At 64.1% G+C, this 114,021-nt stretch carries 103 protein-coding genes and 3 pseudogenes (1 of these 106 only partly in view); 39 read left to right on the top strand and 67 right to left on the bottom strand.

What is annotated here, in order from left to right; all coding sequences use genetic code 11:
* A pseudogene (locus IVA74_RS25650) lies at positions 1-369 on the top strand (IS3 family transposase); the annotation flags it as partial.
* Positions 370-477: 108 nt separating this feature from the next.
* Positions 478-1,143: a hypothetical protein gene (locus tag IVA74_RS25655; protein ID WP_247349119.1), complete on the top strand. Its 666-nt coding sequence runs from the start codon at positions 478-480 to the stop codon at positions 1,141-1,143.
* On the opposite strand, the gene gyrA is transcribed toward IVA74_RS25655, so the two are convergent.
* Complete coding sequence (gene gyrA / locus IVA74_RS25660) at positions 1,140-3,872, bottom strand: DNA gyrase subunit A (protein WP_247349120.1); 2,733 nt, start codon at positions 3,870-3,872, stop codon at positions 1,140-1,142. The two genes, IVA74_RS25655 and gyrA, sit on opposite strands and share 4 nt — an antisense overlap.
* A gap of 375 nt (positions 3,873-4,247) precedes the next feature.
* The gene (locus tag IVA74_RS25665; RefSeq protein WP_247349121.1) at positions 4,248-4,745 is read right to left on the bottom strand and encodes a single-stranded DNA-binding protein; all 498 of its coding nucleotides are present in this window, start codon (positions 4,743-4,745) and stop codon (positions 4,248-4,250) included.
* Between the two features lie 444 nt (positions 4,746-5,189).
* Here IVA74_RS25665 and IVA74_RS25670 point away from each other — a divergent pair, with 444 nt between their 5' ends.
* The 3 genes from IVA74_RS25670 to uvrA all read left to right on the top strand — a co-directional run bounded on the left by IVA74_RS25670 (position 5,190) and on the right by uvrA (position 10,211).
* On the top strand, positions 5,190-5,972 hold the full coding sequence (locus tag IVA74_RS25670; RefSeq protein ID WP_247349122.1) for an outer membrane beta-barrel protein: 783 nt from the start codon (positions 5,190-5,192) through the stop codon (positions 5,970-5,972).
* 234 nt (positions 5,973-6,206) lie between these two features.
* Positions 6,207-6,953 (top strand): outer membrane beta-barrel protein, encoded by a 747-nt coding sequence (locus IVA74_RS25675; protein WP_247349124.1) that lies wholly within the window; start codon positions 6,207-6,209, stop codon positions 6,951-6,953.
* A gap of 276 nt (positions 6,954-7,229) precedes the next feature.
* Complete coding sequence (uvrA, locus tag IVA74_RS25680; RefSeq protein ID WP_247349126.1) at positions 7,230-10,211, top strand: excinuclease ABC subunit UvrA; 2,982 nt, start codon at positions 7,230-7,232, stop codon at positions 10,209-10,211.
* Positions 10,212-10,258: 47 nt separating this feature from the next.
* Here uvrA and IVA74_RS25685 read toward each other — a convergent pair whose 3' ends face one another.
* Positions 10,259-10,609 carry a DUF5615 family PIN-like protein gene (locus IVA74_RS25685; protein ID WP_247349127.1) on the bottom strand — a complete coding sequence of 117 codons (351 nt, stop codon included), beginning with the start codon at positions 10,607-10,609 and terminating at the stop codon, positions 10,259-10,261.
* A 3-nt stretch (positions 10,610-10,612) separates the two neighbouring features.
* Entirely contained in the window at positions 10,613-10,834 is a 222-nt protein-coding gene (locus tag IVA74_RS25690) for a DUF433 domain-containing protein (protein WP_247349129.1), read from the bottom strand.
* A 73-nt stretch (positions 10,835-10,907) separates the two neighbouring features.
* Between IVA74_RS25690 and IVA74_RS25695 the strand changes: the two genes are divergently transcribed.
* Positions 10,908-11,540 carry an HAD-IA family hydrolase gene (locus tag IVA74_RS25695; protein WP_247349131.1) on the top strand — a complete coding sequence of 211 codons (633 nt, stop codon included), beginning with the start codon at positions 10,908-10,910 and terminating at the stop codon, positions 11,538-11,540.
* A 26-nt stretch (positions 11,541-11,566) separates the two neighbouring features.
* On the opposite strand, the gene IVA74_RS25700 is transcribed toward IVA74_RS25695, so the two are convergent.
* The 5 genes from IVA74_RS25700 to IVA74_RS25720 all read right to left on the bottom strand — a co-directional run bounded on the left by IVA74_RS25700 (position 11,567) and on the right by IVA74_RS25720 (position 18,054).
* Complete coding sequence (locus IVA74_RS25700) at positions 11,567-12,511, bottom strand: cytochrome D1 domain-containing protein (RefSeq protein ID WP_247349132.1); 945 nt, start codon at positions 12,509-12,511, stop codon at positions 11,567-11,569.
* Positions 12,512-12,513: 2 nt separating this feature from the next.
* Positions 12,514-13,083: an SRPBCC family protein gene (locus IVA74_RS25705; RefSeq protein WP_247349133.1), complete on the bottom strand. Its 570-nt coding sequence runs from the start codon at positions 13,081-13,083 to the stop codon at positions 12,514-12,516.
* 956 nt (positions 13,084-14,039) lie between these two features.
* Positions 14,040-14,900 (bottom strand): DUF296 domain-containing protein, encoded by an 861-nt coding sequence (locus IVA74_RS25710; RefSeq protein WP_247349134.1) that lies wholly within the window; start codon positions 14,898-14,900, stop codon positions 14,040-14,042.
* 9 nt (positions 14,901-14,909) lie between these two features.
* Complete coding sequence (locus IVA74_RS25715; RefSeq protein ID WP_247349135.1) at positions 14,910-16,517, bottom strand: acyl-CoA synthetase; 1,608 nt, start codon at positions 16,515-16,517, stop codon at positions 14,910-14,912.
* Positions 16,518-17,118: 601 nt separating this feature from the next.
* On the bottom strand, positions 17,119-18,054 hold the full coding sequence (locus tag IVA74_RS25720; RefSeq protein ID WP_247349136.1) for a tetratricopeptide repeat protein: 936 nt from the start codon (positions 18,052-18,054) through the stop codon (positions 17,119-17,121).
* A gap of 103 nt (positions 18,055-18,157) precedes the next feature.
* On the opposite strand from IVA74_RS25720, the gene IVA74_RS25725 reads away from it, so the two are divergent.
* Positions 18,158-18,433: a GNAT family N-acetyltransferase gene (locus IVA74_RS25725; protein ID WP_247349137.1), complete on the top strand. Its 276-nt coding sequence runs from the start codon at positions 18,158-18,160 to the stop codon at positions 18,431-18,433.
* Positions 18,434-18,487: 54 nt separating this feature from the next.
* Here IVA74_RS25725 and IVA74_RS25730 read toward each other — a convergent pair whose 3' ends face one another.
* Positions 18,488-18,889, bottom strand: coding sequence for a DUF3597 domain-containing protein (locus tag IVA74_RS25730; RefSeq protein WP_247349138.1), 402 nt, complete (start codon positions 18,887-18,889; stop codon positions 18,488-18,490).
* Between the two features lie 331 nt (positions 18,890-19,220).
* On the opposite strand from IVA74_RS25730, the gene IVA74_RS25735 reads away from it, so the two are divergent.
* A complete protein-coding gene (locus IVA74_RS25735) occupies positions 19,221-20,129 on the top strand; it encodes a DUF2189 domain-containing protein (RefSeq protein WP_247349139.1) in 909 nt (302 codons plus the stop codon).
* A gap of 130 nt (positions 20,130-20,259) precedes the next feature.
* Complete coding sequence (locus IVA74_RS25740; protein WP_247349140.1) at positions 20,260-21,084, top strand: lytic murein transglycosylase; 825 nt, start codon at positions 20,260-20,262, stop codon at positions 21,082-21,084.
* 72 nt (positions 21,085-21,156) lie between these two features.
* Here IVA74_RS25740 and IVA74_RS25745 read toward each other — a convergent pair whose 3' ends face one another.
* A complete protein-coding gene (locus IVA74_RS25745; RefSeq protein WP_247349142.1) occupies positions 21,157-21,483 on the bottom strand; it encodes a hypothetical protein in 327 nt (108 codons plus the stop codon).
* A 651-nt stretch (positions 21,484-22,134) separates the two neighbouring features.
* Here IVA74_RS25745 and IVA74_RS25750 point away from each other — a divergent pair.
* The 5 genes from IVA74_RS25750 to IVA74_RS25770 all read left to right on the top strand — a co-directional run bounded on the left by IVA74_RS25750 (position 22,135) and on the right by IVA74_RS25770 (position 26,866).
* On the top strand, positions 22,135-22,287 hold the full coding sequence (locus IVA74_RS25750; RefSeq protein WP_247349143.1) for a DUF1127 domain-containing protein: 153 nt from the start codon (positions 22,135-22,137) through the stop codon (positions 22,285-22,287).
* A 126-nt stretch (positions 22,288-22,413) separates the two neighbouring features.
* A complete protein-coding gene (gene trmFO, locus IVA74_RS25755; protein ID WP_247349144.1) occupies positions 22,414-23,841 on the top strand; it encodes a methylenetetrahydrofolate--tRNA-(uracil(54)-C(5))-methyltransferase (FADH(2)-oxidizing) TrmFO in 1,428 nt (475 codons plus the stop codon).
* Positions 23,838-24,938, top strand: a complete 1,101-nt coding sequence (locus tag IVA74_RS25760) for a serine/threonine protein kinase (RefSeq protein WP_247349145.1) — start codon at positions 23,838-23,840, stop codon at positions 24,936-24,938. The genes trmFO and IVA74_RS25760 overlap by 4 nt, the downstream gene beginning before the upstream one ends.
* A 107-nt stretch (positions 24,939-25,045) precedes the next feature.
* The gene (locus tag IVA74_RS25765) at positions 25,046-25,597 is read left to right on the top strand and encodes a CAP domain-containing protein (protein ID WP_247349146.1); all 552 of its coding nucleotides are present in this window, start codon (positions 25,046-25,048) and stop codon (positions 25,595-25,597) included.
* Between the two features lie 90 nt (positions 25,598-25,687).
* Positions 25,688-26,866, top strand: coding sequence for an aminotransferase class V-fold PLP-dependent enzyme (locus IVA74_RS25770; protein ID WP_247349147.1), 1,179 nt, complete (start codon positions 25,688-25,690; stop codon positions 26,864-26,866).
* A gap of 69 nt (positions 26,867-26,935) precedes the next feature.
* Here the strand turns inward: IVA74_RS25770 and IVA74_RS25775 are convergent, their stop codons facing one another.
* Positions 26,936-27,397 carry a cupin domain-containing protein gene (locus IVA74_RS25775; protein ID WP_247349148.1) on the bottom strand — a complete coding sequence of 154 codons (462 nt, stop codon included), beginning with the start codon at positions 27,395-27,397 and terminating at the stop codon, positions 26,936-26,938.
* A 127-nt stretch (positions 27,398-27,524) separates the two neighbouring features.
* Between IVA74_RS25775 and IVA74_RS25780 the strand changes: the two genes are divergently transcribed.
* Positions 27,525-29,069, top strand: a complete 1,545-nt coding sequence (locus tag IVA74_RS25780) for a winged helix-turn-helix domain-containing protein (RefSeq protein WP_247349467.1) — start codon at positions 27,525-27,527, stop codon at positions 29,067-29,069.
* 12 nt (positions 29,070-29,081) lie between these two features.
* On the opposite strand, the gene IVA74_RS25785 is transcribed toward IVA74_RS25780, so the two are convergent.
* The 6 genes from IVA74_RS25785 to yajC are packed head-to-tail and all read right to left on the bottom strand — an operon-like array spanning position 29,082 to position 34,723.
* Positions 29,082-30,326, bottom strand: coding sequence for a threonine ammonia-lyase (locus tag IVA74_RS25785; RefSeq protein WP_247349149.1), 1,245 nt, complete (start codon positions 30,324-30,326; stop codon positions 29,082-29,084).
* 45 nt (positions 30,327-30,371) lie between these two features.
* Positions 30,372-31,235 (bottom strand): phytoene/squalene synthase family protein, encoded by an 864-nt coding sequence (locus IVA74_RS25790; protein WP_247349150.1) that lies wholly within the window; start codon positions 31,233-31,235, stop codon positions 30,372-30,374.
* Positions 31,232-31,615 (bottom strand): Mth938-like domain-containing protein, encoded by a 384-nt coding sequence (locus IVA74_RS25795; RefSeq protein WP_247349151.1) that lies wholly within the window; start codon positions 31,613-31,615, stop codon positions 31,232-31,234. The genes IVA74_RS25790 and IVA74_RS25795 overlap by 4 nt, the downstream gene beginning before the upstream one ends.
* 60 nt (positions 31,616-31,675) lie before the next feature.
* Positions 31,676-32,695, bottom strand: coding sequence for a protein translocase subunit SecF (secF, locus tag IVA74_RS25800; protein ID WP_247349153.1), 1,020 nt, complete (start codon positions 32,693-32,695; stop codon positions 31,676-31,678).
* A gap of 10 nt (positions 32,696-32,705) precedes the next feature.
* Positions 32,706-34,310 carry a protein translocase subunit SecD gene (gene secD / locus IVA74_RS25805; protein WP_247349155.1) on the bottom strand — a complete coding sequence of 535 codons (1,605 nt, stop codon included), beginning with the start codon at positions 34,308-34,310 and terminating at the stop codon, positions 32,706-32,708.
* 47 nt (positions 34,311-34,357) lie between these two features.
* Entirely contained in the window at positions 34,358-34,723 is a 366-nt protein-coding gene (gene yajC, locus IVA74_RS25810; protein ID WP_247349156.1) for a preprotein translocase subunit YajC, read from the bottom strand.
* Positions 34,724-34,903: 180 nt separating this feature from the next.
* Between yajC and IVA74_RS25815 the strand changes: the two genes are divergently transcribed.
* On the top strand, positions 34,904-35,908 hold the full coding sequence (locus IVA74_RS25815; RefSeq protein WP_247349157.1) for an ATP-binding protein: 1,005 nt from the start codon (positions 34,904-34,906) through the stop codon (positions 35,906-35,908).
* A gap of 134 nt (positions 35,909-36,042) precedes the next feature.
* Here IVA74_RS25815 and IVA74_RS25820 read toward each other — a convergent pair whose 3' ends face one another.
* Together IVA74_RS25820 and IVA74_RS25825 are read right to left on the bottom strand one after the other, a co-directional pair.
* A complete protein-coding gene (locus IVA74_RS25820; RefSeq protein WP_247349158.1) occupies positions 36,043-37,422 on the bottom strand; it encodes a LysM peptidoglycan-binding domain-containing M23 family metallopeptidase in 1,380 nt (459 codons plus the stop codon).
* A gap of 109 nt (positions 37,423-37,531) precedes the next feature.
* Positions 37,532-38,182, bottom strand: a complete 651-nt coding sequence (locus IVA74_RS25825) for a protein-L-isoaspartate(D-aspartate) O-methyltransferase (protein ID WP_247349468.1) — start codon at positions 38,180-38,182, stop codon at positions 37,532-37,534.
* A 224-nt stretch (positions 38,183-38,406) separates the two neighbouring features.
* Here IVA74_RS25825 and IVA74_RS25830 point away from each other — a divergent pair, with 224 nt between their 5' ends.
* The gene (locus IVA74_RS25830; RefSeq protein ID WP_008547195.1) at positions 38,407-38,778 is read left to right on the top strand and encodes a response regulator; all 372 of its coding nucleotides are present in this window, start codon (positions 38,407-38,409) and stop codon (positions 38,776-38,778) included.
* A 19-nt stretch (positions 38,779-38,797) separates the two neighbouring features.
* Here IVA74_RS25830 and surE read toward each other — a convergent pair whose 3' ends face one another.
* The 12 genes from surE to IVA74_RS25890 all read right to left on the bottom strand — a co-directional run bounded on the left by surE (position 38,798) and on the right by IVA74_RS25890 (position 50,893).
* Positions 38,798-39,565: a 5'/3'-nucleotidase SurE gene (gene surE, locus IVA74_RS25835; RefSeq protein WP_247349159.1), complete on the bottom strand. Its 768-nt coding sequence runs from the start codon at positions 39,563-39,565 to the stop codon at positions 38,798-38,800.
* 99 nt (positions 39,566-39,664) lie between these two features.
* Complete coding sequence (locus IVA74_RS25840; protein WP_247349160.1) at positions 39,665-40,027, bottom strand: hypothetical protein; 363 nt, start codon at positions 40,025-40,027, stop codon at positions 39,665-39,667.
* 94 nt (positions 40,028-40,121) lie between these two features.
* The gene (gene serS / locus IVA74_RS25845; protein ID WP_247349161.1) at positions 40,122-41,453 is read right to left on the bottom strand and encodes a serine--tRNA ligase; all 1,332 of its coding nucleotides are present in this window, start codon (positions 41,451-41,453) and stop codon (positions 40,122-40,124) included.
* A 187-nt stretch (positions 41,454-41,640) separates the two neighbouring features.
* Positions 41,641-42,453 carry a twin-arginine translocase subunit TatC gene (gene tatC / locus IVA74_RS25850; RefSeq protein ID WP_247349162.1) on the bottom strand — a complete coding sequence of 271 codons (813 nt, stop codon included), beginning with the start codon at positions 42,451-42,453 and terminating at the stop codon, positions 41,641-41,643.
* The gene (gene tatB / locus IVA74_RS25855) at positions 42,450-43,013 is read right to left on the bottom strand and encodes a Sec-independent protein translocase protein TatB (protein WP_247349163.1); all 564 of its coding nucleotides are present in this window, start codon (positions 43,011-43,013) and stop codon (positions 42,450-42,452) included. The genes tatC and tatB overlap by 4 nt, the downstream gene beginning before the upstream one ends.
* A gap of 86 nt (positions 43,014-43,099) precedes the next feature.
* Entirely contained in the window at positions 43,100-43,333 is a 234-nt protein-coding gene (locus IVA74_RS25860; RefSeq protein ID WP_247349164.1) for a twin-arginine translocase TatA/TatE family subunit, read from the bottom strand.
* Positions 43,334-43,500: 167 nt separating this feature from the next.
* Positions 43,501-44,244 carry an SMC-Scp complex subunit ScpB gene (gene scpB / locus IVA74_RS25865; RefSeq protein WP_247349166.1) on the bottom strand — a complete coding sequence of 248 codons (744 nt, stop codon included), beginning with the start codon at positions 44,242-44,244 and terminating at the stop codon, positions 43,501-43,503.
* Positions 44,245-44,265: 21 nt separating this feature from the next.
* Complete coding sequence (locus IVA74_RS25870; protein ID WP_247349167.1) at positions 44,266-45,105, bottom strand: ScpA family protein; 840 nt, start codon at positions 45,103-45,105, stop codon at positions 44,266-44,268.
* Complete coding sequence (gene nagZ, locus IVA74_RS25875; protein WP_247349168.1) at positions 45,102-46,130, bottom strand: beta-N-acetylhexosaminidase; 1,029 nt, start codon at positions 46,128-46,130, stop codon at positions 45,102-45,104. The genes IVA74_RS25870 and nagZ overlap by 4 nt, the downstream gene beginning before the upstream one ends.
* A 46-nt stretch (positions 46,131-46,176) precedes the next feature.
* The gene (locus tag IVA74_RS25880; RefSeq protein WP_247349169.1) at positions 46,177-47,742 is read right to left on the bottom strand and encodes an SPOR domain-containing protein; all 1,566 of its coding nucleotides are present in this window, start codon (positions 47,740-47,742) and stop codon (positions 46,177-46,179) included.
* 142 nt (positions 47,743-47,884) lie between these two features.
* Positions 47,885-49,675, bottom strand: a complete 1,791-nt coding sequence (gene argS / locus IVA74_RS25885) for an arginine--tRNA ligase (protein ID WP_247349170.1) — start codon at positions 49,673-49,675, stop codon at positions 47,885-47,887.
* 9 nt (positions 49,676-49,684) lie between these two features.
* Positions 49,685-50,893, bottom strand: a complete 1,209-nt coding sequence (locus tag IVA74_RS25890) for a deoxyguanosinetriphosphate triphosphohydrolase (RefSeq protein ID WP_247349171.1) — start codon at positions 50,891-50,893, stop codon at positions 49,685-49,687.
* A 150-nt stretch (positions 50,894-51,043) separates the two neighbouring features.
* Between IVA74_RS25890 and erpA the strand changes: the two genes are divergently transcribed.
* Entirely contained in the window at positions 51,044-51,373 is a 330-nt protein-coding gene (gene erpA / locus IVA74_RS25895) for an iron-sulfur cluster insertion protein ErpA (RefSeq protein ID WP_007610737.1), read from the top strand.
* Between the two features lie 9 nt (positions 51,374-51,382).
* On the opposite strand, the gene IVA74_RS25900 is transcribed toward erpA, so the two are convergent.
* Positions 51,383-53,713 carry an ATP-binding protein gene (locus IVA74_RS25900; protein WP_247349172.1) on the bottom strand — a complete coding sequence of 777 codons (2,331 nt, stop codon included), beginning with the start codon at positions 53,711-53,713 and terminating at the stop codon, positions 51,383-51,385.
* Between the two features lie 135 nt (positions 53,714-53,848).
* Between IVA74_RS25900 and xth the strand changes: the two genes are divergently transcribed.
* On the top strand, positions 53,849-54,646 hold the full coding sequence (xth, locus tag IVA74_RS25905; RefSeq protein WP_247349173.1) for an exodeoxyribonuclease III: 798 nt from the start codon (positions 53,849-53,851) through the stop codon (positions 54,644-54,646).
* 15 nt (positions 54,647-54,661) lie between these two features.
* Here xth and IVA74_RS25910 read toward each other — a convergent pair whose 3' ends face one another.
* The 5 genes from IVA74_RS25910 to IVA74_RS25930 form a co-directional block, all read right to left on the bottom strand.
* Complete coding sequence (locus IVA74_RS25910; RefSeq protein WP_247349174.1) at positions 54,662-55,486, bottom strand: tetratricopeptide repeat protein; 825 nt, start codon at positions 55,484-55,486, stop codon at positions 54,662-54,664.
* Positions 55,473-57,197 carry a dihydroxy-acid dehydratase gene (gene ilvD, locus IVA74_RS25915; protein ID WP_247349176.1) on the bottom strand — a complete coding sequence of 575 codons (1,725 nt, stop codon included), beginning with the start codon at positions 57,195-57,197 and terminating at the stop codon, positions 55,473-55,475. Before ilvD ends, IVA74_RS25910 begins: the two co-directional genes overlap by 14 nt.
* Positions 57,198-58,637: 1,440 nt before the next feature.
* On the bottom strand, positions 58,638-58,850 hold the full coding sequence (locus tag IVA74_RS25920; RefSeq protein ID WP_247349178.1) for a hypothetical protein: 213 nt from the start codon (positions 58,848-58,850) through the stop codon (positions 58,638-58,640).
* A gap of 153 nt (positions 58,851-59,003) precedes the next feature.
* The gene (locus IVA74_RS25925; protein WP_247349180.1) at positions 59,004-59,180 is read right to left on the bottom strand and encodes a hypothetical protein; all 177 of its coding nucleotides are present in this window, start codon (positions 59,178-59,180) and stop codon (positions 59,004-59,006) included.
* A gap of 103 nt (positions 59,181-59,283) precedes the next feature.
* Positions 59,284-61,020, bottom strand: a complete 1,737-nt coding sequence (locus IVA74_RS25930) for an adenylate/guanylate cyclase domain-containing protein (protein ID WP_247349182.1) — start codon at positions 61,018-61,020, stop codon at positions 59,284-59,286.
* A gap of 318 nt (positions 61,021-61,338) precedes the next feature.
* On the opposite strand from IVA74_RS25930, the gene IVA74_RS25935 reads away from it, so the two are divergent.
* Positions 61,339-63,528 (top strand): lytic transglycosylase domain-containing protein, encoded by a 2,190-nt coding sequence (locus IVA74_RS25935; protein ID WP_247349184.1) that lies wholly within the window; start codon positions 61,339-61,341, stop codon positions 63,526-63,528.
* Positions 63,529-63,694: 166 nt separating this feature from the next.
* On the opposite strand, the gene IVA74_RS25940 is transcribed toward IVA74_RS25935, so the two are convergent.
* The 13 genes from IVA74_RS25940 to eno form a co-directional block, all read right to left on the bottom strand.
* Positions 63,695-64,663, bottom strand: a complete 969-nt coding sequence (locus tag IVA74_RS25940; protein WP_247349185.1) for a tripartite tricarboxylate transporter substrate binding protein BugD — start codon at positions 64,661-64,663, stop codon at positions 63,695-63,697.
* Between the two features lie 87 nt (positions 64,664-64,750).
* Positions 64,751-65,992, bottom strand: coding sequence for a threonine synthase (locus tag IVA74_RS25945; RefSeq protein ID WP_247349186.1), 1,242 nt, complete (start codon positions 65,990-65,992; stop codon positions 64,751-64,753).
* 45 nt (positions 65,993-66,037) lie between these two features.
* On the bottom strand, positions 66,038-67,459 hold the full coding sequence (gene lpdA, locus IVA74_RS25950) for a dihydrolipoyl dehydrogenase (RefSeq protein ID WP_247349187.1): 1,422 nt from the start codon (positions 67,457-67,459) through the stop codon (positions 66,038-66,040).
* A 139-nt stretch (positions 67,460-67,598) separates the two neighbouring features.
* A complete protein-coding gene (locus tag IVA74_RS25955) occupies positions 67,599-68,954 on the bottom strand; it encodes a pyruvate dehydrogenase complex dihydrolipoamide acetyltransferase (RefSeq protein WP_247349188.1) in 1,356 nt (451 codons plus the stop codon).
* A gap of 62 nt (positions 68,955-69,016) precedes the next feature.
* Positions 69,017-69,469 (bottom strand): nucleoside deaminase, encoded by a 453-nt coding sequence (locus tag IVA74_RS25960; protein ID WP_247349189.1) that lies wholly within the window; start codon positions 69,467-69,469, stop codon positions 69,017-69,019.
* A 2-nt stretch (positions 69,470-69,471) separates the two neighbouring features.
* A complete protein-coding gene (locus IVA74_RS25965; protein ID WP_247349190.1) occupies positions 69,472-69,774 on the bottom strand; it encodes a DUF5076 domain-containing protein in 303 nt (100 codons plus the stop codon).
* A 3-nt stretch (positions 69,775-69,777) separates the two neighbouring features.
* Complete coding sequence (locus IVA74_RS25970; protein ID WP_247349191.1) at positions 69,778-71,169, bottom strand: pyruvate dehydrogenase complex E1 component subunit beta; 1,392 nt, start codon at positions 71,167-71,169, stop codon at positions 69,778-69,780.
* A gap of 29 nt (positions 71,170-71,198) precedes the next feature.
* Positions 71,199-72,221, bottom strand: a complete 1,023-nt coding sequence (gene pdhA, locus IVA74_RS25975) for a pyruvate dehydrogenase (acetyl-transferring) E1 component subunit alpha (protein ID WP_247349192.1) — start codon at positions 72,219-72,221, stop codon at positions 71,199-71,201.
* 316 nt (positions 72,222-72,537) lie between these two features.
* The gene (locus tag IVA74_RS25980) at positions 72,538-72,855 is read right to left on the bottom strand and encodes a septum formation initiator family protein (RefSeq protein ID WP_247349469.1); all 318 of its coding nucleotides are present in this window, start codon (positions 72,853-72,855) and stop codon (positions 72,538-72,540) included.
* A gap of 105 nt (positions 72,856-72,960) precedes the next feature.
* On the bottom strand, positions 72,961-73,512 hold the full coding sequence (locus tag IVA74_RS25985) for an NADPH-dependent FMN reductase (RefSeq protein WP_247349194.1): 552 nt from the start codon (positions 73,510-73,512) through the stop codon (positions 72,961-72,963).
* Positions 73,513-73,688: 176 nt separating this feature from the next.
* Positions 73,689-74,687 (bottom strand): MBL fold metallo-hydrolase, encoded by a 999-nt coding sequence (locus IVA74_RS25990; RefSeq protein ID WP_247349196.1) that lies wholly within the window; start codon positions 74,685-74,687, stop codon positions 73,689-73,691.
* Between the two features lie 120 nt (positions 74,688-74,807).
* Positions 74,808-75,941, bottom strand: a complete 1,134-nt coding sequence (locus IVA74_RS25995) for a zinc-binding dehydrogenase (protein WP_247349198.1) — start codon at positions 75,939-75,941, stop codon at positions 74,808-74,810.
* Between the two features lie 33 nt (positions 75,942-75,974).
* A complete protein-coding gene (gene eno, locus IVA74_RS26000; protein WP_247349200.1) occupies positions 75,975-77,258 on the bottom strand; it encodes a phosphopyruvate hydratase in 1,284 nt (427 codons plus the stop codon).
* Between the two features lie 174 nt (positions 77,259-77,432).
* On the opposite strand from eno, the gene IVA74_RS26005 reads away from it, so the two are divergent.
* Both IVA74_RS26005 and queF read left to right on the top strand, forming a co-directional pair.
* A complete protein-coding gene (locus tag IVA74_RS26005; protein ID WP_247349202.1) occupies positions 77,433-78,410 on the top strand; it encodes a lyase in 978 nt (325 codons plus the stop codon).
* 51 nt (positions 78,411-78,461) lie between these two features.
* On the top strand, positions 78,462-78,914 hold the full coding sequence (gene queF, locus IVA74_RS26010) for a preQ(1) synthase (RefSeq protein ID WP_247349203.1): 453 nt from the start codon (positions 78,462-78,464) through the stop codon (positions 78,912-78,914).
* A gap of 21 nt (positions 78,915-78,935) precedes the next feature.
* Here queF and IVA74_RS26015 read toward each other — a convergent pair whose 3' ends face one another.
* The 7 genes and pseudogenes from IVA74_RS26015 to IVA74_RS26045 all read right to left on the bottom strand — a co-directional run.
* Positions 78,936-80,168 (bottom strand): biotin/lipoyl-binding protein, encoded by a 1,233-nt coding sequence (locus IVA74_RS26015; protein WP_247349204.1) that lies wholly within the window; start codon positions 80,166-80,168, stop codon positions 78,936-78,938.
* A complete protein-coding gene (locus IVA74_RS26020) occupies positions 80,161-80,616 on the bottom strand; it encodes a hypothetical protein (RefSeq protein ID WP_247349205.1) in 456 nt (151 codons plus the stop codon). The genes IVA74_RS26015 and IVA74_RS26020 overlap by 8 nt, the downstream gene beginning before the upstream one ends.
* 220 nt (positions 80,617-80,836) lie before the next feature.
* Complete coding sequence (locus IVA74_RS26025) at positions 80,837-82,045, bottom strand: MFS transporter (RefSeq protein ID WP_247349206.1); 1,209 nt, start codon at positions 82,043-82,045, stop codon at positions 80,837-80,839.
* Entirely contained in the window at positions 82,045-82,908 is an 864-nt protein-coding gene (kdsA, locus tag IVA74_RS26030) for a 3-deoxy-8-phosphooctulonate synthase (RefSeq protein ID WP_247349207.1), read from the bottom strand. Before kdsA ends, IVA74_RS26025 begins: the two co-directional genes overlap by 1 nt.
* Before the next feature lie 123 nt (positions 82,909-83,031).
* Positions 83,032-83,358, bottom strand: a complete 327-nt coding sequence (locus IVA74_RS26035; protein WP_247349208.1) for an NIPSNAP family protein — start codon at positions 83,356-83,358, stop codon at positions 83,032-83,034.
* A 232-nt stretch (positions 83,359-83,590) separates the two neighbouring features.
* Entirely contained in the window at positions 83,591-83,935 is a 345-nt protein-coding gene (locus IVA74_RS26040; RefSeq protein WP_247349470.1) for a nuclear transport factor 2 family protein, read from the bottom strand.
* A 39-nt stretch (positions 83,936-83,974) separates the two neighbouring features.
* A pseudogene (locus IVA74_RS26045) lies at positions 83,975-84,367 on the bottom strand (RidA family protein); the annotation flags it as partial.
* 47 nt (positions 84,368-84,414) lie between these two features.
* Between IVA74_RS26045 and IVA74_RS26050 the strand changes: the two are divergent.
* A complete protein-coding gene (locus IVA74_RS26050; protein WP_247349209.1) occupies positions 84,415-85,248 on the top strand; it encodes a helix-turn-helix transcriptional regulator in 834 nt (277 codons plus the stop codon).
* Positions 85,249-85,325: 77 nt separating this feature from the next.
* Here IVA74_RS26050 and IVA74_RS26055 read toward each other — a convergent pair whose 3' ends face one another.
* The 3 genes from IVA74_RS26055 to tpiA all read right to left on the bottom strand — a co-directional run bounded on the left by IVA74_RS26055 (position 85,326) and on the right by tpiA (position 88,454).
* Entirely contained in the window at positions 85,326-86,957 is a 1,632-nt protein-coding gene (locus IVA74_RS26055; RefSeq protein ID WP_247349210.1) for a CTP synthase, read from the bottom strand.
* 167 nt (positions 86,958-87,124) lie between these two features.
* Complete coding sequence (gene secG / locus IVA74_RS26060; protein ID WP_247349211.1) at positions 87,125-87,511, bottom strand: preprotein translocase subunit SecG; 387 nt, start codon at positions 87,509-87,511, stop codon at positions 87,125-87,127.
* Positions 87,512-87,695: 184 nt separating this feature from the next.
* Positions 87,696-88,454 (bottom strand): triose-phosphate isomerase, encoded by a 759-nt coding sequence (tpiA, locus tag IVA74_RS26065; protein ID WP_247349212.1) that lies wholly within the window; start codon positions 88,452-88,454, stop codon positions 87,696-87,698.
* Between the two features lie 223 nt (positions 88,455-88,677).
* Between tpiA and IVA74_RS26070 the strand changes: the two genes are divergently transcribed.
* From IVA74_RS26070 to moaC, 4 genes are read left to right on the top strand one after another with little or no spacing between them, the layout of a single operon-like run.
* Complete coding sequence (locus IVA74_RS26070) at positions 88,678-90,576, top strand: peptidylprolyl isomerase (protein ID WP_247349213.1); 1,899 nt, start codon at positions 88,678-88,680, stop codon at positions 90,574-90,576.
* Positions 90,577-90,594: 18 nt separating this feature from the next.
* A complete protein-coding gene (gene trpD, locus IVA74_RS26075) occupies positions 90,595-91,608 on the top strand; it encodes an anthranilate phosphoribosyltransferase (RefSeq protein WP_247349214.1) in 1,014 nt (337 codons plus the stop codon).
* A gap of 7 nt (positions 91,609-91,615) precedes the next feature.
* Positions 91,616-92,434, top strand: a complete 819-nt coding sequence (trpC, locus tag IVA74_RS26080) for an indole-3-glycerol phosphate synthase TrpC (RefSeq protein ID WP_247349215.1) — start codon at positions 91,616-91,618, stop codon at positions 92,432-92,434.
* The gene (gene moaC / locus IVA74_RS26085) at positions 92,434-92,946 is read left to right on the top strand and encodes a cyclic pyranopterin monophosphate synthase MoaC (protein ID WP_247349216.1); all 513 of its coding nucleotides are present in this window, start codon (positions 92,434-92,436) and stop codon (positions 92,944-92,946) included. The genes trpC and moaC overlap by 1 nt, the downstream gene beginning before the upstream one ends.
* Positions 92,947-92,957: 11 nt before the next feature.
* On the opposite strand, the gene IVA74_RS26090 is transcribed toward moaC, so the two are convergent.
* Positions 92,958-93,548 carry a CGNR zinc finger domain-containing protein gene (locus tag IVA74_RS26090; protein ID WP_247349217.1) on the bottom strand — a complete coding sequence of 197 codons (591 nt, stop codon included), beginning with the start codon at positions 93,546-93,548 and terminating at the stop codon, positions 92,958-92,960.
* A gap of 138 nt (positions 93,549-93,686) precedes the next feature.
* On the opposite strand from IVA74_RS26090, the gene IVA74_RS26095 reads away from it, so the two are divergent.
* The 5 genes from IVA74_RS26095 to IVA74_RS26115 all read left to right on the top strand — a co-directional run bounded on the left by IVA74_RS26095 (position 93,687) and on the right by IVA74_RS26115 (position 100,881).
* On the top strand, positions 93,687-95,102 hold the full coding sequence (locus IVA74_RS26095) for an amidase (protein ID WP_247349218.1): 1,416 nt from the start codon (positions 93,687-93,689) through the stop codon (positions 95,100-95,102).
* Positions 95,099-96,355, top strand: a complete 1,257-nt coding sequence (locus IVA74_RS26100) for an MFS transporter (protein ID WP_247349220.1) — start codon at positions 95,099-95,101, stop codon at positions 96,353-96,355. Before IVA74_RS26095 ends, IVA74_RS26100 begins: the two co-directional genes overlap by 4 nt.
* A 179-nt stretch (positions 96,356-96,534) precedes the next feature.
* Entirely contained in the window at positions 96,535-99,255 is a 2,721-nt protein-coding gene (locus tag IVA74_RS26105; protein ID WP_247349221.1) for an EAL domain-containing protein, read from the top strand.
* 150 nt (positions 99,256-99,405) lie between these two features.
* Complete coding sequence (locus tag IVA74_RS26110; protein WP_247349222.1) at positions 99,406-99,942, top strand: TetR/AcrR family transcriptional regulator; 537 nt, start codon at positions 99,406-99,408, stop codon at positions 99,940-99,942.
* An 87-nt stretch (positions 99,943-100,029) separates the two neighbouring features.
* Positions 100,030-100,881 carry an EamA family transporter gene (locus IVA74_RS26115; protein WP_247349223.1) on the top strand — a complete coding sequence of 284 codons (852 nt, stop codon included), beginning with the start codon at positions 100,030-100,032 and terminating at the stop codon, positions 100,879-100,881.
* A gap of 100 nt (positions 100,882-100,981) precedes the next feature.
* Here the strand turns inward: IVA74_RS26115 and IVA74_RS26120 are convergent, their stop codons facing one another.
* Positions 100,982-102,319, bottom strand: a complete 1,338-nt coding sequence (locus tag IVA74_RS26120; protein WP_247349224.1) for a S41 family peptidase — start codon at positions 102,317-102,319, stop codon at positions 100,982-100,984.
* Between the two features lie 296 nt (positions 102,320-102,615).
* Here IVA74_RS26120 and IVA74_RS26125 point away from each other — a divergent pair, with 296 nt between their 5' ends.
* The 6 genes from IVA74_RS26125 to IVA74_RS26150 all read left to right on the top strand — a co-directional run bounded on the left by IVA74_RS26125 (position 102,616) and on the right by IVA74_RS26150 (position 107,891).
* Positions 102,616-103,749 (top strand): alpha-hydroxy acid oxidase, encoded by a 1,134-nt coding sequence (locus IVA74_RS26125; protein ID WP_247349225.1) that lies wholly within the window; start codon positions 102,616-102,618, stop codon positions 103,747-103,749.
* A gap of 13 nt (positions 103,750-103,762) precedes the next feature.
* Positions 103,763-104,389 carry an HAD family phosphatase gene (locus tag IVA74_RS26130; protein ID WP_247349226.1) on the top strand — a complete coding sequence of 209 codons (627 nt, stop codon included), beginning with the start codon at positions 103,763-103,765 and terminating at the stop codon, positions 104,387-104,389.
* 171 nt (positions 104,390-104,560) lie between these two features.
* Positions 104,561-104,752: a hypothetical protein gene (locus tag IVA74_RS26135; protein WP_247349227.1), complete on the top strand. Its 192-nt coding sequence runs from the start codon at positions 104,561-104,563 to the stop codon at positions 104,750-104,752.
* 225 nt (positions 104,753-104,977) lie between these two features.
* Complete coding sequence (gene glp / locus IVA74_RS26140) at positions 104,978-106,189, top strand: gephyrin-like molybdotransferase Glp (RefSeq protein WP_247349228.1); 1,212 nt, start codon at positions 104,978-104,980, stop codon at positions 106,187-106,189.
* 176 nt (positions 106,190-106,365) lie between these two features.
* Complete coding sequence (gene lexA, locus IVA74_RS26145; RefSeq protein WP_247349229.1) at positions 106,366-107,067, top strand: transcriptional repressor LexA; 702 nt, start codon at positions 106,366-106,368, stop codon at positions 107,065-107,067.
* 389 nt (positions 107,068-107,456) lie between these two features.
* Positions 107,457-107,891, top strand: a complete 435-nt coding sequence (locus tag IVA74_RS26150) for a hypothetical protein (RefSeq protein ID WP_247349230.1) — start codon at positions 107,457-107,459, stop codon at positions 107,889-107,891.
* A 138-nt stretch (positions 107,892-108,029) separates the two neighbouring features.
* Here IVA74_RS26150 and IVA74_RS26155 read toward each other — a convergent pair.
* The 4 genes and pseudogenes from IVA74_RS26155 to IVA74_RS26170 all read right to left on the bottom strand — a co-directional run bounded on the left by IVA74_RS26155 (position 108,030) and on the right by IVA74_RS26170 (position 112,807).
* Positions 108,030-110,308 (bottom strand): annotated as a pseudogene (locus tag IVA74_RS26155) (ComEC/Rec2 family competence protein).
* A 95-nt stretch (positions 110,309-110,403) separates the two neighbouring features.
* Positions 110,404-110,637 carry a DUF2171 domain-containing protein gene (locus tag IVA74_RS26160; RefSeq protein ID WP_148753702.1) on the bottom strand — a complete coding sequence of 78 codons (234 nt, stop codon included), beginning with the start codon at positions 110,635-110,637 and terminating at the stop codon, positions 110,404-110,406.
* 87 nt (positions 110,638-110,724) lie between these two features.
* Positions 110,725-111,111 carry a nuclear transport factor 2 family protein gene (locus IVA74_RS26165; RefSeq protein WP_247349232.1) on the bottom strand — a complete coding sequence of 129 codons (387 nt, stop codon included), beginning with the start codon at positions 111,109-111,111 and terminating at the stop codon, positions 110,725-110,727.
* A gap of 19 nt (positions 111,112-111,130) precedes the next feature.
* Entirely contained in the window at positions 111,131-112,807 is a 1,677-nt protein-coding gene (locus tag IVA74_RS26170; RefSeq protein ID WP_247349233.1) for a glutamine--tRNA ligase/YqeY domain fusion protein, read from the bottom strand.
* Between the two features lie 144 nt (positions 112,808-112,951).
* Between IVA74_RS26170 and gltX the strand changes: the two genes are divergently transcribed.
* A protein-coding gene (gene gltX / locus IVA74_RS26175; protein WP_247349234.1) for a glutamate--tRNA ligase crosses the window boundary here: on the top strand, positions 112,952-114,021 show its 5' portion. It continues 358 nt past the right edge of the window; 1,070 of the gene's 1,428 nt are visible here — the first part of the coding sequence; its start codon is at positions 112,952-112,954; its stop codon lies off the right edge, out of view.

A 114,021-nucleotide genomic window follows, 5' to 3' on the forward strand; every position in this document is an offset into this window, starting at 1 on the left:
AATGGGGCTCGTCCTGACCGCGCCGATCGGCGCCTTACAACGTTCATCGCAACCTCCTACCTCCGAGTGTTGCGACGACCGTTTGAATCCGCCCAATACACCAGCGAACAGTTCCAGAGGCTGATGGCCGATCACGGCGTGGTCTGCTCGATGAGCCGGTCAGGCAATGTCTGGGACAACGCTGCAATGGAGAGCTTCTTCTCGTCCTTGAAGACCGAGCGAACAGCGCGCAAAGTGTACCGGTCACGCAACGAGGCCAAGGCCGACGTGTTCGACTACATCGAGCGCTTCTACAATCCGAAGCGAAGGCATTCGACGATCGGATATCTGAGCCCTATGGAGTTCGAACGGAAGGTTGGATTAGCTTAAGCCGGTGTCAACAGAACCGGGTGCAGCTCAGAGACTATTGATCAGGATGCGGCCAATCTCGAAGCAGCAGTAAAATCAAACTCCCTTTACCTCTTTGATGAGCGAGCGGTGAAGACTGCACTCGTTCGGGCCTCACGTATTGCTCCCGCTATCGTCCACTCGCGAATCCTGTGGGTCGACGACAAACCAAATGAAATTGTGAACGCGGCAATTGCGGACTTTCTAGAACAAACGCTCAAACTAATCGTCGTTCAGGTTCCGACAACGGCAGAGGCACTCGAAGCCATGCGGATCAGTCCATTCGACTTGCTTATTACAAACATCTGGCGGCCAAAAGATCCCGACAATCGCCAACGCAAGCTCGACCGCTGTCGAGTGCACTATTTTGATTTTCCGGATCCCAGCTTGACCAAGGCCTTTATGAAAGCTGACGAGCTCCAACAGTATGGAGCGGAGATGGCGAAATCGCGCGCGTTAGTTCGCTTCAATGAAGAGCAAAACACCCATAGTCCAGCCGGATTTGGAATGGCCGAAATGTTAGTTTCCGCTCCGGGAACCAATAGTAGCAAGCCTGAAATTATCTTCTTTTCTGCAGCAAGTGCCGAAGTTGCCCGACCCGTTTGCGGTTACAAGATCACGAATAGAATTGATGTGCTCCTAAATTCTATCGTCAGCGTCTTAGGCGAGAGGCACGCCGACGTGCTTGCAAAAAAGCCTTGGGAGCCAGAAAAGCCGAGTTCGGTCGAACCGAAATCGCCCCGTAGCCGGCGTTAGTTCCCGTTCTCGCCGTTCCCGCTCTCGGCCTCTTCCGTGATGTGCTCGACCGAGACGACATGCTCGTCCTCGGCGGTGTCGAACACGATCACGCCCTGCGTCGAGCGGCCGGCCACGCGGATACCTTCGACCGGGCAGCGGATCAGCTGGCCCTTGTCGGTGACCAGCATGATCTGGTCGGCCTCTTCCACCGGGAAGGAGGCCACGAGGTTGCCGTTGCGGTTGTTGACGCTCATGGCGACGATGCCTTTGCCGCCGCGGCCCGTGGTGCGGTACTCGTAGGACGAAGTCCGCTTGCCATAGCCATTGACGGAGACGGTCAGCACGACCTGCTCGGCCGCCGACAGCTCGACATAGCGCTCCTGGGCGAGCTGGTAGCTGCCCGAGGTCTCCTCGGCCTCGGCATCCACTGCTGCTTCCTCAGTCGCGGCTTCGCCGACGACTGCACGGCGCATCTTCAGGTACGCCGAGCGCTCCTCCGATGAGGTCTCGACATGACGCAGAATCGCCAGCGAGATCACCTTGTCGCCCTCGCCAAGCGCAATGCCGCGCACGCCCATCGAGGTACGCCCGGTGAACACGCGCACGTCAGTGACGGGGAAACGGATGCACTGGCCGCCGGCGCCGGTCAAAAGCACGTCGTCGTGTTCGGTGCAGATCTGCACGTCGACGATCGCTTCATTTTCGTCGAGCTTCATCGCGATGATGCCGGAGCGGCGGACGTCGACGAAATCGGACAGCTTGTTGCGCCGGACGTTGCCGCCTGTCGTGGCGAACATCACGTCGAGGTTGCCCCAGGTGGATTCATCCTCCGGCAGCGGCATGATGGTGGTGATGCGCTCGCCCTGCTCCAGCGGCAGGATGTTGATCAGCGCCTTGCCGCGCGCGTTCGGCGCGGCCATCGGCAGGCGCCAGACCTTTATCTTGTAGACCTGGCCGCGCGAGGAGAAGAACAGCATCGGCGTGTGCGTGGAGGCCACGAACAGACGGCTGACGAAATCCTCGTCGCGGGTCTGCATGCCGGCGCGGCCCTTGCCGCCGCGGCGCTGCGCGCGATAGGCCGACAGCGGCACGCGCTTGACGTAGCCGGCGTGGGAGACGGTGACGACCATATCCTCGCGCTGGATCAGGTCCTCGTCCTCGACCTCGCCTTCCTGCTCGATGATGACGGTGCGGCGCGGGGTGGCGAACTCGGCCTTCACTTCGGCGAGCTCGGTCTTGATGATGCCCAGCACGCGGTCGCGCGAGCGCAGGATGTCGAGATAGTCGGCGATCTCACCGGCGAGCTTATCGAGCTCCTCGCGGATTTCGTCACGGCCGAGTGCGGTGAGGCGCTGCAGGCGCAGGTCGAGAATGGCCCTCGCCTGCTCCATCGACAGGCGGATCGTGCCGTTCTCACTGATGCGGTGGCGCGGATCGTCGATCAGCGTCAGCATGTCCTCGACGTCCCGGGCCGGCCAGTCGCGTGACATCAGGGTGTCGCGGGCGGTGGTCGGGTCGGGCGAGGTCCGGATCACGCGGATCATTTCGTCGATATTGGCGACCGCGATCGCCAGACCGACCAGGATATGGGCGCGATCGCGTGCCTTGGCGAGCAGGAACTTGGTGCGCCGCGTGACGACCCGCTCACGGAAGTCGACGAAGATCGCCAGCAGGTCCTTCAGATGCATGATCCGCGGACGGCCGCTGTCGAGCGCCACCATGTTGACGCCGAAGCTCGTCTGTAGCGGGGTGAATCTGTACAGCTGATTCAGCACCACATCCGGCACGGCGTCGCGCTTCAATTCGATGACGACGCGGTAGCCGTCGCGATCCGATTCATCACGCAGGTCGCCGATGCCCTCGATCTTCTTTTCCTTCACCAGCTCGGCGATGCGCTCGACCATCGTCGCCTTGTTCACCTGGTAGGGAATCTCGGTGATGATGATCGCCTCGCGCTCCTTGCGGATGGTCTCGATCGCGACCTTGCCGCGCATCATGACCGAGCCGCGGCCGAGGTGATAGGCGGCGCGGATGCCCTGCCGTCCGAGAATGACGCCGCCGGTCGGGAAATCCGGTCCCGGCACGATGTTGATGAGCTCGTCGATGGTGAGCGCGGGGTTGTCGATCAACGCGACGCAGGCGTCGATGACCTCGCCGAGATTGTGCGGCGGGATGTTGGTGGCCATGCCGACCGCGATGCCGCCGGCGCCGTTGACGAGCAAGTTCGGGAACTTGGCCGGCAGGACCGACGGCTCGGTCTCGTTGTTGTCGTAGTTCGGCTGGAAGTCGACGGTGTCCTTGTCGATGTCGGCCAGCAGAGCCAGCGCCACCTTCGTCAACCGGGCTTCCGTGTAACGATAGGCAGCCGGGGGATCGCCGTCGACCGAGCCGAAATTGCCCTGGCCATCGATCAACGGCACGCGCATGGAGAAGTTCTGCGCCATCCGGACCATGGCGTCGTAGATCGACTGGTCGCCATGCGGATGATATTTACCGATGACGTCGCCGACCACGCGGGCGGACTTGACGTACTTCTTGTCGGGCGTGTGCCCCTGCTCGTTCATCGAGTACAGGATGCGGCGATGCACCGGCTTGAGGCCGTCGCGGGCGTCAGGCAGCGCCCGCGCCACGATCACGCTCATGGCGTAATCGAGATAGGACTTCTTCATCTCCTCGAAGATGGAGACGGGGCGAATATCCGAGGGTTGCGCCGGCTGGTCGCCGGGCTTGTCGTCGTCGTCAGCCAAGGGGAAATCCGGTGAGGTTTTATCTGGGAATCATATAGCGCATCGAGGCTCGGATAACCACCCTTGCGAGGCTTGGGCAAGCGCTTTTTCCGCCTATTTTTCCAATAACTTAAGCCCTTGCGAGCCAGGTCTCGGACGGCCGCCACTCGACCTTGCAAAATCGCCTGGAACACCTGGAAAACCGTGCGGCGAACGTGCCCGTCAGCGCGCCTGCCGAGACGCAATCCGAGTTCAACCCAAACATGAAGCGGGCTCGGAAATCCCGAGCCCGTCCTGCCGATTAGCGAGATTTGCTGACACGACACGAGAAGCGCCGCCCCATCCGGCCGGCGCGTCGGCATCGTGCGATACGCCGCGTTCTTGGAACGGGATCGCTCAGAACGGGATATCGTCGTCCATGTCGTTGTTGCGGCCACCGCCGCCGGCGGCAACGGGGCGGCGCGGCGCGCTGCTGACCGGACCCGATGAGCCGAAATCGCCGCCCGGCTCGTCGCCGAAGCTGCCGGCTCCGCCGCCGCCGCTGCGACCGTCCAGCATCGTCAGCGTCGAGTTGAAGCCCTGCAGCACGACCTCGGTCGAGTACTTCTCCACGCCGCTCTGGTCGGTCCATTTGCGGGTCTGGAGCGCACCCTCGACGTAAATCTTGGCGCCCTTCTTCAGATACTGCTCGGCGACCTTGCAAAGCCCTTCATTGAAGATCACGACGCGGTGCCACTCGGTCTTTTCCTTGCGCTCGCCGGTCGCCTTGTCGCGCCACGTCTCCGAGGTGGCGACGCTCAGATTGGCGATCGGCCGCCCGTCCTGGGTGCGGCGGATTTCAGGATCCTTGCCGAGATTTCCAACCAGAATGACCTTGTTGACGCTTCCCGCCATCGCCGCTCTCCACTCCGAATGCCACTGAATTTGAATGCCACTGAATTTCACGAGGCGGGCCGCGCCCGCGGCCTCTGCCACCCTGCTGAGGACCCTATACGCTCGCAAGGGACGCTCAGCCCATGATCCCTCCGGTTATCCCCAAATATAGCATCTATTTGGATCTCGTTCCAGATTTGTTCCTGCAAACCCGACATTCGGTCGCTCGCGGATGCTTCATCTGCAGAAGCGTTGGATGGAACCTTTGTAGGTTCCGTCCGAAGAGCAGAACAACTTAACATTCAGCAAGTTATTGGCGCTTTCACCGCCTGCCATTGTTGCATCCGGGCGACGGACTCTGCCGCTCGATGGAGCTACCGTCTCCTCGGACTTAGTTCATATGGGCGTCACGCCTGATCAGCCGCTTCGGATCAACAAGAAGCGACGAACCTGGGGAGACTGGCAATGAATAAGCTTGTGTTTGGTGCAATCGGTGCCGTGGCGTTGAGCGTATCGGCTCCCGCAAGCGCGGCCGATCTGGCGGCGCGTCCCTACACCAAGGCTCCGGCGCCGATGGTTGCAACCATCTATGACTGGAGCGGCTTCTACATCGGCATCAACGGCGGCGGCGGGTCAAGCCACAAGTGCTGGGACTTCGTTACGCCGGTGACCGGTACATTGGTCGGCGAAGGCTGTCACAATGCGACAGGCGGCACAGTCGGCGGGCAGATCGGCTATCGCTGGCAGACGGCCAGTTGGGTGTTCGGCTTTGAAGGCCAGGGCAACTGGGCCGACTTCCGGGGCGACAACGTGAGCACACTGTTTCCGGGCACCGCTTTGGTGACCGGTGATCGCAACCGTTCTCGCATCGATTCTTTCGGGCTCATCACCGGTCAGGTCGGTTACGCCTGGAACAACGTGCTGCTCTACGTGAAGGGCGGCGGCGCCGTGGTCGGTGATAAGTACGACGTCTATGCCGCCGCAGGTACGCCCGGCGCGGGTACGTTGCTGGCTTCGGCGCGTGAAACTCGCTGGGGTGGGACGGTTGGAGCCGGCTTGGAGTTCGGCTTCGCACCAAACTGGTCGCTGGGCTTTGAGTACGACCACATCTTCCTTGGCAATCGCACGATCGGCTTCACAACGCCCGCGGGCGCAACATTCGGAAGCGACCGAATTAGCCAGGATGTCGATATGGGGCTTGTCCGCTTGAACTATCGCTGGGGCGGTCCGGTCCTCGCGAAGTACTGATCCAACTGACATCATTCAAGAACTCCAAGGCCGGCCTTCGCGCCGGCCTTTTCGTTTCCGTTCCCCGACGGGAATAACAGGTCAACAAGTGCTCCATTTTCAGGCTGCTGTGGCCGGCGGGACACACAACTTGCGGCTTTAGTGGTGTAAGAGTGACATCAGTTGGACGAGAGTGTCCGATGCCTTTCCCGAATAGGGAGGGCAACAGAAACTGGGGACTGGGATTAGTTGAAAATGAAAAAGATTTTGTTGGCTTCGGCCTGTTTGTTCGCTCTCGCTGCCCCGGCTTCGGCCGCTGATCTCGCGGCGCGCCCCTACACCAAGGCTCCGGTGGCTATGGCTTCGGTCTACAACTGGACCGGCTTCTACATCGGCGCCAACGCCGGTGGCGGCTCGAGCCACAATTGCTGGGATACGACCTCGGTGCTTGGCGCACCAGTCCCCGTCACGGCTGAAGGCTGCCACAATGCAACCGGCGCCATCGTCGGCGGCCAGATCGGCTATCGCTGGCAGTCCAGCAATTGGGTGTTCGGCCTCGAAGCCCAGGGCGATTGGGCTGACCTGAAGGGCTCGAGCACCAGCTCGCCCGCCGCGTTCTTCCCGCTGGTCAACAACACCAAAATCGACGCCATCGGCCTCTTCACCGGTCAGGTGGGTTATGCCTGGAACAACGTGCTCTGGTACGTGAAGGGCGGCGCGGCCGTCACCCACAACAAGTTCAGCGGCACTCTGGGTGGCGTCACCCTCGATACCGCCAACGAAACCCGTTGGGGCGGCACGGTCGGCACCGGCATCGAGTTCGGCTTCGCTCCGAACTGGTCGGTCGCCGTCGAATATAACCACCTGTTCATGGGCAAGCACACCGACAGCTTCACCTTCCTCGGTGTGAACACCCGCAGCGACAGCATCAAGCAGGACGTGGATATGGCCACGGTTCGCCTGAACTATCGCTTCGGCGGTCCGATCGTCGCGAAGTACTGATCTGCACGACCGAGGTCACATCGTTACGAAAGGCCGGCCTTGCGCCGGCCTTTTTGTTTGCGCGGTCTCCTGCAGCGTAGTTCCGCTGGCCCTCCTGCTGCCAGATGCCGCCAGCGCGCCAACAATCCGTTGACGATTCGCAAAGGCCACTGGAAATCCCTCCTCGTTCTTCCTACGTTCGCTGACATACCCATCGGCACCGATCCCGGTTCCGGGCGAAGCGCGCCTTCCAGTTGGCGCGATCGCGCGCTTTTGGGATTCTTGAGGACCACCAGGATGGACGAAGTGATCAAGGCGAAGCGCCAACAGCCGAACGTGGGATCAAACCTGCGCGCAATTACGATCCGTGGCGCGCGCGAGCACAACCTCAAGAACGTCGACGTCGAGATTCCCCGCGACAAGCTGGTGGTGTTCACGGGGCTGTCAGGCTCCGGCAAATCCTCGCTCGCCTTCGACACCATCTATGCCGAGGGCCAGCGCCGCTACGTCGAATCGCTATCGGCCTATGCGCGCCAATTCCTGGAGATGATGCAGAAGCCCGACGTCGACCAGATCGACGGCCTGTCGCCTGCGATCTCGATCGAGCAGAAGACAACGTCGAAGAACCCGCGCTCCACCGTGGGCACCGTCACCGAAATCTACGACTACATGCGCCTGTTGTGGGCACGCGTCGGCGTGCCCTATTCGCCGGCCACAGGCCTTCCGATCGAGAGCCAGACCGTCTCGCAGATGGTCGATCGCGTCTTGGCGCTCCCCGAGGGCACGCGCCTCTATCTGCTCGCGCCGGTCGTGCGCGGCCGCAAGGGCGAGTACCGGAAAGAGCTCGCCGAATGGCTCAAGAAGGGCTTTCAGCGCGTCAAGATCGACGGCACCTTCCATGAACTCAGCGAGGCGCCGACCCTCGACAAGAAATTCCCGCATGACATCGACGTCGTCGTCGACCGCATCGTGGTGCGCGCCGACATCGGCCAGCGCCTCGCCGAAAGCTTTGAGACCGCGCTGAAACTCGCCGAGGGCCTCGCCGTCATCGAATTCGCTGATGCGCCGGCTGCGGCAGCACCCGCGGAAGAGAAAAAGAAGACCGCAAAGATCCACGACAAGAGCGGACCCGAGCGCATGCTGTTCTCGGAAAAGTTCGCCTGCCCGGTCTCCGGCTTCACCATCCCCGAGATCGAGCCCAGGCTTTTCTCCTTCAACAATCCCTATGGCGCCTGCCCCGCTTGTGGCGGCCTCGGCGTCGAGCAGCATGTCGATGAAGACCTCGTCATCCCCGACAAGGAGCTCCCCATTGGCAAGGGCGCGATCGCGCCCTGGGCCAAGTCCTCCTCGCCCTATTACATTCAGACGCTGACTGCGCTCGGCAAGCACTACAAGTTCACGCTGACCACCAAATGGAAGGATCTGCCGAAGAAGACGCAGAACGCGATCCTCCACGGCTCCGGCGAGGACGAGATCAAATTCTCGTATGAAGACGGCGTCCGCTCATACGACACCAAGAAGCCGTTCGAGGGCGTGATCACCAACATCAACCGCCGCTATCGCGAGACCGAAAGCGAGTGGGCGCGCGAGGAGCTGTCGAAATATTTCCACGACGTGCCCTGCGGAGGCTGCAACGGCTTTCGGCTCAAGCCCGAGGCGCTCTGCGTCAAGATCGGCGGCAAGCACATCGGTGACATCTCGGAGATGTCGGTCAAGGGCGCCGGCGCGTGGTTCGAGACCGTGCCGGAGGCGTTGAACGCGCAGCAGAACGAAATCGCCGGCCGCATCCTGAAAGAGATTCGCGAGCGCCTGACCTTCCTGCTCGACGTGGGCCTGAACTATCTCACGCTGTCCCGCTCCTCCGGTACGCTGTCCGGCGGCGAGAGCCAGCGCATCCGCCTGGCCTCGCAGATCGGCTCGGGGCTGACCGGCGTGCTCTACGTGCTAGACGAGCCCTCGATCGGCCTGCACCAGCGCGACAACGCGCGCCTGCTCGACACGCTGAAGCGGCTTCGCGACCTCGGCAACACCGTGATCGTGGTCGAGCACGACGAGGACGCGATCCTGCTGGCCGACTACGTCCTCGACATCGGCCCCGGCGCCGGCATGCATGGCGGCAACATCATCGCCGAAGGCACGCCGGCCGAGATCATGCGCAACCCGAAATCGCTGACCGGCAAATATCTCACCGGCGAGCTCGAGGTCGAGGTGCCGGAGCGGCGTCCGCCGAACCATCGCCGCACCATCAAGGTGGTGAACGCGCGCGGCAATAATCTCAAGAACGTCACGGCCGAAATTCCGCTCGGCCTGTTCACCTGCGTCACCGGCGTCTCCGGCGGCGGCAAGTCGACGCTGCTGATCGACACGGTCTACAAGGCCATCGCCCGCAAGCTGAACAATGCCAGCGAGGGCGCCGCGCCGCACGACCGCATCGAGGGCCTCGAGCACATCGACAAGATCATCGACATCGACCAGTCGCCGATCGGCCGCACGCCGCGCTCCAATCCCGCGACCTATACCGGCGCCTTCACACCGATCCGCGAATGGTTCGCCGGCCTGCCCGAGTCGAAAGCACGCGGCTACGAGCCCGGCCGCTTCTCCTTCAACGTCAAGGGCGGCCGCTGCGAGGCCTGCCAGGGCGACGGCGTCATCAAGATCGAGATGCACTTCCTGCCCGACGTCTACGTCACCTGCGACGTCTGCAAGGGCAAGCGCTACAACCGCGAGACGCTGGAGGTCCTGTTCAAGGGCAAGAGCATCGCCGACGTGCTCGACATGACCGTGGAGGAAGCGGCCGAGTTCTTCAAGGCGGTCCCGCGCGTGCGCGAGACGTTCCAGACACTGCATCGCGTCGGCCTCGACTACATCCACGTCGGCCAGCAGGCCACAACGCTCTCCGGCGGGGAAGCCCAGCGCGTCAAGCTCGCAAAGGAGCTGTCAAAGCGCGCCACCGGCCGCACGCTCTACATCCTGGACGAGCCGACCACCGGGCTGCACTTCCACGACGTCAAGAAGCTGCTGGAGGTGCTGCACGAGCTGGTCGCGCAGGGCAACACGGTGGTGGTGATCGAGCACAATCTCGAAGTCATCAAGACCGCCGACTGGGTGATCGACCTCGGTCCCGAAGGCGGCGACGGCGGCGGCGAAATCGTCGCCTGGGGCCCCCCGGAAGACATCGCCAAAGCGCCGCGGAGCTACACAGGCAAGTTTCTGGCCCCGGTGCTGGCGAAGGCGCGGAAGCCGAAGCGGAGACGGGCGGCGAGCGAGGCGGCGGAGTGATCTCCCTGGCCTCGAGTAGGTTGGGATGATCGACGGTCTCCGCGGCGCTAGAGGGGACGGGATCGGAAACGAACCTCGTCAATCACGACATATCGGCCGAACAGTCCCTGGCCGAACTGATCTATGGCCTCCAGCAGCCGTGCTTTCACGAGCGGCCCGTTCTCTGGACCGATACGCAGCAAGATCAAGCCTGGAACGGCGTGGCCGCGACGAAAGACAAGCTCGCCAAAGTCCTTGTCAGCCGTGAGGAGAAGACGTCCCTCCTGGGACGCCAGCGCAATGACATCTACATCGCTCAGACTGGCAGCAAACTCGGCGATGTAGAGCACGTCGTGACCGGCACCGCGGAGCTCTCGAACCAAAGAGACTGTAACGCATTCGTCCGCGAGCCAGAGCACGATTCAGCGATAAATAATGTCTTCGTCGGCCAGATAGTCGGCCGCAAAGGCCTGCGCCGCCCGCACGTCAGCGGCGGTCAGCCGCGGGTGCTCCGCGATGATCGCCTCGGTGGTCATCCCCCCGCCCAGCTCGCGCAGCACGAGTTCAACCGGCACACGCGTCCCACGGATGACAGGTTTGCCGTCCATGATCGCCGGGTTGATTTCAATCCGCTCGTGCCGCATGGCTGTCCTCGAACTGTTCCGTACTATAGCACGCGACATTTAGCTTGTCAGCGAACTCCAAAACCCGTCTCCCATGCCCTACACCCTCGCCATCTTCGATCTCGACGGCACGCTGGCCGACAGCTTTCCGTGGTTCCTGCGCGTCATCAACGATGTCGCCGATCGCTTCAAATTTCGCCGTGTCGCGGATGAGGATATCGAGGCTCTGCGGCATGCTTCGAGCCGCGAGATTCTGGCTCGGCTCGAGGTACCACTGTGGAAGCTGCCGGCGATCGCGCGCCATGCGCGGCGGCTGAAGGCGGAGGCGGCGGCGGAGATCTTTCTGTTTGCGGGCGTCGAGGCGATGCTGCAAACACTCGCCGGAAACGGTGTGCAGCTGGCGTTGGTGACGTCGGACAGCGAGGCCAATGCGCGCGAGAAGCTTGGCGATTCCGCCGCGCTGTTCGCGCATTTCGATTGCGCGGCGTCGCTGTTCGGCAAGGCCGCGAAATTCCGCCGGGTCATCCGCCGCGCCGGCGTGGAGCCGGACAAGGTCATCTCGATCGGCGACGAGGTGCGTGACATCGAGGCGGCGCGGGCCGTCGGGATTGCCTGCGGTGCGGTGTGCTGGGGTTATGCGGCGCCGGCGGCGCTGCGGGCGCTGGCGCCGGATCATGTGTTTGAGCGGATGGATGAGGTCGTGCGAACGTTGTTTCCAGTGCCGTAGCCCTGACGAGCGTGCACATCAAACCTCTACTCCGTCCTGCGCAAGAACGCCCCGAACGCGCGCGGGCCGTCGCCGGTCTTCACCTCGCCGATCACCTTCAGCTCGGCCGCGTCGATGATGCTGAGCGTGTTACTCTCCCAGCAGGCGACGATGATGCGCTTGCCGTCCGCGGTCGCGGCGATGCCTTCGGGGTAGTCGCCGACATTGATGCGCTTCACCGGCTTCAGCGTCGCCAGATCGAACACGCTGACCGTGCCGCCATATTGGTCGGTGACGAAGCCGCGGCCCAGCGTCAGCGCCACCGCATAGGGTCGCATCCCGACCGGCACGCGGGCGATTTCGCGCGCTTCTGCGATATCGATCACGGAGACGTCGTTGGAGCCGACATTGGCGGTGTAGGCGCGCCTGCCCTCGGCATCGATGCTGACGCCGAATGGACGCGTGCCGACCTTGATGGTTGCCTTGCGCTGGCGCGTCGCGGTGTCCACCACCGAGACGCTGTCGTCGTCGCGGTCGGCCGAGAGCAGCAGCTTGCCATCCGGCGTCACCGCGAGGCCCGACGGCGAGGCGCCGACCGCGATGCTGGCCGTGACGCTGTGGCTCGCCGCGTCGATCACCCGCACCGCCGCCGCATACCAGTCCGCGACATAGACGGTCCGGCCATCAGGCGCGACGGCAATGCCGAGCGGCCCGCCGCCGACCTCGATCCGCCCCGCAACCTGCCGCGTTGCTGCATCCACCACCGTCACGGCCTTGGCATCCGGGCTCGTCACATAGGCAAAGCGTCCGTCCGCGCTGACGGCGACGCCGGCCGGCTTGCCGCCGATTGGGATGATTGCCACGCTGCGCGCCGTGGCGAGGTCCACGATCATCAGATCGTCGCTGAGCTGGTTGGTGACGAACGCCTCTTCGGCGGATGCGTGCGCAAGGCAAAGGCCGGCGGCCAGCGCCGCCAGGACCAGCGCCCGCACGGTCAGCTTCCGCTCTCGATCTTCTTCTTCAGCGACTCGAGGCCGGCCTGATACAGCCCCTTCACCGCCTTGACCGCGGCCGCGTCACTCAGCTCCGGCGGCGGCTCGTTGTTGGGGAAGCCGCGGTAGAACGCGCCGGCCCATTCCAGCGTCGAGCCCTTGCCGTCGGCGCTCGGCGTCACCGTCAGCGTCGAGGAATAATTGGTCACCGGCAGCACCTTCACGTCCACATTGGTGATCCGGTAGGAATAGGTCATGGCAGCGGCGTCGAACTTGTAGAGCTCCTCGTCGACGGTCGCTCCTCCCGTCAGCGTCAGCTTCCGGGTGGCGCCGATCTCGTTGCCCTTCTCGCCCTCGGTCTTGGTGACCGGCGGCAGCCAGCTCATGTCCTGGAAATTGCCCATCGCGGCCCACACCTTGGCCGGGGCGGCGTTGATCTCGATGGATTCGCGCACCTTCTGCCGGGTCGGACCGTGGGCCCAGGCCGGCGCAAACGCCGCCGTCAAAGCCGCTGCTCCCGCCGCCGTCAGCGCCGCCACCAATAGCGTGCGCCGTCCAATCGTCACCCTCATCTCGTTCCCTCATACGTCTCGTTGATCGTGCGCGACTTGAGGCGCGCTGCGATCATCCTAGCTCATTTTGGGGCCGTGGGGAGACCGGTACATGGCGCCGTTGCGGCGAAGATATACGCAACCCACAACCTCTTGCGCCGCCCGGCAGGCAAAACATCCCACCGCGAGGTCAACGCTATCGCGTCAAAATATTTCTCTTTATCCGTATTTCGGATTATCGTATAGAGAGCCATCCCAACCCGGCCGAGGGGCGGATCGCGATCGTCACGAACGCGGGATGGGACGTGGTGGACGCGGGCGGCGTCGGCGCGAGGCTGGTTGCAGGGCGGATCACTCCGTGAGCAGCGATCCGCGCGCACACGACCGGTGCAGCCCGCGTACGGCAAAATCGTGTGGTCCTGGCGCCCGGGGTCTGTGCGCCAAATCTTGTGGTGATGTGACGGCCCGACCGGGTCTGCAACATCAGCCATCTGCAAGGCGACGGGGGCAATAGTGCATCGCTCCCCGGGGAGAGCACGACATAAGCCGTAAAACCACTGCGCAGGGAAGGCCGGTCGTTTGGCTTCACCTGTATGCCGCTGTGCAGCTTTCGTAACGCAACTTTCGCACAGTGGACCGCGGGTGCCAGCCGGCGCCCGGCCTTCCCTGCGCCCTCGGCACTTTTGGGGGCGGCAACTGCCGCAAAGCTCGGGCACGATGTGCCGCGAGAACGGGAAACCGCGCGGACTATGTGGGTTGAAATACGAAGATGGATTTTGCTCCCGTGCCCCGGACGCGGCGCAGTGCCCCTTCGGCGGTGCGGTGCAGAGCCGGGGCCTATGCATCAGCAATCCGTGCGGCTTACTGGGTCCCGGCTCTGCACCGCACCGCTACGCGCTGCGTCGCGTCCGGGACACGAGAGTGGAGAATGCAGTTGCCTCCACTCCGTCATTGCGAGCTCAGGCGCCGGTCGCTCATTACTCCAGCGCTTCCAGCACCAGCTCCATCGTCATCAGCACCGGATTGTCGCCGCGGACCAGGCGGCCCTCGGCGATGCCGCCGGTGTAGTCGATCAGGGCGACATCGATCGCAGCTTCCAGCGCGCCGGTGGAGCCGGGCGCAATCGCACCGGCCGTTATCGCAAGCTCGGTCGCGAACGGCTCGGTCACGCCGCCATGGGTGAAGTGCGCGCCGACGGTCGAGCCGACGCCGCCATGGAGCTTCGCACGCACGATGTCGTGCGCACGGCAGAAGTCTTCGAGACAGCCCGCAAAATCCTGATTGGGGCGCAGCCGCATCGCGAAAGCGCGGCTGGTCGTGCGCGCGCCGGTGCTCGCAGCCGCCACCGGCCCGAACAGCTTGAAATTGGTCTCGGGATCGGGCGCGGCGGTGAACATTGCACCATCGACACCAAAGGCCTCGACCTCAAACGGCTCGGCGACATCAGTCTCGTCCGGCAGCATGTGGCCGCCGCTTGTGCGGCCATCGGCCTCCGTCCACAGCCCATGGCAATGAAAGAACGGCGCGCCGTCGCGCAGGCCCAGCGTCATGCTGCCGAGCTTCGTGCGCGTCACGCCGCTGGGCCTGAAGGTCTCGCTGTAGAACGCAGCGTTCTCGCTGGTCTTCGACAGCGCCGGCATGACATAGGCGAAAGGCCCCAGCGCGCCGCTGCCAAAACTCAGCACGCCGCCGGCAAATCCCTCTGCGGCAAAACCGCGGCGCGCGGCTTCCAGCAGCGGCAGACCTGCTTGTATCGTGAAGGAGAAAGCGCGTCCCCTCGCCTCGACCCATTGGATACGCTCTGCGACGGGTGCGCCAGGCTGCTTGATACTCCGCATCGCGTACGCTCAGCCCGCCTGTGTCTTGTCGAGATCGAGCAGCCCGCGCGCCTCGAGCTCGTCGCGCACCATGCGTTTCGGAATCTTGCCATAGCCGGATTTCGGCAAGGCCTCCCAGAAGAAGAACCGCTTCGGCATCTTGTAGCGCGGCACTTTTGGCGAAAGGAACGCCGCCATCTCCGCTTCGCTGACGGGCTTCTCGCCTTCGCGCGCCACGCAGACGGCAACGCCGACCTCGCCCCAGGTCGCATCGGGCACGCCGAGCACTGCAACCTCGCCGACGCAAGGATGGGTCAAGATCTTCTCCTCGATCTCGCGCGGATAGATGTTGGAACCGCCGGAGATGTACATGTCGGAGGCGCGTCCCGTGATGTAGACGAACCCCTCCTCGTCCATGTGACCGAGATCGCCGGTGCGGAACCATCCGTTGCGGAACGCCTTCGCGTTGGCCTCGGGATTGTCGTAATAGCCGGCAAGCACCGCAGGGCCGATCACGCAGATCTCGCCGCTCTGGTTGGCGCCGAGCTCGCGGCCCTCGTCGTCCTGGATCGAGACCTGTATGCCGGTGCGTTCGAAGCCGCAAGTGCCGATCCTCGCGTGCGGGCCGTCCTCGGGATCATGCAGCGCCGCCGGCAGCACCGTGATGTTGCCGGTGACCTCGCCCAGACCAAAATACTGCACGATGACCTTGCCAAGCTTCTTCAGGGCAGCCTTCTGGTCCTCGCGATACATCGGCGCACCGGCATAGATCACCTGGCGCAGCGAGGAATGATCGTATTTGTCTGCGGCGGGATGCTCGACCATCATCTTCAGAATGGTCGGAACGACAAAGAGATTGCTGACGTGATGCGCCTCGATCAGGCGAAACGCCTCGTCGATGTCGAATTTCTCCGTAGGCAGCAGCACAGTGCATACGCCGCGCGCGGTCTGAACCAGCTGATGCACGCCGGCGCCATGCGACAGCGGCGCCACCACCAGCGAGGCGTCCGCTTCGGTGACGCCGGGCGTGAGATCGGCGAGATGGTTGGTGACGACAAAGCCCATCTGGCCATGAGTCAGCACCGCCGCCTTGGAGCGGCCGGTGGTCCCCGATGTGAAGAAGAACCAGCAGGGATCGTCATGCTCGACGGCAACGTTCTCGACGATGTGACTTGCCTGCGAGGCGATGGCGTCGGCAACCGAGCGCTCACCGAATGTGGCCTTGCCGTCAATGCTCCAGGTGAATTCGAGCGCCCCGCCCTTCACGGCCGCGGCGTGCTCGGGAAAATCGACGTGGCACAGAAACGCCTTCGCGCCGGAGGCCTGCGCGAGGTAGGTGACCTCGTCCGGCATCAGGCGGAAATTGGTGGGCACCCAGACGGCGCCAAGCCGAAACGCCGCGAACATCGAAAAGAACATCTCGTCGCCGTTCTTGGAATGAACCAGGATGCGGTCGCCCTTGGCGATGCCGCGCGCGGCGAGTGCTGCGGCGAGCGCCGAGACCTGCGCATCGATCTCGCGCCAGGTCCAGGATCTGTCACCCCAGACGAACCCGGGACGCGATCCATGCCGCCGCGCATTCTGGGTCAGCATGTGAGCGAGATTCATGACGCGGCGGGACATGCGCAGGGGCTGCATCGGGCTTCCTCTTCGATAGCGGACCGCGCGCAAGCTGCCCGCTCATTGCAGCCCATTTATCGCCATAGCCAGTGCCCCTGCAAGGCCGCGAGTCGCAGCGCAGCCCATCCAACCGTTCAGGAAATTTTAAATATGATCGGCGCAACCTCGTTCAGTTCTTGTGTACAGAGTGCCGCATCATGGTCAAAGCGCCCGCCCTCCTCCTGTTGTCGCTGGCGCTTGCCGGATGTGCCGTGGGCCCGCAGGCGCATCTGGCCTCCGATCCCGCCTTCAAGCCTGCGCGCTATGCCTGGGATGGTGCGGGCGAGAATCCCAATCGGCCTCGTGCTGCCTCAGAACCAACCCGGACCGCCGCCTGGTCCGAGCGCAACAGGTCGCAAGCCGGGCTTCAGCCCTATTCGAAAGAATGGTGGCAGGCGCAGGATGGCATCGAGGCCGAGCAGGACGCCAGCGTCAATCGTTCCCTTGTCATCTGCCAGGGATGCCTGCGCCCGCAGCCGCAGCCCGAGGATTCCAGCTCGCCAAAGCGACCGATTGAAGCATCCGGACAATCAGGGCCTGGTAAAAGTCTAACCTCGTCATCGCGCGCAATGACGGAGAGCTACAACGCCCCGAGCTTCCTCAGCTGTTCCTGCGCCGTCGGCAGGCCTGGCTTCAACTCCAGCGCCTTCCTGAAATCGGCGATCGCGCCCTGCTTGTCGCCGAGCCGCAGCTTGGCCTGTCCGCGATTGCTCCACGAGAACACGTCGGAGGGATCGTATTGCAGCGCCTTGTCGTAGTCGGAAAGGCCGCCCTTGCTGTCACCCTGATAGAGCCGGATCATGCCGCGATTGCGCCAGCCGCGCGCGTCGGTCGGCGCAACACGGATCGCCTCGCCATAGTCGGCGGCGGCACGATCGAGCTGCTCACCGTCACGATAGACGTTGCCCCGGTCGATATAGGCAAGCAGATCGGGCGCGAGCTTGATCCGCGTGGTGTAGTCGGCGAGCGCATGCGCCATGTCGTGCTTGCGGTAATACACCAGCGCGCGATTGGCGTAGGCCATTGCGTAATTGGGATCACGCTTGATCGCGGCGTTGAAGTCGGCGAAGGCACCGTCAAGGTCGCCCTTGTTGAAACGCGACTCGCCGCGATTGCTGTAGGCCAGCGCCAGCGACGGATCGAGCTTGATGGCCTGATCGTAATCGGCGATGGCGCGATCATAGTCGCGCTTGAAACTGTAGACGCGGCCGCGGTTGTTGTAGGCGCAGGCGTAGCCGGGGTCGAGCCTGACCGCCTCGTCGAGATCGGACAGCGCGGCGTCGAGCTCGCGCTTCTCGGTGAGCCCATGGCCGCGGTTGCAATAGGCGCCGGCGAGCCGAGATCCGCTCTCGCTCTTCGTGTCGATCACGGTCGAGCAGGCCTTGACCCGTTGGTCCGGCGTGCTGGTCGATCCCACGCAGGCCTTCCAGGCCGGACCGTCTTCGGCCGAAGCCGGCAACGGCGCCGTCGAGATCAGCGCGGCGAGGAGCGCCATCAGGCCGAGCGGGACACGCATTTTCCGGATATCTCCCCTGCGGCAACCTCTCTTGGTCGCACCTTGGCAAGGGCCGGTTCAGGCGCCTAGATCAGAGGCAAGCAGCATGTCGGAAGGATTTTGCATGGCGCCATCGGTACGCGACAACAAGGACAGAAGCCGCTTCGAACTCGATGTCGGCAGCGAAATCGCCTTCGCCAATTACCGGCTGACGCCGTCGGCGGTGATCATCACCCACACCGAGACGCCGCTCGCGTTGCGCGGCCGCGGCATCGCGTCCGAGCTGGTCAAGGGCACGCTGGAACTGATCCGCCGCGACGGCAATAAGGTGATCGCCGGTTGCGGCTTCGTCGTCGATTATCTCGAGAGGCATCCGGAGGATGCCGATCTCGTCGCCTGAATCGGCAAAAGGGCCCGCGAGATCGCGGGCCCTTGGCTGACGACCGAGGGTCGGTCAGTGCTTGATTTCAGGCGGCAGCTTGCCGCCATTGGCGGCGAGCTTGGACATCACCTGCTTGTGCAGCCAGACGTTCATGCTCGCGGAATCATTGGTGTCGCCGCTGTAGCCGAGCTCCTTGGCGAGGTCCTTGCGCGCAGCGAGGCTGGAATCGATATCGAGCGCCTTCATCAGGTCGACGATCGAGGTGCGCCATTCCAGCTTCTCGCCCTTGTGCGCGGCGACCGCCGCATCGACGATCGAAGCGACGTCCACTGTCGCCCCGGGCGAGGCAGCAGGCGCCGATCCGCCAGGCGCGGCGCTAGCGGGCGCGGTGCCCGACGGTGCGCTGCCTGCGGGCGCGGCGGAAGCATGACTGCTGCCGAAGATCGCGCCCATGATTTTCCCGAAAATGCTCATGTCTGCTCCCCGAAAAGGATCCGTTGGAAGGGCCTTGAGTGGCACTTATAGACCAAGTTACGTCGTTGCGCCCGCGAAGTTCGGCGAACCAACACGCAGCATCAGCTTATCTGCGGCGAAATGACGACCGTATGACATTGTCGAGGTTGCACTGCGACATCGAATCTCACCCAAGCGTGAGGGACAGGACTCGCAAATGGGCGTAGCCTTGACGTTCAGCTCGCGGTGCCATCCGGAATTCGCGTCTGGTCGGGATCGCGAAACTCAGAGAAGAGCGGCCGCTTGCGCCGTTTGCCGGCGCCGGATTCGGCCGCCTAAGGAGCAAGCGACCATGGCCACACTTTACCGGGGCAATGTCCCCACCATGGCCCAGCCCGCGGAAGCGGCTGGACCGGCGATCCGAACCATCCAACTCTCCGATCTGCACGATGCGCTCAAGCGCGGCTGGGAAGATTTCAAGGCGGTCCCGAGCCACGCCATCATCCTCTGCGTGATCTATCCTGTGCTGGGCCTCGTGCTCGCCCGCGTGGTGATGGGTTATTCGGTGCTGCCGCTGTTGTTCCCGCTGGCCGCGGGCTTCGCCCTGATCGGCCCGTTCGCCGCGCTCGGTCTCTACGAGCTCTCCAGCCGGCGCGAACGCTATGAGGAGGCCAGCGCCTGGGATGCCATGGAGGTGCTGCGTTCACCCTCCTTCGGCGCCATGCTCGGTCTCGGCGCGCTGCTCCTCGCCCTGTTCGTGACCTGGGTTGCGACCGCGCAGGCGATCTACGTCGCGGCGTTCGGCTATGAAGGCGCATCCGGGATCTCGGATTTTCTGACGCGTGTTCTCACGAGCCCGCAAGGCTGGTGGCTGATCGTGGTCGGCTGCGGCACCGGCTTCCTGTTCGCGCTTGCCGCGCTCTGCATCAGCGCCGTGTCGTTCCCGTTGATGCTCGACCGCCATGCCGGCGCATTCGAGGCGATGGTGACGTCGCTGCGCGTGGTCGCGAAGAACCCGGTGCCGATGGCGGCCTGGGGCCTGATCGTGGCGGTCCTGCTGGCGCTGGGCACCATTCCAGCCTTCCTCGGCCTTGCCGTGGTGATCCCCCTGCTCGGCCATGCCACCTGGCATCTCTACCGGAAGGTGATCGTGTCGGATCCGGGCGCGCGTCCTGCGCCGCCTCCGCCGCATCGTCCGCGGAAGCCGGCCGCCGACTTCCCCGCCAACCTCTTCCCCTGGCGCAATCGGACCGACGCCTGACGATATCGTGACATGCGATCCTGCCCCGGTCCGGGCAGGATCGCACACTGTCATACGCCTTGCTTTGGCCGCGGTTACCACCGAAATTGCGCCCGCCGGTCAGATCACTTCACGGACTTAATTGACTCGAATGACCCCGACGATTTCTCGTCTCGCCCTCGCAGCCTTCCTCATCTCCGCGTCATTCCTATCCGCCCAGCCAGCGCTCGCCGCTGTTGCCTGCGGCTCTGGCAATTTCGACGCCTGGCTTGCGGACTTCAAAACCGACGCCGCGGCCAAAGGCGTCTCGCAACAGGCCATTTCCGCCGGACTCACCGGCGTGACACTCGATCAGGGCGTGCTCAACCGCGACCGCTCGCAAAAGGTCTTCACCCAGACCTTCGAGGAGTTTTCCGGCCGCATGGTGCCGCCGCGCATGACGCGCGGCTCCAACATGATGAAGCAATACGGCTCGGTGCTGTCGCGCATCGAGCAGACCTACGGCGTGCCTGGCGAGGTGCTGGTCGCGATCTGGGGTCTCGAGACCGATTTCGGCGTCAACACCGGCAAGTTCGCGACCATCCGCTCACTGGCGACGCTGGCCTATGACTGCCGGCGCGCCGAGCAGTTTCGCGCCGAGCTGTTGGATGCGCTGCGCATCGTCCAGCGCGGCGACCTGGCACCGGCCGACATGAAGGGCGCCTGGGCCGGCGAGCTCGGCCAGACCCAGTTCATGCCGTCCTCCTGGATGAAATATGCCGTCGATTTCGACGGCAACGGCAAGCGCGATCTCCTGCACAACGCCCCCGACGTGCTCGCCTCCACCGCGAACTATCTCGCTGGTTATGGCTGGCAGCGCGGCAAGGACTGGCAGCCTGGCGCCCCGAATTTTGCGGTGCTCCAGCAGTGGAATAAGAGCGAGGTCTATTCCAAGACCGTCGCCCATTTCGCCACCCAGCTGGCACGCGCCCCTTAAATGTTTGCTGGCCAAAAGCGTAGGGCCGATCGCCCGGCGACCGGCCCTCTCCTGGTGCGTTTTCGAAGTTTCTTATTTGCCCATGGTGGCGTGCATCGCCTTGTTCAGATGGGCGCCGCACGCACCCATTTTGCTGTTGAGCAGCGAGTCCTGCGCGGCCGCGATCTCCTTCTGCGCGACCATCTTGCCGTCGCCATCGGGCATGGCCTCGATCGCGGTCTCGGTCTTCTCCAGATTGGCCGAGCTGCAGCCGCCCATGGCGTGCTTGGCGGCCTGGGCCGGCGCGACGGCGAATGCGACGGCGGCAATTGCGATAACCCCGAGCAACTTCGTCATGATGTTACTTTCCTTCTCTTGTTCTTGGCACAGACCCAGCGACATTGCCGGAATCTGCGACATGACTTTCCTCCGGGCGCGGCAACATGACGCAATAAATTCCTCGCGAGAATTGCGTGATGTTGCGCACCACGCAGAGCCGCATGCGAAACTTCTGATTTTCATTACACCCTCGTAATGAAGGCCACACGTTCAGCGTGTGTGCATTGCACCATGGGGGCGGTTGGAGCTGTGAACCGAGGCTGGGTTGGATCGTCTGCCTTGCAGCCGCCCGTCACGTCGATCCGCCCAGCTCGGAACCAAGCGAATCGCTAACCCCGCGCCCGTCGAAACGTGGCCGCTCGGCCCATAAAATTGAATTTAAATTCATTTTTACTATTTTTGCTCTCATGCGATTCGCGCATGCGAGACTTGGGTGCAGGTGCTAGACAATCGCCTTGCAAACGAATGAAACGAACATTATTTCGTCTCCAATGGGAACCCGGATATATGCGGTAACTCCGTGAATTCACGGTCATTTATAGCGCTCACGCTCCCGTTGCGCCTACCCTTTGGGCGGCAGTGCCTCCGGGTTAATCGTCCGTTACCGGAGCCATGCGCATAGCGCTTAGCTGCACCGCAACATCGGAACTTCCGCACTGCACCACTCTCACCTATATTCATTTCAACGATGACGCTCGGGCAAGGGCTGAATCGAACTACAGGAGACTACCAATGCTGCTCTCGCTCATCCGCATGATCCAGGCGTTCCGGGACTATCAGCGCAATGTTGCCGAGCTGTCCCAGCTCAGCGATCGCGAATTGGCCGATATCGGCCTCGATCGCTCGGACATCGCGCGCGTTGCCGCCGGTCAGTATCAGGGCTGATATCGTTCAGCCCTTCACCGGACAAACCGATAGCGCCCGCCTCGTGCGGGCGTTGTCGCATCCAGTGGCAGAAAACTCGATCTCGGCGATTCCACTCGTCGCCGAAAAGCGCTACCTGTCCGCCCCATGACAGGACCCCAATCCAATTCCGTGCACGTCATCGGCGCAGGCCTTGCCGGCTCCGAAGCCGCCTGGCAGGTGGCCAAATCCGGTGTGCCCGTGGTGCTGCACGAGATGCGGCCGACCCGCATGACCGAGGCACACCGCACCGACGGACTTGCCGAGCTCGTCTGCTCCAACTCGTTCCGCTCGGATGATGCCGCCAACAATGCCGTCGGCCTGCTGCATGCCGAGATGCGCCGCCTCGACTCGCTGATCATGCGTGCGGCCGACGCCAACCAGGTGCCCGCCGGTGGCGCGCTGGCGGTCGACCGCGACGGCTTCTCCGCGGCCGTCACCAAGGCGCTCAACGACCACCCCCTGATCGAGATCGCCCGCGACGAGGTTGCAGGCCTGCCGCCGGCCGAGTGGAGCAACGTCATCGTTGCGACTGGTCCGCTCACCTCGGCGCCGCTGGCCGAAGCCATCCGCGAGCTGACCGACGAGAACGCGCTCGCCTTCTTCGACGCGATCGCGCCGATCGTGCACCGCGAATCCATCGACATGTCGGCAGCATGGTTCCAGTCGCGCTACGACAAGGTCGGTCCCGGCGGCACCGGTGCCGACTACATCAACTGCCCGATGACCAAGGAGCAGTATGATGGCTTCGTCGCCGCGCTGGTCGCCGGCGAGAAGACCGAGTTCAAGGAATGGGAAACCAACACGCCCTATTTCGACGGCTGCCTGCCGATCGAGGTGATGGCGGAACGCGGCCCCGAAACCTTGCGCCACGGGCCGATGAAGCCGGTCGGCCTCACCAATCCGCACGATCCCACCACCAAAGCTTACGCAATCGTGCAGCTGCGCCAGGACAACAAGCTCGGCACGCTCTACAACATCGTCGGCTTTCAGACGAAGCTGAAATACGGGGAGCAGCAGCGCATCTTCCGCACCATTCCGGGGCTGGAAAAGGCCGAATTCGCCCGCCTCGGCGGCCTGCATCGCAACACCTTCCTCAACTCGCCAAAGCTGCTCGACGGCCAGTTGCGCCTGCGCGCGCAGCCGCGGCTGCGTTTTGCCGGCCAGATGACGGGCTGCGAGGGCTATGTGGAATCCGCCAGCGTCGGCCTGATCGCCGGCCTCTATGCGGCCGCGGATGCGCGCGGCGAGACACTTGCGAGCCCGCCGGGCACCACCGCGCTTGGATCCCTGCTCGGCCACATCACGGGCGGCCATATCGAGACCATCGAGCCCGGCACGCGCTCGTTCCAGCCGATGAACATCAATTTCGGCCTATTCCCCCCGCTCGCCAGCGCACCGACGAAGAAGCCAGACGGAAGCCGGCTGCGCGGGAACGAAAAGACCGTGGCCAAGAAGCAGGCGATGAGCGCGCTGGCGCTCGCCGATCTCGATCGCTGGATCGCCGATCACCTGCGCATTGCCGCCGCGGCATGAGTTTTCGACTTCCCAAAGACGACGCCGCAATACTCTCGGCGCGCTGGACCGAGGGCGTTCTGCTCAAGCGCGACGTGTTCTCGACCGTCGAGCGCGGGCGCTTCCGTGGCGATAACAGCGAAGTCGACGCGGTGCTGCGCCGGCTGGATGAAGTACCGTGGTGGTCGTTCTTGCTGGCGCGCCATCTGTTCGCCCGAGAGAAGCATGCGCTGGTGCTCGCCAAGGGGCTGAACGTCGGGCCCGAGCTATTGTGGGCCGGACGCCGCGCGCTGGCGCGCAGCTTCGTCGACGGCGTTGCGCTGCATCTGGCCAAACCGCACGGCGACCTCGCCTATTTCCGCTCGGCCAAAGCAGCGCTGCGCCGGCTGCGCCGCGCCGGCATCTGCCACAACGATCTTGCCAAGGAACAGAACTGGCTGGTCGGCCGCGACGGGCTTGCCTACGTGACCGACTTTCAGCTTGCGGCCTGCTTCAACCGACGCGGTCGGCTCTATCGCGTCCTGGCCTATGAAGACCTGCGGCATCTGCTCAAGCACAAGCGCTCCTATGCACCTGACGCGCTGACGCCGCGGGAGCGAAAAATCCTGGCGAAGAAGTCGTTCGCCGCCAGCCTCTGGCTCGCCACCGGCAAGAAGGTCTATCGGGCAATCACACGCGGCCTCTTCAACTTCACCGACCGCGAAGGCGGCGGCCGCCGGCTCGTCAACGACGCGCCGCTGCTGGCGGAGCTGATCCGCAAGAATCCCGCCGTGCGCGACACTGCCATCGTCGCCTTTGCCGACCGCCGCTCCGGTGTCGGGCTCTATGCCTTCGTTGAAGCTGATCAGTCCAACCTTGAAGGCCAATTGCGGGACGAGCTCGCCGCCGCCAAGGGCCCAAAGCCGCCGGAACACATCCAAATCGTGCACGCACTGCCCCGCGATGCCGCCGGCAAGCCGCGCACCGAGATCCTGCAACTGGTCGCCATGAACCAGCTCGACCTGATCGAGCCGATGATGAAGAACGACCAGGACCGCGCCTTCCTCAAGGACATCCTGGAGCAGCGCAAGAACCTGCGCGATCGCTTCAATTTCGAGGCGGACCTGCCGGCGGGCTAGCACGGTGGACCCGCCTTGAAGCGCCCACATTGGCGATAGAGAAGCGATCGGAGAATTCGGGCTTGGCGGGAGGGGCTGACGGGGTCATGGGTACTCGGGGAACGATGATGCATCGTGTGGTTGGCAGCCTGGTCGCTGGCCTTCTGCTGCTCGCCACCACGCCCGCAATGGCCGAATCCCCAGCCGATCAGATCTCGAGCTTTCGCCTCAAGCATGGTGAGGTCCGCGTCGTGCGCGATTCGACCCTCGACCGCATCGCCATGGACCAGGCGCGCGCGATGGCGGCGAAGGACGACCTCAGTCACGACGCCCTCGGCCCGTTCAATCGCCGCGTCGCGCCGGCCGGCGCAGGCCGCGCCGCCGAGAACATCGCCTACGGCTACGACAATTTCGAGAAGACGCTGGGCCAGTGGATCGACTCGTCCGGACACCGCAAGAACCTGCTGCTGCACAACGCCTCCCGCGTCGGAATCGCGAACGCGAAAACCGCCAGCGGCAAGCGCACCTATTGGGCGATGGTGATCGCCGGCGACTACGAGCCGAAGGGCAAAGGCAAGAAGGACAAGGAGCCGCTGGTCGCCGTGAAACGTGAGGCCGCTCCTGCAAGCAAGCCCAAATCCGGCGGCTGTCACATCAAGCTGCTCGGGCTCTGTATCTGAGGCGAACTCAGGCATTGCCGGCGGCCATCTTGCTCGCACTCCTCCACGCGCCTAATTCATGCATTGAGATCGCGAGAAGCGGAGGCGCAATTGATCGACATCGAGCGAATACGTGCCGATACGCCAGCTACCTCCCGGCTTGCGTACCTTCACAACGCAGGGGCGGCTCTCATGCCGGCTCCCGTTGTGGAGGCCATGAAGCGGCATATCGATCTGGAGAGCGAGATCGGAGGTTACGCTGCGGCCGACCGGGCGTTCGATCGGCTGGAAGCGGTCTACGGCTCGGTCGCGCGCCTGCTGAATGCCGCGCCGGATGAGATCGCGCTCATGGAGAACGCGACGGTGGCCTGGCAGATGGCGTTCTACGCATTTCGGTTTCGCGAGGGCGACCGGATCCTGACCGCCGAGGCGGAATACGCTGCCAATTATGTCGCCTTTCTTCAGATCGCCAAGCGCACAGGCGCGATCATCGAGGTCGTGCCGAGCGACGCCAACGGCGAACTCGACGTCCACGCGCTCGAACGCATGATCGACGAGCGCGTGAGACTGATTGCGATCACCTGGGTTCCGACCAATGGCGGGCTGGTCAATCCGGCTGCAGCCGTCGGCAAAATCGCGCGAGCGCGAGGCATTCCCTATCTGCTCGACGCCTGCCAGGCGGTCGGACAGATGGCGGTCGATGTCGAGGCCATCGGCTGTGACATGTTGTCGGCGACTGGTCGCAAATTCCTGCGCGGCCCGCGCGGCACCGGCTTTCTCTACGTCCGCCGGGAGATGCTGCAACAGCTCGAACCGCCGATGATTGACCACTTCGCCGCGCCCTGGGTCTCCCGGGATGCTTACCGGCTGCGTAACGATGCGCGCCGGTTCGAGACCTGGGAGAACAATTACGTGGCGCGTCTGGGACTGGGTGCGGCTGTCGATTATGCCTTCGACATCGGAATAGGCCCCATCGAGCAGCGCTGCCGCATGCTGTCGGACCGTCTCCGGGGCGGCCTCGCGTCCGTTCGCGGCATCAGCATTCGCGACCTCGGACGCGCTCCAGGGGCCATCGTCAGCTTCACGATGGAAGGGTACGAGGCGGAAGCGGTCGTCAGTGATGCGGCCGCAGCCGGCATCACTATCGGTGCCTCAGATCCGTCGAGCACGCGCATCGATGCCGAAATTCGCTCGCTGCCGCCGGTGGTGCGGGCATCCCCGCATTACTACAACACGGAAGTCGAGATCGATCGGCTGATCGCCCATTTGGCGGGTTTGGTGCCGCGATAGCAAGGCGCAAGAACCTGCGCGACCGAATCAAGTTCGAAGCCGATCCGCCGTCGCCCCAGCACATGGCCTTCAACCTTTCGTTGTCAGCGCCGACAGCTGGTCGGTGTCGAAGCGGGCGCGCAATTCACTGATGGCTTTCGCGTCCGGGGCTCCGTTTGCGGTCAGCTTGGCCAATTCTTCGAAGTAGCGTTCGTGTCCCGGTGGAGAGACCGTCATGAGCACGCGCGCGGGCTTCTCGCTGACGTTGGTGATGTTGTGCGGGACGCCGGGCGGGATGAAGAGATAGGTCCCCGGTGCCGCTCGGACGACTTCGTCACCGACATGCCATTCGCACTCGCCCTCTAGCATGTAGAAGGTCTCTTCCTGCACGCGATGAACGTGCCGGCCTGTGGCGAACCCTGCCGGTATCGTCCAGTCGAACATGCTGGTGTGCTTTGTATGTTCGCCGGTTACCAGGAAGGCCATCGGTTGACCGCGCAGCATGATTCCCTTGGTCTCGCCGGGCCTGCGGATGAGCGGTTTGGCGTTCATGTGACCCTCCATGGCTTGGTGCGGCTCTGCCTGAAAACTGCGCCATTGTGATCCAGCGGCTCCTGAAAGTGGTGAAGCCGTTCGGAAAACATTGCAAAAAACCTCCGAAATGTGCCCTTCTTTGGCAATGGCCATGATCCTTGAATTTGGTCCATTCCGTCTGGACGCCGATGCAAGAATCCTTTTCCACGGTGCCGAGCCGACCCCCCTCGGCCAGCGAGCCGTCCTGCTCTTGGCCCTGCTCGTGCGACGGGCCGGCGCGCCGGTGTCCAAGGAAGCCTTGATCGAGGCGGCGTGGCCCGCCCAGGCAATCGAAGACAGTAATTTGACCGTCCAAATCGCTGCTGTGCGGCGCATTTTGGCGGATATCTCTGGAGAGGCCCGCTGGATCGAGACCCTGCCGCGGCACGGCTATCGCTATGTGGGTCCCTCCGTTGCGACGTCCCAGCGGGATCACGCATCCGCAGCGCCATCGCTGATGTTGCCTGACAGGCCGTCAATCGCAGTCTTGCCCTTCGCGAACCTGAGCGGTGATGCAGAGCAGGACTACTTTGCCGACGGGATGGTCGACGACATCATCACCGGACTGTCGCGCATCAACTGGCTGTTCGTGATCGCGCGGAATTCGACGTTCATTTACAAGGGCCGTGCGGTGGACTTGAAACAGGTCGGCCGCGAGCTTGGCGTCCGGTATGTGCTGGAAGGCAGCGTCCGGAAGACCGGCACAACGGTCCGTATCACAGGCCAGTTGATCGATACGTCGACCGGCGGGCATGTGTGGGCCGAGCGCTACGACCGCCGGTCCGAGGACGTTTTCGCCCTCCAGGATGACATCGCCCTATCGGTCGTCGGCGCCATTGCGCCGAGCCTGCGGCGCGCCGAATTCAACAGGGTCAAGCGCCAACGGCCCGACAGCCTCGATGCTTATGATCTTGTCCTGCGGGCCCAGCCGGATGTCGATTCCGGAATGCCTGAGCAGGTCACGCAGGCCCTTGTGCTGCTCGCACGTTCGATCGCGCTAGAGCCTACTTATGCGCTAGCGCGCGGCAATGCCGCAATGTGTCACCATTGCCTGTTCCTTCGAGCCGGTTTGCAGGAGGTCAATCGGGCCGCGTCTATCCATCATGCTCGGTCGACCCTGATCCACGGACAGGATGACGCGCTTGCTCTCACCCTTGCGGCTTTTTCGATCGGCATGGATGGGCACGATCGTTCCGCAGCATTCACTGCACTCGACGCCGCACTCGCCATCAGCCCATCATCGGCGCTGACCTACATCCTCGGCAGCGTCATGCTCGGTTGGGGCGGCGAAGCCGACCGCGCCATCGAGTGGAGCGAAAGCGGCGTGCGGCTCAGTCCGTTCGATCCCTGGGCTTTTGCTGCGTTCGACGCGCAGGCCATGGGTCACTTCCACCGCGGTCGATATGAAGAAGCCTGTCGTGCGGCCTACCGGTCGGTTCAGGCCAATCCTCGACATAGCATTACCTATGTGCAACTGGCCGCGGCGCTCGCAAAGCTCGGACGTCTGGAAGAAGCGAGGGCGGCGGCCGCCCGGGTACTCGAGTTGCACCCGACGTTCCGCTACAGTCGGCAGTTCTCAGGCGTCAACTGTTCCCCGGCGCTTGCGTCGTCCCTTGGCGAGGCGCTTCGTGCCGCCGGCCTGCCGGAATAACGGTCGCGCCAATCACGTGCAGCGCGCACTCAATCCGGATGCGCCAAGCTTGGCCATGACCTCGTCGAGATGGGCGCTGTCGCGGGTCTCGATGACGAGTTGCAGCAGCGTCGCCTTCGCCGGCAGGTCCGAGAACGTGCGCTGGTGCGAGACCTCGATGATGTTGGCGCCGGCCTCGGCCAGCAGTGCCGCGACCGCAGCCAGCTGGCCGGGCCTGTCGGGGATGTCGAGCGACAACTGGGTCAGCCGCCCCTCGCGCGCCAACTCGCGGGTAAGGACCGACGCGATCAGCCGTGTGTCGATATTGCCGCCGCTCAGCACCAGCCCGACCTTCTGGCCGGCAAAGCGGGAGGGATCGGACATCAGCGCAGCGAGGCCAGCGGCGCCGGCGCCCTCGACGACCGTCTTCTCGATCGAGATCAGGGTGGCGACCGCACGTTCAAGTTCGGCTTCGTTGACCAGCGCAATGTCGTCGACGAGGCGGCGGACGATTTCGGTCGTGATCTTGCCAGGCGATTTCACCGCGATGCCTTCGGCGAGCGTATCGCCGCGCGCCGGCAGATTGCCGTCATGGATGGCGTTGTACATCGAGGGATAGAGCCAGGCCTCGACGCCGAGGATCCGCAGCGATGGCTTGATCGATTTCGCGGCAATGCCGATCCCGCTGATCAGGCCGCCGCCGCCGATCGGAACGACCAGCGTGTCAAGCTCCGGTACCGCCTTCATCATCTCCAGCCCGACCGTGCCCTGCCCCGCGATGACAAGCGGATCGTCGTAAGGATGGACGAAGATCATGCCGCGAGCTTCGCCGTGGCTGCGTGCATACGCGGCGGATTCCTCCAGCGTCGCGCCCGTGACCTCCACCTCGGCGCCGTGGTGCTTGGTGTTCTCGACCTTCACCATGGGCGTGCCGACCGGCATGACGATCGTGGCGGGAATACCGAGCCGCCTGGCGTGATAGGCAACGCCCTGGGCGTGGTTACCAGCCGACATCGCGACGACGCCGCGCGCGCGCTCCTCCGGTGTCAGCGCCGCGAGGCGGTTGAGCGCGCCGCGCTCCTTGAACGAGGAGGTGAACTGGAGGTTTTCGAATTTCAGCCAGATGTCGCAGCCGCAGATGTTGCTCAGCGTGCGGCTGTAGCTACAGGGCGTATCGACGACGGCGCCGCGGATGGTCTTGGCGGCGGCATGAATATCATCGGGCACGACCGGAAGGCCGCTGAGATCAGAGGACACGCTTTGGGACAATTCAGCCATGGGACAGCATAGAGCATTTGGCAAAATGAGGCGATAAGCCAGCTTCTATTTGGTAAATTCCCGCGATCGTGAAGCCCGCCACAGCGTCCACAGCGTGCGCAGCCGCGACGAGTGCTGCGGCGTAAACGGATTACGCGCGGGCTGCGACAGGCGCTCGAGGTCGGCCCGCACCTGGCTCAGCGGCAGAAATGCCGGCCGTGCCGACGGCGGCACCTCCGCCAACAGCGACAAGGCCGTGGTCAAATGCTGCCCGGCCTCGCCCGCGAGTTGGTTCAGGACCGCGCGCAAATTCGGCGTCTCCTTGCCGGCGAACACATCCTCCATGTTGCAGCCATGGCTCCCCAGAACCTGCTGCGGCAAGAACAATCGCCGGTGCGCCGCATCGCGCGGCAAGTTCGCGATGACCTGAGCGATGCCCTGGGCCAGCCCGGCATGCCGCGCGAGATGCTCCGCTGCGTCCAAAGGTGACGCCATGATCCGTGCCGCGAGGGCAAACAGCGCCGAGCAAGTCGCGGCCAGATAGCCTTCGAGCGCCGTCATGGTCGGCATCGGATCGTTGTAGAGGTCGAACTGGTGCTCGTCGGCGAGCAGCGACAGCGGCTCGACCGGCAGGTCGAAATCGCGGATCGCGCGGAGCAGTTCCGCCGCCACCTGATTGCCCTCGGCGCTGCCGTGGACCTGGCCCGAAAGCATGTCGGTCCACCATTGCAGGCGGATTTCGCCCGGCAAGGGCTGGCTCACCTGATCGCGAACGCGGACGATCTCGACATTGAAGGCATAGAGCGCCAGCAGCGCGCGGCGCTCGGGGGCAGGCGCGAACAGGGTCGCGGCATAGCGGGAAAAGTCGTGGCTGCGCACGAGGTCAGCGCAGAAGACAGCGGAATCCGGCGGCGGCGCGGAACTGCTCATGGCACGGCGATCAGCGCGGCCGCGACGCGGCGCCGTTCGCCCATCATGATGTTGTAGGTGCGCACGGCAGGTCCGGTCTGCATCGTGTCCAGCACCACCCTCACCGCTTTCAGCGCCTGGCGCAGCTCCGGCGGCGGCAGCCAGACACCGGTTCCCGTCCCGATCAGAAGCGTGTCGATACTATTGGCGGAGATGAACACCCGCTCCAGCGAATAGCGGTCGATCCGCGCCGGGTCTGTCACGTCCCAGGCCCAGATCGCGTCAGGCAGGCAGAGCAGCGAGCCCCGATGCGACATGCCGGCAAAGGCGAAGCCGCCCTTGCCGTAGGCCTCGATCGGCGCCGAGCGCGGGAAATGCGGTGCGTTGGAATCGCCGGCCATGAGCTTCGTCCGAATAGGCGTATCGCCCTCGCAAACGCCTGCGAGGGCATGCGGTTCGGATCATGCCTTGTTTTTCTTCGCCGGCGCAGCCGTATCGCGCGCATCTTCGCGATGCTCGCCGACGCCGAGATAGATCAGGATCGGCGCCGCGATGAAGATCGAGGTGTAGGTGCCGACCAGCACCACGCCGAACATCATCACCGCGGTGAAGCTGTGGATGGCATGACCGCCGAACAGGAGCAGGGCCAGCAGCGCCAGCGTCACCGTGAAGTGGGTGATGATCGAGCGCGACAGCGTCGAGTTAATGGACTCGTTGAGGAGCTGCGGCATCGGCATCTTCTTGTAGCGCCGCAGCATTTCACGGATGCGGTCGTAGATGACGACGGTGTCGTTCAGCGAATAGCCGAGAATGGTCAGAAGTGCCGCGATACTGGTCAGGTCGAAATCGACCTGGCTAATCGACATGAAGCCGATCGTCAGCACGATGTCGTGCACGTTGGCGATCATGGCGCCGAGCGCGAACTGCCACTCGAAGCGGAACCAGAGGTAGACCAGGATCGAGACGATCGCGAGCATCAGGCCGAGCATGCCGTAGGCCAGCAGCTCGCCGGAGACGCGCGGTCCCACCACCTCGACGCGGCGATAGTCGACGGAATCGCCGAGCGCGGAACGAACCTTCTGCACGGCCTCCTGCTGCGCGGCGTCACCGCCCGGCTGCTCCGCGACGCGGATCAGGACGTCGGCCGGACCGCCGAACTGCTGCAGCTGGACTTCGCCGAGGCGCAAACCATCCAGCGTTGTACGCATAGCCGCGATATCGGCGGTGCCGGACTTGGCCTGCACTTCGAGCAGCGTGCCGCCGCGGAAGTCGATGCCGAAATTCAGCCCGTGGGTGAAGAACAGCGTGATCGCGACGATCGACAGCGCTGCCGAGATCGGGAAGCTGATGCGGCGGAAGCGCGTGAAGTCGAAATGAGTATTGTCGGGGACGATGCGCAGCGACGGCAGCCAGCCGAACGCCGCAACCACGGTGAGAATGGCAATGAGGACGCCGAGCCCGATGAGAATGGTATGATTCACGATCAGGCTCCTAGATCGGCACGCTCTGCGGCCGCTTCCACCGCACCCACCCGGCGACGATCAGCCGGGTCAGGGTGAAGGCGGTAAACACCGTGGTGATGATGCCGATGCCGAGCGTCACGGCGAAGCCGCGCACCGGACCGGTGCCGATGTAGAACAGCACCGCGGCGGCAATGAAGGTAGTGATGTTGGAATCGAGGATGGTCGCGAGCGCCCGCTTGAAGCCGGCGTCGATCGCCGAGATTGCGTTGCGGCCGCCACGCAATTCCTCGCGGATGCGCTCGTAGATCAGCACGTTGGAATCGACCGCGATGCCGACGGTGAGCACGATGCCGGCGATTCCGGGCAGCGTCAGCGTCGCGTTGAGCAGCGACAGCAGGCCGAAGATCATGGCGACGTTGATGGCCACCGCGATGTTGGCGAACACGCCGAACAGCCGATAGGTCAGGAGCATGAAGATGATGACCAGGATCGAACCGACATAGGCCGCAAGCTCGCCCTTCTCGATCGAGTCCTGGCCGAGGCCCGGACCGACGGTGCGTTCCTCGACCACGGTGAGCGGAGCCGGCAGCGCGCCTGCACGCAACAGGATCGCGAGATCGTTGGCCGATTGCACGGTGAAGCTGCCGGAGATCTGGCCCTGGCCGCCGGTGATCGGCTCGCGGATCACAGGCGCGGAGATCACCTTGTTGTCGAGCACGATCGCGAAGGGCAGCCCGACGTTCTCTTGCGTGGCCTGCGAGAATTTGCGCGCGCCTGACGTATTGAACTTGAAGCTGACGACGGGTTCACTGGTGCGCTGGTCGAAGGTCGCCTGGGCGTCGGTTAGGTCGCCGCCCGCAACCAGCACCTGCTTCTTGACCACGTAGCCGGGCGGCGGCGGCGTGGCGCTCGGCAGGAACTCGGAGTCCGGCGGCAACGCGCCCTGCTGCGCTTGGTCCGGCGGCACCGAAGGATCGACCATGCGGAATTCCATCTTTGCAGTCTTGCCCAGCAATTCCTTCAGGCGGGTCGGGTCCTGGAGGCCGGGGACCTGCACCAGGATGCGATCGTTGCCCTGGCGCTGGATGACGGGCTCGACGGTCCCGAGCTCGTTGACGCGACGTTCGACGATCTGGATCGACTGCTCGATGGTCTTGCGCATGCGCTCGATCATCGCGGCCTGCGGGATGGCGAGCCGGATCAGGCCGCCGCCAGCATCCGTCACCTCGAGGTCGCGCTGACCGCTGGATCCGACCAGTCCGCCCAGCGGCTGGGCCAGCTCGCGCAGCTTGGCGAGCGCGGCCTGCTGGTCGGATTCCTTGGTGATCCGAACCTCGGCCGCGTCGTTGCGCACGGTGACGCCGCCGGTGAAGCCGATCTTGGCATCGCGCAGCGTCCGGCGAACGTCGTCGCGGACCTGATCGAGCCGCTCCTTCTTCACATAATTGCCGTCGACCTCGAGCAGCAGATAGGAGCCGCCTTGAAGATCGAGGCCGAGCACGAGTCGGCGCTGCGCCCAGGCGGGCCAGGTCTTGACCTGCGCTTCGGGAAAGAAGTTCGGGACCGCGCAGAGGCACACGATCAGCGCCGTCAGGATAATCCCGAGCGCCTTCCACCGCGTGAAATACAACATCGACTGGACCTGTCAGATCAGGAGATTTGAGGGACTCGCGGAAGCGCTTACTTCGCCGCGGCGTCGTCCTTGGCGCTTTCCTTGGATTCTTTGGCCGGCTCGCCCTTGGCGCGCACGCCGGAGACCATCGAGCGCATCTGCCGCACGCGCACGCCGTCAGCAATTTCGAACTCGATCTGGTCGTCGTCGACGACCTTGGTGACCTTGCCGACGAGGCCGCCCGTGGTCACGACGGTGTCGCCGCGACGGATGTTCTTCACGAGATCGGCGTGGTCACGGACCTTCTTCTGCTGCGGACGCAGAATCAGGAAGTACATGATCACGAAGATCAGAGCGAACGGCAGCAGCGACATCAACATGCCGCTGGTGTCGCCGGCGCCCGCAGCCTGGGCATACGCAGGGGTAATCAGCATTCGGACGATCCTCGAGAGAACGGGGGAAAACCGGTCAGGCCCAAATGGCGACCGGTTCGGTCAAATTCGCGCGGACTATAGCGGTCATTGCCCCAATTGCAACGCTGCCAGACCGTCGATTTGGCCACCTTGCGGAGCGCGCTCAGGCCCGATAAGGCTGCATTCTCAGGAACTTCGGACATGCCCCAAATACCAAGCAAAAGCCCGGCCGGCAAAGGCCCCCGCACCGCTGCCAGGAAGCCTGCCCGCGTCGTGGCAAAACGTCCCAAGGCGGCCTCCAAGGCAACTGCCAAGGCAGCTTCCAAGGCGACCCCTGACCTCTCCCAGGAGCGCGTCGTTCGCGCGCTGGAGACGATCGCGGCGCACCTCTCCGCCCAAGGCAAGCTCGCCGTCGAACGCGAATCGTTCAAGCAGGCGGATGCTTTCGTCTGGCACCCGGACGGCCGCCTCGCGGCGGTGCCACGGGTCAGCCGCGTCGAGCTGTTCCTGCTCAAAGGCGTCGATCGGGTGCGCGACATCCTGATCGAGAACACCGAGCGCTTCACCAATGGCCTGCCCGCCAACAACGCGCTGCTCTGGGGCGCGCGCGGCATGGGCAAGTCATCGCTGGTGAAGGCGGCGCATGCCAGCATCAACGCGGGGCGCAAACCGGCCGACAGACTGAAGCTGATCGAGATTCATCGCGAGGACATCGAGAGCCTGCCCGCACTCATGGAGCAGCTCCGCGCCTCGTCCTTCCGCTTCATCGTGTTCTGCGACGACCTCTCCTTCGACGGCAATGATGCGTCCTACAAGTCGCTCAAGGCGGTGCTCGAAGGCGGCATCGAGGGCCGACCCGAGAACGTCATCCTCTACGCCACCTCCAACCGCCGCCATCTGCTGGCGCGCGAGATGATCGAGAACGAGCGCTCGACCGCGATCAATCCCGGCGAAGCCGTGGAGGAGAAGGTCTCGCTGTCGGATCGGTTCGGCCTCTGGCTCGGCTTCCACCGCTGCAGTCAGGACGAATATCTCGCCATGGTGCGCGGCTATTGTAGCCATTTCGGCGTCAAGGTCGACGACGAGGCGCTGGAACGCGAGGCACTGGAATGGTCCACGACGCGCGGCTCGCGCTCGGGCCGCGTCGCCTGGCAGTTCGTGCAGGAGCTTGCGGGACGGCTCGGCGTGAAGCTGACGGCGAAGTAATCAGTCGGAAGCTGTGCCCGGCCCATCGCTGTCATTCCCCGCGCAGGCGGGGAATCCAGTATTCCAGAGACGGTTGTGATTAATCGAGAGGCTGCGGCGTACTGGACGGATTCAGTGCCGAGGCAACGCAGGCCTCACGCCCCATTCAGGAATTGAAGCGGGTCAACCGGGCTCGATCCCTTACGGATCTCGAAGTGGAGCTGCGGCGACGCCACCTCCCCGGATTGACCCGACTTGGCGATGACCTGGCCGCGCTTGATGGTATCTCCGCGCTTCACCATCAGCTCGCTCGCATGGGCATATGCGGTGACGTAGCCGTTGGAGTGCCGAACCAGGATGAGATTGCCATAACCTTTCAGCTCGTTGCCGGAATAGGCAACGACGCCGTCTTCGGCCGCCTTGATGGGCGTCCCCTCGGGCACGGCGAGATTGATGCCGTCATTGGACTTCCCATTGGTCTTGGCGCCGTAAGTCGTGACCACTTTTCCGCGCACCGGCCAGCGGAAGGTCGGCAGCGCGCTGGTGGTCTCCGCAGCTTTCGCCGGAGCTTCCGCGGTCTTCTCCTCGACATTGGCCGTGGCCTGCGCCAGGCGCGCGCTCTGCACCGGCGCGGCGACGGCCGCCATCTTGGTCGCAGGCGCGACCGTGACGGGCTGCAGCGTACCCACGGCGGGGGCGGCTCCGACCGGAGCCGCGGCAACCGGCGCCGCGAGGGCGGCAGTCCTGGCGCCGGGCACGGCCAGCCGGGTGCCGAGCTTGAGCTTTGCAGACGGATTGAGGCCGTTGGCGCGGGCCAGTTCAGCCGCCGAGATGTGGTTCTTGCGGGCGATGCTGACGAGCGTGTCGCCGTGGTTCACGAAGTGCGTGCTCGGCGGCACGGCAACGGCAGCAACCGGCTTCGCAGCAGGCGCCGCCGCAACGGGAGCCATGAGCGGCGCGGGCGCAGCGGCCGCGGCCTGGTGCGGGATGATCAGCTGCTGGCCGGGCGAGAGCGAGCGCGGGCCCTTATAGCCGTTGGCCGCGAGGATCGCCTGCGGCGTGACATGATAGCGTTTGGCGAGCAACTCAAGCGTATCGCTGGTGCCGACGATGATCTTGGTTCCACTGACCGGCTGGGCGGCTGCAACCGAGCGCGGCGGCACGGTGGCCGTGGTCTCCAGATGCGGCTGCGCCGGGGGTGCGTAGGACCCCATGCCACGTCCGCCTCCAGACACACCGCCACCTGCCGCAACCGGATAGGATTGCGGCGCAGACACCGCCGGCGGCGACAAGGGCTGCGACTGGTAGTAGCCGGACTGCGTCTGCGGCCGCGAATATTGCGGCAGCTCGCGCTGCGGCGGCGGTGCCTGCTGCACCGAACCGGTCGATTCCTGCGCGAAGGGGTTGGAGAAGCTCGACTGGGACATGCGCGACGACATGTCGGCGCTGCACCCTGCGAAGCTGAAGGAGATCAGCGCCAGCACCGCGACCTGCGGTACGCGGCGCGAGTAAAGCAACTCGGCGACAGCGGACATGGTTACTCACTCGTACGCAACAGAACTGGTCTTTTAAGTAAACACGCGCCGAGTAAATAACGGCTTAACCCTCCCAATAAGATGTTGGCAGCACATCCAATCCGGAATTCTACAGCTCCCGCGCCACGCCGGGCAGCGCCGGCACGAAGCGGACGTCGACGAGTTCCTTGCGCTCGATCCCGGCCTCGGTCCGGCTCAGGCGGATCAGCGTCTGCACGCCCTGATGCGGGCCGACGGGCGCGATCAGGATGCCGCCCACCTCCAGCCGCTCGATCAGGTTGTCCGGAATCTGCTCCATCGCGGCCGTGACGATGATGCGGTCGAACGGGCCGATATTGGGCGGCAGATTGAGTCCGTCGCCCAGCATCACCTCGACATTATGACAGTTGAGCTTTTCAAGCCTGATACGTGCGGCGTCCGCGAGCTTGCGGTAGCGCTCGACGGTCAACACCTGGCCGGCGAGCCGCGACAGCACCGCGGCCTGGTAGCCCGAGCCGGCGCCGATCTCGAGCACACGGTGCTTCTTCTGGAGCTGGAGCTGCTCGGTCATATAGGCGACGACGAAGGGCTGGCTGATGGTCTGCCCGCAGGCGATCGGCAGCGCGGTATCGCGATAGGCCCCGTCGCGATCAGCCTCGTCCACGAACTGCTCGCGCGGCACCTCCTCCATGGTCCGCAGGATCGCCTGGTCGCTGATACCCCGGCGCCTCAGCGTGAGCTGAAACATCATCTTTTCCGGCGGGTGCTGATGGGAGGTCATTGCCTGCTTATGCTGTTTTGGGGATCCGGGATGCCAACCCCGGGGCGCGAGAATCTTGTTCCGGTTCAGGAACCCGTGGTACGCTTCTGCTGGCGTATCTGACCACAAATCGGCTTGCAACGGGCGAGCCTCGATGGCCATTTCAGACATCCGATCGTCGAAACGCGCATTGCGTCGATTCACGTTATCTGCGAACGTTTTTGGCAATGGGCAAGGACTCTACCATGACCGCGACGGGGCTTTCAGGCCGCTCTGTATTCCTCGTCGAAGACGAGGTGATGATCAGGATGATGGTCGCGGATATGCTCGAAGAGCTGGGCTACAAGGTCGCGGCTGAGGCGGGCGACATCACCGAAGCCATGCGGCTCGCCCAGGCAACCGAGTTCGACATCGCCATTCTCGACGTCAACGTCAACGGCAAGGTCATCTCGCCGGTCGCCGATGTCATCAAGGCGAAAGGCTGCCCGTTCATCTTCGCCACCGGCTACGGCTCCTCCGGGCTCCCCGAGCAGTACCGCGATCGGCCGGCGCTTCAGAAGCCGTTTCAGCTCGACGCGCTCGGCAAGACCATCGAAGCCGCGCTTCGCGGCGGCTAGGCCTTAAGTTCCAGCAGACTTACTTCAGCGTCGCACTCAGCGCCTCGGAAAACGCTTCGTTGGTGCGGTCGAGCCTGAGCGGCGTGACGGAGACGTAGCGTCCGCGCAACGCCGCGAGATCGGTGCCTTCGGCGGGCGTATCAATCATCGCCGCGCGCTCGAAGCCGATCCAGAAATAGGGATTGCCGCGGCCGTCCTTGCGCTCGTCGATCCTGAGGAAGCCCAGATTGCGCTTGCCCTGCCGCGTCACGCGGATGCCCAGCACATCTTCCGGCGCGCAAGCCGGGAAGTTGACGTTGATGACCGTGTCCTTCGGGATGCCGGCGGCGATCACCTTGCGCAGGATGTCGGGGCCGAATTTGCGCGCTGTGTCCCACAGCGGCCGGTCGCGGGTCTCGACGCTGAATTCCTGCGACAGTGCGAACGACGGCAGCCCCAGGATGGTGCCTTCCAGCGCACCGGCGATGGTGCCGGAATAGACCACGTCCTCGGCGACGTTGCGGCCCTTGTTGACGCCCGACAGCACGACATCGGGCAGCTTGGCGCCGAGGATGTGGCGCGCGCCCATGATGACGCAGTCGGTCGGCGTGCCGCGCACGGCGAAGTGCCGCGGGCCGACTTCGCGCAGGCGCAGGGGATCGTTCAGCGACAGCGAATGCGACACGCCGGACTGGTCGAGCTCAGGCGCGACCACCCAGACGTCATCGGACAATGCGCGTGCGATCTCCTCCAGCACCTTGAGGCCGGGGGCGTGGATGCCGTCGTCATTGGTGCAGAGAATGCGCATGCGAAAGGTCGATTCCTGAAACGGGTCTGATCCGTCTTATCCGGCTGGGGCCGATCAGGCAAACCGGCCGATCGGGGCCGGCGGCCGTTCCCGGTTCTGTTAGCGGCGAACGCGCCATTGCGGCAGGAAGCGCGCCAGCCGGCCCTCCGCGTGCAGCTTCATCGCCGGCACGACCGGGCTCACGATTGGAGCCTCGATGACGCCGAGCGCCTCCAGCTGTTCAACGAACGGGTCCGCCACCGGCGCCTGCGGAAAGCGTTCCCGTGCCATCGTCAGCGCGTTGTCGAAATCCGCGGCATTCACGCCGGGCTTGGCCCGCCGGCTCTGGACCAGATCGTCATCCCATAGCCGCGCGATCGCGATGTCGAGCACGCCACGCAGCCGCTGATCGACAGCCTGGATGCCGGCACCTGTCACCGCCCATTGTCTGCCCACCCAGAAGATGTCGCGGTGCAAGGCCATGAAGGAGGGGTTCGCGTTGTCGGGTGGCCGGCAGGATAACCGGCCGCCCGATCTTCGCAACCAAACGTTTCTGAGTTTCAGATTGGCAACACGCCTACTCGCGCGCGACCACCTTGATCCCGCCCATATAGGGCTGGAGCACGCTGGGGACCGCGATCGAGCCGTCCTCCTGCTGATAGGTCTCCATCACGGCGATCAGCGCGCGGCCAACTGCGGTCCCGGAGCCGTTCAGCGTGTGCACAAAGCGGGGCTTCCCGTCCGGCCCACGCGAGCGCGCATCCATGCGGCGGGCCTGGAAATCGCCGCACACCGAGCAGCTCGAGATCTCGCGGAACATGCCGCCGTCGCCCTGCCCGGGCATCCAGACTTCGATGTCATAGGTTTTTTGCGACGAGAAACCCATATCTCCTGCGCACAGCGTCATCACGCGGTAATGCAGGTCGAGCTTCTGCAACACCTGTTCGGCGCAGGACAGCATCCGCTCCAGCTCGTCCTTGCTCACCTCCGGCGTCGTGATCGAGACCAGCTCGACCTTGGTGAACTGGTGTTGGCGTATCATGCCGCGGGTGTCGCGCCCGGCCGCGCCTGCTTCGGCGCGGAAACACGGCGTCAACGCCGTGAGCCGCATCGGCAGCTGCTTCTCGTCGAGAATGGATTCGCGAACGAGATTGGTGAGGGCAACCTCGGCGGTCGGGATGAGGCCGAGGCGCTCGGTCATCAGCCGCTCAGAGTCCGGCGCGGCCAGGAGCTCGCCCTTGATCGCCCAGAACTGATCGTCCTCGAATTTCGGCAATTGCCCGGTGCCGAACATCACCTCGTTGCGCACCAGCAGCGGCGGGTTGATCTCGGTGTAGCCGTGCTCGTTGGTATGCAGGTCGAGCATGAATTGGCCGAGCGCGCGCTCCAGCCTCGCCAACCCCTTTTTCAGCACGACGAAGCGCGCGCCGGAAAGTTTTGCCGCCGCCTCGAAATCCATGTAGCCGAGCGCGGTGCCGAGATCGTCATGCAGCTGCGGCGCGAAGCCGTAGTTGCGCTTGTTGCCGAACACATGGCGCTGAACGTTGCCGTGCTCGTCGACACCATCGGGCACTTCATCGAATGGAATGTTCGGGATCGCGGACAGCTCCATTGTCAGCAACTCGTCGGCAGCCTTCGCGGCCGCCTCGAGCTCCGGCATCGTTGTCTTCAGCTCGGCGACCTCCGCCATCAGCCTGGCCGCGCGCGTCTCGTTCTTGGCCTTCTTAGCATCGCCGATCTCCTTGGAGGCCGCATTGCGCCGCGCCTGCGCCTGCTCCGAGGCCAGGATCGCCGCCCGCCGCTTCTCGTCGATCGCGAGCAGCGACGCCGACAACGGCTTCAGGCCACGCCGGGCGAGGCCGGCGTCGAAGGCTTGCGGATTGTCGCGGATCGATTTGATGTCGTGCATGGCTGTGGTCCTGGGGCCGCGCGTAAACAGTCAACGTGAATGTTGACGATTTACATGTGCGCGTCTCCTAGCATGGCTATCATCATCCGCGAAGGCGGATGATCCAGTATTCCAGAGAGGTCAATGATTATCCGAGAGGCCGCGGCGTACTGGATTCCCCGCCTTCGCGGGGAATGACACCTCGTCCCTACTCCGCCGGATTAGCCGGGGTCGATACGTCAGTGCCGGTGGCCGCCTTTGAAGCTGCCGCCTTCTTCTCCACAATGCTCACCGCGATGATCGAGCCCTCGTAGAGCGCGAGCAAGGGGATCGCGAGCGAGCACTGGCTGAGCACGTCGGGGGGCGTCAGCACGGCCGCGATGACGAAGGCGATGACGATGAAATAGCGGCGCTTCTCGCGCAGCATTTTTGCCGAGACGATGCCGATCCGGCCCAAGAGCGTCAGGATCACCGGGAGCTGGAAAGCGATGCCGAAGGCAAAGATCAGCGACATCATCAGCGACAGATATTCGCCGACCTTGGGCAGCAGCTGGATCTGCGCGGTCTCGTCGCTGCCGGCCTGCTGCATGCCGAGCGAGAAGCGGACCAGCATCGGCAGCACGACGAAATAGACCAGGGCCGCGCCCAGCACGAAGAAGAACGGGGTCGCGACCAGATACGGCAGGAAGGCATTCTTCTCGTGCTTGTACAGACCAGGCGCGACGAATTTGTAGATCTGGGTCGCGACGATCGGGAACGAGATGAAGCCGGCGCCGAACAGTGCAAGCTTGAGCTGGGTGATGAAATATTCCAGCAGCGCCGTGTAGATGAATTTGGAGTTCTCGGGACCCGCGACCCACACGAACGGCCAGACCAGCACGTTGTAGATCTGCTTGGCGAAGAAGAAGCACAAGATGAAGGCCACGCCGAAGCCGAGCAGCGCCTTGATCAGCCGCGACCGCAGCTCGATCAGATGGTCCATCAATGGGGCTTTGCTGGCCTCGATATCGGCGTCGCTCATGACGCTTTGGCGTCCTTGATCGCTTCGGATGGTGCGGTGTCCTGTGCGACCTGCGCCTGCTCAACCTCACGGGTGATGGCGAGCGGCTCGTTCACGGCCGCATGCGCTTCGGCCTCCACGAAGGTCTCCGGCCTCGGCGCTTCCGGAGTGGTCGGGGTGAGCGACGCGTCACTTGACGTCGTCGACGCGTCACTTGACGTCGTCGGCGCTTCAATCGAAATCGCCGGCGGTTCGACCGCCGTGGTGGTCGTCTCGGCCGGCTTGTCCAGGGCATCGACGCGGAGTGCGTCGCTGACGTCCTTCTGCAGCGAGGTCATCAGATTGTTGCCGGCAAAACCGGAAGCCGCTTCCTTGACCTCATCGAAGCTCTTCTTGAGGTCGGCCATTTCGGCCTCGCGCATCGCTTCCTGGAATTGGCCCTGGAATTCGGCGGCCATCTTGCGGGCCTTGCCCATCCACTGCCCGACCATGCGCAGCACGCCCGGCAGCTCTTTCGGGCCGATGGCCACCAGGGCCACGACCCCGATCAGGACCAGTTCACTCCACCCGATGTCGAACATGAGGTCTTCCGTTCACGCCAGCCGCGACCGGCCCAATCCCTTGCGCGCAGGATCGGGCGCTACCTGCGTCTCGCGTGCTCTCTGGCTCAGACGGCCTTGCTGCCGACGTCGGACCGTGCCGCGGTCGGCGCGGCAGTGTGCTCGAGGGACTTGGCCGGCTCGGGCTTGTCGGCGACCTTGTCGTCGTCCTGCATGCCCTTCTTGAACGCCTTGATGCCCTGCGCCACGTCGCCCATCAGATCCGAAATCTTGCCGCGGCCGAACAGAAGCAGGACCACTGCGATCACCAGGATCCAGTGCCAAATGCTAAGTGAACCCATCCTGCAATCCTCCAAACGCGTATGGCCGGGGACCGGCCGATCTTCACAGAAACCTAGGCTTGGCAGGTGTCAAAAACAAGGACCAAGGCAGCGCCAATTCGCTGTTGGCGCTACGTAATCTTGCTAGTGTTAACTGGTCGCAGGGGGCCGGTAAAAGAGCTGGGACGTCAGTCCGCGCTGCCGCCCTCACCACCCTCTTCCGGCGGCGTTTCGGGCTCGACCGCAGGCGCCAGCGCCAGATCGAGGTCCTCGCCCGGTTCCAGCGGATCCTCGTCCTCACGCAGTTGCGGGTCGTCCGACGGCGTCGGCACGCTGAATCCGGTCGGCAGACGCGAATCCAGCAGGCCCGTGCCCTTCAACTCCTCCAAGCCCGGCAGATCGCCGAGCTGTTCCAGAGTGAACTGCGACAGGAAGTCCTCGGTGGTTCCGAAGGTCAAGGGACGCCCCGGTGTCTTGCGACGGCCGCGCGGCTTGATCCAGCCGGTTTCCAGCAGCACGTCCAGTGTGCCCTTCGAGGTGACGACGCCGCGGATCTCCTCGATCTCGGCGCGCGTCACGGGCTGGTGATAGGCGATGATCGCGAGCACCTCGATCGCGGCGCGCGACAGGCGGCGGGTCTCGGTGCTCTCACGGGTCATCAGCCAGGCGAGATCGCCCGCGGTGCGGAAGGTCCATTTGTTGGCGACCCGCACGAGGTTCACGCCGCGCAAGGAATAGTCGGCCTGCAACTGCTCGAGCGCGGCCTTCACGTCCACGCCCTCGGGCATGCGCTTGGCCAGCGTCGCAGTGTCCAACGGTTCATTCGAAGCAAACAGCAGCGCTTCCAGCAGCCGCAATTCTTCGGGACGTGCCTGGGACTCGTTCTCCATCGGCTCGGCCTCATCTACCCGCATTTCAGCCAGGCTTGCCATGGCAGATTCTCCTTGTTGCACTTAAGCGACCGGCGCATCGGGCGCAGGAGCTGCGTCCACGATCGGCTGAGGGCGCCCCTTCCGGAAATAGATGGGCGAAAACGCCTCTTTCTGGTTCAGCTCGAGCTGACCTTCACGCACCAGTTCGAGCGCAGCCGCAAAACTCGAAGCCAGCACCGTCGCGCGCTGCGTCGGATCGGCAACGTGCCGGAGCAAATAGTCGTCGAGAACGCCCCAGTCGTCCTGTTCGCTGATGCTGCCGACCAGCCGCTCCAGCGTGGCGCGCGCCTCGGCGAGCGACCACACCGTGCGCTTGGCCAGATGCACGCTCGCCAGCACGCGCGACTGGCGCTGCGAGGCATAGGCGGTGAGCAGGTCATAGAGCGTCGCGGTGTATTTCGGATGCTTGATCTCGGCGATCTGCTCGGGCTCACCGCGCGGGAAGATGTCGCGCAGCAATTGTTGCCTATTCATCAGCCGGTTGGCGGCTTCGCGAATGGCTTCCAGCCGGCGCAGGCGGTTGGCGAGCGCCGTCGCCATCTGCTCCGCGCTCGGGCCGTCCGCACTCGGCGGCTCCGGCAGCAGCAGGCGCGATTTCAGGAAGGCGAGCCAGGCCGCCATCACGAGATAATCGGCGGCAAGCTCGAGCCGGATCTTTCGCGCGGCTTCGATGAAGTGGAGATACTGGTCGGCGAGCGCCAGGATCGAGATCTTGGCGAGATCGACCTTCTGCTGCCGCGCCAGTGCGAGCAGCAGGTCGAGCGGCCCCTCATAGCCCTCGACGTCCACCACCAACGCCGGCTCACCCTCGGCGAGTTCTGCGGGCCGCCCGGTTTCAAACGATAGGATTTCTGCGGTCATGCCGATGCCGTGTTTGCCCGTGCGATCAATGCGTCCAGTTCGGCGCGTGCGGCCGCGCGGTCGAGCGGCTGCGGTGCTTTACGCGCCGCGAGCGCGGCGTTTGCCCGCTCCAGCGCCCTGCCCGCCAATTCAGGTGTCTGGCCGGCGACCTCGCGCATCTCCTCGATGTTGCCGTTGCAATGCAGGGCCACGTCGCAGCCGGCCGCGAAGATGGCGCGGGTCCGTTCGGCGATATTCCCCGACAGCGCGTTCATCGACACGTCATCACTCATTAACAAACCCTGGAACCCGATCACGCCGCGAATCACTTCAGCGATCATTGTCGCAGATGTCGTCGCCGGATGGGCGGGGTCGACCGCGCTAAACACAACATGTGCAGTCATGGCCATCGGCAAATCCGCCAGCGGCTTGAATGCCGCGAAGTCGGTCCGTTCCAGTTCGTCCCTGGATGTATCGACCGTCGGCAGCTTGAAATGAGTATCGGCGGTGGCTCGCCCATGGCCGGGAATGTGCTTGAGGACCGGCAGCACGCCTCCCTGTTCCAGGCCCTCGGTGACGGCCCGGGCAATCGCCGCGACCTTGCCCGGCTCAGTGCCATAGGCTCGATTTCCGATGACTGCATCGGCGCCGGCCACGGGAACGTCGGCCAGGGGCAAACAATCCACGGTGATGCCGAGATCGGCGAGATCGGCCGCGATCAGCCGGGCGCTGAGGCGCGCCGCGGTCAGCCCGAACGCCGAATCAATGTCGTAGAGGCCTGCGAAAATGGCGCCCGGCGGATAGACCGGCCAATGCGGCGGTCCCAGCCGTTGCACCCGTCCGCCCTCCTGGTCGATCAGGACAGGGGCATCAGCAGAACCCGCAGCCGCTCGCAATTCCGCAACGAGTGCAGCAACTTGAGCCGGCGTCTCAATATTGCGCTTGAAGAGGATGAAGCCCCATGGGCGTTCGCTGCGGATAAACTCCCGCTCTACGGCGGTCAGTTCCGTTCCGGATACGCCCGTAATGAAGGCCCGCGTGCTCATAACGGCCGATTAACCCTGACCCGCGAGGGGGTCAAGGAAACGGCCGTTAATTCCTCTGGATGAGACACTGTGGTCCACCGGCAGCCTTCAGGCTGTTGCAGACCTGCGTCGCTTCCGCGGCCGAACCATAGGGCCCGGCGAAGGCGCGGTAGACGATACCCTTGCCCTTGTCAGTCAGATCGGTCCGCTTGATCACCGCCGAGCGCGATCCAAGGATGCTACCATACTTGCCCTGAAGCACCCGGTAAGATGCGGCGGCGCTGTCCTCGTTCTGCTGCGACGAGACCTGTACGATATAGCCGCCACTGCTGGCGGGCGCGAGTTGCGTCGGGTTGCTCGCAGCCATCCGCTGCGGCGGTTCGGCTGGCGGCGCTTGCGGCGCCAGCGACATCGGCTGGTTGGCACTGGCATTGGCCGAGGTCGGGGGCGTATGCGGGGCGATCGGCGCAGCTGGTGCCGTGAGCGTCTTCGGCGCAGTTGCCGTCCTGGCCGCAGCCGATTGCGGCGCCGCGCTATCGTTCTGATCGCCCTTCACGGCCACAGTCCTGATCGGGCGCGGCGAATTGTTCGGCAGCGTCCCGTTGCTCGGGTTCGGACCCGCACCCGACGGCGGAATACTGGACGGCGACACGCTCGCGACCGGAGGCGGGTTCGCGTTCTGGTTCAGCGGCGGGAACACCACACGGGGACCTCCCGCCTTGGCGTTGACGTCAACAGGCGCTTCCTCGCGCGGCACGATCTTCTCGGTGCCATCGCCGGTGACCATGCGGTCCGGCACTTTCGCCGAAGAATCCGACGGCGCCGGCACGACCTTGGTCGGCGTGTTGTCGGCCCTGATGATCGGCGGCTCGCCGCTGCGGGGCGAGCCCACATAGGTCTTGTAGGCGAAAGCAGCGCCGGTCCCGACCACGGCAAGCGTCAGGATCGCCGCGACCGTCATCATGCCGCCGCGCTGCTTTTTCGGCTCGTCGAGATCGGCCTCGGGATAGTCGCTCTGGAACGCGTAAGGATCGTCGGGATAGGCGGGGTCGCGCTGGTAGTCCTGCTCGCCCGCCTCCAGCCGTCCGTAGAGCGCATCGTCGTAGCGCGCTGGATCGGGCTGCTGATAGGCTTGCTCCTGGTAAGCCTGATCGGGCTGCTGGTAGGCCTGATCCTGGTAGGCCTGAGCTTGATAAGCCTGATCCTGGTGAGCGGGATCCTGATGGGCCTGCGGCTGATGAAAATCAGGCTCCGGCGCGGTCGGCTGGGCTGAATAGCGATGCAACGGATGAACCGGGCTTCCGGAAACGGGATACGCAGGCTCAGGGGCTGGCGCGGGCTGCACATTGGCGCGCCGCATCCATGAGGGTGGTCCGGGCGGCGGCGAGGCCTGCTCGGCATGGTCCTGCTGGTAATCGTCCTGCCGGTAGTCGTCGTCCTGATAGCTTTGGGCAGGCGCAGGCGCCGCTGGCGGGTGCGCGCCGGGCCGCCCCTGCGCTGCGAACGGATCGGTCTGCCCGATCAGGCGAGCGAGCTCGGCCAAGGGATCGCCGCTCTCGGCCCTCCCATGCTGATCACCACCGCGACCATAGTCATCGGAAGGAAACGGTCTGTCCTGATATCGTTCGGCCATCGTGATGATGCGTCCCTTCGGGAAAGCCGCACGCCCCCTCGACCAAGGCACGGCTTTCGACCCACAAGGCTTTCAACCAAGTCTAAGCGATCCGGCTTCTGCCGGTTACCCCCAACAATCCCCTTAAGTAGTTCGCCCCAAACTACCGCATCTCGTCCGGAGCATGGACGCCGAGGATGGCGAGGCCCGATGCCAGGACAGAGACGACGCCCTGGACCATGGCCAGCCGCGCCTTCGTTAGAAGTGCATCATTATTGATAATGAAGCGTAAATAGGGCAAATCGCGCCCCTTCGTCCAAAGTGCATGAAATTCGCTGGCTAAATCATAGAGATAGAAGGCAATTCGGTGCGGCTCGTGGGCGCTTGCGGCCGCTTCCAGCATGCGCGGAAAAATTGCGAGCCGCTTGAGAAGGTCGAGCTCAGCCGGGTCCGACAGCCGCTCTACCGCCGACTCGGCGAGCCATGCGATGCGCTTTTCCGTATCCTCGGGGAGTTCCGGGAACACCTCCGCGCGTGCGTTGCGGAAGATCGAGTGGCCACGGGCGTGACCGTACTGCACGTAGAACACCGGGTTGTCGCGCGACTGTTCCATGACCTTGGCGAGGTCGAAGTCGAGCACCGCATCGTTCTTGCGATAGAGCATCATGAAGCGGACGGCGTCCTGGCCGACCTCATCCACCACCTCACGCAAGGTGACGAAGTCCCCGCTCCGCTTCGACATTTTCACCGGCTCGCCGTTGCGCAGCAATTTCACGAGCTGGACGATCTTGACGTCGAGCGCCCCCTTGCCGGAGGTCGTCGCCTTCACCGCCGCCTGCATGCGCTTGATGTAGCCGCCGTGGTCGGCGCCCCAGACGTCGATCATCTCGGCAAAGCCGCGGTCGAACTTGTTCTTGTGGTAGGCGATGTCGGAGGCGAAGTAGGTGTAAGAATTGTCTGACTTGATCAGCGGACGATCGACGTCGTCGCCATAGGCCGTCGCCTTGAACAGCAGCTGCTCGCGATCTTCCCAATCCTCGGCCGGAGCGCCCTTAGGCCGCGGCAGGCGGCCCTGATAGATGTCGCCCTTGGCGCGCAGGAAATCGATCGTCTCGGCGACCTTGTTGTTGCCGGGGTCCAGCAGCGAGCGCTCCGAAAAGAACACGTCGTGGCGGATGTTCAGCGCGCCGAGATCGCCCTTGATCTCGTCCATCATCATTGCGATCGCCTTGGCGCGCACCGTCGGCAGCCATGCGGCCTCGCTCATTGCGAGGAGCTTGTCGCCATGCTCCTTCACCAGCGCTTGCCCGACGGGCTTCAGATAGTCGCCGGGATAAAGGCCTTCCGGTATCGCGCCGATGTCCTCGTCGAGCGCTTCGCGATACCGGAGGAACGCCGAGCGGGCGAGCACGTCGACCTGCGCGCCGGCGTCGTTGATGTAATATTCGCGCGTGACGTCACGGCCTGCGAACTCGAGCAGGCTCGCCAGCGCGTCGCCGAACACGGCGCCGCGGCAATGGCCGACATGCATCGGCCCGGTCGGGTTGGCCGAGACGTATTCGACGTTGACCTTTGAGCCGCCGCGGGCGCGGCCGTAATCGGCGCCCTCGCGCAGCACCGTACGCAGCGCTTCCGCCCAGGCAGCCGGCTTCAGCGTCAAGTTGATGAAGCCTGGGCCGGCGACGTCCACCTTGGCGATCAGGGTATCCGCGCGCAGGCGCTCGGCGATCTGCTCGGCGAAATCGCGCGGCTTTGCCTTTGCCTCTTTCGCAAGCACCATGGCGGCGTTGGTCGCCATGTCGCCATGGGTGGCGTCGCGCGGCGGCTCGACAACCACGCGCGAGAAATCGATACCCTCGGGCCAGTTGGCTTCCGTCGCGAGCGCGCGGCAGACCGCGTGCACGCGTGCGAGCACGTCGGCGAACAGGTGCAGTGCTGAGGATGTGTCGGGCATGGGCGCCGCCTAACGCAAATCCGGGGTCGAGTCAAAGAGCCGCTGGTGCTCGGTCAGAGCGAAACGGTCGGTCATTCCAGCAATGAAATTGCCGATCCGCCGGGCCCGGTCGCCTTCATTGTCCGCCTCCGCCCCGACCAGCCATTCCGGCGGCAGCTCGCCGGGCGATTTGAGGTATTTGGCGAACAGGTCGAACAGGATCTGTTCCGCCTCGCCCATCACCCGCATGACCCGCTTGTGGCGGTACATGTGCTGATAGAGAAAGCGCTTGATGGCGGCCTCCTCCTCGGCGACCGCGGCGGGGAACGCGATCAGCGCCCGGCTCTGCCGGCGCACGTCCTGGGCGGATTGCGGTTTGACGGCGGCAAGGTTCTTCTGCGCCTCGGCGAATACCGCGCCGATCAGATGCGAGATCAGCTCGCGCACCAGTTCGGCGCCGCGCCTGACGTCTTCGAGGTCGGGGTAATGCGCGGAGGTCTCGCCGATGATCTCCGCGGTCAACGGCATCACCTTGAGGTCGTCGAGGTGAAACAGGCCGGCGCGCAGGCCGTCGTCGATGTCGTGGGCATCATAGGCGATGTCGTCGGCAATCGCGGCGACCTGTGCTTCGAGCGAGGCGAAGCTCCACAATTCGAGATCGTAGATCTTGATGTAGTCGGCGATGCCGACGGGAATGCCGTGCTCGCGATAATGCCCGACCGGCGCGCCGCTGCGATCGGTCAGGGGACCGTTGTGCTTGACGATGCCCTCCAGCGCCTCCCAGGTCAGGTTGAGCCCGTCGAAATCAGGATAGCGGTGCTCCAGCGCCGCAACGACGCGCAAGGTCTGGGCGTTGTGGTCGAAGCCGCCAAACTCCTTCAGGCAGGCGTCCAGTGCCCGCTCGCCCGCATGCCCGAAGGGCGGATGGCCGAGGTCGTGGGCGAGCGCGAGGGTTTCCGTGAGATCCTCGTCCAGTCCGAGCTGCCGGGCCAGCGCGCGGGCGATCTGCGCCACCTCCAGCGAATGGGTCAGCCGGGTGCGGTAGTGGTCGCCCTCGTGGAACACGAACACCTGGGTCTTGTACTTCAGCCGACGGAACGCGGTGGAATGGATCACCCGGTCGCAATCCCGCCGGAACGGGCTGCGGGTCTGGCTCGGCGGTTCCGCAACCAACCGGCCGCGGCTGCGCTCGGGATCGCAGGCATAGGGCGCGTGGGGGGCAGCCATTCCGACGGACACGGCGAATTTAGTCTCTATCCATTTGATTCTGCGTATGGTGGTACTTAACTATGCCGCACCCGGGATACCAAATGAATTGGGCAAGTAACCTTCAAGTGCCCCTTCCTTCAGGTGCCCTTGGTGTGACCGCGGGACTATCGGAGACGAACGATGACGACTGACGTGACCATCAGTGACAAGGCCGCACGCCGGATTGGGGAGATCCTCAAGGGCGAAGGGTCTGGCGCGATGCTGCGGATCTCGGTCGAGGGGGGCGGCTGCTCCGGCTTCCAGTACAAGTTCGACATTGACCGTGCCCGCACCGACGACGATCTCGTGATCGAGCAGGACAATGCGGTGGTGCTGGTCGATTCCGCCTCGCAGCCGTTCCTGGCGGGCTCGCAGGTCGATTTCGTCGACGATCTGATCGGCGCCTCGTTCCGCGTCAACAATCCGAACGCCACCGCGTCCTGCGGCTGCGGGACCAGCTTCTCGATCTGACGTCGCCGGCTATGCGCCGGTGATCTGCCTTTCCTCGTCCGTCCAGTCCACCTCGACCGGCATCTGCTCCGGCTGAAGCGGTGCGTCCTCCGACACCAATTGACCGTCCAGCGCGCGCAGCAGTGCCGCGACCAGCGCGGGCTTGCGCAACGGTTTTGCCAGGAAGTCGGACATGCCCGCCTCGCGGCATATCTTGACGTCTTCGGCGAAGGCGTTGGCGGTCAGCGCGACGATCGGCAGGGTTTCGAAGCGTCCGCCCTGTGCGCGGATCGCACGCGTCGCAGCAAGGCCGTCCATCTCGGGCATGCGCACGTCCATCAGCACGACATCATAGTTGCTCTCGGCAACCGTCTCGACGGCCTCGACGCCGTCGGCCACGACGCGCAGCTCGACGTCGAAGGCGCCGAGCATCTTGCTGACGACCATGCGGTTGACGGCATCGTCCTCCGCGACCAGCACCTTCAACGGCCGGTCGAGTTCGGCGATACGCGCCTTCAGATCGTCGGCTTCGTCGCGGTCTGAATTGTGGTCGGATGCCTGCGCCTGGCTCCAGGGCAGCACCAGCGTGAAGCGGAAGGTCGAGCCCTCACCCGGCGTCGAGGTGACGCCGATGGTGCCGCCCATCTGCTCGATGATGCGCCGGGAGATCGCCAGGCCCAGCCCGGTGCCGCCGAAGCGGCGGCTGATCGAGGCATCGGCCTGCGCAAAGTCAGAGAAGAGCTGGCCGAGCTTTTCGGGGGCGATGCCGATGCCGCTGTCGGTCACGCTCCATTCGACAGTAGCGAGCAGATCGCGGCGCGCCTGACAGACTGCTGCGATCGTGACTTCGCCTTGGTCGGTGAATTTCACCGCGTTGGAAGCGAGGTTGAGCAGCACCTGCCTGATGCGCGCGACGTCGCCGCGCAACGTCGGCGGCAGGTTCGGATCAAGCTCGACCTTGACCGTGAGCCCCTTGCTCTTGGCGCTCGCGCGCACGACGGTCGCGACTGTCTCGACCAGCGCCTGCGGCGCGAAGTCGATCGCCTCGAACGCGAAGCGTCCGGCCTCGAGCTTGGAGAGATCGAGGATGTCGTTGAGGATGCGCTGGAGATTATCGCCGGATTCGCGGATCGACGTGACGGCCTCGTGCTGCTCCGGATCGAGCTTCGTCTCCAGCAACATGCTGGCGAGCCCGAGCACGCCGTTCATGGGCGTGCGGATCTCGTGGCTCATCACCGCCAGGAAATCCGATTTGGCGCGGCTCTCGGCCTCGGCCTTTTCCGCGCGCCAGCGCTCGGTCACGTCGCGGCCGAAGCCGCGATAGCCGAGGAATTGGCCGTCGCGGTCGTAGGCTGGATTCGCAGTGAGCGACCACAGCCGCGCCTCGCCGCCGGCAACGACCTTGAGGTTCATCTCGTGCAGCGGTTCGGCGTGCTCCATCAGCCCGACGACGTTGTAGGCCGCGCTTTTGTCCTCGGGGCACAGCATGTCGAGCACGTCGGCGAAATGCGAGCCCTTCAGCAGCTGCAGCGGCAGCTGCGCGACGGCGGCGAAGCGCTCGGGCACGTCGACCAGATGCCCTTCGGCATCGGTCTGCCACAGCCAGTCGCTGGCGTTCTCCTGAAAATCCTTCAGCAGCAGCGAAATGATCTCGGTCTGGCGCTCGAGCTCGAGCTGGGCCTTGAGATTGCCGAGGAACAGATTGCCTTGCGAGACGATGTTGCGCGCCATGAAGAACGCGAACAGCAGCAGGAACACCGCGGTCACGAGGTAAGGCCCGGTGCCGCACAACAGCAGTGCGCCGGCGCAGGCGATCGTTGTCGTCGCGAGATAGACGAGGCCGGCGCGCGGGAAGGTCGAGAGCGTGAAGGCGCCGCCGGACATCATGCCGACCATCAGGCAGGCCAGGACGAGCTGGCTGGTCGGCTCGATGCGGCTGAACAGGGCGAGCGGCAGCGTGCCCCAGATCACGGCCAGGAAAAATGCCTGCCGCAGCATCTGCCGCGCGGCGCGCGCGGTAGCCTCTTGCGGCGGGTTCCGATGCGAACGCCGCCACGCGCGCACCGCGAGCGAGGCGGTGGCGGCGAGGGTCATGCCCCAGATTGCGAGGAAATCGTTCCAGCCCCGGCCCCAGAACAGGACCAGCACGACCGCAACATTGAGCATGGTGACGGCCATCGTCATCGGGATCAGCCGGGTCACCGCGTCGATCTGCTTGGCGCGGATGCGGCGCAGCTCGCGCTCGCTGAGATCGGCAGTCAGGCCGTCCTCGATCTCGAAGCCGCCAAGCCAGTACAGGAACGCGCCGATCAGGCCGTCGCGCGGCTCGGTTCGCTTCATGGATTTGTCCGGCCATCCCATTCGAAAAACCTTTTCAGTATCAATGGCCCAGGGCCGGCTTAAGCCGGGTTAATTTTGTGGGAGATTTTTGCGGGCGCCTTGACGGGCGCGTTTGCAGTTTGTTCTAACCATGGCCCCTGCCCGGAGCCCGCCGACATGCCCATCAGAATTGCCACCTGGAACGTGAACTCGGTCCGGCAGAGGATCGATCTCCTCCTGACCTGGCTGAAGGAGTGCCAGCCGGACATCGTCTGCCTCCAGGAGATCAAATGCGTCGACGAGGCCTTCCCGCGGCTGGAGATCGAGGCGCTCGGCTACAACGTGGTCACCCATGGGCAGAAGACGTTTAACGGTGTCGCCCTGCTCTCGAAGCTCCGGTTCGACGAGACCAAGTCGGGGCTGACCGGCGACGACGAGGATGCGCACGCTCGCTTCCTCGAAGGCGTGGTCACTCTGAAGCGTGGGGTGCTGCGCGTCGCCTGCCTCTATCTGCCCAATGGCAATCCGGTCGGGACCGAGAAATATCCCTACAAGCTCAAATGGATGTCGCGGCTTCTTGAGTATTCGAAGGAGCGCCTCAAGTCCGAGGAGCCACTGGTCCTCGCAGGCGACTTCAACGTCATCCCGCATGCCCGCGACGTCCATAACCCCGCCGCCTGGACCGAGGACGCCCTGTTCAAGCCTGAGACGCGGGAGAGTTTTCAGTCCCTGCTCGGCCTCGGCCTGACCGATGCGCTGCGGGCGGTTACTGACGAGCCCGGGCTCTACACCTTCTGGGACTACCAGGCCGGCGCCTGGCAGAAGAATCACGGCCTGCGGATCGACCATCTGCTGCTGTCGCCACAGGCCGGCGACCGGCTCGTCAATGTCGGCATCGACAGCTATGTGCGCAGCTGGGAGAAGCCGTCGGACCACGTGCCGGTGTGGGCGGATCTGGACCTCGAGGCGGCGTGAGGCCGCCTCAACCAATCACTCCCGGCGGCCCTGCACCCACTGCTCCAGCATTTGCAGGCACATGGCGCGGTCGTCGTCGGACGATTTTGCGAAGGCGCGGTTGTAGTTTTCCTTGATCCAGGTCTCGTCGCTACCTGCGCTGTCACGCGCCAGCGTCAGCCACATCAGGCCCCGCGCGGCCTGCCGCGGCAGGCGGTCGCCGTTGAACAGCATCTGACCGAGCAGCGCCTGGGCCTCGTGCTGGCCCTTCTGCGCGGCGAGCCCAAGCCAGCGCGCGCCGTAGCGGAAATCCTCGCGCGAGGCGTCCGGTGTCTTCAGGTACAGGCGGGCGAGGTCGTATTGCGCATCCGCGTTGCCGAAATAGGACGCGGCATAGGAGAACATCTCCCGCGCGCGCTCCTGGTCCGGCTTGACCTTCGAATTCGGGATGCCGCTCAGATAATAGCGACCGAGCGCGACAAAGGCGTTGGCGACGATCTGCGCCTGCGGCGCCGAGGGGCTGTCCTCGGCATGTGCGTTGGCGATGCGGCTGAAATACTCGAACGCGCGCACATCGTCCTGAGCAACGCCGTCGCCATTGGCGTACATGCGGCCGAGCCTCCACTGCGCGATGGGGTGGCCACCCTCGGCGGCATATTGCAGGGCGCTGAGCGAGCTTTCCTGGGTCGCGACCGCCGGCGGCACATTGCGCACCTTGCCCGCTGCGCCCGGCAAGGTCGTCACCACCGGGATGGTCGCATCCTTCGGGCTGACGGGCGCGCCGTCGAAGGCGAGCGCCGGCGCGCCTAGCGCGGTAGCCCCAAACACAAACGCAACTATGATACGCCTAGATGTCCGCATAGCACTGTTTCTCGTGCGCGCCGCCCGGATGGGTCACTGCCCCCCCGACCGCCGGTCCAACCTGCTGAGCATATTTCCAGAGCGCGCCCGTCGTGTGGTTAGTCGCGCGAGCGCTCCATTTGGTCTTGCGCTGGGCAAGCTCCTGGTCGCTCAATTTTACGTCAAGTGTCCCGGCGACCGCGTCGATCTCGATGATGTCGCCGTCCTCGAGCAGCCCGATCGGGCCGCCGATGGCGGCTTCAGGCCCGACATGGCCGATGCAGAAGCCGCGGGTGGCGCCGGAAAAGCGGCCGTCGGTGATGAGCGCGATCTTGCCGCCCATGCCCTGGCCGGTCAGCGCCGCGGTGGTCTGGAGCATTTCCCGCATGCCGGGACCGCCCTTCGGTCCCTCGTAGCGGATCACGATGACTTCGCCTTCGCGGTAGGTACGCTTCTGGACCGCCTCGAAAGCATCCTCCTCACGGTCGAAGCACCTGGCCGGACCGGTAAACCTGAGGTTGGACATTCCCGCGACTTTCACGATCGCACCTTCTGGCGCCAAATTGCCCTTCAGACCGACCACACCGCCGGTGACGGTGATGGGCTTGTCTGCCGGGTGCACCACGTCCTGGTGCGGATTCCATTTCACGCTTTTGAGATTTTCGGCGATCGTTCGACCGGTAACCGTAATGCAGTCACCGTGGAGAAATCCGTTGTCGAGCAGCGTCTTCATCAGAAGCGGTATGCCACCTACTTCAAACATGTCTTTGGCGACATAACGGCCGCCCGGCTTCAAATCAGCGACATATGGTGTCTTTTTGAAGATTTCGGCGACGTCGAACAGGTCAAACTTGATGCCGCACTCGTGCGCGATCGCCGGCAGGTGCAATGCAGCATTGGTCGAGCCACCGGACGCGGCGACCACGGCGGCCGCATTCTCCAGCGCCTTGCGGGTGACGATATCGCGCGGCCGGATGTTTTGAGCGATCAAGGCCATGACCTGCTCGCCCGCGGTCATGCAGAAGGCGTCGCGAATTTCATACGGTGCCGGAGCACCGGCCGAGTACGGCAGTGCCAAGCCGATCGCCTCGGAGACGGTCGCCATCGTGTTGGCGGTGAACTGCGCGCCGCAGGCACCCGCCGAGGGGCACGCCACGCGCTCGATCTCGTCGAGATCCTCGTCCGACATCGCTCCGACCGAGTGCTTGCCGACGGCTTCGAACATGTCCTGCACGGTGACCTGCTGGCCCCGGAAATTGCCGGGCAGGATCGAGCCGCCGTAGATGAAGATCGAGGGCACGTTGAGGCGGACCATCGCCATCATCATGCCCGGCAGCGACTTGTCGCAGCCGGCGAGGCCAACGAGGGCATCATAGGCGTGGCCGCGGATCGTCAGCTCGACGGAATCGGCGATGCATTCGCGGGACGGCAGCGAGGAGCGCATGCCGTCATGGCCCATGGCGATGCCGTCGGTCACGGTGATGGTGCAGAACTCGCGCGGCGTGCCGCCGGCGGATGCGACGCCCTTCTTCACCGCCTGCGCCTGGCGCATCAGGGAGATGTTGCAGGGCGCGGCCTCATTCCAGCACGAGGCGACGCCGACGAACGGCTGGTGGATCTGCTCGGTGGTGAGACCCATGGCGTAGAGGTAGGAGCGATGGGGCGCGCGCGCAGGGCCTTCCGTCACGTGACGGCTCGGCAGCCTCTGCTTGATGTCGGTCTTTGCGTCCATAGCAAACCAGTTTCCCCGGCCAACCCTTTCAGACCCGAAAAATCAGAGCCAAGATTTGAATCGACCTTGGGATTTCCCGTCGCCTTTCAGGACCACCGCTGCCGCTAAAACATTAGAGCGATTTTATTCAAGTTCAGGTGTGGCCAAAAAGCGGCGTTGATGCGAACGGACAGAGATGAGGGTTAGATCCGGGATGAGTGTTGCATGGACGGCACAATCGTGACCCGAACGACACGGAAAAGCCTACAGTGATACCCTCGCTGGAAAGGCAAGCCACAACCTCAGATTTTGCGGCGGTGGCGCGCGCTCACTTCGGCAAGGTGACGGCGCGCAGTTCGGCTGAGTCGGCGCCTTCATGACCACTCACGTGTCCCGGAAGCGCTGCGCCGCATCCGGGGTAGGAAATCAGAATCTTTCCGCGGAGGGATTCTGGATTGCTTCCGCCTTCGCTAAAGCTTCGGCGGACAAGTCGCTGCGCTCGCGATGACGGAGCAAGGGGCATTGTCGGTGCTCACTCTCGTGTCCCGGACAAGCTGCAACGCCTCTTAGCGTCGCGGCGCGGAGCCGGGACCCAGAAGCCGCGAACTCTCTGCAGCATGGGCCCCGGCTCTGCAGCGCACCGCAAGGCGCTGCGCGGCGTCCGGGGCACGAGAGCGGAATTCAACGTCGCGTCCATTTCAACTTGCACACACCTTCGCATCCTCGCGACGGATTTCGCCCGAGCTTTGCTTGATCTCTCCACCCTCTTGTCCAAGAGGGTGCAGGGAAGGCCGGGTGCCGGCTACACCTGCGGTCCGCCGCGCGAAAATGTAGCGCAAAAGAACCGCACAGCAGCATACAGGTGTAGCCAATCACTCGGCCTTCCCTGCGCAGTGGCTTTACGGCTTATGCCGTGCTCTCCCGGGAGCCGAGTTCCTGTTGGCCTCCCTCGCCTTCACGAAAGTCGCGACGCCGCGCCGGTTGACGCAAGTGCCGCATCCGCAAAGGCTTGACCGTAGCAACGACGGCCAGGACCACACGGTTTTGCCGTACGCACGGTTCGCTGTTCGCCACCGGTTTCGAGGACGTTGTGCACGTTGCCGCCGACCTGATGACGAGACGAACCTGACAGCGCCGCTCGTCGGCACGAAGTTTTGGGCTCACGGAGAGCAATCCGCCCTGCCCGCACTTTCGCACCCGACGCTGTCGCGTCCACCGCACGCCCGGCTCGCGAAACGTGACGACACAAGATCGCCCCTCTTGGGTGAGCCGGGATGGGCGACACATACGCCAATTCCGAATTTCGGTAAAGTGGAATATTTTGGATGCGCCGGCTTGACAGAGGGGCGAAACAGCAAGGTCCGATGGGACGCAAGCGTGATCCGGCAAGTGCCCGACGACGGGCGAGCGGCCCCGGATTGCGCTTTCGCTCCATCGGGCTACGAGACCCCGCCGAGCAGCTCAGCGCGCACCCTTGAGGGTGCAAGAGGTGCTGCAAGTGACCGTGTTGCCGTGGTCGCACGCCTTGCAGGCGGCAACGCACTGGTTCATGTCGCGGGAATTGTAGGAGGTGTAGTTCCGCATCGCGCAGACCGGGGTCGAGCCGGTGATGTCCTGCTCCTGATTGCAGGCAGCCGTCATGAGCGCAAGGATCATCACCGCAAGGAGCCGCATGGGATCGCCCTGTGAGACACGACAAAACAATGTTTACAAGGCGCGCTGCATCGCAGCGTGCCCCGGCATTCCCACAGCGGAGAAGCACAGCAAGCGTCCCCGCATCGACATGTAGGATGCGCGCCAAGTGTTAAGAACGGATTGCAGCCGGCGTCAGGCCGCAGCCTTGGTCGCGATCGCCTGACGCATATCCAACGCCAGCTGGCGATACTGCTCCGAAAGCTTCAGATAAAATTCCCGCTTGGTGCGGTCCGTGGCGAGCTTGGCGATCAACTCGCATTCCGCGGTGAGCGTCTCGAACCGCTCCAGCCTGTCCTCAAGTTCTGTCATCGGCGTATCCCCATCAAACGCCTCAAGGACATCAAACCTAGGCCCGGGAAATAGGTCACGGCGAACATCGTTATCGAGTAGAAACAATTTTTCCCGCGGCCGGCTATTTCTGCTGCAGCCGCCAGGCGCCGTTCCAGCCTTCGTCCGGCGGATTAACCTCGAACTGCGCCAGGCGGGCGAGCAGTGCGCGCGCGGGGCCATCGCCGGGGACGGCTTCGAGCGCCGCGTTGAAGGCGGCACGCGCCTCGTCGAAGCGCCGGGCGCGATAGGCGGCGAGGCCTTCGGCGTAGTGCGAACGCAGGCTCTCATGCGCGGCAGTGAGCGCGCCTGCGCGGCCCATCACCTCGAAGACCGATTGCGGCGCGCTCTGGCCGGCGACTGCAAGACGATCGACCTCGCGCAGCTCGAGATGCGAGCCGATCGCATCCGCCGTCGCCTGCGAGATCAGGATGCGGGTGCCATAGGTCTTGTTGACGGCCTCCAGGCGCGAGGCGAGGTTCACGGCATCGCCCATCACGGTGAAGCTCATCATCAGCTCGGAGCCGATGCTGCCGGTCAGGACTTCGCCGGTGGCGATGCCGATCCGCAAATCGCACAGCGCCGGCATGGCGCGGATACCCAGCAGATCCGGCAATTGCTTCTGCAGCGCGGGCACCTGGTCGGCCATGTCGATGGCGGCAAGGCCGGCGAGCAGCGCCGGCTCGTCCTCCTCGATGAAGGGCGGGCCCCAATAGGCCATGATGGCGTCGCCGATACATTTGTCGATGATGCCGCGGTTGCTCCTGATCGGGCCGGACATCAGCGTGAAATAGTGGTTCATCACCTTGACCAGGCCGCGCGGGGTCATGCCCTCGCTCATCGAGGTGAAGCCGCTCATGTCGCAGAACATGATGGTCATGACCCGGCGCTGGCCGTCGATGGCGACTTCCGGCCGGTCGATCAGGCCCTGCACCACCTTGGGATCGATGTAGCGGCCAAAGGTCTCGCGAATGCGCTCGTTGTGCCGCAACTGCTCGATCATGCGGTTGAAGGCGGCGGCGAGCTCGCCGATCTCGTCCTGGGTCGAGACAGTGATGGTCTTGTCGAACCGGCCCGCCTCGACCTCGCGGGTGCCAGCCAGCAACAGCCGCACCGGACGCGTGATGCCGCTACTGACCAGCAGCGCAAAAGCGAATCCGACGATCGCCGCGAGCAAGGTCACGATGCCCGAAATGATCATCGCCTGACGCTGACGACCGATCACCTGCGATGTGCTGGCAAATACCTGCTTCAGCATGTCGGCGCGGATCGCATCGATCTGCTGATTGAACTGATCGCGCAACAGATCGAGATGTTCCAGCGTGCCGCGCGCTTCCGTCATCTGTTTGCCATCGACCTGCTTAAGGAGTTTTGCGTGGTCCTCGTTCAGGTCACGGCGCAGCTCGGCGACGGCGGTCTCGATGCGGGTCTCGATCCGCGCCAGCGCGGCATTGTCGGAGGCCGTTCTGGGATCGTCGATAATCGCGTTGATGAGCTTGCGCGCGCTTTCGGCCTCCTCCTCGATCCTACGGTCGGTTTCCTCGAACTCGCGAAGGCGCGCCGCATAGGCCTCTTCGTCCGACGGCGACTGCATCTTGGTCATGACCATGCGCCGCAATGCCAGTGCCCGTTCCAGCGAGCGGATGTTGGCGCGTGCCAGATGGCCATAGGCCGGGATGTAGCGATCGGTCAGCTCGTTGAGCAGGACACCGACCTGGCCCGACATCACCATCGACAGGATCGAGGTGACCAGCATCAGGACGATCAATCCGAGGGCGATGCCGACGATCTTGCGCCGGATCGACTGGTTGAAAAGTGGCATGGGTACGGAGCAAAGGCTGAAAGGATGGCTTGAGGGAACTCAGTACACCGGATTTGACGGGGGAACACGCGCAATCTGGCCATTCGCGCCGCCGTGAGCTGTGCGCAACCCTCACGCGAACCCCGAGAAGGTTAAAAAAGCGGCCTTTTCCGGCGTTTCAGAAGTTCCCGCGTTCCCGATCCGTATTTTGCCGCATTGTTGAACGAGCGTGAGGAATGCGAAACGATGTGGTGGCATCGTTTTGGTGTCGTCCTTGATTCTCAAGCCGCATGTCGTCGCGGACCTTGGTTTGTAGTGGTTTCGCGGGGGGACCATCGAATGAACCAGTGCCTACGCTCGCTCGCGTGTGTCGTTGCCGTGGCCGCTTTGGCCTTCATTCCTAATGAGCTGGCAGCGAAGAGCAGTCACAAATCGTCCGCGCCGAAGAAGACGCATGAGGCGAAAGCCGGCAAGCAGCGCCATGCCTCCGCCGGCAAAGCGCGGCACGGCAAGCATGCCGAGGCCAAGCGCAAGTCCAAGAAGTCCGACGACGAGCCCTCGGACAAGCAGGCAGCCCCGCCGCTGACCGGCGATCTCGCCGCGTTGAAGGACGCCATCGACCTCGCGCGAAAGGGCAAGACGGACGATGCGAGCGCGGCGCGCGACCGCATCATTGACCCCGCCGGACAGAAACTCGCCGACTGGTTCATGCTGCGCCATTCCGAGAGCACCGCGAATTTCAAGCGCTACGCCGCCTTCCTGGCCGCCAATCCGGACTGGCCGAGCAGCGCCCTGCTCCGCCGCCGTGCCGAGGCCCGGCTGTGGCAGGAGAAGGCCGACGCGGCGACGGTGCACAAATTCACGATGGACCGGCCGACCAGCGCCAAGGGCAAGTTCGCGCTCGCCCGCGTGCTGGTGACGGAGGGCGACAGCGACAGGGCCGCACGTCTGGTGCGTGAGGCCTGGCGAACGGATGAATTGTCCGAGCGCAGCGAAGAGGATTCCTACGAAGCGTTCCGCGATCTCCTGACCGCTGAGGACCATCGCGCCCGCATGGACAAGCGTCTCGGCGCCAAGGACTACGCAGGAGCGCGGCGCGCCGCCAAGCGGCTCGGCGAGGATGCGCTCGCGATCGTCAAGGCCTGCGCCGCCGTCACCGGCAAGGTCACCAAGGCCAAGGACTATCTCGAGGACGTTCCGGCCGAGGCGCGCCGCGATCTCGGCTATGTGCTGTGCCGCGCGCAATGGCATCTCCAGAACGACCGCATCGACGACGCCGCCGAGGTGATCCTGGCCGCCGCGCCCGATACGATGGCGGCTCAGGACACCGACGCCTGGTGGCGCGAGCGCCGCCTGCTTGCGCGAAAGCTGCTCGACCAAGGCAAGTTCAAAACCGCCTATGACGTGGTGCGCTCGGCGGCCGTCCCCGCGATGGAAGTCTATCGCGTCGACTATCACTTCATGTGCGGCTGGATCGCGCTGCGCTATCTCGACGATCCCAGGGCGGCGATGATGCATTTCGCCGCGATCGACGAAGGTTCGGCCAATCCGATCGCGCTGTCGCGGGCCAACTATTGGCGCGGCCGCGCCGCCGAGGCGATGAACGCAACGGCCGATGCGCGCCTGAGCTATCAGACGGCGGCGCGCTATCCGACCGCCTATTACGGACAGCTCGCCCGCGCCAAACTCGGCCTTGACCGGATCGAGCTGCGCGCGCCCTCGCCCGTGCTGGCCGCGGCTGATACACCGCCCACGGACGAACGCGTGCGCGCCGCCGACATGCTCTACGGCGTCAATGAGCGCGACATGGTGTATTACTACGCCGAGGATTTCGCCAAGGAGAGCACCGACGTCGCGGCGCTCGAAGCGCTCGGCGAGCTCGCCGGCCGGCACAAAGACGCGCGGGTCATGCTGGAGGTCGGCAAATCAGCGCTGGCGCGCGGGCTTGCGCTCGACCACTACGCCTTCCCCACCATCGGCATTCCCGAGCACAAGCAGGTGGCGCCTGCGATCGAGACCAGCGTGATCTATTCGGTGGCGCGCACCGAAAGCTCGTTCGACCAGCGCGACAAGTCGGCGGCCAACGCAGTCGGGCTGATGCAGGTGACGCCGGAAGCCGGCCGCGATACCGCCAAGCGGTTCGGCGTGACCTATGACTGGGACAAGATGGTCTCCGATCCCGTCTACAACACGCAGATGGGGGCGGCCGAGCTCAGCGCACTTCTCTCGGAATACCGCGGCAACCAGATCATGACCTTCGCCGGCTACAATGCCGGCCGTGGCCGCGTGCGCGAATGGGTGCAGGCACGCGGTGATCCCCGCGACCCCAAGGTCGATCCGGTCGACTGGGTCGAGCGCATCCCGCTGTCGGAGACGCGCAACTACGTCCAGCGCGTGATTGAAAACGTGCTGGTCTATCGCGCCCGGTTCGAGGGCAGCGGCATGGTCGCCGGCAAGAGCGATCAGCGCGTGGTGACCAAGGATGCGGCGGCCGTGGCGACGCCGGTGGGATTTACGGGAACGGAGTGAAATCCGTTTGCATCCGCTCTATCCCCTCATCCTGAGGAGCCTGCGAAGCAGGCGTCTCGAAGGGTGAAGGCCCCGCTCTCGGTTGCGGCGCATCCTTCGAGACGGCCGCGATGCCTCCTCAGGATGAGGTCTGTGGGTGTTGCGCTCGGAACGCAGACACCGCCCCTCAATCCACCTTGATGTTCGCGGCCTTGATGATCGGCCACCATTTCGCGATCTCGGCTTTCTGACGCGCGCCAAGCGCTTCGGGCGTGAGCTGATCCTGCGGCGTCATCTCCAGGCCCTGACTTTCCAGCTGCTTCTTCACGGCGGGATCGTTCAGCGCTTCCACGGCTGCGGCATTGAGCTTGGTGACGATTGCCTTCGGCGTACCCTTCGGCACCCACAGGCCGGACCACAGCGTCATGCTAAAACCCTTCAGCCCGGCCTCCGCCGTGGTCGGGATGTCGGGTGCCGACGACAGGCGCTTGTCATCGGTGATGGCGTAGGCGCGAATGGTGCCGGCGCGGACCTGGTTGATGGAGTTGGAGGTCTGATCGACGATGACGTCGATCTGGCCGGCGATGAGATCGTTCAGGGCGGGCGCGGTGCCGCGATACGGCACGTATTGCAGCTTGATACCGGAGACGCTCTCGAAATAGACCCCGGCGATGTGACTGCCGGACCCCGCGCCGGCCGTGCCCGCGGTTGCCGGCGACGGCCGCGACTTCAGCCATTCAATCAGCTCTTTCAGCGAGGTCGCGGGCACCGCGTTCTTGCTGACGACGATCATCGGGTTGCTCGGCAGCAGCACCACGGGTTCGAGGTCAGTGACGAGATCGTAGTTGAGCTTGTAGACGGCGCCGTTGGCGACGTGGGTGCCGAGATGGCCGAAGGAGATCGTGTAGCCGTCCGGCGGCGATTGCACGGCGCGGCCGACGCCGATCGACCCGCCGGCGCCGGTGACGTTCTCGATCACCAGGGCCTGGCCGAGCGAAGTTCGCATCCGCTCGGCAAGCACCCGTGCCATCGCATCCGACGGCCCGCCGGCGGCGAAGGGAACGATGATGGTGATGGGACGTGAAGGATAATCGTCGGCGCGCGCGGCGCCTCCAACAGCGAGAATAGCAACCAGCGCAGCCCAAGCGGCCTTCATTGTGTTCTCCCAGCGATGACATTGTTATTTTTTGTCTCTTCCCGCGTACGGGAAGAGGGATCGTTCGCAAAGAGACGAAATGACGCGCTAGAACTGCGAATAGTCGATCGGCTTGTGGCGATCGAGCGTGCGGTCGACCTTCGGCAGCGGGTATTTCAGGCCGGTAGCGCAGTTGAACAGCATCACGCGGTCGGTCTTGCTGACACGGCCGTCGGCGAGGCTCTCCTTGTAGGCGGCGTAGGTCGCGGCGCCTTCGGGGCACAATAGCAGCCCCTCCTCGCGCGCGACCTCGTTCAGCGCCGACGAGATCTTGTCGTCGTCGACCGCGATCGCAAAACCCTTGCTCGCGCGCACCGCGCGCAGGATCAGGAAGTCGCCGATCGCCTGCGGCACGCGGATGCCCGAAGCGATGGTGTGAGCATCCTCCCAGCGCGTCGCATGCTCGGTACCGGCCTCGTAGGCGCGCACCATCGGCGCGCAGCCCGACGCCTGAACCGCGACCATGCGCGGGCGCTTGCTTCCGATGAAGCCGATCTTCTCGAGCTCGTCGAACGCCTTCCACATGCCGATCAGGCCGGTGCCGCCGCCGGTCGGGTAGAAGATCACGTCGGGCACGTCCCAGCCGAGCTGCTCGGCGAGCTCGAGGCCCATCGTCTTCTTGCCTTCGATGCGGTACGGCTCCTTCAGGGTCGAGGTGTCGAACCAGCCGACTTTCGCCTTGCCCTCGCCCACGATCTTGCCGCAATCGTCGATATAGCCGTTGACGCGGTAGACGGTCGCGCCCTGAAGCTCGATCTCGCTGACATTCACCTCCGGCGTATCGGCCGGGCAGAAGATCGTGGTCTTGATGCCGCAGGAGGTCGCATAGGCCGCGAGCGCCGCGCCGGCATTGCCGTTGGTCGGCATCGCCATGTGCTTGATGCCTAGCGCCTTACCCATCGACACTGCCATGACCAGCCCGCGCGCCTTGAACGAGCCGGTCGGCAGCCGCCCCTCGTCCTTGACGATGATCTCGCCGCCGCCGAGCTTGGTGCCAAGCTTGGGCAGCCGGATCAGCGGCGTCGTGACCTCGCCGAGCGAGACGATGTCCTTGCATTTGCGCACCGGCAGCAGCTCGCGGTAGCGCCACATGTCGGCGGGGCGCTGGGCGAGCGCGTCCTTGGTCAGCGCCTTCTTCACGCCCGCGAGGTCGTAACGCACGAGCAGCGGCTTGCCGGCCTTGGAGAGATTGTGGACCTGATCGGCGGCGTAATGATCGCCTTCCATCGCGCATTCGAGATGGGTGACGAAGCTCGGGCGCTCGATGGTGAGGTTGTCGTTGTCCTGCATGGGCTGGTTTCCTTCTTATTTTGCGAACGGTCTCTTTGGCGGCAGTCAGATATTCAACACCCTGCCATAGGCATCCAGCACGGCTTCCTTCATCATCTCCGACAGCGTCGGATGCGGGAATACCGTGTGCATCAGCTCTTCTTCCGTGGTCTCCAGATTCATGGCGACGACGTAGCCCTGGATCAGCTCGGTGACCTCGGCACCGACCATATGGGCGCCGAGGAGCTGGCCGGTCTTCTTGTCGAAGATCACCTTGACCAGGCCCTGGTCCTCGCCGAGCGCGATCGCCTTGCCGTTGCCGACGAAGGGGAAGCGGCCGACGCGGATCTCGCGGCCGTTCTCCTTGGCCTTGGCTTCGGTGAGACCGACGGAGGCGACCTGAGGCTGACAATAGGTGCAGCCCGGGATCAGGTTCTTGTCCATCGGATGCGGGTGCAGGCCCTTGATCGCCTCGACGCAGATCACGCCCTCATGCTCGGCCTTGTGCGCGAGCATCGGGGGACCCGCGACGTCGCCGATGGCATAGATGCCGGGGACGTTGGTATTGCCGTAACCGTCGATCACGATGACGCCGCGATCGGTTTTCACGCCGAGCTTTTCGAGGCCGAGATTCTCGATATTGCCGACGACGCCGACGGCCGAGATCACCCGCTCGAACTCGGTCGTGACAGGCTTGCCGTTGCCGTCGTCGATGGTGGCGACGACGCTGTCGGCCTTCTTCTCCAGCTTCGTGACCTTGGTCGAGGACATGATTTTGATGCCCTGCTTCTCGAAACGCTTGCGGGCAATGCCGGCGATCTCGGCGTCCTCGACCGGCAGGATCTGCGGCAGCACCTCGACCACGGTGACCTCGGAGCCCATGGTGTGGAAGAACGAGGCGAATTCGATTCCGATCGCGCCGGAGCCGACCACCAGCAGCGATTTCGGCATCCGCTCGGGCACCATCGCCTCGAAATAGGTCCAGATCAGCTTCTTGTCGGGCTCGAGCCCCGGCAGCACGCGCGGCCGCGCGCCGGTCGCGACGATGATGTGCTTGGCCTGATACGTCCCCTCGCCCAGCGTACCCTTCGGGCCCTCGACGTCGGACTTCTTCACGGTGACCTTCCCGGGCGCGTCGATCGAAGCCGCGCCCCAGATCACGCTCACCTTGTTCTTCTTCATCAGAAAGCCGACGCCGTCGTTGAGCCGCTTCGAGACGCCGCGCGAGCGCTGCACCACCGCCTTCGGGTCGAACGAGACCTTCTCCGCCGACAGGCCGTAATCCCCGGCGTGCTGCATGTAGTGATAAATCTCGGCCGAGCGCAGCAGCGCCTTGGTCGGGATGCAGCCCCAGTTCAGGCAGATGCCGCCGAGATAGGATTTTTCGACGATCGCGACCTTGAAGCCGAGCTGGGCGGCGCGGATCGCGGTGACATAGCCGCCGGGACCGGAGCCGATGATGATGATGTCGAAGGATGTATCGGCCATGCTTTGCGTTCGTTCCCGTTCACCGGCCTCAATGTTCGAGACCGTCATTGCGAGGAGCTCTTGCGACGAAACAATCCAGTCTGCCGGTCACGTCCTGGATTGCTTCGCTTCGCTCGCAATGACGACGCGAATTTTCTCGTCACACCATCATCATGACGGGATTTTCGATCAGTTGCTTGAAGGCACCGATCAGCTCGCCGCCGAGCGCGCCGTCGATGGCGCGGTGATCGCAGGACAAGGTCACGCTCATCATGTTCGCGATCTCGATCTTGCCGCCGCGCACCACAGGCCGCTCCTCGCTGGTGCCGACCGCGAGGATGGTCGCATGCGGCGGATTGATCACGGCAGTGAAGTGGCTGATGCCGAACATCCCGAGGTTCGAGACAGCCGTCGTGCCGCCCTGGTACTCTTCGGGCTTCAGCTTGCGCGAGCGGGCGCGTGTCGCAAAATCCTTCATCTCGTTGGAGATGGTCGACAGAGTCTTGGTCTCGGCCTTGCGGATGATCGGCGTGATCAGGCCGCCGGGCATCGCCACCGCGACGCCGACGTCGGAATGGTGGTGCTTGACCATGCCGGATTCGGTCCAGCTCACATTGCAGTTCGGGATTTTCTGAAGCGCGACCGCCATCGCCTTGATGACGAAGTCGTTGACCGAGATCTTGTAGAGCGGCTTCTTCTCCTTGTCCTTCGGCGCGGCGGCGTTGATCTGCTCGCGTGCGGCGAGCAGCTTGCCGATGTCGCAATCGATGGTGAGGTAGAAGTGCGGGACGTTCTGAATCGACGCGGTCAGGCGCTGGGCGATCGTGCGGCGCATGCCGTCATGCGGGACGACCTCGTAGGAGCCCGGCTCGAACAGCGACAGGATCTGCTTGTCCGACATGGTCGGCGCGCTCGAGGGCGCACCTGACGACGCCGCCGCTTGTGCCTTGAGGCCCTTGCCGGACTTGGCCAGCTCGACATCGCGCGCGACAACGCGACCGTGCGGGCCGGTGCCGGTCACCATCGCAACATCGACGCCGGCGTCCTTGGCGAGACGACGCGCCAGCGGCGAGGAGAACACGCGGCCGCCATGGCCGTTGCCCTGCGCAGCCGGTGCGGCGGCAGCTTTCGCCGCGGGAGTAGCGGCGGGCGGCGGCGCAGACTTGGGCGACGCAGACTTGGGCGCGGCAGGCGCTGGCGCCGGTGCTTCGGCAGCTTTCGGAGGTGCGGTCGACGCGCTGGGCTTGGCGGCACCTGCCGCTTTCACGTCCTCGCCCTCGCCGGCCAGCACCGCGATCACGTCATTGACGGGGACATCCTGCGTGCCCTCGGGCACCAGGATCCTGGCGATCGTGCCCTCGTCGATGGCCTCGACCTCCATGGTCGCCTTGTCGGTCTCGATCTCGGCGATGATGTCGCCGGATTTGACCTTGTCGCCTTCCTTCTTCAGCCATTTGGCGAGGTTGCCCTTCTCCATCGTCGGCGAAAGAGCGGGCATCAGGATGTTGATGGGCATGCTGACCTCACGAAGAACTTCTCAAAATGCCGTCCCCGGAAGCGAGGACGAACAGACCAGGTTTAGTTGCCGATGTCGCCCTGCCACAGGCGCTCATTGGCAGGATTGGAACGCCAATTCTTCATCATGGTGATGGAGCGGTCGTCCGCAAGATCAATCCAGGGGATGCCGAACTTGTCGAGGATGTCCTTGGAGCCCGGGAAGGTGACGGATTCCCCGATGACCACCAGTTGGGCCTTGAACAGAGCGAGCGCGCCGGCACACATCGAGCACGGCGACAGCGTCGTGTACATGACGGTGTCGTGGAACGAGATCACGCCGGCTTGGCGGAGGCAGCTCATCTCGCCGTGCAGGATGACGTTCTTTTCCTGCACGCGGTTGTTGTGGCCGCGGGCGATGACCTTGTTGTCGCGGGTCAGCACGGCGCCGATCGGCAGGCCGCCTTGCGCGATCGAGGCTTCCGCCTCGCGGATCGCCTCCAGCATGAAATCGAAATGATAGGATTCGATCGCCACGGTCAGTGTCCCTTCCCGCGCGGCGTCGTGGTGCCGGTGTCGGTGGGACGCTCGATCTCGGCCTGGAACATCTCGATGATCCGGGTCAGCGCATCCTCCTCGGTGTATTCGCTCTCGCGCGCATAGGCGCGCGCGGCGTGACGGGCGAGATCGACGAGCAGCAGGCCCCACATGTCGGGCTCGTCGAAGGCCCGCTGGAACGCCATCGACAACCCGCCGTCCAGCACGAACACGCGCAGAATCTCGACCGCGTCGTCGCGGTCGAGGACGTCGGGTGGCAATGGCTGCTCCTTCGGACCCGCCATGGCCTACCTGTAGCAGACGGCTTTGGCGGCCTCGACCACTTCGGCCGCCGAGGGCAGCGCGAGCTTCTCCAGGTTCGCGGCATAGGGCATCGGCACGTCCTTGCCGGTGACGCGGGCAACCGGCGCATCCAGATAGTCGAAGGCGTTCTCCATGATGCGCGCGGCGATTTCGGCGCCGACGCCGCTCTGGGCCCAGCCCTCTTCCACTGTGACGGCGCGGCCGGTCTTCTTGACGGAATTGATGATGGTCTCGGTGTCCATCGGACGCAGCGTGCGCAGGTCGATCACCTCGGCCTCGATGCCGTCCTTGGCGAGTTCGTCGGCGGCCTTCAGCGCGTAGCTCATGCCGTTCGACCACGAGATGATCGTGACGTGGCTGCCCGAGCGCACGATGCGCGCCTTGCCGATCGGGATCACGAAATCGTCGAGCTTCGGCACTTCGCCAGTGTGCCCGTAGAGCATCTCGTTCTCGAGAAAGATTACCGGGTTGGGATCGCGGATCGCAGCCTTGAGCAGGCCCTTGTAATCAGCGGCCGAGAACGGCGCGACGACCTTGAGGCCCGGGACATTGGAATACCAGGACGCATAATCCTGGCTGTGCTGGGCGGCGACGCGCGCGGCCGCGCCGTTGGGCCCGCGGAACACGATCGAGCAGCCCATCTGGCCGCCGGACATGTAGAGCGTCTTGGCCGCGGAGTTGATGATCTGGTCCATCGCCTGCATGGCGAAGTTGAAGGTCATGAACTCGACGATCGGCTTCAGGCCGGTCATCGCGGCACCGACACCAACGCCTGCAAAACCGTGCTCGGTGATCGGCGTGTCGATGACGCGCTTGGCGCCGAATTCCTGCAACAGGCCCTGGGTGACCTTGTAGGCGCCCTGATATTCGGCGACCTCTTCGCCCATCACGAAAACGTCGGGGTCGCGGCGCATCTCTTCGGCCATGGCGTCGCGCAACGCTTCGCGGATGGTCTGCGTCACCATCTCGGTACCGGCGGGCACTTCGGGATCTGGCTCGGCGACGGCCTGCGGCGCGGACGGCGCAGCCTTGGGCGCGGGTGCCTCGGCCTTTGCGCCGGCAGGCGGCGCAGACTCAGCGGCCTTCTGCTGCTGGGTCGGCGCGGGCGCCTTGGCGAGATCGGCGGCACTCTCGCCATCGGCCAGAATCATCGCGATCGGCGTGTTCACGGCAACGTCGGCGGTCCCCTCGGGGATCAGGATCTTGCCGAGCGTACCCTCGTCCGTCGCCTCCACCTCCATGGTCGCTTTGTCGGTCTCGATCTCGGCGATGACATCGCCGGACTTGATCGTCTCACCCTCTTTTTTCAGCCATTTGGAAAGGTTGCCCTTTTCCATCGTGGGCGACAACGCGGGCATCAGCACTTGAATTGGCATATCGGCTCCAAAAGAAAGCTTGCGCGCGTTCAGCGGTAAATGTCGGTCCAGAGCTCGGCGGCATCCGGCTCGGGATCATGCTGGGCGAAATCGGCGGACGCGTTGACGATGTCGCGCACCTCGGCGTCGATCGCCTTCAAATCCTGCTCGCTGACCTTGGCGGCCAACAGGCGGTTGCGCACCTGCTCGATCGGATCCTGGTCGTGGCGGACTTTTTCGACTTCCTCGCGCGTGCGGTACTTTGCGGGATCGGACATCGAGTGGCCGCGATAGCGGTAGGTCTGCATCTCCAGGATGAAGGGGCCCTTGCCGGCGCGGCACCATGCCGCCGCCTCGTCGCCGGCGGCCTTGACGGCACGGACGTCCATGCCGTCGACCTGCTGGCCGGGAATGTTGAAGGAAGCGCCGCGCTTGGAGAAATCCTGCTGCGCCGAGGCGCGCGAGACCGAAGTGCCCATGGCGTAGCGGTTGTTCTCGATGACATAGATCACCGGCAGCTTCCACAGCTCCGCCATGTTGAAGCTCTCATAGACCTGGCCCTGATTGGCCGCGCCATCGCCGAAATAGGCGACGCTGACATTGCCGTTGCTGCGATAGCTGTTGGCGAAAGCAAGCCCGGTGCCGAGCGAGACCTGGGCGCCGACGATGCCGTGACCGCCGTAAAAGTGCTTCTCCTTGCTGAACATGTGCATGGAGCCGCCCTTGCCCTTGGAATAGCCGCCGCGGCGGCCCGTGAGTTCGGCCATGACGCCGTTGGCCTCCATGCCGGTGGCGAGCATGTGGCCGTGATCGCGATAGCCGGTGATGACCTGATCGCCCTGCTTCAGGGCCATCTGCATTCCGACCACCACAGCCTCCTGGCCGATATAGAGATGGCAGAAGCCGCCGATCGCGCCCATGCCGTAGAGCTGGCCGGCCTTTTCCTCGAACCGCCGGATCAGGAGCATGTCGCGGAGCGCCTTGAGCTCCTGCTCCCTGCTGAATTCCGGAGGCGAACCGCCGTCGGTCTTGTCCTGTGCAGTGCTTGCGGCGGCTTTCTTGGGTGCGGCCATGGGAATTCCGGGTCAGAGAAAACTTCAGCCCTCTCTAACCCAACTCAAACGCCCTTGGAAAGCACCGCGGCGATGCGGCGCAACTTTCGTTATGCCGCACCGCAACGTGGTCGAAATATTGCACAATGTTTGGCGCTGATCGGGCAACATTAGCTCCGGTCACTCACGCTATGGTGTGTGGAGTACCAGATAGCAGACATGCTGACGTCATCCGCACGACGGCAACGCGCTTCGCGCTTGTCCCGATCGCGCCGGATCGATGGAATCAGTGACAGGCTGCGTGCTCGCGAAGGCGCGTCGCCAGCGCCGACGCGCGTTAGTTCGCCGGAATCATCCGGACGAGATCGCGCGGATTGACGTAGTCGAGCTGGAAGCGCGCCCGCTCGTCCAGCATGTCGGGATCGATTTTCGCAGAGCGCAGCAGCGAAACGCGCTGCTCGCTCCTGGCGCGCTCGCGCTTGAGCTGCGCCAGCTCGCTGGTCAGCGCGACGATCTCCTGGTCGAGCTCCTGGCGGGCGTTGAGGCCGTATTTGCCGGTATAGGCGTTGACGCCGAAATAGCCGACGATTGCGGCCGCCATCGCATAGAGGGCGAGACCGGTCAGGATCGATTTCAGGCGCGCGCGGGAGACCATCCTGGGAAGATGGGACAGGTTGGTTAAGGGCGTGCTAATTGCCGCCACTCCCACCGCCAATTGGCATGCCCGGGCCTGTCCGGGCATGCCAAGGATCGAGCGGCCTCAGCCGTGATGCTTCGCCACGTGCATCGCAAACGCGTCGATATAGGCCTGGAGCACGGGCTTCAGGGAGTCCTTGGTCAAATTGCCGTCGGCATCGAAGGCGTCGCCGACCGCGTTCAAATAGGCTTCCGGCTGCTGCATGATCGGGCCGGAAATACCCGGCAGGATGTTCTGGAGCGTCTTGGCGGCGCTGACGCCGCCGAGCGGGCCTGGCGAATTCGAGATGATGCCGACCGGCTTGCCGTTGAACGAGCTCTTGCCATAGGGCCGCGAGGCGACGTCGATCGCGTTCTTCAGCACGCCCGGGATCGCGCGATTGTATTCCGGCGTGACGAAGATAACGCCGTCCGACTTCTGGATCTTTTCGCGGAAAGACAACCAGTCGGCCGGCGGCGCGCCCTCGAGGTCCTGGTTGAAGAACGAGACGCCAGCCGGCGTGATGACCTCGAGCTTGAGGGAGGCCGGCGCCAGCTTGGCAAGCGCATTGGCGATCTTCAGCGAAAAGCTGTCCTTGCGCAGGCTGCCGGCGATCGTGACGATATTGTAGGCCATGGAATGTCCTCAGAGCTTGAGCGGGAGTGCCGGGGCGGCACTTAAGCCATCTCGCGCGATGGATGCAAGTGCATGGACCAGATCGATTTGGAAACGCTGAGTTTCTGAAACAGCCGCCCAAAACAATCAGGCCGCCAAGTGGCGGCCTGATCTTTCGTACAAATCTGCAACCCGGCTCAGATCGTCGGGTTCCACGCCGACGGGATCAGGCGATATTTGGCGCCATCCTTCTCGACATGACCTACCGAGGGGAAGGTGAAGTGGAAGCCGATCACGGTCGCCTTCTCGGCTGCCGCCATGTCGTAGAATTTGTGGCGGGTTGCTTGTGCCAGCGGGCCATCCGTGTCGAACGCGACATGCCAGTCCGGATTGCGAACGAAGAATTCCGGAATGTTGGTGACATCCGACTGGATCAGCACCTTGGCATCGCCGGACGCCACCGCGAACGAGGTGTGACCCGGCGTGTGGCCGGGCGTCGCGATCGAGGTGATGCCGGGCGCGACCTCCTTGCCCCAATCGTACTTCGTCACCTTGGATTCGAGGCCGGCAAACGTCTTCTTCACGTTGGCGAAGTAGTTCTTCATCATCGGATTGGACTCGGCCTTGGCGGCGTTGTCCTCGCTGGTCCAGAACTCCCAATCCTTGCCCGGCACCATGATCTCCGCATTCGGGAAAGCGAGCGCGCCGTCGGCGAGACGAATGCCATTGGTATGATCAGGATGCAGATGCGAGAGCAGCGCGACGTCGATGCTCTTGGGGTCGATGCCGGCGGCCTGGAGGTTCTGCAGCGTGCGACCGACCGCGCCCTTGCTCGGCTCGAGATTGGCAACGCCGTTGCCGGTATCGATCAGCACGAGCTTGGAGCCCGTGTTGATGAGCTGCGGATTGAACGGCACCGTGACCATGCCCTTCGGCATGTAGGCAGCCTCGCCTGCGGCCAGCGCTTCCTCCTTCGACGCGTTGACGACGAACTTGTCCGGCATCGGGAACGTGCGCGCGCCGTCATTGATCGAGGTGCACTCGTAGCTGCCGACCTTGTAGCGATAGAAGCCCGGCGCCTGCGTCCCGGCTTGCGGCACTGCGGCATTGGCAATGGTCGGCCGGAGGCCGGTTACGGCAGCCGCACCGACGGCGGCGGCGCCTGCGAGCAGATGGCGGCGATTGAGATCGGTCATGGAGAGGTCCCCTTCTGAGCGCGCCTTGCGGTTTTTCCGCTTTCAATGGCGGCGGAATAATCTCCCGCTTCGCTCAGAAGGCAAGACCTTCTTTCGATGACGTGCCGTCGCACGTCACGATTATTTATTTGGGTTGATGAGGAATTTTTCGCCGGTCGCGCGTTTGGCGTACACCGCAATGTTGGCCGGATCGAGCGCCTCGGAAAGCGACACCACCTTGGTGTAGTGGCTGGCAAACGTGGTCTTCAGTTCGTCGACGACGCGCTGGCGCAGCTTGGCCCCGTCCGCCTGCCCGATCTTCATCAGGAACGGAAACAGCAGCCAGCCGCCGACGCCCCAGGCCATGCCGAAGCCGCGCGGCAGTTCGATCGGGCGGATATCGAGCGCGCCGTAGACATAGACCTGCTTGTGCACGTTGGAGCCGTAACGGCTGTATTCCTTCGCGCTCTTGTTGATTGCGACTTCCATGCAGTTGAGGATGTCGCCGGCGAGCTTGCCGCCGCCGATGGCGTCGAAGGCAATGGTGGCGCCGGTCTCGACCAGCGCATTGGTGAGATCGCCGAGGAAGCTCGGCGCGGAGGAATCGACGACATATTTGGCGCCGATCTTGTGCAGAATGTCGGCCTGCTCCTTGCTGCGAACGATGTTGACCAGCGGGATGCCGTCCTTGATGCAGATCTTGTTCAGCATCTGGCCGAGATTGGAGGCGGCCGCGGTATGCACCAGCGCCCTGTGACCTTCGCGCCGCATGGTCTCGGTCATGCCGAGCGCGGTGAGCGGATTGACGAAGCAGGAAGCGCCTTCCGCCGGCGTGGTGCCTGATGGCAGCGGCAGGCACTCGCGCACTTTCAACGTACGATACTGAGTGTACATCGCGCCGCCGATCATGGCGACGGTCTTGCCCATCAGTGCCTTCGCTGTATCCGACGAGCCGGTCCTGATCACGACGCCCGCGCCTTCGTTACCGACCGGCATGGACTCGTCGAGCCGGCCTGCCATCGCCCGCATCGCGCCTTCCGGCACCTTCGCGGTGATGACGGGGGCATCCTTGCCGCCAGAAGCCTTCGCCGTGCTCATATCGGCTGCGCCGATCAGGAGCCCGAGGTCGGACGGATTGATCGGCGCCGCCTCGACGCGGACGACGACTTCGTCCGGGCCGGGTTCGGGGGTCGGCACGTCCAGAAGCGAGATCTCGAGTTCACCGCTCTTCTTGATCAGCGAACGCAGTTGCAGGCCGGTGTTGCCGTCGCTCATGTCGATCCTCCCCTGTTTTGTCGAGACGCTGGCTTATGCCAGCGCCTTCAATGCCGCCTTGCCGCCATAGAGCGCCTGCTTGCCGAGCTGCTGCTCGATGCGCAGGAGCTGGTTGTATTTGGCGGTGCGATCTGAACGCGCAAGGGAGCCGGTCTTGATCTGACCGCAATTGGTGGCGACCGCGAGGTCGGCGATCGTGGAATCCTCGGTCTCGCCGGAACGGTGCGACATCACCGAGGTGTAGCCGGCCTTGTGTGCCATCTCGACGGCGGCGAGCGTCTCGGTCAGCGTGCCGATCTGGTTGACCTTGATCAGGATCGAATTGGCACGTCCCGCCTTGATGCCTTCGGCGAGGCGCTTGACGTTGGTGACGAAGAGATCGTCGCCGACGAGCTGGCACTTCTTGCCGACGAGGTCGGTGAGCTCCTTCCAGCCGTCCATGTCGTCTTCCGACATGCCGTCCTCGATGGTCACGATCGGATAGCGTGCGACGAGGTCGGCAAGGTACTTGGCCTGTTCGGAGATCGAGCGGGTCTTGCCCTCGCCTTCATAGACGTATTTGCCGTCCTTGAAGAACTCGGTCGAAGCGCAGTCGAGGCCGATCACGATGTCGCTGCCCGCCTTGTAGCCGGCCTTGCCGATCGCGTTCATGACGAATTCGAGCGCGGCGTCCGCCGACGGCAGGTTCGGGGCAAAGCCGCCCTCATCGCCGACATTGGTGTTGTGGCCGGCCTTCTTAAGCTCCGACTTCAGCGTATGGAAGACCTCGGCGCCGTAGCGCAGGCCTTCGGCGAACGACGACGCGCCCACGGGGAGGATCATGAACTCCTGGAAGTCGATCGGGTTGTCGGCATGCATGCCGCCATTGATGATGTTCATCATCGGCACCGGCAAGAGACGCGCCGAGGTGCCGCCGACGTAACGGTAGAGCGGCATGTCGAGCGAGTTCGCGGCCGCCTTGGCGCAGGCGAGCGAGACGCCGAGGATGGCGTTGGCGCCCAGCCGGCTCTTGTTCGGTGTGCCATCGAGGTCGATCATGATCTGGTCGAGCTGGGCCTGCTGCTCGACATCGAGGCCGCTCAGGGCCTCGAAGATCTCACCGTTGACGGCGCCGACCGCCTTGGTGACGCCCTTGCCGAGATAGCGGGCCTTGTCGCCGTCGCGCAGTTCCACCGCCTCATGGGCGCCGGTGGAGGCACCGGACGGCACGGCAGCACGGCCAAGCGCGCCATCTTCCAGCACGACGTCGACCTCGACGGTGGGATTGCCACGGCTATCGAGAATTTCGCGGCCGATGATGTCGATGATGGCGGTCATGATGTGCACTTCCGTTCGTTAGGGCTGATCGGTGCCGCGGGTCTTACACGGAGCGCAAGCAAATGTGAACGCTTGGACGGCGTGCTTCGACTGACGCGTGAAGCGTCCAGGACTAAACTTGACGGCATCTGGTCCGCGCGCAAAACCTCAATCTCAAACAGTCGGGGTAACGCCATGAATCGCCGCCAGTTTCTTGCCTTGAGCGCCGCCCTCCTCGCGGACCGCCCAAGTTTTGCGCAGGAAGGCCCGTTCAGGACAAAATACTTCCCCGTCAGCTCCGCCATCGGTCTGCACGACCTCGCTCCCGCCCCTGATGGCACGGTCTGGTTTACGGCCCAGGGAAAGGGCCTGCTCGGCAGGCTCGATCCGAAGGATGGCAGCTATAAGACCGTCAGCCTCGGCCAGGGCGCGGCCCCGCACGGCGTGACCATCGGCCCCGACGGCGCGCCCTGGATCACCGAAGGCGGCCAGAATGCGATCGCCCGCGTCGACCCTTCCGACCTCAAGGTCACGCTGTTCCGCCTGCCCGAAAAGTTCGCCTACGCCAATCTCAACACCGGCGTGTTCGACAAGGATGGCACCTACTGGTTCACCGGCCAGTCCGGCTATTACGGCCGGCTCGCGCCAAAATCCGGCGAGATGACGGTGTTCAAGGCGCCGAAGGGCGTGGGCCCCTACGGCATCACCGTCACGCCCAAGGGTGACGTCTGGTACGCCTCGCTCGCCGGCAGCTATATCGCCAAGATCGATCTGGCGACCGGCAATGCCGCTGTAGTCGAGCCGCCGACGCCGGGCCAGGGCTCGCGGCGCGTCTGGTCGGATTCGAAAAGCCGGATCTGGGTCAGCGAGTGGAACAGCGGCCACGTCTCGGTGCACGATCCCGCGGGAGCCTCCTGGAAGACCTGGAAGCTGCCGGGCGAACGTCCCCGCACCTACGCGGTCTATGTCGACGACAAGGACAAGGTCTGGCTGACCGATTTCTCCGCCAACGCCATCGTCCGCTTCGATCCCGCCACCGAAAAGTTCAACGTGTTCGCCAGCGACAAGGCCAATGCCAATGTGCGCCAGCTCGACGGCAGGCCGGGCGAGCTCTGGGGCTGCGAGTCCGGCAACGACCGGATCATCATGATCCAGACGATCGCCGCCGGTTGACGACAGCGGCATTTGCGTCCATCCCGGCACGCGAAACAGGATGTGACGACAATGGCGAAGAAATCTCTTCAGCTCGGCCGCGCGGTCGAATGGCCGCACACGCCGGAAGAAGCCCAGCTCGACCGCGTGCCCAATCCGCAGGCGGGCACCGATTATCTGGTGCGCTTCACCGTGCCGGAGTTCACCTCGCTCTGCCCGGTCACGGGACAGCCGGATTTCGCACATCTGATGATCGACTACGCCCCCGGCCAATGGCTGCTGGAGTCGAAGTCGCTGAAGCTCTACATCGCGAGCTTCCGCAATCACGGCGCCTTCCACGAGGACTGCACGGTGATGATCGGCAAGCGCATCGCGAGCGAGATCAAGCCGAAGTTCTTGCGCATCGGCGGCTACTGGTATCCGCGCGGCGGCATCCCAATCGACGTGTTCTGGCAGACCGGTCGCGCGCCGAAGGGCCTCTGGCTGCCCGAGCAGGGCGTCGCGCCCTATCGCGGACGGGGCTAATCTTTGGCCGCTGCGGGCGGGTCAATGCCCGCTCAGCACCAGCGTCTGGATCGGCAACAGCAGAGCCTGAATCCGCAACAGCATGGCGTGCACAAGTCCGGTTGCATCGACGACATGCAAGCCGAAGCTCTTGAACGAGCCGAGTTTCCCCGACGAGATCAGTTCGTGATTGCTGGTGTAGGCGTTGGCGACACAACTGCTGCCGGGCGTCACGCCCTCCAGCCCGCCCTTGTAGATCGGCTCCATGAAAACGAGAATGGTGCCGGGCCGCACGACCTGCTGCGCCTCGACCAATTGTTCACCGCCCCTGAACTGGCCGGCCGCGATGTAGTCCTGCACACCGGTAATCACCATCGGGATGATCGTCCACGGCTTGGAAATGCAGGTGGCCTCGGCCACCATTCCGATCTTCAAGACCTGAGCCTCGATCTGCCCAAACCCTGCCATGAGAGCACGCCGTCCTGCACCCTGCGGGATCAGGACGCCGGCCGTGCGCATATTTGGCGTAACGATGTCACCTGGCCTCAGTCCAAATTGCTCTACCCGCCCGTCGACGCCGGCCCGAATGAAGGTTTTGTCCAGATCGACCTGCGCTTCGGCCAATGCGGCCTCGGCGCTTGCCTTCTCCGCCGGTAGCAGAGCGCTCAGCCGCGTCGTCGCGGATTGCTTGGAAGCGGTCGCCGCGTCTAGAGTGCCCTGGCGACCCGCAACGGCCACACCGAGCTTTTCGATGTCGCGCTGCGGAACGATTCCGGGGTTGCGCTTCTGCAATTCAGTCTTGGTATCGAGTTCGTCCTGAGCCTGCTGCAGCGAACCCTTTGCCTCCTGAAGCTGGCCTTCCGCCTTCATGACATCGGCCTGCGCGGCCAGCATGGCGGCGTCGATTTCGGCGATCTTGCGCTTGGCCGTCAGGAGCGACGCTTCCTGCTTGGCGCTGTCCAGCCTGAAAATCACCTCGCCTTGCTTGACGTCCGCACTGACGTCGACGTGAACCTCGGCAACCCGGCCGTTGACTTCGGTCATGATCGGGACAGTCCGATAGAACAACGTCGCCGACGAGGTCGACGGATGAAAATAGAAGATCATCGTGATGAGCGAGACCGTAAGCATCAGGCAGGCGATGATGCCAAATCGCAGCTCGAACCAGACCGAATAGAGCGTGATCTCGTGCCCGATGCGCTTTCCCTGCCGATAACGGCGATAGAGATAGTCCGGAAATATCGTCAGGAGGGAACAGAGAAGCAGCTCAAGCATGGCTGGCCACTTCGCTCTTGGCGCTCTCGGTCTTGGCATCGCTTCCTGCGGAAGGCTGCGCGGCAACGGTTTCACTTGGCGGCTCGGTCGGATCCTGCCCAGGCGCGACGCCGGCCATCTTCTCGACCGACCCGGCAATCTTGCGTAGCGGCGTGCTGAAGTCCGGCAGATCGATCATGGCGAGGAACAGGCCGATCACCCAGAACAGATGGTTATGCGTGAACAGCGCCAGCAGCCCCAGCACGGCCACGATTTCAAACTGGAATTTCTGCGACTTGTGGGCCATTCGTTCCGGCATCGTATGCAGGTGCAAATAGAGATTCCCGACGGCGAGAACGGCGCCGATCAGGACAATGCCGACGACGACCATCAGGACGTCGGTTTCTCCAGGCGCGGTGATGAAGGAAGGCAGGTGATGGGGGGCCGCGGGATGTAGCAATTCACTCACGCGCCTCTCCCTGAAATTGCATTGGGCGCTGGTCGTCCCAACTTCATTCTTTCACATTGCGGGAACTTGGCAAGCGGCAAAGCCGGCATTGTGCGTTGAGGCGCGCACGGTGGTGTCGGAATCCTTGACCTCGCGGCCGCCTGCTTGGTGACGCGGCTCGCATGCTCGAGCTGGAGCTTGATGTGGCGGAAGTACGAAAGTCGGACATCCGATACTTCCGTCAGGTCCGCGCGTCGGATGGCGCCCGCTGCTTCAACAGCCGCGCACAGACGAAACCCAGCACCACCATGATCACGGCGCTCGCGAACAGGGTCGGCATCTTGCCGCCATGCTGGAGGCCAAGGCCATAGGCGAGCGGCCCCACCGTCTGCCCCATGAAGAAGAAGAACGAATGCAGCGACAGCGCGGTGGCACGTGCCTCGACCGAGAGCTCGCTGGCGAACATCTGGAGGCAGCCATGGGCGATGTAGAAGCCCCATCCCATGACAATGAGATTGAGCGCCTGCACTTCCCAGCGTGGGCCGAAGGCAAGGACAACGAGCTGCGAGGCCACCAGCGTCATGCCCGCGATCATCATTCCCGTCATGCCCAGCCATGGCAGCAGGCGCGACACCGTCAGCGTGTAGAACAAGCCACCGACCGCAAAGCCCGCGATGACAATGCCCGCGATCGAGAGCGAGGTCTGGCCGAGTTCGAACAGGAACGAAGCGAGGTAGGGAAACAGGCCGAGCACGCAACAGCCTTCGATGAACACCGCCGAATAGCAGACATAGGCGTTCGGATTGGTGAAGATGGTGCGATAGCCGGCCTTCAGCGCCGACAGGCTGGTCTTTGGCGGATGCTTGACCTTAGCGCCGCGAAAACCGGCGGCGACCGCGATCGATGCAACGATCACGAGCACGCCGAGCACCGCCAGCACGCCGCGCCAGCCGAGGAAATCGCCGATCAGGCCGGAGGCCGAGGCGCCGAGGAGATTGCCGGTCATCGCGCCGGCGAGCGTGCGGCTGATCGCGACCTGGCGTTTCTCCGGACCGACGAGATCGCTGGTCAGGCTGAGCGCCACCGGAAACACGCCGCCGGAGCCGATGCCGGCGAGGATACGGGTCGCGAAAAGAACCGAGAACGAGCTCGAGAGCGCGCCCAGCATGTTGGCAAGGCCGAGCAGCGCGAGGCAGCCGATCATCAGCCGCGTCTTGCCGAACAGATCGGCGGCGGCGCCGACGATCGGCTGGATGATCGAGAAAGTGAAGGCGAACACCGCCGCAAATCCGGCTGCGGTCGCGATGCTGACGCCAAAATCCTCGGCGACGTGCGGCAGCACCGGGTCGAGCGCACGCGCGGAGAGCGCTGCGGCGAAGCTTGCACCGGAGATGACGTAGAGCGCGGCCGGCAGGCCGTGATCGTGCGGCCGCGCCTCGCCTTGCTGCATCAGTGCGGGCCGGTTCTGACAGATTCCTTGGCGAGCGCGTCGAACGCCATCAGCTTGCGGATCAACCCTTCGAACTCGCGCAGCGGCACCATGTTAGGTCCGTCGGACGGCGCGCTATCAGGGTCGGGATGGGTCTCGATGAAGACGCCGGCAACACCGACAGCGACAGCCGCGCGTGCGAGCACCGGCACGAATTCGCGCTCGCCTCCGGAGGACGTCCCCTTCCCGCCCGGCTGCTGCACCGAATGAGTCGCATCGAAGATCACGGGCGCGCCGGTGGTACGCGCAAGAATCGGCAACGCGCGCATGTCGGAGACCAGCATGTTGTAGCCGAAGGACGCACCGCGTTCGGTGACGAGCACGTTCGGATTGTTCGCGCTCGTGATCTTGGACACGACATTCGCCATGTCCCAAGGCGCCAGGAACTGGCCCTTCTTGACGTTGACGACCTTGCCGGTCGCGGCGGCCGCCAGCAGCAGATCGGTCTGCCGGCACAGGAAGGCGGGAATCTGCAACACGTCCACCGCCTGCGCCACTTCGGCGCACTGCGCCGCGTCATGCACGTCGGTCAGGACCGGCAGGCCGAGCGACGATCGGATTTCGGCAAAGATCGGCAGCGACTGCGTCAGCCCAAGACCCCGCGCAGCCGACGCGCTGGTGCGATTGGCCTTGTCGAACGAGGTCTTGTAGACGAGGCCGATCTTCAGCCGCGCGGCGATCTCCTTTAGCGCGGAGGCCACCTCCAGCGCATGCTGGCGGCTTTCGAGCTGGCACGGCCCGGCAATGATCGAGATCGGCAGATCATTGCCGAATTGGACCGTGCCAATGGTGACGACCGGCGCCGCTGACGTCGAAGAGCTCAAGGCAAATCCCTCGTTTCGGCGCGACCATAGCCGCGATGAAGGGCGGATCAACCCCATTCGGCCCGGGCTCCCAGAATATCAGGGTTGCGCCCGGGCTCCCCACGATGCCCTCGCGGGCGGCCGCTACTTCACCGCCGAGAAGGCGGTCGGCGCCATGATCTGGCTGATGATGTTGCCGACGATCTGGCCGTCCGCCTCGCTCTCGGCGCGCGCTTTCATCCAGTCCGGATCGGTCATGAAGCCGGCCCACTTCTTCTCGCGCTCGGCAAGCGAGTCCCAGGCCAGAAAATAGGTCAGCTCCTGGTTGGATTCACCGATCAGCGTCGTGAAGAACCCGGCCTGCTTGATGCCGTGCTTTTCCCACAGCTTCAGCGTGACGGTCTCGAACCGCTTGAGCAGTGCCGGCAGGCGGCCGGGCACGCAGCGATAGATGCGCATTTCGTAGATCATTTGTTATCCTCCCTGGCATTTCCCGTGATCTATAGCGGCTGCGTCTGAGACTGTCTTGTAGCTGGGCACACATGCCTCCCCTGCGAGCGATTGACTGCAAGGTCGGACTTTGGCAGTCGAAGGTCGACGCCGCGTTGCGCAAGTGCACGCCGATGAACCTGGGTGATCCTCGTATTCGGCGATCTTCGGCAGCAACCACGAACTCGGGTTGCCGCCAAATCCGGGCCTATGCTCATCCCCGGGTGACGTGAGCGGCAACACAAACCCAGACGCCCCCGCGACGTGCCCAACTGTCGGTATATCGTCCGAGGCCGGCCGACCCATCGGCTCTGGTATAGGTCGTCCGTGCATGGATAATCGCCATATCACCCATGATCCGGATCCGCTCGTCCTCGTATCCCAAATTCGATATGGTTGCCGGCTTCGCGATTTGTTCAATGAACCCGGCACGATCAACCACTGATCCGTCGGGGTTGCTGTTGAGGAAGTCATCGCTCAGATGTTCGCGAAACCAATCGACATCCTTCAAGGCAACCGAGCGCATATAGCCCGCATTGAGATGCCCTAGTTCGTTCATGTCCCTTGCGGACGCCGACCGATCTTCCAGGTCGGATTTAATCGCAACACAATCGACCTCCACATCAAATTCACCCGGCCAGGAAGGCGCCGTTAGAAAGATGCGCGCAGGTGGCGAAACGGGGAAATAGCGTTGGTAGACGTCATTGAACGCATCGAAATTTGAGCTATCAGGCGTGCAGTAGACATTGCATTTCACGACCTCCCGCAACGACGAGCCGGCAACCTCCAGGCAAAGTTTCATTTGGTCGAGCACGATCTCGGTTTGCCGCACGAACGGCAATCGCTTGACCTCACCGGTGACCGGATCAAATGGCGGGAGGCCTGAGACATAAACCGTCTCACCGGCGACAATGACGGGACAGATCGGTCCCTTCCGCCGTCGCTCCAAATACGTGGAAATGGGTTCAACTCTGATGGATTCGCGTTTCACGGCCGCCTCCTGCAAGACATATCGATCAAGTGGACTCAACACTTCCCATGCTGTCGCATCCGACGCGCTCATTGTCTCCAGTCGTGAGTTTGGTGCATGCCGAACTCACGTCGCTTGTTGATCCGATGCGGACGATGGTAGAGGAGCCTATGGTTGCAGCGGCGAATATGGTCGAGGTTGCAGCGCTCGTTGGCGATACGGCGCGCGCGACCATGTTGTCAGCCCTCATGGGTGGACAATCCTTGACCGGAAGTGAGCTGGCGTTTCTCGCGCGAATTTCGCGACCGACGGCCAGCGAGCACTTGTCCAAGATGGTCGACGCCCGGCTTATCTCGGTAACCAGGAAGCGCAGCTACCGGTACTACCGTATTTCCTCACCACTGGTCGCCAGCATGCCTGAGAGCATCAAGTTGGTGGCTGCTCTCGAGGTTCCTCAGCGATATCAACCTCGATCCGCGCGTGACTCTGCGTTGCGGTTCGGTCGGACCTGCTACGATCATTTGGCGGGTCGATTGGGCGTTGCGATCGCGGACTCTTTGGTCGCCAGCGGCTGCATCGTTCTGGGTGAAGATGGTGGAGATGTCACCGATGCCGGCGCAAAGATACTGACAGAATTTGGCGTCGACCTGAGTCGAAAGCGCCAAAACAAGCGCATCTTTTGCAAGCCGTGCCTCGACTGGAGCGAGCGCCGATATCACATCGCCGGCCATGTCGGAGCCGAGATCCAACGATGCTGCATGGAGCTGAATTGGCTGATTCGAGTGAATGATACACGGGCTGTGCAATTGACAACTGCTGGCCAGACCGGGCTTCGCGACACCTTTGGCTTGGACAAGTTGAATCTTCAGATCGACCCGCCGAACGTCAGGGTTGGAGTGTGAGCACCCTGCTCCGCTGGACCCAGGCTAGCCGTTGGCATTCCGGGCGAGAACGGGTCAATCGTTCCGCGTGACAGTTGCTAGACGAGACGCGACTGCACCATCGCCGCCTGAATGAAGGAGGCGAAGAGAGGATGCGGCTCGAACGGCCGCGACTTCAGCTCGGGGTGGAACTGGACGCCGATGAACCAGGGGTGATCCTCGTATTCGACAATCTCCGGCAAGATGCCATCGGGCGACAGGCCGGAGAATTTCAGCCCGTGCTGCTCGAGTCGGTCCTTGTAGGCGGTGTTGACCTCGTAGCGGTGGCGGTGGCGCTCGGAAATCTCGGTCGCGCCGTCATAGACCTGCGAGACCCGGCTGCCGCGGTTGAGCGCGGCCGGATAGGCCCCGAGCCGCATCGTGCCGCCGAGATCGCCGGCGTTGGAGCGCTTCTCGAGCTCGTTGCCGCGCAGCCATTCCGTCATCAGGCCGACGAGCGGCTCCTTGGTCGGGCCGAACTCGGTGGAGTTGGCGTCCTCGATGCCGACGAGGTTTCGTGCGGCCTCGATCACCGCCATCTGCATGCCGAAGCAGATGCCGAAATAGGGCACGCGGCGCTCGCGCGCGAACTGCGCCGCGCGAATCTTGCCTTCGGCGCCGCGCTGGCCGAAGCCGCCGGGCACCAGAATGCCGTTGACGTGTTCGAGGAACGGCGCGGGATCTTCCTTCTCGAATATCTCGCTCTCGATCCAGTCGAGATTGACCTTCACCTTGTTGGCGATGCCGCCATGCGAGAGCGCCTCGATCAGCGACTTATAGGCATCTTTCATGCCGGTATATTTGCCGACAATGGCGATGGTGACGTCGCCTTCGGGATTGCGGATGCGCTCGTTGATCTGCTGCCAGCTCCGCAGCTCCGGCGGAATCCGCGAGCCGATGCCGAAGGCGGCGAGCACTTCGTCGTCGAGGCCTGCGGCATGATAGGCCTGAGGGACGGCGTAGATGCTGTCGGCGTCGCGCGCCTCGATGACGGCGCTCTCGCGCACGTTACAGAACAGCCCGAGCTTGCGCCGCTCCTCCTTCGGGATCTCGCGATCGGTACGGCAGAGCAGGATGTCCGGCTGGATGCCGATCGAGCGCAACTCCTTGACTGAGTGCTGCGTCGGCTTCGTCTTCAACTCACCGGCGCTCGGAATGTAAGGCAGCAGCGTCAGATGAATGTAGATGGCGTGATCGCGCGGCAGTTCGTTCTTGAGCTGGCGGATCGCCTCGAAGAACGGCAGGCCCTCGATGTCGCCGACGGTGCCGCCGATCTCGACCAGCACAAAGTCGTAATCGTCGTTGCCGTGGAGGACGAAGTCCTTGATGGCGTTGGTGACATGCGGAACCACCTGGATGGTCGCGCCGAGATAATCGCCGCGGCGCTCCTTGGTGATGATGTCCTGGTAGATGCGCCCGGTCGTGATGTTGTCGGCCTTGGTCGCAGGCCGTCCGGTGAAGCGCTCATAGTGACCGAGATCGAGATCGGTTTCCGCGCCGTCATCGGTCACGAACACTTCGCCGTGCTGATACGGCGACATCGTTCCGGGATCGAGATTGAGATAGGGGTCGAGCTTGCGGAGGCGGACCTTGTAGCCTCGGGCTTGCAACAGGGCACCGAGTGCCGCTGAAGCCAGACCTTTGCCGAGCGAAGAAACCACGCCGCCGGTGATGAATATGTACCGCGCCATGGGGCTTAACCTCTAATCCCTCGAATTCGATTCGCCAAAGCGATTCGTATTCCGCCCCAAAGATTCTGCGGGCCTGTGGGTGAGCCAAAAACTAAGAGTGGTGACAGAGCCTTGATGGGGATTGTTGATGCAGGACGGTAGAAGCCGCCCTGCATGGCCCCCCTGCTTTATTGCGAACGCGGTACCTGCGGGCCGCTCGGTGCCGGAGCCTGCTGCTGCTCATCCGCCTTCTTCAGCGAATCCAGGATACCGCCCGAGGTCGGCGGCGCGATCGGCCCGCCGCCGGCCGGCTGGCTCTGCGACGCCGGTGTACCGATGATCGACGAAGGCGCACGGTCGTAGCCCGCGTGCCAGGACAGGAACAGGCTGGTCAGGAAGAAGCCTGCGGCCAAGATCGCGGTGGTCCGCGACAGGAGGTTCGCGGTGCCGCGGCTCGACATGAAGCCTGCGCCACCTCCCATGCCGAGGCCGCCGCCTTCCGACTTCTGGAGCAGCACGGCGCCGATCATGACGCTGACGATCATGAGGTGAATGACGATGACAACGGTCTGCATAGTGTCCTTCCGTCACAAGCCGACAGCGCCGAGAGGCGGCCGATCGTGCTTCGCGGGTTTTCCTGAAGTTGCGCGGTGTTACACGATCGGAAGGGGCATTGCCACCCCCGATCGGCCGGGTCCTAAGGTTTGGAATTAGCCAGGGGCAGCCCTTAGTTGGAACAGCCTTTAATTGGGACAGCCTTTAATTGGGACAGCCTTGGGCGATCGCAAGGAAATCGGCCGCCTTCAGGCTGGCCCCGCCGACCAGCGCGCCATTGACGTTCTTCACCGCCATCAGCTCGGCCGCATTCGAGGGCTTGACCGAGCCGCCATAGAGGATGCGCATTTTAGCGCCGTCGGCTCTGAACCTGGAGGTCAGGAATTCCCGAATAAAGCCATGAATCTGCTCGACATCCTGGGCCGTCGGGGTCAGGCCGGTGCCGATCGCCCAGACCGGCTCATAGGCCACGACCAGATTGGCGGCGGTGGAGCCGTCGGGCAGTGAGCCGTTGAGCTGGCCGCGCAGGATGTCCAGGGTCTGGCCGGCATCGCGCTGGCCCTGCGTCTCGCCGATGCAGACGATCGCCGTCACCCCCGCGCGCCAGGCAGCCTCGGCCTTCTGCCGGATCAGGGCATCGCCCTCACCGTGGTCGGCGCGGCGCTCGGAATGGCCGACAATGATGGCGGTCGCGCCCGCATCCACCAGCATTTCGGCGGCGATGTCGCCGGTATGGGCGCCGGACGCCTTGGGATGGCAATCCTGGGCCCCGACTGCGACCTTCTTGCCGCGCGCCTTCTCGGCAAAGGCTGCGATCAGGGTCGCCGGCGGGCAAACCAGCAGATCAGCCTTGCCGGCCACCTCTGCCGCACCATTAAGCATGGCGTCGAATTCGGCAGTCGAGCCCTTCAGCCCGTTCATTTTCCAGTTGCCGGCGATCAGCGGTCGAATGGCGTCGGTCATGTCAATTTCCAGCAAAATGAGGTTTGCGCATGCGCTAGCAGAGGTCCCGTGGCAGTTCCAGAGACCAGGGGCTTTTAACCGCAGGGATCGAAAGCATGCTGGACCTGAGGTTGCGGGGGGAAAGCCGCCACTTTATGATGATCTATCGATTTGGTGACGCGCTTTTGCGGAATCTGCATTAAGACGCGCTCCCGTTCCCCTCCTGCCAAACAAGTTGGACCAAATGCTTCGAGGAATGCGCAAGGCCTCATCAAACTGGCTCGGCAAGACCATTATGGCCATCGTGATGGGCGTGTTGATCATCAGTTTCGGCGTTTGGGGCATCGCCGACATCTTCAAGGGCTTCGGCCAATCCACGGTGGCCAAGGTCGGCGGCACCGAGATTTCGCTGAACGAGTTCCGCCAGACCTATACCGACCGCCTGCAACAGATCAGCCGCCAGTTCGGCCGTCCGCTGTCGCCTGAGCAGGCGCGCGCCTTCGGCCTCGACCGTCAGGTGCTCCAGCAGACGATCGCGGAAGCCGCCCTCGACGAAGAGGCGCGTCGGCTCGGGCTCGGCCAGTCCGACGACCAGATCCGCCAGGTCATCATGAACGACCCGAACTTCAAGGGCGTCGGCGGCAGCTTCGATCCGAACCGCTTCCAGGCCGTGATCCGCAATGTCGGCTATACCGAGCAGCGCTACGTCTCCGAGCAGCGCAAGGTCTCGCTGCGCCGGCAGATCACCGGTACGATCGGTGCCGGCCTCGAACCGCCAAAGACGATGCTCGACGTGCTGACGCGCTTCCAGAACGAGCAGCGCGCCATTGAATTCGTCAGGCTCGACGCAGCCCAGGCAGGCACTATCGACGCGCCCTCGCCCGAGGCGCTCGCCGCCTATTTCGAGGATCACAAGGTCCAGTTCCGCGCGCCCGAATATCGCAAGATCGCGTTCGTCGTGGTCTCGCCGGAGGAGATCGGCAAGTGGAGCGAGGTGTCGGACGAGGACGCCAAGAAAGTGTTCGACCAGCGCAAGGACCGGCTCGGCACGCCTGAGAAGCGCCAGATCCAACAGATCGTATTCCCCAATGCCGCCGAGGCGCAGGCCGCACGCGAGCGGCTCACCAGCGGGACGTCGTTCGAGGACCTCGGCAAGGAGCGCGGACTGAGCGCATCCGACGTCGATCTTGGGCTCGTGACCAAATCCACGCTCGATCCCGCGGTTGGAGACGCCGTCTTCGCGCTTCCCGCCGGTGAAATCAGCCAGCCGATCCAGGGCCGTCTCGGCACGTCGATCGTCAAGGTCGACAAGATCGAGCCGGGCAATGAGGCGAACTATGCGAGCGTCGCCGCCGACATCAAGCGCGAGATCGCCACCGAACGTGCGCGCGTCAAGGTCGCCGATCTCCGCGACAAGATGGAAGACGAGCGCGGCGGAGGTGCCAGCGTGATCGACGCGGCGCAGAAGCTCGGCCTCACCGCCGTGACCATCGACGCCGTCGACCGTTCCGGCCGCACCCCGAACGGCCAGCCGGTCTCCAACATCCCGCAGGGCCTCGACGTGGTGTCGCAGGCCTTCAACACCGATGTCGGTGTCGACAATGACTCGATCTCGTTCAAGGGCGGCTATGTCTGGTACGACGTGGTTGCCATCACGCCCTCGCGCGACCGCAATCTCGACGAGGTTCGCGACCAGGTCGAGGCGCGCTGGCGGCAGGACCAGATCGCGACCAAGCTGAAGGCCAAGGCGACCGAGATGGTGCAGAAGCTCGAATCCGGCGGCAAGCTCGCCGACGAAGCAGCCGCGATCGGCGCCAAGGTCGAGACCGCCACCGGCTTCAAGCGCGATGACTCGCCCGCCAGCGTGCCCGCAGCCGTCGTGGCGGCCGCCTTCCGCACCGCCAAGGACGGCGTCGGGCAGACGCCGGTGACCGGCGGCACCGAAGTGATCGTGTTCCGCGTCACCGACATCATCGATCCCACGGTCGACGCCGCCTCCGACGCGGTCAAGAAGCTGAAGGACAGCCTCGACCGCGCGCAGACCGAGGAGCAGATCGCTTCCTACGTCAACAGGCTCGAAACCGACATCGGCACCACCATTAATCAGGCCGCCTTCGCGCAGGTGACGGGCGCGAACCAGTAGAGCAGTTGAAAGCACGCGATGGACGACCTGAAATCGATCATTGGAAAAGTGGCGACCGGCGCCAGCCTGTCGCGTGATGAAGCGGCTTCCGCCTTCGACGCCATGATGTCCGGCGAGGCTACGCCCTCGCAAATGGGCGGCCTCCTGATGGCGCTGCGGGTACGCGGCGAGACCGTGGACGAGATCACCGGCGCGGTCTCGGCGATGCGTTCCAAGATGCTCACGGTCGACGCGCCCGCGGACGCCGTCGACATCGTCGGCACCGGCGGCGACGGCTCCGGCTCGGTCAATGTCTCGACCTGCGCCTCCTTCGTCGTTTCGGGCACAGGTCTGCCGGTGGCCAAGCACGGCAACCGCGCGCTGTCGTCGCGCTCGGGCGCCGCCGACGTGCTGGCATCGCTCGGGGTGAAGATCGATCTGAGGCCGGATCAGGTCAGCCGCTGCGTGCGCGAATGCGGCATCGGCTTCATGTTCGCCCCCGCCCATCATCCCGCCATGAAGAACGTCGGCCCGACCCGGGTGGAGCTCGCGACACGCACGATCTTCAATCTGCTCGGCCCCTTGTCCAATCCGGCCGGCGTGAAGCGGCAGATGGTCGGCGTGTTCTCCAGGCAATGGGTGCAACCGCTGGCGCAAGTGCTCAAGAACCTCGGCTCCGAATCCGCCTGGGTCGTGCACGGCTCTGATGGCCTCGACGAAATCACCCTCACCGGCCCGACCTTCGTCTCCGCGCTACACAATGGCGAGATCCGGAATTTCGAGGTGACGCCGGAAGACGCCGGCCTGCCGCGCTGCGAGGCCGGTGCACTCAAAGGCGGCGACGCCGACGCCAATGCGATCGCGCTCCAAAGCGTGCTCGACGGCAAGCCGAGCCCCTACCGTGATGTAGCGTTGATCAACGCGGCTGCCGCATTGGTCGTGGCCGGGCGTGCCAGGGACCTCAAGGAAGGCGTCGCGATCGGCGCAAAATCGCTCGACAGCGGCGCGGCGAGCGCGCGGCTGAAACATTTGATCGCGGTCTCGAACGGCTGAGCCTGACATGTCGGACATCCTGACCAAGATCGAAGCCTACAAGCGCGAGGAAATCGCAGCCGCCAAGCGCGCGCAGCCGCTGTCGGCCATGGAGGCGCAAGCCAAGGCGCAAGCAGCACCGCGCGGCTTCGTGCGCGCAATCAAGGCCAAGCACGCCAGCGGCGACTACGCCCTGATCGCGGAGGTCAAGAAGGCCTCGCCGTCAAAGGGCATGATCCGCGCCGATTTCGATCCGCCGCTGCTCGCCAGCGCCTATGAGGCCGGCGGCGCCGCCTGCCTGTCGGTGCTGACGGACACGCCTTCGTTCCAGGGCCATCTCGACTTCATGGTGGCCGCGCGCGCGGCAACTTCACTGCCGGTGCTGCGCAAGGATTTCATGTTCGACACCTATCAGGTGGCGGAGGCCCGCGCGCACGGCGCCGACTGTATCCTGATCATCATGGCGGCGCTCGATGATGCCGCGGCAAAGGACCTCGAGGACGCCACCCTCGCCTACGGCATGGACGTGCTGATCGAGATTCATGACCACGCCGAGTTGGACCGCGCGCTAAAACTGCGTTCGCCGATGATCGGCGTCAACAACCGCAATCTGCGTACCTTCGAGACCACGTTAGCGACCAGCGAGACGCTGGCGCCGTTGATCCCCGGGGACCGGCTGATGGTCGGCGAGAGCGGCATCTTCACGCCCGCCGATCTCGCCCGGCTCGAGCGCGTCGGCATGTCGACCTTCCTGGTCGGCGAGAGCCTGATGCGGCAAGCCGACGTCACCGCTGCGACGCGCACGCTGCTCGCACGCGAGACCGCGCGCGCCACAGGCACGCGCTGATGGCGCGTAAGCCCGCAAAGGCCAATCCGACGAAGACCGGCCCCGCCCTCACTCATATCGGCGCCTCCGGCGAGGCGCGGATGGTTGACGTGTCCGACAAGCCCGCGAGCGAGCGGCTCGCGGTCGCGGAAGGACGCGTCGTCATGACCAAGGCGACGTTCGACCTGATCGTGTCCGGCAACGCCAAGAAGGGCGACGTGCTCGGCACCGCCCGCATCGCCGGCATCATGGCTGCCAAGCGCACTTCGGAGCTGATCCCGCTCTGCCATCCGCTCGCGCTGTCAAAGGTGACGGTCGATATCGAGCCCGACGCAAAGCTGCCGGGCTGCCTCGTCCGCGCCAGCGTGAAGGTCACGGGCCCGACCGGCGTCGAGATGGAGGCGCTCACCGCCGTGTCGGTCGCCTGCCTCACCATCTACGACATGATCAAGGCGGTCGAGCGCGGCGTGCGCATCGAGGGCATCCACCTGGTCGAGAAGCTCGGCGGCAAGTCCGGCCATTACCGCGCCTGATTGCCGCTGATCTATTTCGCCTCGCGCTGCCGCTCGCGATAGGCGCGCGTCTTCATCCGATTGCCGCAAAGCGTCGACATACACCACCGCCGCGTCGCCGGTTTCGACCGGTCGAAGAACACGCGGCGACATTCCTGCGATGCGCACATTTTCAGCCGGTCCAGCGTTCCCACAAGCGTTGCGTTGTGCAGCTCGATCGCGATCGTCGACAGGCCGGCGAGCGCATCCGCGCGCATCGCCGATAATACTGCGCCGCAGCCAACCCGCGCCTCCACCCGCAACGGAAACGCCGCGAGCGCGTCACCGAGCGCGCCGAGAACCTCCTTGTTCCGGCGCCGCTCGGCTGGGTCGCATTGCAGATAGGCGCGTAGCGCTTCGCGCAGCCGCAGGGCGGTAGCGAACATCGCGGGCGTGATGCGTCCGCCGCCGCCGAGGCCGCGCTCCTGCATCCAGTCCGCGATCTGCTTCATCCCGGCAATTTCGTCGCTCTGCGGGTGCTCCACACCGAAATGCGTGAAGTGGCGAACATCGAGCGTGTTGGCGAAATCGTAGACGTTCGCCAGCGCGTCGGGAACCTGGAATTTGCGTGACTCTTTCGACATCAGGACACCAGAGGAAATGGAACACCGGTAAAACATGTTTACCGGTTGACAGCAATAGACACCTGTATTTTATTTATACTGGTGTCGATTACTCGTTGAGACCGAGCGTCATTGCGATGACAAAAAATGGAGAACGCCGTGGCCGAAGCCCTGCACTATCTCGAACTCACCGAGCTTGCTGCACGCCTCAAGGCGCGCGAAATCTCCGCGCTGGATGTGACGCGCGCGCAACTCGACCGTATCGACGCCCTGGACCGTGAACTCGGCAGCTACGTTCACGTGATGGCGGAAACGGCTATCGACGAGGCGAAAGCCGCGGATGCCGAAATCGCAAATGGCCAGTATCGGGGCCCGCTGCATGGCGTGCCGATTGCGCTGAAGGATCTGTTCTGGACCAAGGGCATTCCGACGGCGGCCGGCACTACGCTTCATCGCGATTTTCGTCCCGGTGAAGATGCGACCGTCGCGCGCAGGCTCAGGGATGCAGGCGCCGTGGTGCTCGGCAAGTTGCAGCTCACCGAGGGCGCCTATTCCGATCACCATCCGTTGGTGACGCCACCGCGAAATCCATGGAATCCGGATTACTGGCCGGGTATTTCATCCAGCGGCTCGGCGGTTGCGACGGCCGCCGGACTTTGCTTCGGCTCGCTCGGCTCCGACACCGGCGGCTCGATCCGCTGGCCCTCCGCCGCCAACGGCCTGACCGGGCTGAAACCGAGCTGGGGCCGCGTCAGCCGCCACGGCACGTTCGAGCTGGCCGCGACGCTCGACCATATCGGACCAATCGGCCGCAGCGCTGTCGATGCCGGCGTGCTGCTTGGGGTCATCGCCGGACACGACCCGAACGACCCGACGTCGCTGCTCAATCCGGTGCCGGACTATCTTGCCGCGGCCGCACAGGACGTGCGGGGCTTGCGGATCGGCGTCGACGCTGCCTGGAACAGCGAGGACGTGGACGTTGCGACACAGCACGTGTTGGCGGATGCCATTGATGCTTTCCGCGCGCTTGGCGCCCACACCGTCAACGTCAGATTTCCCGACGTAAGACAGGCGATCGCCGACTGGACCCCTAATTGCGCGGTGGAAGCAGCGGTCGCGCACGAGGCGACCTATCCTGCCCGCAAGAACGAGTATGGTCCGATCCTCGCCTCGCTGCTCGAGGCTGGTCGCGCGCTCTCCGGTCTCGATTATCAGAAGATCCTGCTGCGGCGGCTGGCACTGCGCGGCCAGGTGACTGCGCTGTTCGAGACCATCGACCTGCTGCTGATCCCGGTACACCCTTTCGCGCCGTTGACGCTGACCATGATCCGGACGCTCGGCGAGCAGCCGGATCTGATTGCGAAGCTGCAGCGCTACACCTGCGCGTTCGACATGACCGGTCATCCCACGATCACGCTACCAGGTGGTGCATCGGCGGACGGACTGCCGATCGCGTTCCAGCTTGTCGCCGCCCATCTCGACGAGGCCACGCTGGTTCGCGCTGGCGCAACGTTCCAGCGTGTCACGTCCTGGCATCGTCGCCATCCTTCCCCCACCTCGCGGAGGCAGCATTGACCATTCCATTCAAGCCCGCTGGGCGAAGCATCTTCCACGGCTGGTTCGTCGTCGCGGGGGCATTTGCCGTCATGTTCGTCGGCTTTGGTTCCGTCTACACATTCAGCGCATTTCTGGAGCCGCTCCAGCGCGATTTCGGCGCCTCCCGCGGTTCAATCTCGCTGGTGTTCTCGATTGCGGGCTTTCTGTACTTCGCCCTCGGACTCGTCAGCGGCCCTCTCGCCGACCGGCTCGGTTCGCGTCCACTGGCCGTCGCGGGCATGATCCTGATGGCGGTTGGACTAGCGGCCGCGAGCGCTGCACGTTCCCTCATGGAGGTCTATCTCGCCTACGGGCTCGGCGTCGGCCTCGGCGTCGGCTGCGCCTATGTTCCAGCAATCGGCGCGGTCCAACGCTGGTTCGTGAAGCGCCGCGGCTTTGCCTCTGGGCTCGCGGTGAGCGGCATCGGGCTCGGTACGCTGGCAATGCCGCCGCTCGCCTCATTGCTGATCGCATCGACGGGCTGGCGCGGCGCTTATCTGGTGCTGGGCGCGATCGCGCTGGTGCTAGGCGGCGGGATGTCGCTGCTCATCGAGAACGATCCGAAGAACCGCGGCCTCCGACCCGACGGCGATCCGCCCTGCGATTCGGCGGACGCAAACAACGCCGGCGGCGCCTCGGTGCGCGAGGCCGTCCGGTCGACGCGGTTTATCGCCCTTTATGTATCGTGTCTGGTCTGCTCGTTCGGCGCCTTCGTTCCATTCGTTCATCTCGTGCCTTACGCGCGCGACCATGGGGTCGCGGCGTCCTCTGCCGTGCTGCTGCTCGGCGTGATCGGGGCCGGCAGCACCGCGGGCCGCTTCTTTCTCGGCGCGGTCGCCGACCGGATGGGCCGCGACCGCTCGCTGATCATGGTCCTGATCGGAATGGCGTTCGCGATGGCGATCTGGGCCGTTGCGGCTGATGTCTGGGCCCTCGCCGCCTTCGCCTTCATCTACGGCGGGTTCTACGGCGGCTGGGTCGCGGTGCTACCAGCGGTCGTGATGGACTATTTCGGCGGACGCAACGTCAGCGGCATCATCGGCGTTCTCTACACCAGTGTTGCCTTCGGGACGCTGGTCGGCCCGAGCGCTGCCGGCTTCGCCTATGATGCGAGCCACAGCTACGCGCTGCCGATCCTGATCAGCGCCGCCGCGAACATCGTCGCGGCGCTGATCGTTGTGGCGATCCTGGGGCGCCGCAGCACGCGGACGATCAACGCAATGAAGAGCTGATCGATCCGAACTTGATGTTCTGCACGCCTCCCGGCTTCGCGCATCGATCGTATTTGTGCGTGTCCATTCACGGCGCATTAACCCAGCTTCCTAACTTCGCCTCCATTCCGTTCCCGTAAACCAACGGATGTTTCCGGGGCCGCGAATTGACCCTGGCGTGTGCATGACAACGATCGATCATGATGACGAGATTCGGCAGCCGCCTTTTTGACCATGCCTTCGTCCGCAGCGGACCGATCCGCTGGCTGGTGGTGGGCGGCATGTTGCTGATCGCGGCGATCGCTGTCGGCGCGACGCTGATGGCGCAGAATTTCCGCGAACGTGCGCTTCGCAATTCCGGCCGCGAGCTGGAAAACACCGTGCTGATGCTGGCCCATCATTTCGACCAGCAATTGCAGGATTTCGCCGTCATCCAGCAGGATTTCGTCGACCACGTTCGCGCCACCGGCATCACCAGTGCAGCGGACTATCGCAAACGCCTCTCCGGCCAGGACATCCACCGGATGCTGCGCTCGAAGATCGAGGCACTGCCCTACATGGGCGGCGTCAACATCATCGATGCCGAAGGCAATTTGATCAATTCGTCGACGGCATGGCCAGTCCCGAAATTGAACGTCGCCGATCGCGCCTATTTCCGGACCTTTCGATATGATCCCAATGCTCCCGACGTCCTGATCGAGCCACTGCACAGTCGCATCTCCGGAGCCTGGACCATCCTCATCGTGCGCAAGATCGTCGGACCGAACGGCGAATTCATGGGTGTGGTCGGACGCGGCATCGAGCCGGCAAGCTTCGAAAAATTCTTCGAGACCGTCGTGCTCGGCGAAGGAGCGACGATCTCGATGCTGCATCGGGACGGCACTCTGCTGGCCCGATATCCCCATTCCGGCGAATTGATGGGACGAAATTTCAAGAACGGTCCGTTCGAGCACCAGAGGGTCTTCGGGCTCGATCAGTTCGCCGGCCGCTTCATGAGCCCGGTCGACGGCGAGGACCGGCTAATCTCCTCGCATGCCCTGCCCCACTTCCCGATCCTGATGATGGCTACCACGACGCGCGCGTCGGCACTGATGGACTGGCGCGAGCAGATCGGCATCCTGATCTCGGTCGCCGCCTCTTCCGCGCTCGCCATCGCGGGCGTGCTGATCGCGATCGTGCGCAAGCTCCTGGAGCAGCACCGCCTTTCGCGGGAACGGCTGACGCTGGAAAAGCAGCGTCTTGACCGCGCCGTCAACAACATGACCCAGGGCCTGCTGCTGTTCGACGCCTCGCAGCAGCTCGTGATCTGCAATCAGCGCTACATAGAGATGTACGGGCTGTCTGCCGAAATCGTGAGACCCGGCTGTAGCTTCCACGACATCATTGCGCACCGCAGCGCCACCGGCTCTTTCACCGGCGATGTGGACCCGTATATCGCACGGGTCCTGCGCGACATCCATGTGCGCAATTCGATGGTGGTCGACACCTCCGACGGTCGCTCGATCCAGATCGTCAACGAACCGCTCACGGACGGCGGCTGGGTGGCGACACACGAGGACATCACGGAGCGCCGGCGCATCGAGGAGCGCATCACCCATCTCGCTCATTACGACGCGCTGACCGACCTGCCCAACCGCACCCTGTTCCACGAGCATCTACGCGAGGAACTGGCTCTCGTCGCCGCGGGCGAACAACTCGCGGTGCACTATATCGACATCGACGAATTCAAGGGCGTCAACGACGCGCTCGGGCATCTCGTCGGCGACGAACTCCTGAAGTCGGTCGCGCAGAGCCTCCGCCGGTGCGCAGGCCCGGCGGACTTCGTGGCGCGGCTTGGCGGCGACGAATTCGCCATCGTACAGAGCGCGGTGACGTCGCTGGATCAGGTCAACGAACTCGTCGCGCGGCTGTTCGAGGCCATCCGCGTGCCGTTTGACTGCATGGGGCATCATCTTGCCACCGACGCCAGCATCGGCATCGCACTGGCACCCGACCACGGAACGGCGCTCGACCAGATCCTGAAGAACGCGGACATGGCGATGTACGCCGCCAAAGCCGCCGGACGCCGCACCTATCGCTTTTTCGAGCCGGAGATGGACGCCAAGATCCACGAGCGGCGGCAGCTCGAGATCGATCTGCGCCACGCCATCGCCCATGGCGGCCTCGATGTCTATTACCAGCCCTGCCTCAGCCTGAAGGACGACCGCATCACTGGCTGCGAGGCGCTGGTGCGCTGGCGTCATCCCGAGCGCGGCATGGTCTCGCCGGCCGAGTTCATCCCGATCGCCGAGGACACCGGCCTGATCAACGAGATCGGGGAATGGGTGCTGGCGACCGCCTGCCGGGACGCCGCCAACTGGCCCGACGACATCCGCCTCGCCGTCAACGTCTCACCGGTGCAGTTCAAGAGCGGCACGCTGGCGCTGAAGATCATCGCGGCGCTCGCTGCCTCCAATTTGCCGGCGAGCCGGCTCGAGCTCGAGATCACCGAGGCGGTGCTGATCCGCGACGACGACACCGCGCTCGCGATCCTGCATCAACTCCGCGCCATCGGCGTGCGCATCGCGCTCGACGATTTCGGCACCGGCTACTCCTCCCTGAGCTATCTGCACCGCTTCCCGTTCGACAAGATCAAGATCGACCGCTGCTTCGTTAACGACATCGCCGGCCCCGACGGCTCCGCCAGCATCGTGCAGGCCGTCGTCAATCTCGCGGCCGCCCGCCGCATGACCACCACGGCCGAGGGCGTCGAGACCGAGGAGCAGCAGCGGCTGCTCCGCGCGCTCGGCTGCTCCGAGATGCAAGGCTATCTGTTCAGCGCCGCGAAGCCTGCCGACAAGGTGCTGGAGCTGTTCGCGCTCCATCGCAGCCGGCTCGCCCAGCGCGGTGGAAACGAGAGCCGACGCCGCGAAGCGGGCTAGAAACATCGACGGACAGCCAATCGGCGCGAGCGACCGCTTGGAATTCAAGACCATTTGGTCTATATATCGGAGATGCGCCGCCAAAGCCCAGTGCAGTTGCCCCGTGGCCGTCCCCGAAGTTTCGACACGGAAGCCGCTGTCGAACAGGCGATGGGCGTGTTCTGGTCGCGCGGCTATCATGCCACGGCGCTACCGGACCTGCTTCGAGCGACGAAGCTATCGCGTGGCAGCCTCTACGCCGCTTTCGGGGACAAGCACTCGCTGTTCTTGCGTGCGCTTGATCGCTACGTCGCCGATGCCGTGACGCGGATGAACGTCGAACTCGACCCCCGCAGAGAGCCGGTCGACGGCCTGCGGGCCTACCTTGCCGGCTACGTGGAGCGAACGAGCGGTGCCAATGGTCGGCGCGGATGCCTGCTGGTGGCCACGGCCATGGAACTGGCCGGCCGTGACGCTGAAGTTGATCGCCGCATCGGGAGCTTTTTCAAGGCCATGGAGGCCAAGCTGGCTGATGCCCTGTCCCGTGCGAAGGCGGCGGGCAAATTGGCCGATGGCGTCGAGCCTTCCAGTGCCGCCCGAATTCTCGTCTGTTTCCTTTGGGGGCTACGAGTGGTCGCGAAAACGGCACCGACACGGATCACGTCGCAAGCCGCCGTTGACGCTCTTCTCGACCGCTTCATTAGGTAAACAACCCATTTAGGTAAACAACCCATGGACGCCTCCGCTATTGGCGCGTCGATATCTAGACTGATCGGTCTTGAAAGGAAGAATGCCATGTCTGCCATCCAGATCGTCTGTGCGGTGGCCGTCCCCTTGCTCTGGGGTTATCAGTTCGTCGCCATCAAGGTAGGCGTTACGGAGTTTCCGCCTCTCTTCTTCCTCGCACTGCGCTTCCTGGCCATCGCGCTGTTGCTCGTTCCGTTCGTCAAACGGCCCACGCGTGCACAGTTCGGCCCCATCGTAGCTATTTCGATTTTCCTCGGTGGGCTGAACTTCGGGCTCTTCTATGTTGGCCTTGGGCTCGGCTCGGGAAGCATGTCGGCCGTCGCATATCAACTCGCGCCGCCCTTCACCGTCCTGTTGGCGTGGCCGCTGCTCGCGGAGAGGCCGTCTCTCACCACGTCCGCCGGAGTGGTGCTTGCATTTGTCGGCGTGGTCGTATTGGCAGCGGAGCCCGGCCTGTCGGCAAACGCGCTTCCCCTGCTGCTCGTGGTCGGGGCAGCCTTCGCATTCGCCGTGTCCAACGTCTTGACGAAGCGCTACGGCCCTTTTGATCCCCTGATGTTGATGGGGTGGTTCTCGCTGCTCACGGTGCCGCAGGTCATGTTGATGTCGTTGCTCCTTGAACACGGACAACTCGCGAGCCTTGTCACCGCGGATGGACGTGGTTGGCTGGCACTCGCCTACACGATTTTCATCGGAGGAATTGTCGGGTTTGGACTCTGGTTCTGGCTGATCGGGCGTTGCTCGATGAGTCGCGTCGCCCCTTTCGGTCTGCTACTTCCGGTGTTCGCCCTGATGTCGAGCGTGTTGTTTCTTGGCGAACACATGACCTCAAAGCTGATCATCGGCGGGCTGCTCGCGATGTCCGGCGTTGCCATGACGCAGTTGAGACCGAGCGCTTGACCGATGTGAACCAGGAAGTCGCGTCGTTGCAGCGTCCCAAACGAATTCGCCCAGGAGCGGTCATCCACTCCCAGGCGATCAATGTCTGGAATCGCGAAACTTAGTTCGGCACCGCAGCCTTAGGCGCAGGCTTGGCCGCGACAGCATTCGCGGTTTGGCCGTGCAGGAAGTCATAGGCCGTATGCAGCGCCTTGTCGTCCTTCTCTTCCGGCGGAACATAGGACTGTGATCCAGTCTGCTCCGTGCCATCGGCCGCCTGAAGATGGCCGCGCATCTGGGACTCCGCCATGGTGTCCATCCGGCCCTTCAGCTCAGGCGGCACGTCCTGGAGGATCTCGATGTCGGGCGCGATGCCCTGGGCCTGGATCGAGCGGCCCGACGGCGTGTAGTAGCGCGCCGTGGTCAGCGCCAGCGCACCGTTGCGGGCACCGAGCGGAATGATGGTCTGCACCGAGCCTTTGCCGAACGAGCGCGTGCCGATGATGGTCGCGCGCTTGTGGTCATGCAGCGCGCCGGCCACGATCTCGGAGGCCGAAGCCGAGCCGCCGTTGACCAGAACCACGAGCGGCTTGCCCTTGGTGAGGTCACCGCCGTGCGCGGTAAAGCGCTGGGTCTCTTCCGCATTGCGGCCGCGGGTCGAGACGACCTCGCCGCGCTGCAGAAACGCGCTCGACACCGACACGGCCTGGTCGAGCAATCCGCCCGGATTGTTGCGCAGGTCCATCACGTAGCCCACGAGCTTCTCCTGCGGGATGTCCTTGGAGATCGACGCGATTGCCTTCTTCAGGCCGTCGGTGGTCTGCTCGTTGAATGAGGAGACGCGGATATAGCCGATATCGCCGTTCTCGACGTGGAAGCGGACGGGGCGCACATGGATGATCTCGCGCTTGATCGCGACGTCGAGCGGGGCGTCGGCCCCCTTGCGCACGATCGTGAGCTTGGTCTGGGTGTCGACGGGGCCCTTCATCTTGTTGACGGCCTGCTCGAGTGTCATGCCCTGCACGGCGTCGCCGTCGATCTTGCTGATGAGGTCGCCCGACATGATGCCGGCCTTGGACGCCGGAGTGTCGTCGATCGGCGAGACGACCTTGACGAGGCCATCCTCCATCGTGACCTCGATGCCGAGCCCGCCGAACTCGCCGGAGGTGGTCTCCTGCATCTCGGTCCAGGCCTTGTCGTTCATGTAGCGCGAGTGCGGATCGAGCGCGGTCACCATGCCGGTGATCGCACCTTCGATGAGCTTGGCATTGTCGGGTTTCTCGACATAGCTCGCCTTCACCCGCTCGAATACTTCGCCGAACAAATTGAGCTGGGAATAGGCGTCATCCGCGCTCGCTGCCGCCCGTGCTGCCCATACGCCGCCGTGCGGACTGGCTACCAAAAGGGTCAGACACGCTCCGGTGAGCGCGCCCAAGGGGAATAGCAGGGTTTTCCGCATGGATAGACAGGCCTTTTTGCTTTGGGCTTCGGCTGCGCCATGCAAATGGCGATCCAGCCCGCTGTTCACAATACCATTCTGGTTTCTTCAAGGCCGAGATACCACGCCGGCGGCTAGACCGTAAAAAATCCCTTCGCCCGGGCCTAAACTTTTGGCAACGTTCCGAAACCGTTTCGCGCAAGACGGGAATCGGTCCGCCGGCCCACGCCTCGCAGCTATGCGATTTTAGGATGGTTTTGGAGGGCCGGACACGATAGGCGATGACGATAAGACTTCAAATTCTCGGGAGGACAACAATGAATGACGCGCCCCGCACCCGGCCGGAGAGGAACGTCGAACTCGGCGCCAGCGCCGAGCCGTTCCAGAACCTGCACGAATTCATCCGCAAGGCGCGTGCCAATCTGAACCAGAACGCCTGGGACTACATCGTCGGCGCCGCCGAGACCGAGACCACGATGCGTCGCAACCGCATGGCGCTGGACGAAATCGCCTTCCGCCCGCGCGTGCTGCGCGATGTCAGCAAGGTCGTCGGCTCGGTCGAGCAATTCGGCCGCAAGATGCGCCTGCCGGTGGTGCTCGCCCCCGTCGGCGCGCTCGAAATCTTCGATCCGGATGGCGCGGCGAGCGTGGCACGCGCCTGCGGCACTTTCGGTGCGGCGCACATGCTGAGTTCGGTGTCCGAGCCCGGCCTCGAGAAGACCGCCGAAGCGGCGCCCGGCGCGCTGCGCCTCTACCAGCTCTATGTGCGCGGCGACGATGCCTTCGTCGCCGACGTTGTCAGCCGGGCCGAGAAGAACGCCTATGCCGCCTTCTGCCTGACCGTCGATACCGCCCATTACAGCCGTCGCGAGCGTGACATCGCCAAGCGGTACGTTCGCGAGAGCCGCCTGCGCGCCACCGGCGGCGATTTCCAGAAGGGCCTGGAGTGGCGGACGGTGAAGATGATCAAGGACAAGTTCGAGATCCCGCTGATCCTCAAGGGCATCGCGACGCCAGAGGACGCGCTGATCGCGATCGATCACGGCGTCGAGTGGATCTACGTTTCCAACCATGGCGGCCGTCAGCTCGATCACGGTCGCGGCGCCATGCACGTGCTGCCCGAGATCGTCGATGCCGTGAAGGGCCGCGCCAAAATCATGGTCGATGGCGGTGTCTGTCGCGGCACCGACATCGTCAAGGCGATCGCGGCGGGCGCCGACCTCGTCGGCATCGGCCGGCTGCAATGCTGGGCACTGGCGGCGGCCGGCGAAGCCGGCGTGGCGCGCATGCTGGAGCTGCTCGAGGACGAAGTGCTGCGTTGCCTCGGCTTGCTGGGTGCGACTTCGTTCGCCGAGGTCGACAAATCCTGCCTCCATGCAGCGACCGCAACCAACGCGCCGAGCGTGTTCAGCGCGTTTCCGCTGTTCGACCACGAGCCATATCGATACTGAGTGAAAGGACGCTATGACATCGCTCTCTCCCGGCAGCGCGGATGCGCTTCTGTTCGATCTCGGCCGCGTGGTGCTCGATATCGATTTCTCCAAGGCGATCGCCTGCTGGGCGGGACATGCTGGCTGCGAGCCCGATGCCATCGTCGCGCGCTACGTGCGGGACAGCGAAGCCTATCGGCTGCACGAGGTGGGCAAGCTCAGTGACGAGGACTATTTCGCCTCGTTGCGAGATTCGCTCGGAATCGGCATTTCGGACGCGCAGTTCCTGGAAGGCTGGAACGCGATCTTCACCGGCGAAATGCCTGATATCGCCGAGCTGTTGCCGCGGGCAGCGAAGCAGATGCCGCTCTACGTCTTCTCCAATACCAACCGGCCGCACGTGGACTATTTCTCGAAGGAATATGCCGACGTCCTCCGCCATTTCCGGGAGCTGTATTTGTCGTCCAGCATCGGCCTGCGCAAACCGAATGCGGAGGCCTTCGACCACGTCATTGCTGCGATCGGCGTGCCCGCCGAGCGTATCGTGTTCTTCGACGATCTTGCCGAGAACATCGAAGGCGCGCGGGCGCGCGGCATGACGGCGGTGCATGTGATCTCGCCGCGTGACGTCGGGATCGCCCTCAAGGCGCTGGGGATTTGACCGCCCGCCCCAGCACATTGCCAGGCAAGCCGACCTGCCGATCCGGAACAATTTCACCCCGGGGACGAGGAACCAAAACACTTTGTGCATTTTTAGACAGAGTTCCGGGAACGGAATGCCACCCTCCGGACTCTTGAGTCCGTTGGGACTTCTACGGACGGATGCATCATCGTGTTGGGCAAGACCTACCTCACCAAGCAGGCCTCTCTTCTTCTTGAATTCGCCAGGACAACCTCAGACTCGGCCCTTTCCGCCAAGCTCGTGAGCAAGGCCGCCGACCTGAAATCCCAGGCCGATCCGCTTCCCGACAAGGATCAGGGGCCGAAGGCGCCCGACGTAAGTCCCGAGCAGACAGCGACCTGATCGGTGCTGGCCGGGGCGGTCGTCATCTCGTCCCTGCCATGGTCACTCTCCTGCCGATCTGTCTCGTTCCTCGGATCATGCCGCGACGGGCTTGATCTTGCCTTCCAGAACGATGTGAAGCAGCGGGATGACTGTCCCCGCTCAGCTGTTTTTGCCTCTGCGCCCGCGCTCGGCTAGAAGACTTGCGGAACATTCGCCCGAACGTGCCGAGCAGGAGTTTTCGCCGTGGCCTTGATGCCGGTTTCTGACGCGCTTGCCGCGGTGCTGGCGGGTGCAGAGCCGCTGCCCGAAGAGATGGTTGCCATCGACGAAGCCTACCATCGCGTGCTCGCGCGCGACGCCGCGGCCCGGCGCACGCAGCCGCCACAGGCGATGTCGGCGATGGATGGCTACGCGGTGCGTGCGGCCGATGCCGCGACGATCGATTCGAAGCTCACCGTCATCGGCGAGGTCGCGGCAGGTCGGCCGTTCGCGGGAACAGTCGGCGCCGGCGAGGCCGTGCGGATCTTCACCGGCGGCGTCGTTCCCTACGGCGCCGACGCCGTCGTGATCCAGGAGGACACGGTCGCCGACGGCAAGCGCATCACGATCAAGGAAGCCGCGATCGCCGGACGGCACATCCGGCCCGCCGGTGTCGATTTCCGCGACGGCGACGTGCTCCTGCGCAAGGGAAGCCGTCTCACCGAGCGCGACCTCGCGCTTGCGGCCGGGATGAATCACCCGCACCTCTCCGTTTGCCGACGTCCGAAGGTCGCGATCCTCGCCACCGGCGACGAGCTGGTGATGCCGGGCACCACGCCCGGTCACGGCCAGATCGTCTATTCCAACGGCTACGCCCTGCACGCTCTCGCTCGCAGCGAGGGCGCCGAGACCATCGACCTCGGTATTGCCACCGACACGCTGGAGGCCACCACCGTCGGCATTCGACGCGCCCGCGAGAGCGGAGCCGACATCCTGATCACGACCGGCGGCGCATCGGTCGGCGACCACGATCTGGTCCAGCAGGCGCTGAGGGACGAAGGCATAACGATGGCGTTCTGGAAGATCGCGATGCGGCCGGGCAAGCCGATGATGCACGGGCGGCTCGGCGCGATGGAGGTGATCGGCCTGCCGGGCAATCCCGTGTCGTCCTACGTCTGCGCTTTCCTGTTCTTGGTGCCGCTAATTCGCGCTCTCTCGGGCCGTTCAGTGATTCACCATCGCCGCGAGCGCGCCGTGCTCGGCCGCGACGTCGGCGCCAACGACCAGCGGGAGGACTATCTGCGCGCGCATCTGGAGGAGCGCGACGACGGCACGCGCGTTGCCCTTCCCGTCAACCATCAGGACTCTTCGCTGCTTGCGAATCTCGCTGCGGCACAGGTACTTCTCGTGCGCGCACCGTTCGCGCCGAAAGCCGAAGCAGGCACACCTTGCGAGGTGTTGCGGCTCCCCGTGTGAGCGCCCCGACAACGCATGTTCCGCGAACTTCGCTCTGTTCACGGTAAATTAAGCAGTTGCGGAACACATATCGAACATATAGTGTCCGTTCATGATTTGTTTCGAGCGTGTAGCGGCTTATTCCTGAATTCAGCGTCTCGGAATCGAACGACATCAAACGGGAGACTTTGGTCGAGATGTTAACGCGCAAACAATACGAGCTTCTGCGGTTCATCAATGAACGTCTGAAGGAAAGCGGCGTGCCGCCCTCCTTCGACGAGATGAAGGATGCGCTCGACCTGCGCTCGAAGTCGGGCATCCATCGCCTGATCACGGCGCTCGAGGAGCGCGGCTTCATCCGACGCCTGCCCAATCGCGCCCGTGCGATCGAGGTCATCAAATTGCCCGAGCTCCAGGCCGCCGCCGGCAGCCGCCGCGGCTTCACGCCGAGCGTCATTGAGGGCAATCTCGGCAAGGTGCGTGCGAGCTCCAGCCTGCCCGCGGACGATGGTGAACGTCCGGTCGCGGTGCCGGTGATGGGCCGGATCGCGGCCGGCACACCGATCGAGGCGTTGCAGACCCGCAGCCACACTATCAGCGTACCGCCTGACATGCTTGGCTCGGGCGAGCACTACGCGCTCGAAGTGCGCGGCGATTCCATGGTCGAGGCCGGCATCCTCGACGGCGACATGGCGCTGATCCAGCGCAACGAGAGCGCCGATACCGGCGACATCGTGGTGGCGCTGATCGACGACGAGGAAGCAACCCTCAAGCGCTTCCGCCGCCGCGGCGCATCGATCGCGCTCGAGCCCGCCAACGGCGCCTATGAGGTGCGCATCCTGCCGCCGAACCGGGTGAAAATTCAGGGCAAGCTGATCGGGCTGTACCGAAAGTACTGAGCCTGTACGGCAGTCACGCAATTCCAATTGGAGTGGACGGATTGCCCGCTCCGGCTGGATAGTCATCCTGGTTCTGCACAGATTATCCGGCCGCTTCTCCGGCGGTCCATCCTCGACACGCCGCGCCAAGCATCCCAGAGGCTTCGCGGCGTTCCGGTTTGAGGAGACGTCATGCGCAAGGGCATCTCCGGCCGCTGACGTCCGCGACCGAAATGCCCAGGAGCAGGCTTTGTTCCTCGCCGATTCGGGAAAGATAAAGTGATCGCGGCGTGCGGAAACCAGCCGCAGATTTGCCCATAACCAAGCAGAGGCTTGTGTGTTTCCACTCTGATAGGGGCCTGCGCCTCGATAAGAGACGCCGGTTGCTATCCCAGCATGAGGAGCACCCGATGTGTGACTACAGCCTGCATGCCATCGCGTCGCGCCCCGCCGAAGTCGGCGAGACGGTCGTCACGACAACCTTCCGCGGCACCTCGACGCGTGGTTTTGCGTCCGCAGCCGATCCGACTGTGGCCGTCTGCCTGCTGCCGGGAACGGAGCTCGCCTTCGCCGACAACATCCGCTACGACAATCGCTGGATCTGGACACGCACGATCAATTCCCGTGTCGGCAAGTTCGGCAAGATCGATCCGCACATTCCCGACCGCCATCATGACGCGATCGAATTCCCCGACGGCAAATACGTGCTGGTGACCCAGCTTGTCGAAGGACAGCGCGCGACCGTGCTGCAACTGCCGGTGACGCTGCCGGCCGGCGAGCGCGAGCACAAGCCGCAGATCATGGCCAACAGGCAGCCAACCATCACGCGCCTGCCGATCGGCTGACACGGTCGCCCTCCGGCCACGGGATCGGAGGCCAGGATTGATTTGCAATCGCCGGCCGTGGCCGGCGAGGTGGTGTGGTTTGCGTCCAGCGAATCCGATCGGATGCACCAGCCGACTGCATCTCTCCGCACGATCCGATTAATCGTCGGCTTGCAAATCGATTTCCGCCGGCGTTGCGTCCTTGCTGCGTGGCGGGATCGCTTTCGGCGCAAGACTGCCGTCGAAATCACCTTCGCCTGCGCCGGCCGGCAACCAGGGACGGCTCGTGCCTCTTTCCCTCACCGCCTGAACTGCAAAGCCGTCACCACGCTGCGTCAGCGCCAGCGCGCTCTGGCTCGCGAGCCGCCGTCGATCGACCACCATCGCGGCGCAATCGGGCGGCGCGGGACGTGCCGTCACCACCAGCGCGGCGCGGTTGCAATCGTCCGCCAGCGCGTCGATGCGCAGTGCCAGCGCGACCAGCCGCCCATCGCGAGCGGCGTCACGCAGCCGGATTCATCGCAAGACACGCCGGCGGCCAGCGAGGCGCTGGCGGCATCGCGCGGATCGGCGTCGGCAGCCAACCACTCCTTGAGCAAAAAGCTATCCTTACTCGTCTTGATCAGGTGAAGATGTCCGTCCTTGCCCCGCACCGCGACGCTCTGGCCATCCCCGGCAATCAGGATGTCGGGCTGCCGCACCGACAGCCCCCAGAGGATCGCGACCAGCAGCACCAGTGCGCCGGACCAGCGCAGCGGCGTGCGCAACAGGCCCAGCACGATGATCCCCAGGCTCGCCGCGATCAGCGGCGCGATGCCGAAAGCCGGGATGCGGCCGATCGCGCCCGGCAATGCCGCGACCCAGCGCGAGACCACGACCATCCAGTCGATGCCGATCCCCATCAGCCACCAGAACACGCTATCGAGCCCGAAGGGAGCCGCAAGCAGCCCGAGCAGCCCCGCCGGCATCACCAGCGCCGAGACTACCGGCATCGCACCGAGATTGGCGAGCACGCCGAACGGGGTGACGCGGTGGAAGTGGAAAGCGGCATAGGGCGTGGTCGCAAGTCCCGCGATCAGCGAAGCCATGAACAGCATCGCGATCTCGCGCCCGCCCCACATCGCAACGCGCGCGGTCGCCGAATGATCGGGCGATGCGAACAGGTTCGGCATGCCGATCTGCACCAGCGCCACCAGCCCGAGCGTCGCGGCGAACGACATCTGAAAACTCGGATGCACCAGCGCCTCCGGCGCGACTGCCAGCACGATCAGGGCGGCCACCGCCAGCGTGCGGAAGGTGATGGCGCGGCGATCGACCATCACCGCGATCAGCACCACTGCAGTCATGAAGAACGATCTTTGCGTTGCGACCTCCGCGCCCGACAGCAGCAGGTAGAACGCAGCAGCGACCAGTGCCGCGGCCGCCGACCATTTCTTGATGGCGAAGCCGGCCGCCAGTCCCGGGATCAGAGCCAGCAGCGCGCGCACCGCAAAGAACACGACACCGGCAACGACTGCCATGTGGTAGCCGGAGATCGAGAGCACGTGACCGAGGCCGGAGATGAACATCGCGTCGTTGACGGGCGTGGTGATCGCATCGCGCCGGCCGGTGAGCAGCGCAGTCGCGATCGCGCGGTTGTCGCCGTCGAGCGTGGCGCGGATGCGCGCGTCGATCGCATCGCGCAGGCCTTGCATGAAGGCTGCGTAACGCAGCCGCAAGCCGCCAGTCTCAGGCGGCGCCGCCACCGTGATTTCGCCCATTGCAAAACCGGAGGCTCCGATGCCCTGGAAGAACATGTCACGCGAAAAATCGTAGCTGCCGGGCCGCACCGGCGCGAGCGGCGGCATCAGCCGCGCCTTCAACTGCACAAAGCTGCCGACCTCCGGCGCGGTGCCCTTGCGGACCGACAGGCGAACGCGCTCGAGCCTGACGTCGCTGCGCTGCGCCTCCATCGCGGTAACGCGCAGCACGAAACGGTCGGTGCGCTCGCGGATGTCGCGAGCCTCGACGAAGCCCGACAACGACACCGAGTAGAGCGACTTTGCCAGCACCGGGTGGGCGATGCGCGCCGTCTTCCAGGTCGCGACGGTAAAGCCGGCCGCGACCGCCGCGATCATAATCGCCGGCGCGAACAGCCGGCTCCGCCGCAACAGAGCCGCGCCAAGCATGAGCGCGACGGCGGTCGTGGCAACGACCCACAGCACCGGCTCATGATCGGCGGAGAAATAAAGCGCGATGCCGCAGCCGAAAGCCACGGGCACCCACGGCAACAGCCGCCCGGCGCCAGCCTCGCCGCGTACCCATGCGCGCAGGATCTCGACCAGCGATGTCCAGAGGTCGAGACCCGCAGGCGCAAGGCCGCCCGCGGACGCAGCGCGGCCCGCGGGCCAAGTCCCCGCGATCCCCTGCGACCGTACCGGCCGGCCCGGCTCCGCCATTCCCTGCACCTGACGATACGCAACGAAGGCCGAAGCTACCGGAACGTGCAGGCGGGCGGATAGCGGTACGGATCAGGAACGAAAGGGCCGAGCCGCTACTTTTCCTCTTCCATCGTCACGGCGACATCCGCCTTGGCCGACAGCCGGACCTTGTTGCCCTCGACATCGGCGACGAGGCCCTTGTCGATGAAGTGATGATGGCCCTTGTGGCTGCCCTCGCCGCTGTCCTTTTTGGTCAGCTTGATGCGATTGCCTTCGACCTTGTCGACGGTGCCGACGTGGACGCCGTCGGCACCGATGACTTCCATATGCTCTGCGATGTTCTGCATGGTGGGTTCCTTGTTGGACCCACCCCAACGCGCGGGGCGCATGTTCGTTCTCTCACGAGAATGACGAAGCCGTGTGCCCCCCGCTCGTCAGATCAGCGGCGCCTGCGAGGAGGCGTGGTGATTGACGATCTTCCAGTCGCCGTCCTCGCGAATGATGACCCAGCTCATCTTGACCGAGAAATCGGGACGTTCGCCGGCAAGGTCGAACGAGATGGTTGCGGCCATATTGATCAGGTCAGGACCTGCCTGCACCGACTTCACCTCGGAAAACACTGCGCTCGGCCTGCGCCAGCGCGGCAGACCGTTGAAATAATCGGCAACGCCGCCCCTGCCCCGGTAGAGCTTCGGGTTGGAGCCGAAGAAGAACGCGTTCTTCGCATAAAGCGATGACAGCGCCGCTGCATCGAGTGTGGCGAAGCCGGCGCGCCATTTCGCGATGATGGCGGACACGATGGCGTCGGCTTCGTTGCTCATTGTCGTCCCTCAACCCTCGTCATCCCTTGGCGACTTCCTTCGCGAACGTGTCGCGCAAACCGATGGTCCTGGAAAATACCGGCTTGCCGGGCGTCGAGTCCTTGTCGCGGATGAAATAGCCCTGGCGCTCGAACTGCATTGGCTCGGTGGAATTGCTCTCGGCAACCGATGCCTCGACTCGCGCATCAGCGAGGATCTCCAGCGACTGCGGATTGAGATCGGTAGCAAAATTCGAGGCGTCCGGGCTCGGGTTCGCAAAGAGCTGGTTGTAGATGCGGATTTCGGCCGGCTTCGACGCTGCCGCCGACAGCCAGTGCATGGTGGCCTTGACCTTGCGGCCGTCGGGCGCGTTGCCGCCCTTGGTCGCGGGATCGTAGGTGCAGCGCAGCTCCACCACCTCGCCATTATCGTTCTTGATCACGCCGGTGCACTTGACGAAATAGGCGTAGCGCAGCCGCACCTCGTTGCCCGGCGACAGGCGGAAGAACTTTTTCGGCGGGTTCTCCATGAAATCGTCCTGCTCGATATAGAGCTCGCGGCCGAACGTGATCTTGCGCGTGCCGGCGCTGGGATCATCGGGATGGTTGATCGCCTCGAGCTCCTCGACCTGTCCTTCCGGGTAGTTCTCGATCACCACTTTCAGCGGCCGCAGCACCCCCATACGCCGCTGCGACGTGCGGTTCAGCTCCTCGCGGATGCAAAACTCGAGCATGCCGACGTCAACGACGCTGTTGGCTTTGGCCACTCCGATGCGCTTGACGAATTCACGAAGGGCCGCCGGGGGCACGCCGCGGCGGCGCATCCCCGCCATGGTCGGCATGCGCGGATCGTCCCAGCCCGCGACATGCCCCTCGCGGACGAGCTGGGTCAGCACGCGCTTGGACAGCAGCGTGTAGGTCAGGTTCAGGCGCGCGAACTCGTACTGGTGCGGCTTCGACGGCACCGGCAGCTTCTCGATGAACCAGTCGTAGAGCGGCCGGTGATCTTCGAACTCCAGCGTGCAGATCGAATGGGTGATGCCTTCAATGGCGTCCGACTGACCGTGGGCGTAGTCGTAGCTCGGATAGATGCTCCACTTGGTGCCGGTGCGCGGATGATGCGCATGCAGAATGCGGTACAGCACCGGATCGCGCAGGTTGATGTTGCCCGCACCCATGTCGATCTTGGCCCGCAGCACGCGCGCGCCGTTGGGGAATTCGCCCGCCTTCATGCGGCGGAACAAGTCGAGGTTTTCATCCACGCTGCGATCGCGGAAGGGCGAATTCTTGCCGGGCTCGGTCAGCGTGCCGCGCGCAACGCGAATTTCCTCCTGAGTCTGGTCGTCGACATAGGCCAGCCCGTCGCGGATCAGCTGCTCCGCCCATTCATAGAGGCGGTCGAAATAGTCCGAGGCGAAGAACAGGTTCTTGCCCCAGTCGAAGCCGAGCCAGCGCACGTCGGCCTGGATGGAATCGATGTATTCCTGCTCTTCCTTGACCGGATTGGTGTCGTCGAAGCGCAGATGGCAGCGGCCCGGAAACTCCTGGGCGATGCCAAAATTGAGCGCGATCGACTTGGCGTGGCCGATATGGAGATAACCGTTCGGCTCCGGCGGGAACCGGGTCACAATCTCCTTGTATTTGGCCTGATCGAGGTCGGCCTGGATGATGTCACGAATGAAATCGCGCCCAACCTCAGTCGCCACCGGTTCTGTCATTACGAAAATCCTGTAGGGAAATCAGCGGCCCTTCTGCCAAATTCGGGACGCTGAGCCAAGGCCTTAAGCGGTCCGCTGCCGGGCTTTAGTTATGCCCCGGTCCTGCTATATACCACCGCCTCCAATGCATAGGCCCCGCCAAGAATGACCGATTCCGTCGTCACCCGCTTCGCTCCCTCGCCGACCGGTTTCCTCCATATCGGGGGTGCCCGCACGGCCCTGTTCAACTGGCTCTATGCGAAGAAGCACGGCGGCAAGATGCTGCTCCGGATCGAGGACACCGACCGGGAGCGCTCCACGGAGGCCGCGATCGGCGCCATCCTCGACGGCTTGAAATGGCTGGAGCTCGGCTGGGATGGCGACGTCATCTACCAGTTCAGCCGCGCCGCCCGCCACCGCGAGGTGGCCGAGCAGCTGCTCGCCGGCGGCAAGGCCTATCGCTGCTACGCCACCGCCGAGGAGCTCACCGCGATGCGCGAGAAGGCGCGCGCCGAAGGCCGCACCCGCCTCTATGACGGCCTGTGGCGCGACCGCGATCCGGCGACGGCTCCAAGCAACGTGAAGCCGACGATCCGGCTGCGCGCGCCGCAGACCGGCGAGACCGTGATCGAGGACCAGGTCCAGGGCCGCGTGGTCTGGCAGAACGAGAACCTCGACGACCTCGTGCTTTTGCGCGGCGACGGCAACCCGACCTACATGCTCGCGGTGGTCGTGGACGACCATGACATGGGCGTCACCCATGTCATCCGCGGCGACGACCATCTGATCAACGCGGCCCGCCAGAAGCAGATCTACGGTGCGATGGGCTGGACGCTGCCGAGCATGTCCCACATCCCGCTGATCCACGGCCCGGACGGCTCAAAACTGTCGAAGCGCCATGGCGCGCTTGGCGTCGATGCCTACCGCGCCATGGGATATCTCCCGGCCGCACTCCGCAACTACCTCGTGCGGCTCGGCTGGAGCCATGGTGACCAGGAGATTTTCTCGACCGAGGAGATGGTCGCCGCGTTCGACCTCGCCAGCGTCGGCCGCGCCGCGGCGCGCTTCGATTTCGCCAAGCTGGAAAACCTCAACGGGCATTACATCCGCAATGCCGACGATCAATCACTCGTGAAGATGTTCGAGGACGTGCTCGACCACGTCGTACCCAGCCGCGACGAGCTCAAGGCCAAGTTAAACGACACCACGCGCGCGCAGCTCTTGAAGGCCATGCC

Source organism: Bradyrhizobium sp. 132 (assembly GCF_023074185.1).
GTDB lineage: Bacteria > Pseudomonadota > Alphaproteobacteria > Rhizobiales > Xanthobacteraceae > Bradyrhizobium.

Bases quoted from the DNA above. Each gene is read 5' to 3' on its own strand.
- IVA74_RS25665 (WP_247349121.1), bottom strand. From the start codon at position 4,745: ATGGCGGGAAGCGTCAACAAGGTCATTCTGGTTGGAAATCTCGGCAAG.
- IVA74_RS25670 (WP_247349122.1), top strand. From the start codon at position 5,190: ATGAATAAGCTTGTGTTTGGTGCAATCGGTGCCGTGGCGTTGAGCGTA.
- IVA74_RS25675 (WP_247349124.1), top strand. From the start codon at position 6,207: ATGAAAAAGATTTTGTTGGCTTCGGCCTGTTTGTTCGCTCTCGCTGCC.
- uvrA (WP_247349126.1), top strand. From the start codon at position 7,230: ATGGACGAAGTGATCAAGGCGAAGCGCCAACAGCCGAACGTGGGATCA.
- IVA74_RS25690 (WP_247349129.1), bottom strand. From the start codon at position 10,834: ATGCGGCACGAGCGGATTGAAATCAACCCGGCGATCATGGACGGCAAA.
- IVA74_RS25695 (WP_247349131.1), top strand. From the start codon at position 10,908: ATGCCCTACACCCTCGCCATCTTCGATCTCGACGGCACGCTGGCCGAC.
- IVA74_RS25705 (WP_247349133.1), bottom strand. From the start codon at position 13,083: ATGAGGGTGACGATTGGACGGCGCACGCTATTGGTGGCGGCGCTGACG.
- IVA74_RS25710 (WP_247349134.1), bottom strand. From the start codon at position 14,900: ATGCGGAGTATCAAGCAGCCTGGCGCACCCGTCGCAGAGCGTATCCAA.
- IVA74_RS25715 (WP_247349135.1), bottom strand. From the start codon at position 16,517: ATGCAGCCCCTGCGCATGTCCCGCCGCGTCATGAATCTCGCTCACATG.
- IVA74_RS25720 (WP_247349136.1), bottom strand. From the start codon at position 18,054: ATGCGTGTCCCGCTCGGCCTGATGGCGCTCCTCGCCGCGCTGATCTCG.
- IVA74_RS25725 (WP_247349137.1), top strand. From the start codon at position 18,158: ATGGCGCCATCGGTACGCGACAACAAGGACAGAAGCCGCTTCGAACTC.
- IVA74_RS25730 (WP_247349138.1), bottom strand. From the start codon at position 18,889: ATGAGCATTTTCGGGAAAATCATGGGCGCGATCTTCGGCAGCAGTCAT.
- IVA74_RS25735 (WP_247349139.1), top strand. From the start codon at position 19,221: ATGGCCACACTTTACCGGGGCAATGTCCCCACCATGGCCCAGCCCGCG.
- IVA74_RS25740 (WP_247349140.1), top strand. From the start codon at position 20,260: ATGACCCCGACGATTTCTCGTCTCGCCCTCGCAGCCTTCCTCATCTCC.
- IVA74_RS25745 (WP_247349142.1), bottom strand. From the start codon at position 21,483: ATGTCGCAGATTCCGGCAATGTCGCTGGGTCTGTGCCAAGAACAAGAG.
- IVA74_RS25750 (WP_247349143.1), top strand. From the start codon at position 22,135: ATGCTGCTCTCGCTCATCCGCATGATCCAGGCGTTCCGGGACTATCAG.
- trmFO (WP_247349144.1), top strand. From the start codon at position 22,414: ATGACAGGACCCCAATCCAATTCCGTGCACGTCATCGGCGCAGGCCTT.
- IVA74_RS25760 (WP_247349145.1), top strand. From the start codon at position 23,838: ATGAGTTTTCGACTTCCCAAAGACGACGCCGCAATACTCTCGGCGCGC.
- IVA74_RS25765 (WP_247349146.1), top strand. From the start codon at position 25,046: ATGCATCGTGTGGTTGGCAGCCTGGTCGCTGGCCTTCTGCTGCTCGCC.
- IVA74_RS25775 (WP_247349148.1), bottom strand. From the start codon at position 27,397: ATGAACGCCAAACCGCTCATCCGCAGGCCCGGCGAGACCAAGGGAATC.
- IVA74_RS25780 (WP_247349467.1), top strand. From the start codon at position 27,525: ATGGCCATGATCCTTGAATTTGGTCCATTCCGTCTGGACGCCGATGCA.
- IVA74_RS25785 (WP_247349149.1), bottom strand. From the start codon at position 30,326: ATGGCTGAATTGTCCCAAAGCGTGTCCTCTGATCTCAGCGGCCTTCCG.
- IVA74_RS25790 (WP_247349150.1), bottom strand. From the start codon at position 31,235: ATGAGCAGTTCCGCGCCGCCGCCGGATTCCGCTGTCTTCTGCGCTGAC.
- IVA74_RS25795 (WP_247349151.1), bottom strand. From the start codon at position 31,615: ATGGCCGGCGATTCCAACGCACCGCATTTCCCGCGCTCGGCGCCGATC.
- secD (WP_247349155.1), bottom strand. From the start codon at position 34,310: ATGTTGTATTTCACGCGGTGGAAGGCGCTCGGGATTATCCTGACGGCG.
- yajC (WP_247349156.1), bottom strand. From the start codon at position 34,723: ATGCTGATTACCCCTGCGTATGCCCAGGCTGCGGGCGCCGGCGACACC.
- IVA74_RS25815 (WP_247349157.1), top strand. From the start codon at position 34,904: ATGCCCCAAATACCAAGCAAAAGCCCGGCCGGCAAAGGCCCCCGCACC.
- IVA74_RS25820 (WP_247349158.1), bottom strand. From the start codon at position 37,422: ATGTCCGCTGTCGCCGAGTTGCTTTACTCGCGCCGCGTACCGCAGGTC.
- IVA74_RS25825 (WP_247349468.1), bottom strand. From the start codon at position 38,182: ATGACCTCCCATCAGCACCCGCCGGAAAAGATGATGTTTCAGCTCACG.
- IVA74_RS25830 (WP_008547195.1), top strand. From the start codon at position 38,407: ATGACCGCGACGGGGCTTTCAGGCCGCTCTGTATTCCTCGTCGAAGAC.
- surE (WP_247349159.1), bottom strand. From the start codon at position 39,565: ATGCGCATTCTCTGCACCAATGACGACGGCATCCACGCCCCCGGCCTC.
- IVA74_RS25840 (WP_247349160.1), bottom strand. From the start codon at position 40,027: ATGGCCTTGCACCGCGACATCTTCTGGGTGGGCAGACAATGGGCGGTG.
- serS (WP_247349161.1), bottom strand. From the start codon at position 41,453: ATGCACGACATCAAATCGATCCGCGACAATCCGCAAGCCTTCGACGCC.
- tatC (WP_247349162.1), bottom strand. From the start codon at position 42,453: ATGAGCGACGCCGATATCGAGGCCAGCAAAGCCCCATTGATGGACCAT.
- tatB (WP_247349163.1), bottom strand. From the start codon at position 43,013: ATGTTCGACATCGGGTGGAGTGAACTGGTCCTGATCGGGGTCGTGGCC.
- IVA74_RS25860 (WP_247349164.1), bottom strand. From the start codon at position 43,333: ATGGGTTCACTTAGCATTTGGCACTGGATCCTGGTGATCGCAGTGGTC.
- scpB (WP_247349166.1), bottom strand. From the start codon at position 44,244: ATGGCAAGCCTGGCTGAAATGCGGGTAGATGAGGCCGAGCCGATGGAG.
- IVA74_RS25870 (WP_247349167.1), bottom strand. From the start codon at position 45,105: ATGACCGCAGAAATCCTATCGTTTGAAACCGGGCGGCCCGCAGAACTC.
- nagZ (WP_247349168.1), bottom strand. From the start codon at position 46,130: ATGAGCACGCGGGCCTTCATTACGGGCGTATCCGGAACGGAACTGACC.
- IVA74_RS25880 (WP_247349169.1), bottom strand. From the start codon at position 47,742: ATGGCCGAACGATATCAGGACAGACCGTTTCCTTCCGATGACTATGGT.
- argS (WP_247349170.1), bottom strand. From the start codon at position 49,675: ATGCCCGACACATCCTCAGCACTGCACCTGTTCGCCGACGTGCTCGCA.
- erpA (WP_007610737.1), top strand. From the start codon at position 51,044: ATGACGACTGACGTGACCATCAGTGACAAGGCCGCACGCCGGATTGGG.
- IVA74_RS25900 (WP_247349172.1), bottom strand. From the start codon at position 53,713: ATGGGATGGCCGGACAAATCCATGAAGCGAACCGAGCCGCGCGACGGC.
- xth (WP_247349173.1), top strand. From the start codon at position 53,849: ATGCCCATCAGAATTGCCACCTGGAACGTGAACTCGGTCCGGCAGAGG.
- IVA74_RS25910 (WP_247349174.1), bottom strand. From the start codon at position 55,486: ATGCGGACATCTAGGCGTATCATAGTTGCGTTTGTGTTTGGGGCTACC.
- ilvD (WP_247349176.1), bottom strand. From the start codon at position 57,197: ATGGACGCAAAGACCGACATCAAGCAGAGGCTGCCGAGCCGTCACGTG.
- IVA74_RS25920 (WP_247349178.1), bottom strand. From the start codon at position 58,850: ATGCGGCTCCTTGCGGTGATGATCCTTGCGCTCATGACGGCTGCCTGC.
- IVA74_RS25925 (WP_247349180.1), bottom strand. From the start codon at position 59,180: ATGACAGAACTTGAGGACAGGCTGGAGCGGTTCGAGACGCTCACCGCG.
- IVA74_RS25930 (WP_247349182.1), bottom strand. From the start codon at position 61,020: ATGCCACTTTTCAACCAGTCGATCCGGCGCAAGATCGTCGGCATCGCC.
- IVA74_RS25935 (WP_247349184.1), top strand. From the start codon at position 61,339: ATGAACCAGTGCCTACGCTCGCTCGCGTGTGTCGTTGCCGTGGCCGCT.
- IVA74_RS25940 (WP_247349185.1), bottom strand. From the start codon at position 64,663: ATGAAGGCCGCTTGGGCTGCGCTGGTTGCTATTCTCGCTGTTGGAGGC.
- IVA74_RS25945 (WP_247349186.1), bottom strand. From the start codon at position 65,992: ATGCAGGACAACGACAACCTCACCATCGAGCGCCCGAGCTTCGTCACC.
- lpdA (WP_247349187.1), bottom strand. From the start codon at position 67,459: ATGGCCGATACATCCTTCGACATCATCATCATCGGCTCCGGTCCCGGC.
- IVA74_RS25955 (WP_247349188.1), bottom strand. From the start codon at position 68,954: ATGCCCATCAACATCCTGATGCCCGCTCTTTCGCCGACGATGGAGAAG.
- IVA74_RS25965 (WP_247349190.1), bottom strand. From the start codon at position 69,774: ATGGCGGGTCCGAAGGAGCAGCCATTGCCACCCGACGTCCTCGACCGC.
- IVA74_RS25970 (WP_247349191.1), bottom strand. From the start codon at position 71,169: ATGCCAATTCAAGTGCTGATGCCCGCGTTGTCGCCCACGATGGAAAAG.
- pdhA (WP_247349192.1), bottom strand. From the start codon at position 72,221: ATGGCCGCACCCAAGAAAGCCGCCGCAAGCACTGCACAGGACAAGACC.
- IVA74_RS25980 (WP_247349469.1), bottom strand. From the start codon at position 72,855: ATGGTCTCCCGCGCGCGCCTGAAATCGATCCTGACCGGTCTCGCCCTC.
- IVA74_RS25985 (WP_247349194.1), bottom strand. From the start codon at position 73,512: ATGGCCTACAATATCGTCACGATCGCCGGCAGCCTGCGCAAGGACAGC.
- IVA74_RS25990 (WP_247349196.1), bottom strand. From the start codon at position 74,687: ATGACCGATCTCAATCGCCGCCATCTGCTCGCAGGCGCCGCCGCCGTC.
- IVA74_RS25995 (WP_247349198.1), bottom strand. From the start codon at position 75,941: ATGAGCGACGGCAACACCGGCCTGCAACTGCGTTCGCTGATCAAGAAG.
- eno (WP_247349200.1), bottom strand. From the start codon at position 77,258: ATGACCGCCATCATCGACATCATCGGCCGCGAAATTCTCGATAGCCGT.
- IVA74_RS26005 (WP_247349202.1), top strand. From the start codon at position 77,433: ATGAATCGCCGCCAGTTTCTTGCCTTGAGCGCCGCCCTCCTCGCGGAC.
- queF (WP_247349203.1), top strand. From the start codon at position 78,462: ATGGCGAAGAAATCTCTTCAGCTCGGCCGCGCGGTCGAATGGCCGCAC.
- IVA74_RS26015 (WP_247349204.1), bottom strand. From the start codon at position 80,168: ATGCTTGAGCTGCTTCTCTGTTCCCTCCTGACGATATTTCCGGACTAT.
- IVA74_RS26025 (WP_247349206.1), bottom strand. From the start codon at position 82,045: ATGCAGCAAGGCGAGGCGCGGCCGCACGATCACGGCCTGCCGGCCGCG.
- IVA74_RS26035 (WP_247349208.1), bottom strand. From the start codon at position 83,358: ATGATCTACGAAATGCGCATCTATCGCTGCGTGCCCGGCCGCCTGCCG.
- IVA74_RS26040 (WP_247349470.1), bottom strand. From the start codon at position 83,935: ATGAACGAACTAGGGCATCTCAATGCGGGCTATATGCGCTCGGTTGCC.
- IVA74_RS26050 (WP_247349209.1), top strand. From the start codon at position 84,415: ATGCTGTCGCATCCGACGCGCTCATTGTCTCCAGTCGTGAGTTTGGTG.
- IVA74_RS26055 (WP_247349210.1), bottom strand. From the start codon at position 86,957: ATGGCGCGGTACATATTCATCACCGGCGGCGTGGTTTCTTCGCTCGGC.
- secG (WP_247349211.1), bottom strand. From the start codon at position 87,511: ATGCAGACCGTTGTCATCGTCATTCACCTCATGATCGTCAGCGTCATG.
- tpiA (WP_247349212.1), bottom strand. From the start codon at position 88,454: ATGACCGACGCCATTCGACCGCTGATCGCCGGCAACTGGAAAATGAAC.
- IVA74_RS26070 (WP_247349213.1), top strand. From the start codon at position 88,678: ATGCTTCGAGGAATGCGCAAGGCCTCATCAAACTGGCTCGGCAAGACC.
- trpD (WP_247349214.1), top strand. From the start codon at position 90,595: ATGGACGACCTGAAATCGATCATTGGAAAAGTGGCGACCGGCGCCAGC.
- trpC (WP_247349215.1), top strand. From the start codon at position 91,616: ATGTCGGACATCCTGACCAAGATCGAAGCCTACAAGCGCGAGGAAATC.
- moaC (WP_247349216.1), top strand. From the start codon at position 92,434: ATGGCGCGTAAGCCCGCAAAGGCCAATCCGACGAAGACCGGCCCCGCC.
- IVA74_RS26090 (WP_247349217.1), bottom strand. From the start codon at position 93,548: ATGTCGAAAGAGTCACGCAAATTCCAGGTTCCCGACGCGCTGGCGAAC.
- IVA74_RS26105 (WP_247349221.1), top strand. From the start codon at position 96,535: ATGATGACGAGATTCGGCAGCCGCCTTTTTGACCATGCCTTCGTCCGC.
- IVA74_RS26110 (WP_247349222.1), top strand. From the start codon at position 99,406: ATGGGCGTGTTCTGGTCGCGCGGCTATCATGCCACGGCGCTACCGGAC.
- IVA74_RS26115 (WP_247349223.1), top strand. From the start codon at position 100,030: ATGTCTGCCATCCAGATCGTCTGTGCGGTGGCCGTCCCCTTGCTCTGG.
- IVA74_RS26120 (WP_247349224.1), bottom strand. From the start codon at position 102,319: ATGCGGAAAACCCTGCTATTCCCCTTGGGCGCGCTCACCGGAGCGTGT.
- IVA74_RS26125 (WP_247349225.1), top strand. From the start codon at position 102,616: ATGAATGACGCGCCCCGCACCCGGCCGGAGAGGAACGTCGAACTCGGC.
- IVA74_RS26130 (WP_247349226.1), top strand. From the start codon at position 103,763: ATGACATCGCTCTCTCCCGGCAGCGCGGATGCGCTTCTGTTCGATCTC.
- lexA (WP_247349229.1), top strand. From the start codon at position 106,366: ATGTTAACGCGCAAACAATACGAGCTTCTGCGGTTCATCAATGAACGT.
- IVA74_RS26150 (WP_247349230.1), top strand. From the start codon at position 107,457: ATGTGTGACTACAGCCTGCATGCCATCGCGTCGCGCCCCGCCGAAGTC.
- IVA74_RS26160 (WP_148753702.1), bottom strand. From the start codon at position 110,637: ATGCAGAACATCGCAGAGCATATGGAAGTCATCGGTGCCGACGGCGTC.
- IVA74_RS26165 (WP_247349232.1), bottom strand. From the start codon at position 111,111: ATGAGCAACGAAGCCGACGCCATCGTGTCCGCCATCATCGCGAAATGG.
- IVA74_RS26170 (WP_247349233.1), bottom strand. From the start codon at position 112,807: ATGACAGAACCGGTGGCGACTGAGGTTGGGCGCGATTTCATTCGTGAC.